Annotated in this window: 84 protein-coding genes and 2 tRNA genes (1 of these 86 running past the window's edge); 48 read left to right on the forward strand and 38 right to left on the reverse strand. The window is 50.1% G+C overall.

Going from position 1 to position 115343, the window contains the following annotated elements; genetic code table 11:
• Nucleotides 1-210: 210 nt before the first annotated feature.
• Together ACN0YH_RS19730 and ACN0YH_RS19735 are read right to left on the reverse strand one after the other, a co-directional pair.
• The gene (locus ACN0YH_RS19730; RefSeq protein WP_417381304.1) at nt 211-1263 is read right to left on the reverse strand and encodes a glycosyltransferase family 4 protein; all 1053 of its coding nucleotides are present in this window, start codon (nt 1261-1263) and stop codon (nt 211-213) included.
• 234 nt (nt 1264-1497) lie between these two features.
• Complete coding sequence (locus tag ACN0YH_RS19735) at nt 1498-3303, reverse strand: redoxin family protein (protein WP_417381305.1); 1806 nt, start codon at nt 3301-3303, stop codon at nt 1498-1500.
• Between the two features lie 213 nt (nt 3304-3516).
• Here ACN0YH_RS19735 and ACN0YH_RS19740 point away from each other — a divergent pair, with 213 nt between their 5' ends.
• Nucleotides 3517-4446, forward strand: a complete 930-nt coding sequence (locus tag ACN0YH_RS19740; RefSeq protein ID WP_417381306.1) for a sugar phosphate isomerase/epimerase family protein — start codon at nt 3517-3519, stop codon at nt 4444-4446.
• A 60-nt stretch (nt 4447-4506) separates the two neighbouring features.
• On the opposite strand, the gene ACN0YH_RS19745 is transcribed toward ACN0YH_RS19740, so the two are convergent.
• From ACN0YH_RS19745 to ACN0YH_RS19755, 3 genes are all read right to left on the reverse strand, one after another.
• Nucleotides 4507-4944, reverse strand: coding sequence for a nuclear transport factor 2 family protein (locus ACN0YH_RS19745; protein WP_417381307.1), 438 nt, complete (start codon nt 4942-4944; stop codon nt 4507-4509).
• A 131-nt stretch (nt 4945-5075) separates the two neighbouring features.
• A complete protein-coding gene (locus tag ACN0YH_RS19750; protein WP_417381308.1) occupies nt 5076-5618 on the reverse strand; it encodes a dihydrofolate reductase family protein in 543 nt (180 codons plus the stop codon).
• Between the two features lie 26 nt (nt 5619-5644).
• The gene (locus ACN0YH_RS19755; RefSeq protein WP_417381309.1) at nt 5645-6634 is read right to left on the reverse strand and encodes a metallophosphoesterase family protein; all 990 of its coding nucleotides are present in this window, start codon (nt 6632-6634) and stop codon (nt 5645-5647) included.
• A gap of 329 nt (nt 6635-6963) precedes the next feature.
• On the opposite strand from ACN0YH_RS19755, the gene ACN0YH_RS19760 reads away from it, so the two are divergent.
• Nucleotides 6964-7170 (forward strand): hypothetical protein, encoded by a 207-nt coding sequence (locus tag ACN0YH_RS19760; RefSeq protein ID WP_417381310.1) that lies wholly within the window; start codon nt 6964-6966, stop codon nt 7168-7170.
• A 1-nt stretch (nt 7171) separates the two neighbouring features.
• Here the strand turns inward: ACN0YH_RS19760 and ACN0YH_RS19765 are convergent, their stop codons facing one another.
• The 3 genes from ACN0YH_RS19765 to ACN0YH_RS19775 all read right to left on the reverse strand — a co-directional run bounded on the left by ACN0YH_RS19765 (nt 7172) and on the right by ACN0YH_RS19775 (nt 10263).
• Entirely contained in the window at nt 7172-8320 is a 1149-nt protein-coding gene (locus tag ACN0YH_RS19765) for a lactonase family protein (RefSeq protein ID WP_417381311.1), read from the reverse strand.
• A gap of 89 nt (nt 8321-8409) precedes the next feature.
• Nucleotides 8410-8739, reverse strand: a complete 330-nt coding sequence (locus tag ACN0YH_RS19770) for a rhodanese-like domain-containing protein (protein ID WP_417381312.1) — start codon at nt 8737-8739, stop codon at nt 8410-8412.
• A gap of 42 nt (nt 8740-8781) precedes the next feature.
• The gene (locus tag ACN0YH_RS19775; protein ID WP_417381313.1) at nt 8782-10263 is read right to left on the reverse strand and encodes a sulfatase; all 1482 of its coding nucleotides are present in this window, start codon (nt 10261-10263) and stop codon (nt 8782-8784) included.
• A 248-nt stretch (nt 10264-10511) separates the two neighbouring features.
• Between ACN0YH_RS19775 and ACN0YH_RS19780 the strand changes: the two genes are divergently transcribed.
• The 3 genes from ACN0YH_RS19780 (at nt 10512) to ACN0YH_RS19790 (ending at nt 14467) form a co-directional block, all read left to right on the forward strand.
• Nucleotides 10512-11831, forward strand: coding sequence for an Nramp family divalent metal transporter (locus tag ACN0YH_RS19780; protein ID WP_417381314.1), 1320 nt, complete (start codon nt 10512-10514; stop codon nt 11829-11831).
• A gap of 7 nt (nt 11832-11838) precedes the next feature.
• Nucleotides 11839-13269 carry a sulfatase-like hydrolase/transferase gene (locus ACN0YH_RS19785; RefSeq protein WP_417381315.1) on the forward strand — a complete coding sequence of 477 codons (1431 nt, stop codon included), beginning with the start codon at nt 11839-11841 and terminating at the stop codon, nt 13267-13269.
• A 718-nt stretch (nt 13270-13987) separates the two neighbouring features.
• Nucleotides 13988-14467 carry a DUF309 domain-containing protein gene (locus tag ACN0YH_RS19790; RefSeq protein ID WP_417381316.1) on the forward strand — a complete coding sequence of 160 codons (480 nt, stop codon included), beginning with the start codon at nt 13988-13990 and terminating at the stop codon, nt 14465-14467.
• 92 nt (nt 14468-14559) lie between these two features.
• Here ACN0YH_RS19790 and ACN0YH_RS19795 read toward each other — a convergent pair whose 3' ends face one another.
• Entirely contained in the window at nt 14560-15822 is a 1263-nt protein-coding gene (locus ACN0YH_RS19795; protein WP_417381317.1) for an alpha/beta hydrolase, read from the reverse strand.
• Between the two features lie 274 nt (nt 15823-16096).
• Here ACN0YH_RS19795 and ACN0YH_RS19800 point away from each other — a divergent pair, with 274 nt between their 5' ends.
• Entirely contained in the window at nt 16097-17515 is a 1419-nt protein-coding gene (locus ACN0YH_RS19800) for a sulfatase-like hydrolase/transferase (protein ID WP_417381318.1), read from the forward strand.
• 456 nt (nt 17516-17971) lie between these two features.
• A complete protein-coding gene (locus tag ACN0YH_RS19805; protein WP_417381319.1) occupies nt 17972-18511 on the forward strand; it encodes a hypothetical protein in 540 nt (179 codons plus the stop codon).
• A 64-nt stretch (nt 18512-18575) separates the two neighbouring features.
• Here ACN0YH_RS19805 and ACN0YH_RS19810 read toward each other — a convergent pair whose 3' ends face one another.
• Nucleotides 18576-19505 carry an HDOD domain-containing protein gene (locus ACN0YH_RS19810; protein ID WP_417381320.1) on the reverse strand — a complete coding sequence of 310 codons (930 nt, stop codon included), beginning with the start codon at nt 19503-19505 and terminating at the stop codon, nt 18576-18578.
• Nucleotides 19506-19888: 383 nt separating this feature from the next.
• On the opposite strand from ACN0YH_RS19810, the gene ACN0YH_RS19815 reads away from it, so the two are divergent.
• Complete coding sequence (locus tag ACN0YH_RS19815) at nt 19889-20947, forward strand: M42 family metallopeptidase (protein WP_417381321.1); 1059 nt, start codon at nt 19889-19891, stop codon at nt 20945-20947.
• 16 nt (nt 20948-20963) lie between these two features.
• Here ACN0YH_RS19815 and hemL read toward each other — a convergent pair whose 3' ends face one another.
• On the reverse strand, nt 20964-22259 hold the full coding sequence (gene hemL / locus ACN0YH_RS19820; protein ID WP_417381322.1) for a glutamate-1-semialdehyde 2,1-aminomutase: 1296 nt from the start codon (nt 22257-22259) through the stop codon (nt 20964-20966).
• A gap of 15 nt (nt 22260-22274) precedes the next feature.
• Nucleotides 22275-23549, reverse strand: coding sequence for a PQQ-binding-like beta-propeller repeat protein (locus tag ACN0YH_RS19825; RefSeq protein ID WP_417381323.1), 1275 nt, complete (start codon nt 23547-23549; stop codon nt 22275-22277).
• A gap of 189 nt (nt 23550-23738) precedes the next feature.
• Between ACN0YH_RS19825 and ACN0YH_RS19830 the strand changes: the two genes are divergently transcribed.
• A complete protein-coding gene (locus ACN0YH_RS19830) occupies nt 23739-25406 on the forward strand; it encodes an ABC1 kinase family protein (RefSeq protein WP_417381324.1) in 1668 nt (555 codons plus the stop codon).
• A 112-nt stretch (nt 25407-25518) separates the two neighbouring features.
• Here the strand turns inward: ACN0YH_RS19830 and ACN0YH_RS19835 are convergent, their stop codons facing one another.
• Nucleotides 25519-26583 (reverse strand): protein arginine kinase, encoded by a 1065-nt coding sequence (locus ACN0YH_RS19835; RefSeq protein ID WP_417381325.1) that lies wholly within the window; start codon nt 26581-26583, stop codon nt 25519-25521.
• 446 nt (nt 26584-27029) lie between these two features.
• Between ACN0YH_RS19835 and trpE the strand changes: the two genes are divergently transcribed.
• The 4 genes from trpE (at nt 27030) to ACN0YH_RS19855 (ending at nt 31618) form a co-directional block, all read left to right on the forward strand.
• The gene (gene trpE, locus ACN0YH_RS19840) at nt 27030-28538 is read left to right on the forward strand and encodes an anthranilate synthase component I (RefSeq protein ID WP_417381326.1); all 1509 of its coding nucleotides are present in this window, start codon (nt 27030-27032) and stop codon (nt 28536-28538) included.
• 132 nt (nt 28539-28670) lie between these two features.
• Nucleotides 28671-30356: an Nramp family divalent metal transporter gene (locus ACN0YH_RS19845; RefSeq protein WP_417381327.1), complete on the forward strand. Its 1686-nt coding sequence runs from the start codon at nt 28671-28673 to the stop codon at nt 30354-30356.
• A gap of 100 nt (nt 30357-30456) precedes the next feature.
• Nucleotides 30457-30804, forward strand: coding sequence for a histidine triad nucleotide-binding protein (locus ACN0YH_RS19850; RefSeq protein ID WP_417381328.1), 348 nt, complete (start codon nt 30457-30459; stop codon nt 30802-30804).
• Nucleotides 30805-30922: 118 nt separating this feature from the next.
• Complete coding sequence (locus ACN0YH_RS19855; protein ID WP_417381329.1) at nt 30923-31618, forward strand: hypothetical protein; 696 nt, start codon at nt 30923-30925, stop codon at nt 31616-31618.
• Between the two features lie 14 nt (nt 31619-31632).
• Here the strand turns inward: ACN0YH_RS19855 and ACN0YH_RS19860 are convergent, their stop codons facing one another.
• Nucleotides 31633-31929 (reverse strand): hypothetical protein, encoded by a 297-nt coding sequence (locus ACN0YH_RS19860; RefSeq protein ID WP_417381330.1) that lies wholly within the window; start codon nt 31927-31929, stop codon nt 31633-31635.
• 407 nt (nt 31930-32336) lie between these two features.
• Nucleotides 32337-35789 (reverse strand): pyruvate carboxylase, encoded by a 3453-nt coding sequence (locus ACN0YH_RS19865; protein WP_417381331.1) that lies wholly within the window; start codon nt 35787-35789, stop codon nt 32337-32339.
• A 355-nt stretch (nt 35790-36144) separates the two neighbouring features.
• On the opposite strand from ACN0YH_RS19865, the gene ACN0YH_RS19870 reads away from it, so the two are divergent.
• Nucleotides 36145-37125 (forward strand): class I SAM-dependent methyltransferase, encoded by a 981-nt coding sequence (locus ACN0YH_RS19870; protein WP_417381332.1) that lies wholly within the window; start codon nt 36145-36147, stop codon nt 37123-37125.
• Between the two features lie 407 nt (nt 37126-37532).
• Here the strand turns inward: ACN0YH_RS19870 and ACN0YH_RS19875 are convergent, their stop codons facing one another.
• Nucleotides 37533-38666, reverse strand: a complete 1134-nt coding sequence (locus ACN0YH_RS19875; RefSeq protein ID WP_417381333.1) for a DUF6263 family protein — start codon at nt 38664-38666, stop codon at nt 37533-37535.
• A gap of 147 nt (nt 38667-38813) precedes the next feature.
• Here ACN0YH_RS19875 and ACN0YH_RS19880 point away from each other — a divergent pair, with 147 nt between their 5' ends.
• The 3 genes from ACN0YH_RS19880 to ACN0YH_RS19890 all read left to right on the forward strand — a co-directional run bounded on the left by ACN0YH_RS19880 (nt 38814) and on the right by ACN0YH_RS19890 (nt 43609).
• Complete coding sequence (locus ACN0YH_RS19880) at nt 38814-40253, forward strand: sulfatase-like hydrolase/transferase (RefSeq protein WP_417381334.1); 1440 nt, start codon at nt 38814-38816, stop codon at nt 40251-40253.
• 264 nt (nt 40254-40517) lie between these two features.
• Nucleotides 40518-42644, forward strand: coding sequence for a hypothetical protein (locus ACN0YH_RS19885; protein ID WP_417381335.1), 2127 nt, complete (start codon nt 40518-40520; stop codon nt 42642-42644).
• Between the two features lie 152 nt (nt 42645-42796).
• A complete protein-coding gene (locus tag ACN0YH_RS19890) occupies nt 42797-43609 on the forward strand; it encodes a DUF817 domain-containing protein (protein WP_417381482.1) in 813 nt (270 codons plus the stop codon).
• A 21-nt stretch (nt 43610-43630) separates the two neighbouring features.
• Here the strand turns inward: ACN0YH_RS19890 and ACN0YH_RS19895 are convergent, their stop codons facing one another.
• The 3 genes from ACN0YH_RS19895 to ACN0YH_RS19905 all read right to left on the reverse strand — a co-directional run bounded on the left by ACN0YH_RS19895 (nt 43631) and on the right by ACN0YH_RS19905 (nt 46379).
• The gene (locus ACN0YH_RS19895; protein ID WP_417381336.1) at nt 43631-44050 is read right to left on the reverse strand and encodes a carboxypeptidase-like regulatory domain-containing protein; all 420 of its coding nucleotides are present in this window, start codon (nt 44048-44050) and stop codon (nt 43631-43633) included.
• Between the two features lie 56 nt (nt 44051-44106).
• A complete protein-coding gene (locus ACN0YH_RS19900; protein WP_417381337.1) occupies nt 44107-45060 on the reverse strand; it encodes a DUF1559 domain-containing protein in 954 nt (317 codons plus the stop codon).
• A gap of 107 nt (nt 45061-45167) precedes the next feature.
• Entirely contained in the window at nt 45168-46379 is a 1212-nt protein-coding gene (locus ACN0YH_RS19905; RefSeq protein WP_417381338.1) for a GntR family transcriptional regulator, read from the reverse strand.
• 561 nt (nt 46380-46940) lie between these two features.
• Between ACN0YH_RS19905 and ACN0YH_RS19910 the strand changes: the two genes are divergently transcribed.
• From ACN0YH_RS19910 to ACN0YH_RS19930, 5 genes are all read left to right on the forward strand, one after another.
• Nucleotides 46941-47393: a glycine cleavage system protein H gene (locus tag ACN0YH_RS19910; RefSeq protein WP_417381339.1), complete on the forward strand. Its 453-nt coding sequence runs from the start codon at nt 46941-46943 to the stop codon at nt 47391-47393.
• 51 nt (nt 47394-47444) lie between these two features.
• Nucleotides 47445-48485, forward strand: a complete 1041-nt coding sequence (locus ACN0YH_RS19915) for an ATP-binding protein (RefSeq protein ID WP_417381340.1) — start codon at nt 47445-47447, stop codon at nt 48483-48485.
• 41 nt (nt 48486-48526) lie between these two features.
• On the forward strand, nt 48527-50383 hold the full coding sequence (locus ACN0YH_RS19920) for a prenyltransferase/squalene oxidase repeat-containing protein (protein ID WP_417381341.1): 1857 nt from the start codon (nt 48527-48529) through the stop codon (nt 50381-50383).
• A 73-nt stretch (nt 50384-50456) separates the two neighbouring features.
• Nucleotides 50457-52292 (forward strand): polyprenyl synthetase family protein, encoded by a 1836-nt coding sequence (locus ACN0YH_RS19925; protein ID WP_417381342.1) that lies wholly within the window; start codon nt 50457-50459, stop codon nt 52290-52292.
• Between the two features lie 198 nt (nt 52293-52490).
• On the forward strand, nt 52491-53081 hold the full coding sequence (locus ACN0YH_RS19930; RefSeq protein WP_417381343.1) for a xanthan lyase: 591 nt from the start codon (nt 52491-52493) through the stop codon (nt 53079-53081).
• Nucleotides 53082-53178: 97 nt separating this feature from the next.
• On the opposite strand, the gene ACN0YH_RS19935 is transcribed toward ACN0YH_RS19930, so the two are convergent.
• The 3 genes from ACN0YH_RS19935 to ACN0YH_RS19945 form a co-directional block, all read right to left on the reverse strand.
• Nucleotides 53179-54705, reverse strand: a complete 1527-nt coding sequence (locus ACN0YH_RS19935; protein WP_417381344.1) for a hypothetical protein — start codon at nt 54703-54705, stop codon at nt 53179-53181.
• A 397-nt stretch (nt 54706-55102) separates the two neighbouring features.
• Entirely contained in the window at nt 55103-56395 is a 1293-nt protein-coding gene (locus ACN0YH_RS19940; RefSeq protein WP_417381345.1) for a Gfo/Idh/MocA family protein, read from the reverse strand.
• Between the two features lie 205 nt (nt 56396-56600).
• Nucleotides 56601-58016 (reverse strand): right-handed parallel beta-helix repeat-containing protein, encoded by a 1416-nt coding sequence (locus ACN0YH_RS19945; protein ID WP_417381346.1) that lies wholly within the window; start codon nt 58014-58016, stop codon nt 56601-56603.
• A 241-nt stretch (nt 58017-58257) separates the two neighbouring features.
• Here ACN0YH_RS19945 and tadA point away from each other — a divergent pair, with 241 nt between their 5' ends.
• The 4 genes from tadA (at nt 58258) to ACN0YH_RS19965 (ending at nt 61183) form a co-directional block, all read left to right on the forward strand.
• A complete protein-coding gene (gene tadA / locus ACN0YH_RS19950) occupies nt 58258-58773 on the forward strand; it encodes a tRNA adenosine(34) deaminase TadA (RefSeq protein WP_417381347.1) in 516 nt (171 codons plus the stop codon).
• Between the two features lie 308 nt (nt 58774-59081).
• Nucleotides 59082-59273 (forward strand): carbon storage regulator, encoded by a 192-nt coding sequence (locus tag ACN0YH_RS19955; RefSeq protein ID WP_417381348.1) that lies wholly within the window; start codon nt 59082-59084, stop codon nt 59271-59273.
• Between the two features lie 239 nt (nt 59274-59512).
• Entirely contained in the window at nt 59513-60265 is a 753-nt protein-coding gene (locus ACN0YH_RS19960; RefSeq protein ID WP_417381349.1) for an isoprenyl transferase, read from the forward strand.
• A 6-nt stretch (nt 60266-60271) separates the two neighbouring features.
• Nucleotides 60272-61183, forward strand: a complete 912-nt coding sequence (locus ACN0YH_RS19965) for a phosphatidate cytidylyltransferase (protein ID WP_417381350.1) — start codon at nt 60272-60274, stop codon at nt 61181-61183.
• Here ACN0YH_RS19965 and ACN0YH_RS19970 read toward each other — a convergent pair.
• Nucleotides 61108-61752 carry a hypothetical protein gene (locus ACN0YH_RS19970; RefSeq protein ID WP_417381351.1) on the reverse strand — a complete coding sequence of 215 codons (645 nt, stop codon included), beginning with the start codon at nt 61750-61752 and terminating at the stop codon, nt 61108-61110. The two genes, ACN0YH_RS19965 and ACN0YH_RS19970, sit on opposite strands and share 76 nt — an antisense overlap.
• Nucleotides 61753-61805: 53 nt before the next feature.
• The gene (gene hisG / locus ACN0YH_RS19975; protein WP_417381352.1) at nt 61806-62684 is read right to left on the reverse strand and encodes an ATP phosphoribosyltransferase; all 879 of its coding nucleotides are present in this window, start codon (nt 62682-62684) and stop codon (nt 61806-61808) included.
• A gap of 459 nt (nt 62685-63143) precedes the next feature.
• Here hisG and cysC point away from each other — a divergent pair, with 459 nt between their 5' ends.
• Nucleotides 63144-63755 (forward strand): adenylyl-sulfate kinase, encoded by a 612-nt coding sequence (cysC, locus tag ACN0YH_RS19980; RefSeq protein WP_417381353.1) that lies wholly within the window; start codon nt 63144-63146, stop codon nt 63753-63755.
• Nucleotides 63756-63944: 189 nt separating this feature from the next.
• On the opposite strand, the gene ACN0YH_RS19985 is transcribed toward cysC, so the two are convergent.
• From ACN0YH_RS19985 to ACN0YH_RS20005, 5 genes are all read right to left on the reverse strand, one after another.
• Complete coding sequence (locus ACN0YH_RS19985) at nt 63945-65480, reverse strand: sulfatase (RefSeq protein ID WP_417381354.1); 1536 nt, start codon at nt 65478-65480, stop codon at nt 63945-63947.
• A gap of 151 nt (nt 65481-65631) precedes the next feature.
• Nucleotides 65632-68286, reverse strand: coding sequence for an arsenate reductase (azurin) large subunit (locus ACN0YH_RS19990; RefSeq protein ID WP_417381355.1), 2655 nt, complete (start codon nt 68284-68286; stop codon nt 65632-65634).
• Between the two features lie 66 nt (nt 68287-68352).
• The gene (locus ACN0YH_RS19995; protein WP_417381356.1) at nt 68353-68910 is read right to left on the reverse strand and encodes an arsenate reductase (azurin) small subunit; all 558 of its coding nucleotides are present in this window, start codon (nt 68908-68910) and stop codon (nt 68353-68355) included.
• A complete protein-coding gene (locus ACN0YH_RS20000; RefSeq protein WP_417381357.1) occupies nt 68894-71533 on the reverse strand; it encodes a cytochrome c peroxidase in 2640 nt (879 codons plus the stop codon). The genes ACN0YH_RS19995 and ACN0YH_RS20000 overlap by 17 nt, the downstream gene beginning before the upstream one ends.
• Before the next feature lie 311 nt (nt 71534-71844).
• Nucleotides 71845-71915, reverse strand: a tRNA-Gln gene (locus ACN0YH_RS20005).
• 235 nt (nt 71916-72150) lie between these two features.
• Here ACN0YH_RS20005 and ACN0YH_RS20010 point away from each other — a divergent pair.
• The 3 genes from ACN0YH_RS20010 to ACN0YH_RS20020 all read left to right on the forward strand — a co-directional run bounded on the left by ACN0YH_RS20010 (nt 72151) and on the right by ACN0YH_RS20020 (nt 79810).
• Complete coding sequence (locus tag ACN0YH_RS20010; RefSeq protein WP_417381358.1) at nt 72151-72939, forward strand: tetratricopeptide repeat protein; 789 nt, start codon at nt 72151-72153, stop codon at nt 72937-72939.
• A gap of 69 nt (nt 72940-73008) precedes the next feature.
• On the forward strand, nt 73009-74391 hold the full coding sequence (locus ACN0YH_RS20015) for a tetratricopeptide repeat protein (protein WP_417381359.1): 1383 nt from the start codon (nt 73009-73011) through the stop codon (nt 74389-74391).
• Nucleotides 74392-74932: 541 nt separating this feature from the next.
• Complete coding sequence (locus ACN0YH_RS20020) at nt 74933-79810, forward strand: right-handed parallel beta-helix repeat-containing protein (protein ID WP_417381360.1); 4878 nt, start codon at nt 74933-74935, stop codon at nt 79808-79810.
• A 105-nt stretch (nt 79811-79915) separates the two neighbouring features.
• Here the strand turns inward: ACN0YH_RS20020 and ACN0YH_RS20025 are convergent, their stop codons facing one another.
• The gene (locus tag ACN0YH_RS20025; protein WP_417381361.1) at nt 79916-81115 is read right to left on the reverse strand and encodes a pyridoxal phosphate-dependent aminotransferase; all 1200 of its coding nucleotides are present in this window, start codon (nt 81113-81115) and stop codon (nt 79916-79918) included.
• A gap of 237 nt (nt 81116-81352) precedes the next feature.
• Nucleotides 81353-82171, reverse strand: a complete 819-nt coding sequence (locus tag ACN0YH_RS20030) for a hypothetical protein (RefSeq protein WP_417381362.1) — start codon at nt 82169-82171, stop codon at nt 81353-81355.
• A 321-nt stretch (nt 82172-82492) separates the two neighbouring features.
• Between ACN0YH_RS20030 and sppA the strand changes: the two genes are divergently transcribed.
• Together sppA and ACN0YH_RS20040 are read left to right on the forward strand one after the other, a co-directional pair.
• A complete protein-coding gene (gene sppA, locus ACN0YH_RS20035) occupies nt 82493-84301 on the forward strand; it encodes a signal peptide peptidase SppA (RefSeq protein WP_417381363.1) in 1809 nt (602 codons plus the stop codon).
• 84 nt (nt 84302-84385) lie between these two features.
• Nucleotides 84386-86716 (forward strand): FG-GAP repeat domain-containing protein, encoded by a 2331-nt coding sequence (locus ACN0YH_RS20040; protein WP_417381364.1) that lies wholly within the window; start codon nt 84386-84388, stop codon nt 86714-86716.
• 11 nt (nt 86717-86727) lie between these two features.
• Here ACN0YH_RS20040 and ACN0YH_RS20045 read toward each other — a convergent pair whose 3' ends face one another.
• Nucleotides 86728-87747: a DUF368 domain-containing protein gene (locus tag ACN0YH_RS20045; RefSeq protein ID WP_417381365.1), complete on the reverse strand. Its 1020-nt coding sequence runs from the start codon at nt 87745-87747 to the stop codon at nt 86728-86730.
• A 173-nt stretch (nt 87748-87920) separates the two neighbouring features.
• Here ACN0YH_RS20045 and ACN0YH_RS20050 point away from each other — a divergent pair, with 173 nt between their 5' ends.
• The 4 genes from ACN0YH_RS20050 (at nt 87921) to ACN0YH_RS20065 (ending at nt 97280) form a co-directional block, all read left to right on the forward strand.
• A complete protein-coding gene (locus ACN0YH_RS20050; RefSeq protein ID WP_417381366.1) occupies nt 87921-88355 on the forward strand; it encodes a hypothetical protein in 435 nt (144 codons plus the stop codon).
• 87 nt (nt 88356-88442) lie between these two features.
• On the forward strand, nt 88443-95402 hold the full coding sequence (gene uvrA / locus ACN0YH_RS20055; protein WP_417381367.1) for an excinuclease ABC subunit UvrA: 6960 nt from the start codon (nt 88443-88445) through the stop codon (nt 95400-95402).
• A 262-nt stretch (nt 95403-95664) separates the two neighbouring features.
• On the forward strand, nt 95665-96579 hold the full coding sequence (ispE, locus tag ACN0YH_RS20060; protein WP_417381368.1) for a 4-(cytidine 5'-diphospho)-2-C-methyl-D-erythritol kinase: 915 nt from the start codon (nt 95665-95667) through the stop codon (nt 96577-96579).
• A gap of 38 nt (nt 96580-96617) precedes the next feature.
• A complete protein-coding gene (locus tag ACN0YH_RS20065; protein ID WP_417381369.1) occupies nt 96618-97280 on the forward strand; it encodes a septation protein SpoVG family protein in 663 nt (220 codons plus the stop codon).
• A gap of 88 nt (nt 97281-97368) precedes the next feature.
• On the opposite strand, the gene ACN0YH_RS20070 is transcribed toward ACN0YH_RS20065, so the two are convergent.
• Nucleotides 97369-97614 (reverse strand): hypothetical protein, encoded by a 246-nt coding sequence (locus ACN0YH_RS20070; RefSeq protein WP_417381370.1) that lies wholly within the window; start codon nt 97612-97614, stop codon nt 97369-97371.
• Nucleotides 97615-98088: 474 nt separating this feature from the next.
• Between ACN0YH_RS20070 and ACN0YH_RS20075 the strand changes: the two genes are divergently transcribed.
• From ACN0YH_RS20075 to ACN0YH_RS20090, 4 genes are all read left to right on the forward strand, one after another.
• The gene (locus ACN0YH_RS20075) at nt 98089-98808 is read left to right on the forward strand and encodes a 3-keto-disaccharide hydrolase (RefSeq protein ID WP_417381371.1); all 720 of its coding nucleotides are present in this window, start codon (nt 98089-98091) and stop codon (nt 98806-98808) included.
• A 91-nt stretch (nt 98809-98899) separates the two neighbouring features.
• Complete coding sequence (locus ACN0YH_RS20080; RefSeq protein WP_417381372.1) at nt 98900-99760, forward strand: ThuA domain-containing protein; 861 nt, start codon at nt 98900-98902, stop codon at nt 99758-99760.
• A 32-nt stretch (nt 99761-99792) separates the two neighbouring features.
• Nucleotides 99793-100476: an SDR family oxidoreductase gene (locus ACN0YH_RS20085; protein WP_417381373.1), complete on the forward strand. Its 684-nt coding sequence runs from the start codon at nt 99793-99795 to the stop codon at nt 100474-100476.
• Nucleotides 100477-100612: 136 nt separating this feature from the next.
• Nucleotides 100613-102055 (forward strand): NADH:flavin oxidoreductase, encoded by a 1443-nt coding sequence (locus tag ACN0YH_RS20090; RefSeq protein ID WP_417381374.1) that lies wholly within the window; start codon nt 100613-100615, stop codon nt 102053-102055.
• On the opposite strand, the gene ACN0YH_RS20095 is transcribed toward ACN0YH_RS20090, so the two are convergent.
• The 4 genes from ACN0YH_RS20095 to ACN0YH_RS20110 form a co-directional block, all read right to left on the reverse strand.
• A complete protein-coding gene (locus ACN0YH_RS20095) occupies nt 102056-102880 on the reverse strand; it encodes a ParA family protein (protein ID WP_417381375.1) in 825 nt (274 codons plus the stop codon).
• Between the two features lie 257 nt (nt 102881-103137).
• The gene (gene metW / locus ACN0YH_RS20100) at nt 103138-103830 is read right to left on the reverse strand and encodes a methionine biosynthesis protein MetW (RefSeq protein ID WP_417381376.1); all 693 of its coding nucleotides are present in this window, start codon (nt 103828-103830) and stop codon (nt 103138-103140) included.
• Between the two features lie 17 nt (nt 103831-103847).
• Nucleotides 103848-105047: a homoserine O-acetyltransferase MetX gene (metX, locus tag ACN0YH_RS20105; protein ID WP_417381377.1), complete on the reverse strand. Its 1200-nt coding sequence runs from the start codon at nt 105045-105047 to the stop codon at nt 103848-103850.
• 303 nt (nt 105048-105350) lie between these two features.
• On the reverse strand, nt 105351-107165 hold the full coding sequence (locus ACN0YH_RS20110; protein ID WP_417381378.1) for a M3 family oligoendopeptidase: 1815 nt from the start codon (nt 107163-107165) through the stop codon (nt 105351-105353).
• 215 nt (nt 107166-107380) lie between these two features.
• Between ACN0YH_RS20110 and ACN0YH_RS20115 the strand changes: the two genes are divergently transcribed.
• Entirely contained in the window at nt 107381-108208 is an 828-nt protein-coding gene (locus ACN0YH_RS20115; RefSeq protein WP_417381379.1) for a dimethylarginine dimethylaminohydrolase family protein, read from the forward strand.
• Here the strand turns inward: ACN0YH_RS20115 and ACN0YH_RS20120 are convergent.
• Complete coding sequence (locus ACN0YH_RS20120) at nt 108170-109378, reverse strand: hypothetical protein (RefSeq protein WP_417381380.1); 1209 nt, start codon at nt 109376-109378, stop codon at nt 108170-108172. The two genes, ACN0YH_RS20115 and ACN0YH_RS20120, sit on opposite strands and share 39 nt — an antisense overlap.
• Nucleotides 109379-110137: 759 nt before the next feature.
• On the opposite strand from ACN0YH_RS20120, the gene ACN0YH_RS20125 reads away from it, so the two are divergent.
• From ACN0YH_RS20125 to ACN0YH_RS20155, 7 genes are all read left to right on the forward strand, one after another.
• On the forward strand, nt 110138-110494 hold the full coding sequence (locus ACN0YH_RS20125) for an STAS domain-containing protein (RefSeq protein ID WP_002647021.1): 357 nt from the start codon (nt 110138-110140) through the stop codon (nt 110492-110494).
• 179 nt (nt 110495-110673) lie between these two features.
• Nucleotides 110674-111132 carry an ATP-binding protein gene (locus ACN0YH_RS20130; protein ID WP_417381381.1) on the forward strand — a complete coding sequence of 153 codons (459 nt, stop codon included), beginning with the start codon at nt 110674-110676 and terminating at the stop codon, nt 111130-111132.
• Between the two features lie 155 nt (nt 111133-111287).
• Nucleotides 111288-111360: transfer RNA gene (locus tag ACN0YH_RS20135), tRNA-Asn, on the forward strand.
• Nucleotides 111361-111743: 383 nt separating this feature from the next.
• Nucleotides 111744-112628: a glucose-1-phosphate thymidylyltransferase RfbA gene (gene rfbA, locus ACN0YH_RS20140; protein WP_417381382.1), complete on the forward strand. Its 885-nt coding sequence runs from the start codon at nt 111744-111746 to the stop codon at nt 112626-112628.
• A 188-nt stretch (nt 112629-112816) separates the two neighbouring features.
• Nucleotides 112817-113644 carry an ABC transporter permease gene (locus ACN0YH_RS20145; RefSeq protein ID WP_417381383.1) on the forward strand — a complete coding sequence of 276 codons (828 nt, stop codon included), beginning with the start codon at nt 112817-112819 and terminating at the stop codon, nt 113642-113644.
• Entirely contained in the window at nt 113634-114998 is a 1365-nt protein-coding gene (locus ACN0YH_RS20150; RefSeq protein WP_417381384.1) for an ABC transporter ATP-binding protein, read from the forward strand. Before ACN0YH_RS20145 ends, ACN0YH_RS20150 begins: the two co-directional genes overlap by 11 nt.
• On the forward strand, nt 114998-115343 hold the beginning of the coding sequence (locus tag ACN0YH_RS20155) for a glycosyltransferase family 2 protein (protein ID WP_417381385.1). The gene runs 2366 nt beyond the window's last position; 346 of the gene's 2712 nt are visible here — the first part of the coding sequence; the start codon lies at nt 114998-115000; the stop codon falls past the right edge of the window. The genes ACN0YH_RS20150 and ACN0YH_RS20155 overlap by 1 nt, the downstream gene beginning before the upstream one ends.

The raw sequence follows: 115343 nt of genomic DNA on the forward strand, positions 1-115343 counted from the left end.
GCCGTAGGGGAACCTGCGGCTGGATCACCTCCTTTCTAAGGATAATTGATGGCTGTTTATCAATAGCAGCCCGATCAACAACCTGTAGGACCAAGCTCTTAAAACTTGACCACCAACCTTTTGCTATACGAAAAGCCTTACTTGAATCTAACGATTTGAGTAAGGCTTTTTTACGTAGTGAGGGAAGTGGTCTGTAAACTGAATCCCATATTATCTTTTTACAGAGTCATCCACGACTTGTTCGAGGTACTGCTTCATAAGCAGGCTGTTTACAGAGACATCAAACTGTTCTTCGACAGTTTTTCTGCCTCGCAGGCCCGCTGATTGTCGCAGTTCGGGTGAGATCAGTAGTTCTCGCAGAGACACATACCACTCTTCCTCCGTGCTGGCGGAGAAACCGTTCTGGCCATGATCGATAATATCAGCATTCACTCCCACTGGAGAAGCAACCGCCGGTATCCCCAGGGCCATGTACTGCAGCAGTTTTAAGCCGCATTTGAATCGGGACCATTCATCGTCTTCCAGAGGCATGATGCCGATATCGAAGGCAGACAGGTCCTCATATTCCGTTTCCGGGCACCAGACCAGATGGCGTACTTCAATTCCTTCCAGCGAAAGCTCCGCAATGGGATCAGGAGTAGCGGAGATGATACAGAGGATGAATTCGTATTGTTCCGCCAGTCGCTGTAGCGCAGGGACGACGCGTTTGATATTCGGGATGTTCGTATCCAGACCAGTCCAGCCAATGACGGGTTTATCTGATGGGGGCTGGCAATAATCTTTAACGGGATACTTACTGGCGATGACAGAGGTTGGCAGGAGCCGAACCTGATCATTATGTTTCCGGGCTTCGTCGAACAGATTCTTGTTCCCGACGATGATCAGATCTACTTTATCAGCGAGCACGCGAAACTTCTCCGGGTTCTTGAGAAAAATCGCATCGTCGATATCCAGCACTGTTTTATTCGCTAACCTCATGAACATGAGTTCCAGGTTAAAGCTCTGATGATCAAAGAGTTCCCGCTCGATGAATACGATATCAAATCGTTTCAGTCGGGCATAAAAATAATGCAGATAGCGGGTGAATCGTTTCAGCAGGTAGCTGAGTCGATAGCCCAGCCAGCGGAGGTGCTCGTATTTTTCCGGGTAACTGGCCAGTACCGTGCATTCGATTCCCGCCTGACGCAGGAAAGGCAGATAATTCAAAACGCGAAACCGGGAGGAAGGGACATTTTTCCCGGAGATCAGAAACAGGACGCGCATGAAGTCTCTCTGCAATCAGGCGAAGTAAAATATGCTCAACAGGCAATCATTTCAATACTGCTGATGATACCCGTTCCGCGCAGAGAATACAGCCGACAAAATGATGTGTGCCCGTGTGTCGCGTTTCTTTATTCGAACGATCCTTAGCAATGATGCACAACCGGGGGTAATGCCTATTTATTATTCTGCTTTCAATGTAGCTGAAAACCAGGGTAACAGGGCAACAGGACAACATTAATGGGTTGCCTGGCCGGTATCGGGGTCGATGGTCAGATTGAGTTGTTCGTCGGCGTAGGTATAGAAGAAGAAGGCGTACATCATTTCGTGATAGGTTTGTGGCCCGTTTCTGACGCTGGCGGTGGGATCCGGATTGAAGGGATTAAAAGCGGAATTATCATAATGCGCAATTGCTTCGATGCGGGTCCCCGCCGGGAAGAAGTGACGCTGATCTTTCCAGAGATATCCGATTTGCCAGTCGAAACTGTAATTGGGGATGACCAGTAGGGATTCATCTTTCCCGTCAGGATAATGTGCCAAAAATGACAGGTCTTTTCCTCGCAGATGCATATGGGCAAACAGGCCAATGCCATGCGCGTCGCGGTCGAGCGTTTTCGAATTACTGACTTCATGATGCGGCGCGCCAGGGGGGATGGTGAATTTTGTATTTCTCATGATGAGGAAGCGATAACGTTTCTGAACTTTGCCTTCCACATATTTAAAGCCTATCGAAATCTTGCAGCGCTCTGGTTTTCCCGTTGATGTGTAATGGATCTGCAACGCCAGGGCACTCCCTTTGGGGATGAGGATTCCCAGTTCTTTGGGAAGGACAGTCGGACCTGACCCCGGGACTTTGCCTGTGATGAAATTGGATTCATCCCATTTTTTTGTCAGGCTGACGGCGGCCATATTGCAGTGATGCAGGACACTGGGATTATCAGGTCGGATCTGGATGGCGGAGATCCAGGTGTCTTCGGGGAAAATAAAAGGCAGCACGGTGTAGCGGTAGGGAATATAGCCATCCGCGGGAAGTGTATGGGTTTCAAGCATGCTGATTTTCAGGTCTGGTTCGCCAATCAGCCATTTCTGTTGATCAGAAGTGGGAAGAGTTACTGGAAGGTCAACTGGTTCTTTACCCGCGGGCATTCTGGCCTGATACCAGTCGGCAATAAGAGTGCGTTCTTTACGGGACATACTGCGGTGATTGGCAAATTCCGCATGTGAGCTGCCACCATACCAGGGAGGCATCCGCTGTTCCTGAACAACCTTGGCTATCATCGCCCCGTTATTTTGGACTTCTTCCAGTGTTGTTAAGGCGAACGGTGCTTCTGTCTGAGGACGATGGCAATCGAGACAATGTTTTTTGATGAGTGGTTGAATGTCTTCGTAGTAAGTGACTGAGTTCACCGCGTGGCTGACCGAGTGTGAAGTAATCGTGCATCCATCCACGTTTGTTTCCGTTGTCTTCAAGGTTTTATTATTCAGGATTGCCTCAATCGCATCCACCAGATTATTCTCTGTTGGCTGGGGAAGCACGCCACCGATCCTGTATTGATCATCGATACGGCCGCGATAGTGGATTTTAAATTCAGAATCCAGGACAGTCACTTCAGGTGTTCGCTCCAGCCCCAGAGCTTTCACAGAGTGGCTGCGGATATCCTGCACATTGGGGAAAGGAATATCGTGGACAATCGCGTATTCAGCTATGTCCCGGATTGAATCAGAGGGACCAGTATGCAATGCAATGAACTGCACGCCCTGTGATCTATATTTCTGTTCCAGTCGCTGCAGTCGGGGGAGATAGCGTTTCACCAGTGGGCAGGTCGTGTTGCAGGCGATCACCACATATGCTTTCTGATTTATGAAATCATGCAGTGATCGGGTCAGATAGCGAATGTCCTTAAACTGAAGTGGCCCGACCTGCGCTCCTACCTGCGGTTTTACAGCCGGTGATTCAGCTGTGAAGGCTTCTCCCCCGTTCCCTGCAATGAAGAAAACGAGCATCAGTAGACTGAGGTGACAGCGCAGGTGTGAAAAAAACATGAGCAGAATCCACTAGTCAAATGGCATCAGGTATGATCGAAGCGTGAGGAACTCTCTAGCTAACATACCCGGCAAATGGAATTTCCGTTTCAGGGAATACGGGAAGTTATGATTTTTCTTGTGATCCACGGTGGAATGCCGCAGAATATTGTCATCTGGTAAGATGGTTTCGTAGTCAGGTACATTGTACTGTTTTGGAACGGGGAAGCGATCATGAAGTTCTCAAGAAGACAGTTTCTGAACGTAAGTAGTGGAGCTGTGGTTGCTTCCTGCCTGGGAAAACAGTCTTCAGCTGTTGCGAAGGATGCGGATCAGCAAGGCCGGAAATCACTGGACGGGCAACTGGGGATTACAACTTCATCGCTGACTTACCAGCTGTCTCCGCGTGCAAAAGATGATCAGATTACCCTGCTGGAACTTCCCCGAATCATGCGAGACGAGCTGGGGATGACGGTGATTGACCTGAATACATCTACGCTGGCAACAACTGATCCGAAATACCTCGATCAGGTCCGCGCAGCCGCCGACAAGGCGGGATGTATCTTAACCAATCTGAAAATGAATCAGCCGAGGTTGGATATGAACAGTCCCGATGCTGCGATTCGTAATAAGGCATTGGATACTTATAAGGCATCGATTGATGTGGCTTCACATCTGGGCTTAAAGTGGGCACGCCCATTGCCACGAGTGCCGAAGCCCGATATGAAAATCCATGTTGCCAGTTATCGCGAGTTGTGCGAATACGGGGCAGAACGCAATGTGCAACTGCTGGTTGAGAATTATGGCTGGATGCAGAGCGATCCGGGTTCGGTTGTGAAGCTGGTGCAAGCGATTGGAGAAAATGTCGCCGCCTGCCCGGATACGGGGAACTGGGACAGCGATGAGATTCGCTACGCCGGGCTGAAGCAGACATTTCCCATTGCGGTGACTTGCGATTTCAAGGCACGAAATCTGGGGCCACGTGGAGAACATCCGCTCTACGACCTCAAACGCTGTTTTGAGATTGGCTGGAACGCCGGGTTTCGAGGTCCGTGGTGCTTCGAACATGCCAACCGGGATCGCAAAGAACTGTTTAAGGAACTATTGTTACTGCGCGATATGCTGCAGGCTTGGATGCAATCAGCAGCGAAGCAGTCCTCCTGATTATACCAGGTGTAATGCGTTCACTGCGAACTTATGAGTTTGACTGTTGATTTCGCACGTTCAGGGCAAAGGAGTTTCCTGGTAGGATGTTTCAATCCATTTCCCTTTTTTCTTGACCCATGATTCCAGAATCTGGACATGTTTTGCCAGCGTTTTCCCTTCAAAGGTGCCCTCAATATTTGCTTCGTATCTAATGAGGGCTGTCCGGGGAGTCGGATGAACAATGATTTTCGGACTCGCTTTGAAGAACGTCAGTTTAAGTTCCGGCAGGGTTTTGAGCTGAGCTTCCTGTGTGAAAAACTGGTATGATGGGGAAATTGAAATGTGCATAGGATCGGTCATGCTGCGGATTGTTTCTTTGTCCCGCTTGGAAAATGCTTCATCGAGGGTCGCGACTGCTTTTAACAGTTCCGCGTCTGCTTCTGATTCTTCTGCATAAACTGTACTGGAGAGGAGGCAGCAATTGAGCAAGGCGAACATGAAATATCGGATCGACATCAGATTTCCTTTCAATGAAACGGGCGAAGTCTTAATTACGACTCTCAACAATATAGCCTCTCCAAGAGAAGCTCGAACAGTCGAGTTGACGGGAATTCATAACATATTAAAGAACGCACCCCCGTCTATTTTCAGGCGATCTGATACCTGCTTTGTACAAATCCGTTGGAAAAGGATTGTGTCTGTAAATGCCGGAGTTTGATATCGGCATCAATTTCTCCGAACAATGGAATCCCCGAGCCAATTAATATCGGAATGCGGGTGATGATCAGTTCTTCAATCAGCCCCGCTTTCAGGAAACTCTGGATTGTGATTCCTCCATCCACATAGACATGTTGAAAACCCTCTTCTGCGAGTTTCTCAATCAGTTCGGCGGGAGTACACGATGACAATTCTACAGTCGCTGATAATTTACTCGGGATGGCAACGGGCTGGCTACTGAGAATAATCATTCGTTTGTTATCGTATGGCCAGTCACCTTCGAAGGAGAGCACCATTTCAAACGTATTGCGTCCCATGATCAGAACATCAATGGAATCCATGAACTCCTGGTAGCCGTAGTCTTCTCCCTCCAGGGTTTCAGCGCTCTCACTTCCGGGCAACCAGTCCAGTGCTCCGTCTTTGCGCGCGATAAAACCATCCAGGCTGGTGGCGATGTAAACAGAGACTTTCATGGTAGATTCCCGGAATGCTAAACGGTTCAGAGGTCTTCATCGGGCTGTAGCGGAGGCTGTTCTTCCGCGACGGAATAATCGCGATCTTCTATGGGGGGATGCCCCAGTGGTCCGAACGTACCAAATTCTTCGCATTGGTCTTCACCGCGAATATATGTGACCTCAATCCCGGAATCACTGACATCACAGCGATGAAAGCCGAAGCTGGTATCTGCTTCAGGCCAGCGTTCACTGAGTTGCCCTGTATTGCCGGCCGCTTGAGTTCGGTAGACTCGAATACCGTCTACGTGTTGTACGGGGCGTCCTGTGTGCACATGACCGCAGAACAGAATTTCAACATTTGCCGCTTTGAGGATTTCCCACAATCGTTGACGATGGGGCGGATCAATGGAAAAGTACCAGTTATCGTATTGATCGCCGTCCGTCAGGTCCCAGGCTGGTTCGTCGGGGTGTTCCATAAATGGCCAGTAATGCATGACGGCGACATGATGCTTGGCAGGAGGAAGTTCAGGCAGACGTTCCAGAAAACGCCAGAAGCGTTGTTCGTGCGGCAGTCCGGTCCCGGCAACGGCTGCGTAGAATCCTGTGAAACGTACATCGCGATGCAGAAACGACCACTGTAGCGGGCCGAAGTAATTGCTGAACAGGTCCAGGCGTTTCGCCGTCATGTTCAAATCGGGATCGTTCCAGCCAAGCCCTTTGGGGTCCCAGCGATGTTTCACTCCGGTCTGCGTGGCATGTTTGTTGCCCACATCCATATTGCCGGGAATCACAAATGTGGGGAAAGGAAGGGTATCCAGATCCTCACGCGCCTGTTGATATTCGAATTCATGGGTATCGCCGTCTCGTGTCAGATCTCCGCCATGTAACAGCAGGTCAGCATCAATGGCAGCCATCTGCTGTTTGATAGCGGTCCAGCGTTTATTGATGGCGGGTCGAAAACGATAAGAACGTGCTGTTCCCATATGGCTGTCATTGACATGCAGAAAGGTCCAGGGAGGAGCTGATCGATTCATGGCTAATCTGTTTCCCTCTTGAGTTCGTCTGAGCCCGGGCGCAAATCGCAGTGGAGAATTATGGTTTATAAAGAACCGAAAAAACTAATTGTTGTTTTATGATATCATCGTATACTCTATCAGACTTTCGTAACAACCAGTGGGGAATATTTTCTGGACGACAGATCGCCCTTTGTTTTTTATTGATCAGGAAACGGCCCCGTTTGAACTTGCACTGACAGGTGAATGAAAACGACAATGAACGCCAGGCATACATCACTGGAAAAAGTGTGATGGAGTGACTTGAACCCTGTCAGTGAAGACCTGATTAATAGAGGATGATAAAGAACATGGTTTGTACACACTTGAAAGAACTATATCAATTTTGTGAACAGAATCAGTTGAAGCTGGGAGGCTCAGACCTGATTCATGTGATCTGTAAACAATGTGACCAGGAGGAAACCTGTCCGTCCACGCTCATGGATGAATACGATTCCAGACACCCTGAAGAGTCTGAACCTGCAAAACCGAACTCGGAGGAAAGTCAGGCAAACTGACTTAACGAATCATAATGCAGGACGGGCTGGGGATTTCTACAGGATCTCCCACGGGAGTGAGTTTCCCTGTTTTGCTGTCGATCTTAAAGACAATGACATTGTTGCCAGGCATATTGGCACAGATCAGAAAATTCCCATCCCCTGTGATCGCCAGATTCTGAGGACCTTTGCCCAGGCTGGGCTTGATTTCAATTAAAGTCAGCTTACCCTTTTTATCAACCTGATAAGCGGCGATGCTGTCGTGGCCGCGATTCGTGCCATAGAGAAATCGCCCATCGGGAGTGAATTTCAGGTCGGCACAATGGCTCGTGCCACTGAAGTCTTTCGGCAGCGTCGAAATGGTCTGTCCTTCAATCAGCATGCCTGACTCGGGATGGTAATCAAATTCGGTGATCGAATTTTTTAGTTCATTGATGACATACATCTGCTTGCCATCAGGATGAAATGTCAGATGACGGGGACCAGCACCGGGAATGGTTCTCACAAAAGATTGAGCGGCTGGAGTCAGCTTCGCTGTCTTGGGATCAAGTTGATAGGCCAGGATTTTATCGAGACCCAGGTCCGCAGCGAACATAAACTTTTCATCAGGGCTGATCACGCTGCAGTGTGCATGTGGCTCTTTCTGACGCTGAGGATTGACGCTGGAACCGGTGTGTTGAATAAATGTTTCGGGTTCGCCGAGAGAACCATCTTCTTTGACGGGGAGTGAGGCGACACTACCAGTGGTGTAATTGGCAACAACGATCACTTTGCCAGATTGGTCAATGTCGAGGTAGCAGGAAGCGGTTCCCAGGGATGACTGGCGATTCAGCAGCTTGAGTTTTCCGGTCCGACCTTCCAGTGCAAAAGCAGAAACGAATTCATTATCTTTGCCACTGAATTTCCCCGGTGCATGGATGGAGTAGAGATATTTGTTATCGGGAGACACGGCCAGGAAAAAAGGATTTTCCACATCTGATGTGCGTTCAAGCAGATGGAGTTCACCAGTTTTCGGGTTCATTTTATAGGCATGAATGGCTCCTTTTTCACCGGGGGCAAAACTGGAGATGAAAACTAGGGGCAGGGGGTCTTCAGCGGCAGACGCGGTCGCATTACTGAAGGCGATACCAGCTACTAAGGGAAACAGATAAAAAATTTGCTCGTAAGACATGCGAAACTCCCAGGCAGGTGGACTGTGGTGGAAAGATCTATGGTATTTCAAAATAGATCAGGCAGGAATATCTATAGGCTGCCTGTGGTTTAATAGCGCTGTTTTGTATTATCAATTTCGCATGACCAGGCATCAATTCCGCCCTGCATGCTTTTGGCATTCGTAAATCCCTGCTGCTGTAGCCAGGTCGCTACCTGCAGACTGCGCATACCGTGATGACAGTAAACAATGATTTCCGTATCCCGTTGGTCGTCCAATTCTGAGACGCGATCCTGGATTTCACTCATCGGCAGTAGACGCGCTTCAGGAATATGGACCAGAGTGTGTTCATCCTGTTCACGGCAGTCAAGCAGCAGGAAGGGGTGACCGGTGTCGAGTTTCTGTTTGACTGTCTGGCAGTCAGTTTCCAGGGAGTGCATCAGTTTCTCAGTTTCGCAGGGGAATTATAATTAGTTTTTGGATTACCTGGTGGAAGTTGTTTTTAGTCTCGGAGGGACTGGATTGTCAACCTTGGCTGCGGGACGCTGGTTGGCTCCTGGTCGATTCGTATCTCCCAGATCGGCACGGGCTTTTTCTGCCAGTGACATCAACTCGTTTACGATTTCAGGATGCTGGTCTGCAACATTATGTGACGAGCTGGCGTCGGTGACCACATTGAACAGCAGCGGTTGAGAGCCTTCCCCTTTTTTAAAGTGTGGATGGCGGCTGAATTCTTTCAGGGGAACGAATAATTTCCAGGGACCTTTGCGCACCGCCTGTAATTGTTCCATGGCATAATAGTAAAAGCCATCATAAGGGGTTTTCGCGTCTGCCTCTCCCAGCATCAGGGGGCGTATATCGTGTCCATCAATAATGCGATCTGTAGGGGCTGTGCCACCAGCGAGCCTGGCGAATGTGGGCAGCAGGTCCATGGTGGTTGCCAGTTCTTCACACACGGTTCCCGGGGGAACTGCTTCAGGCCACCACATGATGGTGGGGACACGGAAGGCCCCTTCTGCGGTTGTATAACCTCGACCATTTAATGGTTTGTTTGTGCCTCGTTCGGTACTGTTCATATCTTTGGCCATGGGAGAACCGTTATCAGAAGTCCAGATGACCAGCGTATTCTGATCGATACCCAGCTCGACGAGCTTGTCGAGAATCTGGCCGGTAGACCAGTCCAATTCTTCGATGCTGTCTCCCCAGGGACCATTTTTACTTTTCCCCCGGAAGGCATCACTGGCGAAGGGTTTTCTGGTACTGCCGGGCATGGCCTGTGGGAAATAGAGGAAGAAAGGTTGATCTTGATTCTTCTCGATGAATTCGACTGCTTTCTCGGTATAGTCTTTGGTCAACAGGTTGCGGTCGACACCTGCTTCAATCACTGTGTCATTCAACATCACGGGCAGGGGAGGCCAGTTTTTACCATCCAGTCGATCGCCGAGCCGTTGACCTACTGCCTGGGTCATATCATCACTGTAAGGAATTCCATAAAAGTAGTCGAAGCCCTGTTTCGTGGGAAGAAAAGGTGGTTGGTCTCCCAGATGCCATTTCCCGATCATGCCGGTTTTATAACCCTGTTTTTTCAATACTTCGGCGATTGTGATTTCTTCCGGGTTTAAACCGTAAGGTGAAATTGGACGCAGTACCTGACCGTCACGCGGGTTCCAGTGCATGCCGACCCGCTGGGAATAACAACCGGTTATGATGGAAGCGCGCGAAGGAGTACAGACACCTGCCGTTACGCAGTAATGAGTAAACTTACGTCCTTCTCTTGCCATCCGGTTGAGACAAGGCGTGCGGTTTACCGTGGAACCAAAGGGTTCGATATCCCCATAGCCAAGGTTATCACAGAAGATGACGATAAAGTTTGGTTTCTTTTGTGGCGGAGCGGCAGACGTGAATCGCAGGGTAAGAGTGGAAAGCAGTCCAGCCAGACAGAGTAATGTTATCAAACGTTTCACTGCAGCGTCCTTATTTAGTCGTTCGTAGCTTGAGAACAGAAACGGGTCATTCAGGGGGTGAGCGCAGGGGAAAAACAAATCGTAGTTCTGTAATTCTTCTATTTATATTAAATGGTACACCGACTGTTTCCAAAATAAAACCGGACAAAGTATGAAATGGATTGTGTAACGCGGCAGGTTTCGCATAATAAATAGTTGATGCATTGCGTCCCGCAGATGAAACTTACACCATGAGGATACCCGGTAACGTGACAGAAGAACAAGCAGTGAGTGTTAAGCCACACTGGTGGCAGCGGATTGGTCCCGGTCTGGTGACCGCTTGTGTTGTGATTGGTCCTGGCAGTATTTTGACCAGTTCTAATCTGGGGGCCAAAGAGGGATACAGCATGATCTGGGTGGTGCTGGTCTCCGTGATCTTCATGCTGGTCTACACCTCTCTGGGGGCCAAATTGGGGACAGTAACGAATGAATCCACGTGCACGCTGCTGGCAAAAATGGTAGGGCGCCCTTTGACCGTGCTGATTGGTTGTGGCGTATTTTTCATTTCAGCCGCTTATCAGTTCGGAAATAATCTGGGAGTGCATTCGGCTCTGGAAAATTATACTGATTTCAAATATGGAATCGTGATCTTCAATGCAATTTCGCTGGCGTTTCTATTCGGATTTAAGAATCTGTATAAACTGGTCGAACGACTGATGTCAGTCTTTGTGGCTGTGATGCTGGCATCGTTTGCCATCAATCTGTTTTTTGCGAAACCGGATCTGGCAGAAATGGCGCAAGGCGTGATTCCCGGATCCGGAAAAGGGGGACTGGAATCAATAAAAGATATTTCCCTGCTGGGACTGATTGGGACCACATTTGTGATTACCGCTGCCTTTTATCAGTCTTACCTGGCGCGATTTAAAGGCTGGAAAATTAAAGACCTCAAGGATGGTCGAATTGATGCCTGTATCAGCGCCACCATCATGGCTTTGATTACGATCATGATCATGTCGACAGCTGCCGCCGTTCTGAGAGGCATGACTCTGTCGAGCGTCGCTGATGTGGGAAATGCGTTGCAGCCCCTGTTTGGAGATAAGGGGCAGATTCTATTCTGCATCGGGCTGTTCTCAGCTGCTTACTCATCCTTTATCGTGAATTCAATGATTGGGGGATTTATCCTTTCAGACAGTCTCGGGTTGGGGGGGACGCCACAAGACAAAGCAACACGCATCTTGACGGCGACTGTATTGCTGACTGGCATGTTTGTCGCGTTATATGTAATTGAATCGGGAACGAAACCGGTTACGGCGATTGTGGCTGCTCAAGCGGTGACCGTCGTCGCTGCTCCCCTGGCAGCGGGCGCCCTGCTGTTATTGACCAGCAGTAAAAAAATCATGGGGGAACATCGTAACGGACCGGTAATGAATTTATTCGCGGGTATTGGATTCGTGCTACTGCTGGGCATGGCCTGGTATATCGCAACACAGAAAGTCATTCCGCAGATCGAAAAAATGCGTTCCGAATCTGCTGCAGTCCAATTGGTTCCCCAACCTGAACTGAATCTGGTGTTCCAGAAACAAAGTTAGAAGTCTTATGAAACGTTTAATCGAAACTGTCTGTATCTGCTTTTGTTTTTTTATCTGTCTGCCCGCACAGGCGGAAGAGAAAAAGGACACGCGTCCCAATATCATTTTTATCCTGCTCGACAACGTCGGCAAGGACTGGTTTCGTTGTTACGGCAGTGAAGAGAATCAGACGCCGAACATCGATCATCTGGCCTACACGGGCCTGCGGTTTCGTAACTGTTATGTGACACCTGTCTGCAGTACGACCCGGCATATGCTGCTCACCGGGCGTTATCCATTTCGTTCTGGATGGCATACGCACCACGATCCGGCGATTTATGGGGGCGGGTATTTCGACTGGAATCGCGAGATCTGTTTTGCCCGAATCCTGAGAGACGCCGGCTATAGTACCTGTATCTCTGGGAAATGGCAGATCAATGATCTATTTGATTCCGCGCAGAAAGATGCGATTCAGGAGCATGGGTTTGAAGAATACTGTCTCTTCCCGGAAGGTAAGAAAGGTCACCCCGCTCATAAGCAGCGTTACTGGGATCCCTATGTAATCCAGAATGGCGAGCGTCTGGAAACGAAAGGAAAGTTTGGCCCCGACATCTTCACTGATTATCTGATAGATTATATGAAGACACATCGGGATAAACCATTCTGCGCTTATTATTCTGCGATTCTGACTCACATTCCGGTCGTGCATACTCCCCATAATATCGGGAAAGGAATAACGCCTCGTGAAAAGTTTGCAGGGATGTTGAACTACTCCGATTTCCTGATCGGCAGACTGGTCAAAGCAATGGACGAACTGGGGATTCGAGATAATACGATTCTGTTCATCGTCCCCGACAATGGTACCGACAATGGAACCGATCAAAATGCTGAGCAGAGTCTGGGAGGCCGTATCAACGGGCGCATTTCCGCAGAGGGAATTTATTCTCTCAAAGAGCAAGGGATCAATATGCCTTTGATTGTCAATTGTCCCAAGCTGGTCGGGTCCGAACGAATCAGTGATGACCTGATCGATGTTGCAGATGTTCTGCCTACGCTGACCGATCTGGCGAACGCCCCGCTTCCCGAGGGAGTGACGATCGACGGGCAATCCTTTGCACCACAGATTCTGAATCAGCCCCGCAAAGAACCGTGGCGCTCGTGGTGCCTGACACAGTACTACAAACAGCGGGTCATCAGGGATCAGCGATTCAAGCTTTATTCGACGGGTGAATTCTTTGATCTATCCGAGGATCCACTCGAGCAACATGACCTGTCCTGCACTGAGCGATTAAAGTCCGAAAACACCAGCCTGAAATCGTATGCTCAGTTGAAGAGTGTTCTCGACTCTCTACCGGAAAATGCGAAACTTCCCTGGGAGTTTCGCAGTATCTCCGCGCGCAGAATCAGAGCCCGGGAGGAACTGATGAAAAAATCAGGGGCAGCAGAAAAAGGACAATAAGCTCAACGGAATTGCCCGGCTGGTTAGGGAGAGCCTCTCTGTGTCATTCTGATATATAACAACTGGACAGGCTTTCGGTTCTGGCGCCCCTGCAATCCAGGTCTGGTTGCAATTCCAGTCTACTATTCCACCTGACCAGAACGAGTTTGTTGTGAAATCCCGGAAATTGCTTCAAATTATAAATTCTGCTCTTTATGTTCGAAAAAGCTTGTATATGATGAGGTAACAAAGCTTGAAAATAAGCTTTTTGAGCTCGATTTTCAGTTTCCTACCCCTTTCGCTCCAGACTGTATTGAGCATGCAGTGATTTGAGCCGATTGCGACCGAGCCCGATTGGAACAGGGGCGGAGCCCAAATTTGAGAGGTTTCAGCGCTATCGTTGCGGAAGCCTATAAATATAAATACGTTAGGTGCCGACTTCATGTCAGCAAAGCCTGCGACACGAATTCTGTCAGTACCCACCATATAAGTTCAATCTAGACTGTGTCCAGTTTTACTGTAGCGTTTCCAGGGCTGTTTGGCCCGAGTATATTAGATTGAGAGACGCTATATTTAAATGTGACGCGATCTAGAATAAATCTGGTCTCAAAATCTGTAGACCTAAGCTAAACTAAAGAGAAATTGGAGATTCTAAAGGATGGTTTATCCTGTTGCTGATGTTGTACGTTTACTACCTTCATCCAGACTGCCTGAGTATACTTTTGTTCCCGGAAAAAGCTTGCCTCACCCTTATCGTGATCCTAAGGGGCACAGTTATGGCAATAAGCCAAAACCACCCAAGGCATTAACCGAAGAGAACTGGGTTGAGCATCGGAATTATCTGAATGCAATCGACTTTTTCAATCTGGGGTTTTATTGGGAAGCCCATGATGAATGGGAACGTCTGCTGCGGGTTTGTGGACCTGATTCCATTCCAGGACGCTTTCTCAAAGGTCTGGTAAAACTTTCTGCAGCGGGTATCAAAGTCCGTGAAGGCAGTATTCATGGAGTGCGTCGACATGCTGCTTCTGCAGGAGAAGTTTTTGCGGATGTCGCAGCTGAGTCCAACGCGGATCACTATTGTGGGCTGGAGCTGACGAAACTGCAGTTTGCCGCTGACAGAGCTGCACAACTGCGTTATCCGGACGACCTGACCATGGGGGAGCCGATTCGCGTCTTTCCATTCCTGCTGGAACCAGAACCATTCCCACTGGGATAATCAGACGCTGTTAAAAAATCAGAAATCATTCTAAGAGCATACCAATGTATGCTCTTTTTTGTTTTCAGATCGGGGTAATCAACGTCAGTGGTTTAACGGAACGTTCCCCGAATCGCACGCCCTAACAGCCTGCGATTACTCTGAAACTTCCAGGCGAGATTTTCCAGAAGTGATCTTAAGTCCCGCTGATTCGCAGGGATTCCCTGAAACACAAGTTTGACATCGGACAGGACGGTATTACTGTCTGCATGATAAGAGTGTCCCAATGCAAACAGGTTCGTATCAATTTCTGAAGCATCGATCACATTGATCTTTTCATATTCCGGGAACACCGTCAGATGGGAACCTCCTTCGCCCAGTCGCTGATGCCAGAACGAATTGACAACGCGCGAGGCTTTTAAAGCCAGATCTTCTGAAGAGGAATAGATTGTGAAGCGCTCTGCAGTCTGAATAATGTGCGGAGCGATTGAATCTTTAAATACCTGGGCATCGATGTCCGGCGCTGTCAGAATCACTTCATTAAATAGTGGCTCTGCTTCCTGGGTGCGAGCCAGTTTCTGTGAAATATTCTTCAGGGCTCTAGATAAGACCCGGTTTCCCATACTATGGGCAATCAGATGAATTTTCCTGGCGCCTGATTCCCGCGCGATGGCTTCAATGAACAGGGTTACATTTTCTTCACACCACTGAGCAGTGCGACCATCTTCTTTGTAGGCCCAGATAGAACCCTTCTCCTGCGAAGGCCAGCTATACATCACCGGAGCCCCTTTGAATTTCAGGTCATAAGCAATCTGAGCGGTCCTGCGCGCTGCATCTTCAAATGAGTTATTGAAGCCATGTACAAAGATAAATGCTTCACCCCCCACACGGAGTTGACCGGTGTCAGTTTCTTTAATTTCAATTGAGTCTTCAATGGTTTGACGCAGGTGTGATAAAAACTCGGATCCGGAGGCCGGCTCTACTGATTTCAACACGACATGCTTATCGGGATTCTCGCGGAATTCCAGTTTCCAGATTTTGGGAGATTCCAGTTTACCGGCTCCATGGTTTTCCGGGATACTGACATCACAGAATCCCAGTGATAAATGGGCGCGGCTGGTTCCAAAAAACTGTTTGGGATAGGTCGAACCGGTCAAATTACGATCAGTGCCATAAAATACTCGAACGGTTTCATGCTTTTGCTTTTTCTCCGTTTTCTCTTCCACATCTGGTTTGGCTGATGCAGGACCTGGCTGTTCTGACATCTGTGGCGATTGCGTTTCTTTGGGGGCCGGGCTGGAATCTTTTGCGCCACTGCAACCGGTCAGTATGCCCCCGACTAATGCCAGGGTGAAAAATAATTGGGCGGAGTTCATCGTGCTTCCTTGCAGTTTGAAACTGTACCTGCTGAATATGAATCAATTTAGATGGGAAAAGTAATCCATCTGGCTGGATGGCTCAAGGTGAAGTTAAGCCCACAGTTGGAGGCGATTTCTGCTTCAGACTACTGTCAGATCGGGAGTTGATGTTAGCTTAAGATCATTATTTGCTATGGGTTATGTAGTTTGATATCCTTGGATACAGAGATTCGCCAGCTCAAATGTTCTAGCAGGCATTGGCAATGTGAACCCGTTTGGACAGGAATTCATCGTGAAAAACGCTCAACGAATGGTATTCAGTTTTGTATTTGTGTTCTTCAGTGTTCAACAGTCATTGCCCGCTGTCGAAACAAAAGCCAAACCAAATTTCATCATCATCTTTGCCGACGATCTGGGGTATGGTGATCTCGAGTGTTATGGACACCCCCAGTTTAAAACCCCGCATATCAACCAGATGGCTGCGGAAGGCGCACGGTTAACTCAGTTCAATGTTCCTGTTCCCTACTGTGCTCCTTCACGTGCCACTCTCTTAACAGGGCGCTATCCCTGGCGACATGGAGTCTGGTATAATCCCGCGCCGGATGGGAAGAAATTTCGCAGTGGAGTGGGGATTGCTGAGAGCGAACTCCTCTTGAGTGAACTGCTCAAGGATAATGGTTACGCCACAATCTGCATCGGCAAGTGGCACCTGGGGCATGATCCAGAATATTATCCTACCAGGCATGGCTTTGATGATTATCTGGGAATTCTCTACTCGAATGACATGCGCCCCGTGAATCTGATGCAGGGAGAAAAACTGCTGGAGTACCCGGTGATTCAGGCGAATCTGACAAAACGTTACACAGAACGGGCAGTCAAATTTATACGTGAGAATCAGGAACGCCCCTTTTTCCTCTACCTGCCGCATGCGATGCCTCATAAACCATTGGCTGCTTCGGAGGCGTTCTACAAAAAAAGTGGAGCCGGTTTATATGGGGATGTGATTGCCGAGTTGGACTGGAGTGTCGGTGAAATCTTTAATACTCTGCGTGAACTGAACCTGGATGAGAGTACGCTGGTCATCTTTGCTTCTGACAATGGTCCCTGGTTTGGAGGCAATACCGCCGGGCTTTCCGGGATGAAGTCGACCAGTTGGGAAGGGGGCCTGCGTGTTCCCATGATTGCCCGCTGGCCAGGGAAAATTCCCCCCCGACAGGTCATTGATACGGTCTGTGGTTCGATTGATGTATTTCCCACGATACTGAAACAGGCGGGAGTTCCAATGCCCCATGATCGTGTCATCGATGGGAAAGACCTGTTTCCTGTATTGGCAGAACAGGCTTCCTCGCCTCATCAGGCTCTCTATTCAATGAAAGGGAATTCGTTGTTTACCGTTCGAAGTGGCCATTGGAAATTACATGTGAAACCATCTCCCCGGCAGGTACTTGGCGGAAAGGGGAAAGGCTGGATCGATCCGCGTGGGCCAGATGGTGTGACCATCATCGCACCTTATGAGCAGGCGATGCCAGATCAGCAACCGGGCTTGTTAACTGGAGTCAAACCCGAGGCGATGATGCTGTTCGATTTACAGCAGGATCCTGCTGAGCAAGTCAATGTCGCCAGCCAGCATCCCGAAATCGTTGCACGACTGATGAAACTGTATAACGAAATGCAGTCTGAAGTTCCGGATTCGATCCGGAATTTTAAATAACGGCTGCAGATTTTATCCTGTAGTCGAACAGGCCTTTACTCTCGGATGTTTCCAGAATCTGTCTCAGGATTTGATGGTGCGCGCGTGATTCGGTCGCGTCGCTTTTCGTTTACAAACGGCATTGTACAGTAACAGATCTTAGGCCTGTCAGGTTTTAGCGCCTCAAACGTCGTGGCTGATAATCAGATCTTGTTGCCAAAATCCAACATTCATGCTTTGCAGTTCGTAGAGAAGGTTAGATATGTCAACAGTGTTGGCAGAAGGGGTGTCTTGATTTGTTTCTATATCCAAACTTTTTGTGATGCCTTTTTACACCCGACGTTGATCGGGTGTAGAAAAAATACAACAGCGCATATGAAGGATATATGAATCTAAAAACTCCCGACATTTCTTAAGTATCAATTATATAGCGATTTACCTGCTTTATGAAACAGAAGTAAACGAATCCGAGCTTTAATGGCCCACGCTTTGCGTCTATTCAATCTTCTTAACAGTTCACTGTTCAGCAGCTTTGATATTCCACAAGAAGAACAAGCAGAAAGTGAGTACAACGGCATGGCATCAAAACGCGACAGAATGAGTGTCTATGAGCGTGAGGGAGTGACCGTACTGGATTTCGGAACAATGGAAATCTGGGACGGGGCCGATCTGGCCCTGCTGCGTGAGACGTTGACACGCCTGGTAGATCAGGAAGCTTGTAAATCGATTGGTGTCGAGTTGTCGTCGGTCAAGTACATCCCCAGTGGATTTTTCGGCATGCTGTATGATCTCTATGAAAAAGGGATCGCAGTGACGCTTTACAGCCCGCAACCGAATGTCGCCAGTATGCTCTGGTTCAAACAGTTCTGTACGCACACCGAAGATGGTCGATATCTTCTGAAAAGCGATACAACCGCTGCTCAACAGAGTCCGACCGAAGAGCAGGTGCGATCAGAAAAGGAAAAGTGGGAAAAAAGCCTGAAACAGTCCAGCGACTATTCAACGACTGTTTCCTGAAGGGGATCTGCTTATTCAGAGCATGCTCCCAGGTATGGAGATGGAGTATCTTAGTCTCGAATCACTAAAGCGACCCATTTTCCAGAAGTACTGCATATTTCTCCAGACGGTTTTTCAGTGAAAGATAATTCGCTGCCGCCGTCGATTCTTCTCTCAGCTCCTGGTCAATCTTCTCGGCCAGTTCAAACAGCTTGAATTCAGGCCATACCTCATTCAACTTCAACAACTGCTGCAATCCTTCCGGGTTTTGTCTGAGTGGATCTGGTATCAGTGAGGCCACCGCGACTGCCGAAGCGGGGGTTTGCCCCAATTCCTCATCGGTCAGCATTTTCAATCCCTCATGATGCAGATAGACGGAGCAGATTAAATCATCAGGAAATGACCAGTCTAACATGACATGCGCAGCCGCTTCACAATGATTCCAGTTAAATTGCTCGTGTTCATATTCACTGAGTAAACAGGGAGAGCTGTCCTGGCTGATTGTAAACTGCAGGTATTGATCAAACTGTTCCCGCGAAAGAATGGGCAAAAGAAAATCCTGAAGCATGGCCGCGGAAAACGCAACATCAGAATCGACTTTCATCAGTAAGGCCGTTTCACGGGCCATCAAAGCCCTTTCGAGATTGGTGCTCCAGAAGTTTGGTAGATTGATCAGTTTCGAGTCGGATGAGGACATCGCATGTTTCAACCCGGTTGTCACCAGAAACAGTTTGGTAGAGCGAATACCCAGGAGCGTAATCGTCTGCTGGATTGAAGAAACTTTCCGTCTCAGTCCTAAGGCGCTGGAGTTAACCATCCGTAACAGCTCACACGAAATTCCGGCATCATTTTCAATGAGCTTACTGAGCTCTTTAGGTGTGCTCTTGGGATCTTCTGCCTTCCGGGAAAATTCCATAACCGCTTTAGGTAGCATCGGGAGTTTAATTTCTGGTGGAAGTGGGCTTTTTTTCCCTTCACCGATCAGCTCTAAACGTAACCTTGTCCAGTCCGTCATTTGTGCCCCAGTCAATTTTTATGAATAACACTACTTCAGTAGTATCTTGTTGTTTGTTGTTCACTTTGTAAGGCGAGTATTCTGCAACGACTGTTGAATGCTTGTCATTCAGCATCGGCAGGTCCGCTCGCATGCTATTGAAAGTCTAGCTTAAAGATTCCCTTAAGTCGGGGACTTTTTCTGTTTTTCTGATGCAGGAAGATGCTACTTATGATGATAAAATTCTCTCGAAAACAGGATGAAATGATACATTGAATTAAAATCATAAGTTACTAGAATACAGATACTTACAATCGAATGTTTTGGGAAGACACGCTTACCCAATCTATCGAAGTGCCAATTCGTATAGAAGTCAAAACCCTCCACCAGTCAGGATCAGAAACATGGATGCATCTTCATTGGATTTCTTAAAAAAACTGCTCCATTCACCCGCCCCTTCTGGGTACGAACGCCCTATTCAGGAAGTCGTCCGTGAATTTGTGGGAGGGTTCGCTGATGAGGTGACCACAGATCTCCACGGTAATGTGATCGCGGCCGTCAATCCTGAGGCGGAGCGGCGCGTGATGTTTGCCGGCCACTGTGATCAGATCGGCCTACTCGTGCAGTACATAGATGATGATGGTTACCTCTGGGCAAATCTGATCGGCGGCTGGGATATTCAGATGCTGCTGGGACAGAATATGCAGGTCCATACGGACTCTGGTCCCATCCATGGCGTGATCGCCCGTAAAGCCATTCACCTGCTGACTCCGGATGAACGCAAAACAGTTCCCGAAATCAAGGATCTCTGGATCGACATCGGGGCGAAAAATGGCGAAGAAGCCCGTAAGATGGTAGCCATTGGTGATCCGGTGACCTTCGAACTGGGCTTTCGACCAATGTTGAATAACCTGGCATCTGCTCCTGGAATGGATAACCGGGTCGGCGTCTGGGTCGTCATGGAAGCCTTACGACAAGTCAGTCAGAAGTCACCTCACGTTGGTGTATTCTCTGTTTCGACTGTCCAGGAAGAAATCGGGTTGCGTGGAGCAAAGACCAGTGCTTATTCCATTCAACCAGAAGTGGGGATTGCCGTCGATGTCACCCATGCGACTGACTGTCCTGCTGTGAGTAAGCAGGAAAATGGTGATATCAAGGTGGGAGGCGGTCCGGTGGTCTGTCGTGGTCCTAACGTAAACCCCGTAGTGTTTTCGTCATTAATTTCTCTGTCCAGTGAACACAAAATCGACTGTCAAATCAATGGGATCTCACGTCCCGCTGGAAATGATGCCAATGCGATGCAGTTAAACCAGGGGGGCATGGCGACCGGAATTGTTGCGATACCAAACCGGTATATGCACAGCCCGGTAGAAGTCGTCTCCCTGGACGATCTGGAACAGGCGGCCCACCTGTTGGCGGAGTTCTGTCTGGCCATCAACGATCAGACAGACTTTACGCCTTAGACATAGATCAGCCGGATCAACCCAGTTCCTGAAAGACTTCTACTGCAGCCTGAATTACATGGTCGATGTCTTCATTAGTCAGCATGACAGATGTAAAGTTGGCTTCAAACTGACTACAGGGTAAATAGACGCCCCGATCCAGCATGCCCTGGAAATAGCGACCAAAGCGGGCAGTATCATTCTTTGCTGAGATCGCATAGCTGGTGACTTTTTCCGGGTTAAAGAACAGAGTAAACATCGAACCGCATTCTGCCAGCGTGTGGGGCAGACCTGCTTTAGCAGCAGCTGCGGATAATCCCTGTGTCAGGCGGCTGGTGATTGATTCCAGCTCTGCATAAGGATTGGATTCTCGCAGACATTCGAGAGTGGCGATACCGGATGCCATTGCAATCGGGTTTCCGGACAGGGTTCCTGCCTGGTACACTTTGCCGACAGGTGAAATCACATCCATGATTTCCGCTTTACCACCATAGGCTCCCACCGGCATACCGCCGCCAATCACTTTTCCCAGCATGCAGATGTCCGGCATGATGTGAAAGCGTTCTTGTGCACCACCCAGGGCAACGCGGAAACCGGTCATGACTTCATCCATGATGAATACCGATTCATGTTGAGTGCAGACTTCCCGTACCGTTTCCAGAAAACCGGGTTCAGGCAGTACCACTCCCATGTTCCCGACAACAGGTTCCAGTATCACCGCAGCAATCTGGTCTCCCATTTGCACAAAGGTTTCTTTTAACTGCTCGATATCATTATATTCCAGAACCAGTGTGTCGGCGGTGCAGCCTTGCGGTACACCCGGGCTGGAAGGTGTTCCCAGAGTCAGGGCGCCACTGCCTGCTTGAACCAGGAGACTGTCAACATGACCATGATAGCAGCCTGCAAACTTGATGATTTTGTCTCGACCCGTGTAACCACGGGCCAGGCGAATTACACTCATTCCGGCTTCTGTACCGGAATTCACCATCCGTACTTTTTCCACACAGGGAACCAGGTCTGCGACGAGTTCTGCCAGTTCTGTTTCTACTAATGTTGGGGCACCAAAGCTGGTTCCCTTCTTGAGTGCTTCCTCAATACGAGGCATCACCCGGGGATGCAGGTGTCCCAGGATATGTGGCCCCCAGGAACCCACCAGATCGATATAGCGGTTACCATCTATATCATACAGATACTGACCCTCTCCCCGATCAATGACAACCGGATGCCCGCCGACCGCTCCAAATGCCCGCGCGGGACTGTTGACGCCTCCCGGGATAACTTTCATGGCGCGGGCAAACTGTTCTTCACTCTTGGAATGCTGACTGACTGACATCTTTATTAGAAATCCTTAGTTTGAGCTGGACTTTTGAGGAGTTACAGGTGACGGGGCTGGTTTGTTGAGTTCCAGGCATTTGAGAGTTTTTGTATCTCTGACGAATAACAGGCCATTAGATAATGCCGGCAACGCACGTGTCGTCGAATTCAATACCTGAGCGCGCCCCAGTTCCTGGTATTCTTCTTTCGAAGCGGTCGCCATTACGAGCGTACCATCTGTTTTCAAAATAAGAAGCTTGCCGTCTACTTCCAGCAGGGTCGCATAACCGAAATTTTCTTTTGACCAGAAAACTTTCTGAGTTTTCGGATCAAAACAGACCAGACGGGCAGGACCAATATCCTGTCGACCATCAATGCCAATGAGAGAACCATCGTATTCAATCGGGGTTGTATACTGGCTGGACATTGGTTTTTCGCTCCGCCAGATTTCGGATACGCTGTTGCCTTCAACGATCCCCCAGAATCCGCCAACTCCATAACTGGCGGTAGCAAAAACATGTCTGCCGACCTGGATTGGATTGGCACCATTCACGGTCGGTCCCCGCTTTCCAAAGGGAAACTGAAACAGGATATCTCCGTGCTGTGGATCTATGCCAACTAGATGCAGTCGTGTAATAAACAATGCATAAAATCGACCATTGAAAAAACCAGAAGTGGGTGAGGAATAACTCGCGTCGTCGGGCATCGTTTGCCACAAGGTCCTGCCTTTGTCCAGTGAAAAAGCGACAATACCCGCATTCTGACGTTTACCACCCACGTTAACCAGTAATTTATCTTCGATAATAATCGGAGTGCTGCCGACTCCGAAATAACCTTCCCCTACCTTAAATTCTTTGTGTGTCTGACGCGACCAGATCTGTGTTCCCGTTTTGATGTCAAGGCATTGCAGATGACCGGCGATCCCAAAAACATAGACACGGTCTTTGTAAATCAGGGGGACCGCGATAGGGCCATCGTTCGGGTTAAAAGTCCCTTTGTAACTGACGGGAGTTTGATGTTTCCAGAGGACTTCACCGGTATCAGCCTGAAGTGCTTCGACAATTTCCTGGTCTTCAATTCGATGAAATAAAATCGCCACATTCCGGGAGACTGCCAGCCCGGAAAAACCGCTTCCTACTGGTCGCTGCCACTTTAATGCTGGACCGCCGGCAGGCCATTCTGAAGCCAGTGATTCATTGGCGGCGGCATGTCCATTTCGATAGGGGCCCATAATTTGAGGCCAGTCACCGCCGTGGCAGGGAACAGTCAGGTAAACGCTGATCAGCAGGCTCAATTGAATGAATCGCATATGTCGGGCTCCGCCTTCCAGATGAAACAGATTATGATTTGATCGAATCCTATTTTAACAGGATCGGGGCTTGGCTGCATAGGAACGTCTGTTATAGTCTGATAAGATAAAAAGTGAAACCGAACTATAGCGACACCGCACTTCCTGATGAGGATTTTCGTGAGATCGTTTGCTTTGCAGGAGAAGACTTTGGACTCAAATCCATTACGGTTAATCAGAAATCTACGTCGCAGCCGCGAAATTGTGACGGTTCTCATGAACTACGGTTTTGATGACCTCGTCGATCAACTGGGGTTAAGGCGTTACCTCCGCTGGGGACGCAGGTTGATGTTCTGGAAGCGTACAGAACCCGAGATCAAACTCACACGCGCCAAACGCATCAGGTTGGCGCTGGAAAGCCTGGGAGTCACATTTATCAAGTTTGGACAGGTTGTCAGTACCCGCCCTGATCTCGTGCCCCGCGATGTCGTTCGCGAACTCTCAAAGCTACAGGAGAGTGTTCCTTCATTTCCCGGTGAAATTGCCATGGCAATTGTGGAACGAGAACTGGAAACACCCATCAGCGAGCTGTTTGCAGAATTCGATCCTCAACCCTTGGCCGCTGGTTCACTGGGGCAGGTCCATCGTGCGCGCCACCTGGATGGAACTCCACTTGTCGTGAAAATCAAACGTCCTGACATTGATCGCGTGATTGAGCAGGATCTCAGTCTGATGTATGAATTGGCGATGCTGATTGAACGCCATTTTCCCGATGCAGAAGTTTTTGATCCCACCGGGCTGGTCAATCAGTTTTCACGGACCATTCACCGCGAATTGCAGTTTTCCCGCGAAGCCCGTTCGACGGATGAATTTTTTCGATTGTTTCAGGATGACGCCACACTGTATGTTCCCAAAATTTATCGGGATCTGACGCAGGGGGATGTGATCACCATGGAGTTCATTGATGGCTATAAAATCGATGATGACAGTGAGCTTAAGAACCTGCCGATCAGTGCCCATGAAGTGGCGGCCAACGGTGCCCGCATTTTTATGAAAATGACTTTTGAATTTGGAATCTTTCATGCGGATCCTCATCCGGGTAACTTTCGTGTGATGCCGGATGGATCACTGTGCCTGCTTGATTATGGGATGATCGGAATCCTGGAAGAAGAGCGCCGTGACATGCTCGTCGATCTCTTTTTAAATGTGGCCAGAAAAGATACTGCCAAACTGGTGGAAGTTGTTTTGAAAATTGGTAAAGCGAAACGCAAAGTGGATCATCAACTGTTGCGGGCCGATCTGCGGGATTTTATCGGGAATTACTATGGCGTCCCGATGGATGAGATCAGCGTCGGTAAAATGTTGACCGATTTTATCAATATTCTGGCGATTCACAGGATCCGTTGTCCCGTTGATATCATGCTTTTGATTCGAGCGTTAATCACTTTGGAAGGGATCGCGTTACGCATCGCCCCGGAATTGAATATCGCGCAGGAAATGGAGCCTTACATCTATCGGCTTTCTTCCGAACGCTATCATCCCAAAGCGATTGCCAGTCGGTTCTGGTCGGAAGCCTGCAGTCTTACAAAAGTCATGCATGAACTGCCCGAGCAGATTGGCCGAACCCTGGGTAAGCTGAGTGATGACGAACTTCAGATCCATCTGGATCATAAAGGCTTCGATCACCTGACTCAGGAAATGGATCGGTCGGGGAACAGGCTGGCAATCGGCATGGTCATGTCTTCTCTGATCCTGGCTTCGGCAATTACCATTTCCCTGGATTCCAATCTGATCTTTATCAGCATACCCATCTTCATGATGTCGAGCCTGCTGGGGATCTGGCTGATCTATGGTGTCTTTCGTAGCGGTCGACTCTAGGCTTTGTCAAGCTTCAAATTGAGCGTCGGTATTATTGTTTACGTGCTCCGTTGTCGCACTCTCGTGATATCTATCAACCCAAAATTTAAAAATGACACTCCACTAGACGAATTCAGTTTGAAGAATTGGCGTCGCTGATGCGCTGTCGCAGGTAGTTGGCCCGGGCGGCATTCCGTTCGCTGGACTCCAGTTCTCCTCCCTGCAGTTTCTGCAGATGCGCGGGTTGAGTGAAAATAAACATTTCATTGACTGCCGAGATTGGCAGTCCTTCAATCAATCCCAGGTTCACACCCATTCGCACGCTGGAGAGCAGATGCATGGTTTCCTCTGAGCTGATAGTCTGCGCGGTGCTTAAAATTCCATAAGCCCGGGAGACCTGGTCATGCAGCCCCTGGCGGTTCTCTTTGATCAGCGAATTTCTGACCCGCCGTTCGTAGGAAATAATATTGGGAACCACTTCCTTGATGCTGTCGATCAACTGGTGCTCTGTCTGTCCCAGTGTCACCTGATTTGAGATCTGGTAGAAATCTCCCATTGCCTGGCTACCCTCTCCGTATAAGCCACGGACGGCCAGATTGATCTTCTGCAGCGCCTGGAATACTTTCTGGATCTCTTTGGTAATCACCAGCGCAGGCAGATGCAGCATCACACTGACCCGAATCCCGGTACCGACGTTGGTCGGGCAGGCGGTCAGATAGCCAAACTCTTCACTAAAGGCATAGGTTACTTCCTGTTCCAGCAGATCATCAATCTGGTTGATCGTATCCCAGCATTCATTCAGGGAAAAACCACTACGCAATACCTGCAGGCGGAGATGGTCTTCCTCATTGACCATGATGCCGATGTTTTCTTCGCTGTCCAGACCAACCCCGCGGGGGCCAGTTCGCTCTGAATGCTCACGGCTGATCAGCTGGCGTTCAACGATAAACTGACGATCCAGATTACCCAGGCTGTTCACATCCAGGTAGGATAATTTTTCTTCCATGGGAAGTGAGGTAATGATCGGACGCATCAGCTGTTCGATCTCTCCCAGTGTCGATTCCGTACAGCGATTGATAAAGGGAAACTGTGCGAGGTTTCGGGCCAGACGAATCCTGCTGGACATCACAATATCGGAGTCCGGGCCGATTCCTCTCAACCATTCACCACTTGTGCGAGTGAACGCGTCCAAATTCACCCTATTCTCCTTTATAGTATTCAAAACAGATCAGATCCATGGAATTGAGATCCGGTCTCTGGCGTTAGTATTACTCACGTGACTTTCATTCCCAAACGGTGTAGACTCGGGGAACAAGTACCATACTCATTCAGTACGCGAAAACAAAGTCTAATCCACGGGGATCTAGTTGAAAGCTCTTTAAGATTCGTGTTGTTCTTACATTTTATGCAATGAGTCTCTTGAATACCATTCCTCTCAAGTAATTCCGAAACTGAAAAAACCGAAACTCACTGTCAGGGCCGCTGTTTTCCAGATCTATCCGTCAGACTTTTTGGGATTTTTTGAGAACTGAAGCCATGGGCCGCTTGTCTCACCGGAAGGAAATGTTCATAAGAGAGTCGACTCTGAGTATTAGAGAAACCGCGATGCTCGTTCATCCACAGACAGTGCAGTTAAGATAGTCCATGAAATACGTTCCCGATTTTGAATCATTTAAATCACTTTCCGGGCAGGCCAACCTGGTTCCCGTCTACCGGCAGTTGACCGGGGATACGCTGACTCCAGTCAGTGCCTATCAGTTACTGGAAAAAGGACCTTATTCGTTTTTGTTTGAAAGTGTGGTCGGGGGCGAACAGATCAGCCGCTACAGTTTTCTGGGGGCGAATCCCTTTTTAACTGTCGACGCGTACGAACAGCGGATGGTGATCCAACAGCAGGAACAGACTGAGGAACGAACTGTCGATGACCCGTTGCAGGAACTGGAGAGGATTCTCGATCAATATCAGGCCGCAGAGCTTCCTGGACTCCCCCGTTTTTGTGGAGGCGCTGTTGGATACGCCGGTTACGATGTCGTCCGCTATTCGGAACATTTGCCGAATGCTCCAGAAAACGACCGTCAACTCCCTGATCTGTCATTTGCGTTATACGATCACATGGTGGTGTTTGATCAGATTAATAAAACGGTACTGGTCGTCGCTCATGCGCATCTAGAGGCCGATCTGGATGAGACAGAACTGAAAGCCGCCTATCAGAGTGCCTGTGATAAAATTGATCAGACTTGCCAGCGGTTTCAGGATGGCGATCCATCTGCCTTAAAGATGGCGGACATCAGGGTTGATACACATTCCGAACCGGATCTGAACTGGACCTCTAATTTCACACAGCAGAAATTCGAAACAGCCGTTGATGCCTGTAAGGAATATATTGTTGCCGGCGATATATTTCAGGTGGTCTTAAGCCAGCGACTCAAGCTGGAAACCACAGCGACACCACTGGATATTTATCGCAGCCTGCGCGTCGTGAATCCCAGTCCTTTCATGTTTCTGTTGAAAACTCCTGAAGTGGATCTGGTGGGGAGTTCTCCTGAAATCATGGTGCGGGTGGAAGATCGAGTCACGACAATTCGTCCGCTTGCGGGGACCCGTAAACGGGGTAAGACCGAAGCTGAAGACAAACGTCTGGCGGAAGAACTGCTTGCCGATCCCAAGGAACGTGCTGAGCATGTCATGTTAATCGATCTGGCACGCAATGATGTGGGCCGTGTCTGCGAATTTGGTTCGGTCGAACTGTCAGATGTGATGGAGGTGGAACGCTACAGCCATGTCATGCATATTACTTCCAATGTGACTGGCACATTAACCGAAGATCGTTCTGCCCTGGATGCACTCCGAGCGGGATTGCCTGCGGGAACCGTTTCCGGTGCCCCCAAAGTCAGGGCGATGGAAATCATAGACGAATTTGAACCACACCGCCGCGGCCCTTATGCAGGAGCCGTCGGCTATCTCGATTTTACCGGGAATATGGATACGTGTATTGCACTTCGTACACTGGTGATGCAGGGGTCTACGGCCTACGTTCAGGCCGGCGCCGGGATCGTTGCCGACAGTGTACCGGAAACAGAATATCATGAGACACTTAACAAGGCAAAGGGGTTGCTCAAAGCAATAGAGGTCGCAGAAAAACAACTCAAGTAATCGGAAATGCATTTCACCAATGAGGTCACGAAATGCAAACTGAGATTGAGTGATCACTGTTAGAATTCTAACGGCTCTGAGTAATGTTTCGACTGTTCCCTTCGTCGAAGACAAAGATGAAACAGGAGTACGATGGAATCTCAACAGAAGAGTAATGCGCTCGATCCTTCCGTTGATTCGACTCTCGAAGAATCAATCAAAGCCCCGACCGATTTCTGGGGGATCGTCAAACGACTGGGTCCTGGACTGATCGTGGCTGGCAGTATTGTCGGTTCCGGTGAACTGATCGCGACCACCAAGACCGGTGCTCAGGCTGGAATCGCGCTGTTGTGGCTGATCATCGTGGGATGCCTGATCAAGGTATTCGTCCAGATCGAACTGGGGCGATTTTCCATCTCACGAGGGGAAACGACTCTGGCTGCATTAAATCATGTACCTGGCCCCCGACTTGGGTTTCTGAGTACCAAAGGACAGAAACCCCCGAACTGGATCCTCTGGTTCTGGCTGGTGATGAGTATTTGTACGATCGGTCAGCTGGGTGGCATTGTGGGTGGTGTTGGACAGGCACTGGCTTTGACACTGCCGATTAAAGGTGATTATCTCCAGGCAATTCAATACCCTTCAGAAAAGGAATTCGTGCATTACCTGGAGCTGGAAGAAGCTTTGAAAGATGAACAAAAAACTCTGGCAGATCTGTCAACTGCCGAACGCGAGCGATATCTGCGCGGTCATGCCAAAATGAAAAAACGCATCGAAGGCCTGCAGGCGGCCGGTCAGGTGATTCTCGAAAAAATTCGCAATAACGATTCTCTGCTGGATAAAGATGGAAAATCAATTCTCGAACCGCAGACCTGGGATGACAAGATCTGGGCCAGTGTGATCGCTATATTTACTTCAATTCTATTATACTACGGTCGCTATAATCTGATTGAGCATTTGTCGACGATCCTGGTGGTCTCGTTTACATTCATTACCATCGGCAATGTGATTTCCCTGCAGACATCCGACATCTGGAGTATCTCGACAGCAGAAATCGTCCGCGGGCTTTCGTTTGGTGTTCCTGAGGCGACCGGCGGAATGAACCCGCTGTTGACGGCTCTGGCGGCGTTCGGGATTATAGGCGTCGGTGCGACAGAGCTGATTGCCTATCCTTACTGGTGTCTGGAGAAAGGCTATGCACGTTTTACTGGGCCTCATTCTAAAGATGAAGCGTGGGCAGAGAGAGCCAGAGGCTGGATGCGGGTGATGAAAATTGACGCCTTTGCTTCAATGTGTATTTATACATTTGCAACGCTTGCCTTTTATCTGATGGGAGTGGCTGTGCTGCACAAGGAAGGCCTGGACCCGGACGGTATGCGGATGGTGAGTACCCTGGCGGAAGCCTATGTACCTGTCTTCGGTACCTTCGCCAAGTGGCTGTTCCTGTCAGGTGCCATTGCTGTCTTGTATTCCACTTTCCTGGTAGCGAACGCCGCGAATGCACGTATCTTCTCGGATGGACTACGATTTTTCGGTATCGTTGATGATAGCAAACCCGCGTCGTTGCAAAACTCGATCAAGATCATGTCACTGATCCTGCCTGTCTTGTGTCTGGCAGTTTTCCTGACAGGGGCAAATCCGGTTCGACTGGTCCTGATCGCGGGAACCATGCAGGCCATCATGTTGCCGATGCTGGGAGTCGCTGCCATTTATCTGCGCTATACGAGAATCGACGCCCGTTTAGCTCCCGGACGATTGTGGGATCTGATGCTGTTTCTTTCCTGCCTGGGGCTGCTGCTGGCAGGTGGGTATGGTGTTTACAAACAGCTGTTTACTTAAGCCTTAGCAATCAATTGAGAAATAATTACAGATTCCATTTTCACTTTTCGGACTGTAATTTTAAAAATAGTGTCGAATGAAATAGGGAGGACGCAGGTAGATGTCTGGTGAGAAAACTATTTTCAAGAAAATCATTGATCGGGAAATCCCGGCAGACATTATCTATGAAGATGAATTATGCCTGGCTTTCAACGATGTGAATCCCCAGGCCCCCGTGCATGTACTGGTTATTCCGAAGCAGGAGATTCCGTCCCTTGCACACTTGAAAGATTCAGATCAGGAACTGGTAGGTCATCTGCTGCTCACTGTCAGGAAACTGGCAAAGACGTTAGGACTGGATTCTGGATATCGTACAATCGTTAATACCGGTAAAGAAGGGGGGCAGACGGTCGACCACCTGCACCTGCATCTGCTGGGAGGGCGTTCGTTGCAATGGCCACCCGGATAAATGTTTCGAAATTTGTCACTGCAGACAAGGGAACGCCGGATTCTGATTGCCAGCGATAGCAGGGATTCGTCATAATAAAAGCATTCACATCTGGTTTAAAGAATAGAGGAATCGAATCGTGTTTAATTTCAGATCTGGCCGGAATGTTCAATTACTGTTACTGGTAAGTACTCTGGGAGTACTGCTGATTTCAGAACCCGTTAAGGCACAGAGTTCAAAAAAAACGAACGTCAAGTCGCTCAATGTCCAGGCTGACAAACTCCGTGATTCCTTCATCAGGCAGTCAGCAGAAATTGCCCGGAAGTATTCTGAAGCAGGGGATTATGAAAAATCCCGCGAGATGCTGCTATCGATTCAGAGTCTGCAAAAAGATGTTCCCGGCGTAAAGGCGATGATCACTCAGCTCAACGAAAAACTGATGAGTTCCAACTCTTCTGATTTCGATGTTGATGCCGCACGCAACTGGAGCGTACCAGCGGGTCTGGTGGCTAAGGGGAAAATGGTTCGTATTCAGGCGACCGGGACATACGATTTCATCGCCGATATCAAAACCAGCGTGGAAGGCTTACCACATACGACTGCCATGAAAGAACTGGCTGATGGAATTCCCACAGGTGCACTGATGGGAATGGTGATCTCTCAGGAAAAAGGAAAACCTAAGATGGGGAAGCCGTTTCTGATTGGTGACAAAACAGAGTATACCCCGAAAGATGATGGCGTACTGATGATTGGCCTGAATCTCCCCGCCGGGCATAAATCAACGGGCAAGTTGAAAGTCCGTATCAGCGGGTATATTAAACGCGGCTCAAATTGATTCACGATTGAGAATCAATCTTCCTGATCCTTCTTATTGCGCGCATTCATTTCTGCGCGAATTTCACGCCGCAGAAGTTCGGTCATCTGACTGCGTTCCTGTAACAGTGGCGCTGTCTGGGCAATCACACTCCGCATATCGTTAATAATACCACTCTCCAGCTCTTCAGTGGTAATTCCGTCACAGGCATTCACACAGGCTACCACGCGACGGACTAACTCCTGATTCTCGGGGGTGTCTTCACCTAGAAGCTCTCCCTCACTGGAAATCACAAAATGAGGTGGTTGAATGGATTGACGCGCTCCAGTCATTCGCCGAGTACTCCAAATTCTTCAAAGAACCGTAGCAAACTGCTTCTGTTCTTTTGTTCCGATTGAGAAGTTTGTGGACCAGACCTGAATAAGGCTGGTAAAGATTACCTGTTAACTAATCTATCGGCGTAGATTTATGCCCGCATTGAATTTCTCTAGCCTGTAGAAGCAAAATGAATCCTGTTTTTGCTGATGCAAATACGATCAAGATTATGCTGGCAGGACTAGGTAATATGGGATGGTTTATGTTCGGCTGAAACCAATACAAGTTTGTTGAATTCGCTCCGAATATTGCAGTTTTTCACTACACATACATGAGGTATTTACCTGTAGTAAAATTATGCGCATTGATTATTTATGGGGGAAATTCCCCAGTCTTCAGACACTTGTCGATGTATGGACAGAGGCTACTCAAGCACGATCAGCAGGTCACCCGATTCCACTTGAGTGCCCGCGTCTGTGACCACTTCTTTGACCACGCCGTCCTGCTCTGAAATGACACTCGTTTGCATCTTCATCGCTTCCAGCACCAGCAATTGATCACCGGCTTTGACCTTGGTTCCAACTTTAACTGCCAGCGAAACAATCACACCCGGCATGACAGCACCAATCTGCTTGGGATCACCCGAATCCGCGCGACGACGTGAATCCCCTTGCGGCTTCAACGATTTATCTACAATCACCACTTCACGTGGCTGACCATTCAGTTCGAAGAACACAGTACGACAACCATCGGTTTGTGGCTTACCTACCGCCAGAAACTTAATGATCAGCGTCTTACCCGGTGCAATCTCGACCGAAATTTCTTCTTCCGGTTCCATGCCGTTGAAGAACGCATACGTGGGGAGACCACTCGTATCGTAATACGCTTTTTGATGCGTAGTAAAATCTTCGTAGACTTTCGGATACAGCAGGTAAGTGACCACTTCCTGATCGGTGGGCGTGCGATTGATCATTTTCTGAACCGTTTTCGCAGCATCTTCGAAGTCGGCCGGTGGAAGAATACTTCCTGGTCGTTCGGTAAGTGGTTTTTCTCCCCGCAGAATCTTTTTCTGAATATCTTCAGGGAATCCACCGGGAGTCTGTCCCATTCGGCCGCTGATCAGATCCAGTACTGATTCCGGAAATGCCAGATCGCGATCGCCTTTCACAACGTCATCACAACTCAGATCATTGGCAACCAGGAACAACGCCATATCACCGACGGCTTTCGAAGTCGGCGTGACTTTCACAATATCACCCAGCAGTTGATTCACTTCCGCATACACATGACAGACTTCAGACCAGCGATCTCCCAGCCCCAGCGACTGCGCCTGCTGTAGCAGGTTTGTATATTGACCACCGGGCATTTGATGCTCATACAGATTCGCACCTGCGGGAAGCACGGGGCTTTCAAAAGCAGTGTAGAAATTACGAACCGCACGCCAGTATTCGGAAATCTCATCCAGGTGTTCGACTTCCACTGTCGGCTGATGTTCTGTAAATCGCTGTGCTTCCACAACTGTTGTCAGGTTCGGTTGTGAAGTTCCACCCGACATCGAAGGCACCGCACCGTCGGCAATGTCCAGCCCGGCTTCGGCAGCCTTCAGAATCGAAGCCGCCTGTCCGCCGCTTGTATCATGCGTGTGGAAGTGAATCGGAATACCGATTTCCTGCTTCAGTGTTTTCACCAGCAACTCGGCTGCATACGGCTTACATAGCCCCGCCATATCTTTAATGGCAAGAATATGCGCGCCCATGTTCTCCAGCTCTTTTGCCATATTGACGTAATATTTCAGATCGTATTTCGACTTCGAAGCATCGAGAATATCGCCCGTATAGCAGATACTGGCTTCGCAGATCGCACCACTTTTCTGAACCTCTTCCATCGCCACTTTCATGTTCGGTACCCAGTTGAGGGCATCGAACACGCGGAACACATCTATGCCTGCATCGGCGGCTTCTTTTACGAAGGCTCGCACCACGTTATCCGGGTAGTTCGTATAACCAACCGCACTCGAAGCCCGTATCAGCATCTGGAACAGAATGTTCGGCACGCGGGTGCGCATCTCAGCCAGTCGCTGCCAGGGAGATTCTTTCAGGAATCGCATCGATGTATCAAACGTCGCTCCGCCCCACATTTCCAGTGAGAACAACTGCGGGCAGTTATGTGCGTAGACTTCCGCGATCTGCAGCATGTCATGTGTTCGGAACCGCGTGGCATATAAAGACTGATGCGCGTCCCGGAATGAAGTATCCGTCAGTAGCAGTTCTTTCTGATCCAGAATCCACTTACCGAATTTTTCTGCACCCAGTTCCAGCAGTTTCTGTCGCATCCCATCGGGGGGAGAAAGCAGTTTTTTGTTATATTCGGGAATCGGAGCAGGCATCCGTCGAACCGCTTTCGGACGGTCCTTCACCATCGCATTGCCGTTAACGACGGTCTCTGCCAGATAAGTCAACAGCTTTGTCGCCCGGTCATGCCGCTTCGGAAACTTGAACAATTCAGGCGTATCATCAATGAACCGGGTATAACATTCGCCGTTCAGGAAAGTCGGGTGTGTGATCAGTTTCAGCACAAATGGAATGTTCGTCTTCACGCCACGAATTCGAAACTCCTGCAGACAACGCTCCGTGCGGGCGGCTGCATCTTTAAAAGTCCGTGCCCACGTGGTGACTTTCACCAGCAATGAATCGTAATACGGGAAGACCATCGCCCCCGAGAACGCCGTCCCCGCATCCAGACGCACGCCCATCCCGCTGGCAGACCGGTAATGTGCCACGCGTCCATAGTCGGGCATAAAGTTATTTGTCGGATCTTCAGTTGTCACGCGGCACTGCAGTGCAAACCCGTGTGTTTGCAGTTCTTCCTGGGAATTGATGCGGATTCCCGGGTCATTCAACTGGGCCCCTTGAGCCAGCAGAATCTGTGATTTCACGATATCCACGCCGGTGACTTCTTCTGTCACGGTATGCTCGACCTGAATTCGTGGATTGACTTCGATGAAGTAAAACTGATTCGTATCAGCGTCCAGCAGAAACTCTACTGTTCCTGCCAGTTCGTAATTTACACTCCGCCCGATTTTCAAAGCTGCTTCGCACAGCGCGTCTCTGACTACCGGGTCAAGATTTGGAGCCGGTGCAATTTCCACTACCTTCTGGTGACGTCGTTGAACAGAACAGTCGCGTTCGTAGAGATGCACCAGGCCGCCATGCTTGTCGCCTAGTAACTGCACTTCAATGTGACGGGCACGTGAGATAAATTTCTCAACGAATACATCCGGGCTCCCAAACGCCGACAGAGATTCACTTCGTGCCAACTCGTAAGACGAATCAAAGTCTGCTTCTTTCTGAACCACCCGCATCCCGCGACCGCCGCCGCCGTGCGCTGCTTTCAGAATAATCGGGAAACCAATGTCGACCGCCGTCTTCCGACCTGAAGCCGCATCCACGATCGCTTCGCCACTTCCCCCTAAAACAGGGACGCCCACCTTCTCCGCAATTTTACGAGCTGAAATTTTATCTCCGAGGGCTCTCAAGGTCTCCACACGAGGGCCGATAAAGATGATTCCGGCGTCTTCACAGGCTTGAGCGAAATCAGCATTCTCTGAAAGAAACCCGTAACCTGGATGGATCGCGTCAATCTTCTTCTGCTTGGCCAGAGCGATAATCGCTTCGATATCCAGGTAGGATTTAACCGGGTGCCCCGGTTTTCCAATCTGATATGCTTCGTCTGCTTTGGTGCGGTGCAGGGCATAACGGTCTTCGTGGGTATAAATACCGACAGTACGAATTCCCAATTCGTGTGTACTTCGAAAAATTCGAATGGCAATTTCACTACGGTTGGCGACGAGCAGCTTCTTGATTTTACCGTCAGACATGAATTATCCTAACTCTTTTTATAATTACGGCTTGGGTGCTAAAATGCCGGGCCTTTATTCCTGATATTTCTACTGTCCAATGGTCATTAGGGTACATGCTCGAGTCCAGAAAAACAATGCAGCACACCCCTTTGCGAGAATTCTCAACCCAACACAATATCCGGGTGGTCCTGAGGCCGGAGGTTTTTGCTAAATCACCCATGGAAACAGGTTTGGAATGATTCATCTTGACCTGTTTTCCTGCTCCGATTAGTGTTCACGCCAATCTGATCCGTTCTATCGCCTCCGGTCCGAGTTTCAAGGTTCTGACGTGATAGAAATCGTTGAATTCTGGCGAATAAATGTGGTGAACCCAATGGAACAAAAACAGTGTGATCTGTGTGCAGGAACCGAGTTTGAACAAATTGGCGATCGGGATCGGCACGGGAATTCGTTGGAGTCTGTTATCTGTAAAGCCTGTGGTCTGGTCGCGCATGGCAAAATACCGACAGATGAGGAACTCGCCCATTATTATGCCACAGAATATCGACAGAGCTATCATGGCGAATTGACTCCCTCGGATCGCCGCGTGATGCGTGCCTGGAAAAATGGTGAACGAATTTTCCGTCAGCTGCAACCACATATCGAACCCGATGCGGGTGTTTTCGAAGTCGGAGCCGGGATTGGCTGTACTGTGAAAGTCTTCGAACTCAACGGTCATCAGTCGACAGGCATCGAGCCAGGCGAAGGCTTTCAGGATTACTCCCAGCAGCGCCTGCTGACAAACGTGGTGCGTGGGGACCTGTTTGAACAACCCCGCGATCACAGTCGCGAACTGCTGCTGCTGGTCCATGTCATCGAGCATTTCAATTCGCCGCGTCGCGCCCTGGAATACATTCGAGGCATGATGGCGGAAAACGGACTGTTCTATGTCGAGTGCCCGAACATCGCGGCTCCCTTTGCCCGTCGCAGTAAAATGTTCCATTACGCTCACATTCATAATTTCACTCCGTCCAGTCTGAAGATGCTTGCGGAAAGCTGCGGATTCAAACTGGAGGTGCAGTTCGGCTCAAAAGAAAATCCCAATCTGCAAATGCTCTTTTCCTGCAGTGACAGCACTGATCTCAATATTGATCTCGATAACTATCAGCAGACCATGCAGGTCATCGAACAGGCGACCCCCGTTCGCTATCATCTGCGTCCCTGGTATGTCTCAACACGCTTCTCTAAAGTCGCCAGCTACCTGCGTGAGCATCTGACGGCGAAACAGTTTGTTGCCGACGTCGTTAAGGAATGCCAGCAGTTCGCCTCTGATCAGGAAGACGAACAACCCGCTGAATTGCGTGCCGCTGCCTGAGTCAATTCTCTAAATTGACTGTTTTCTCCCGTTGGTATTTCGTCTTTGTAAAAATGTTACTTCTACTGTCTGAATGTGTCCCGGTCAAGAAATAGGCACTACGCGAAATAGACTGTTTTTCAGGGGCCAAACTGCCGTCAATGACTGACTGGTTCTGATTTGAGCACTCAGTTTCGCTTGCGCAAAACTGCGTTTCGGCGCACATTCGCGCCACTTTCCGCACACCCTCACGCCAGTGCCTCGCCCCAGCTCACGCCTTTTTGACCAGTTTTCGGCGTAATATGTTCAGTCATTCTCGATCATCCGGCTCGATCATCCGGATCCGAAAGCCACAGACGGGCACATTATACCGGGGATTCTCTCAGCGCTGAGAGATGAAAATCGGACATCAGTAGAAACGACCCCGTTCAGTTCGCAGCCGGTTTCGGATTTCCGGGTCGGTTCAGTTTCGCAGCCGGTCCCAGCGTGCGTTCTTCCTGGTGGGGAAAGGCTCGAATTGTGGTCACGATCTGTTTCTGCTGTTCGAATTCTATACCACTGGCCAGTTTCACTGTGGTTTCGAGGAAGCGATCGATTTTCGATTCCAGGGGCAACCCCGTTTTACGATCGATCAGGCAGGAACCGAATGATTTTCCGCCTCGAATGTAAAGTTGTACCGATTTCCCATGCTGGTTGATCGGACTGCTGATTTTGGATGCGGCGATGTCACCGGCGATATTGATGCGGGCGATATTGTCGTTCAGTTCACGCAGCGTATACTCGGTTTTGAGAACCATCGGAATCGGTTGTGTCAGGCGGCGGGTTTTGATCCAGGTCTCTCCCACGCGGATCGCACCTCCTTTGTGATTCTCGTCAATGTTGTATGGCAGCAGACCAATACTGTCGTCAATGAAATTAGCAACCCCATCATCGCCCGAGGATTCCGAAATCTTGGCCAGTACCGTTTCCCGTTGGCTGGCACTGGTATTCTGCAGACAGCGTTTGAGAAACTCATCAAAGCCCACCAGTTCTACGATTTTGTTATCTGGTCCAATCCAGAACGAAAACCCGTTATTCACCAGATGCTGATAGGCCTGGACCTGTGGTGGCACCGGTCCTGAAGAGCGATGGGAGTCGTAATGCACCTGTTCGCCGGCAATATCATGCGAGTATTTAACTCCCGTGTAGCTCACTTTGAGTCGCTTACGACCGTCGTCACGCAGTTCTTCCACCGTCAACGCCAGGATCAGCTCCAGTTTTGAAGTACTGTGGATAACGCCAGCAGCAGAAGCCTGGGACAGTTTCTGTTCTACAGTTTTGATCATCGGAAATCGCTGGTTGACCTCCAGGTTCAATTCCAGCACTTCCACTTTTTCGTCTTGCAACGAGGCATTCTGTGCCTGTATCAGGTGGTCCATCGGTTTCGCAGCGGCAGCAGGTTTAGGTGGTTCCTTGTCCTCAACGACTTCTACTGCTTCCTGCCGTTTGACCCAGAATGACCATCCGGTCCACGCCAGTATCATAATTCCCAGCATCCAGCTGATATAACGCTTGCCCTGCATGGCGACATTGTCCAGAATAGATAAAGAAAGCTAACGAATGAAGAATTTCCAGTGATTTTGAGATGTAAAACTTATCAGTAATACGGATTTAGTGAAAGACGAATTCGGCCCCTCAAACGCCGAATCCTCTTGAGATGGGAGATGTCGATGTCGACTGTAATTCGCACGTTTTGGGCAGTTTTATGCCTCAGTATCTGTGGTTTCAGCACCGCTGCAGACAAGAACGCTGACAACAGAACCACTCGTCCGAATATCGTCTTCCTGCTCAGCGACGATCAGCGGCCCGATACCATCGCTGCCCTGGGGAATCCGATCATTAAAACTCCGCACCTCGATCAGTTGGTCAAAGCGGGGACCAGTTTCACCCGTGCCGTCTGTGCCAACCCGATCTGTACTCCCAGTCGGGCTGAGATTCTTTCTGGTGTCAGTGGTTTTCATAATGGCTCCATGGATTTCGGAAAGCCGATTAAGAAGGAGCTTCCCACCTGGTCCCAGACCCTGTCGAAAGCCGGATACAATACCTGGTATGTTGGCAAATGGCACAATGATGGCAAGCCGGTCCTGCGTGGATACAATGAAACTCTGGGGCTGTTTACCGGAGGGGGCGGACGTTGGGCAGTCCCTTCTTTTGATGGTAACGGTGTCCTGGTGACCGGCTATCGTGGCTGGATCTTTCAGGATGACGAACGCCATTTCTTTCCCGAAAAAGGGGTCGGGCTCACTTCGAATATCAGCGAACACTTCGCCGACGCTGCCATAGAATTCGTCGAGAGAAAGCACGAAAAACCGTTTTTTCTGCACGTCTGTTTCACGGCGCCCCATGATCCTCTGTTGATGCCCATCGGTTATGAACAGTACTACGATCCGGACAAAATGCCTGTACCCGAGAACTTTCTACCACAACATCCTTTTGATCATGGCAATTTTGATGGCCGCGACGAGGCACTCCTTCCCTGGCCGCGCACAAAACAGATTGTACAGAACGATCTCTCCCTCTATTACTCTGTTATTTCCCACCTGGATGCGCAGGTGGGAAGAATTGTAGATGCGTTGAAAAAGTCGGGCGAATGGGAGAATACCATTCTGATTTATTCCAGCGATCATGGTCTGGCGATGGGCAGTCATGGCTTGCGGGGAAAACAGAATATGTATGAGCACACGGTCAACGTTCCCATGATTTTGGTCGGGCCTGGTATTCCTGCTGACACAATCTCCGCAGCGCAATGCTATCTCCGCGATTTATATCCTACCAGTTGTGACCTGGCAGGAGTTCCTGTTCCCAAGACGGTCGAAGGCAAGAGCCTCAAACCGGTACTCACAGGAGAGGATGATGCCATCTATGATGAGGTCTACTGCTACTTCCGTAACTTTCAGCGAATGATCCGCACGGATCGTTGGAAGCTCATCTATTATCCCCACCTGGACCGGATCCAGCTGTTTGATCTCAAAAATGATCCGCTGGAACAACATGACCTGTCGGACGAAGCCGCCCATCAACAGGTGTCTGACAAACTCTTGGACCAATTGAATGCCTGGCGTAAACAGCAGGACGATCCCTCTCTCAAGCAAGCGGCCGAAAATTCCTGAAACTCGGTGCACACTGCCGCGAAAATGAGTTCTGCGTGGAATCAATATGATGGCGCGATGCTGCCTCATGTGGATTTTACAATCTTATCTGCTGGACAGTCTGTCTGGATTGAAATTTCGTAACCCTTTATTTTAATACATTTTAAGGAGTTGTGTTTTTGGTCGCTGATATCAAATCGATATAATTGGCATATTTTACGCTCTTCTCTCAAACCGTTCACATCACAACGCGGGCAGCAACGGTTTAACCAAAGGGGAAGAGTCATGATGATCCAGAATAAAGTTCAATACTTCAAACGGCCGTTTCGTATGTTACTCTCATTGGCACTTGTGGGGGGGATTTGTAGTGCCCCCTTGTTGGCGGCTGACAAGTCGTCAGATCGCAAAAGTCGCAGTTCCAGTCGCAGCAGTCAGAAAAGCCAAAGCAGTTCCAAAAGTTCGTCAAAATCCTCTCGGCCACAACGTGCTTCCAGTCGGCCACAAAGTTTTACACGCCCCAAAACCACTCGGCCCCAGTCCACTCGGCCCCAGTCCACTCGGCCACAGTCCACTCGGCCACAGTCCTCTTCTGCATCAAAGAGTCTGTCGCGTCCCTCCGGTAAAAGTATCAAAAACTTCTCCGGCAATGTCAGTCCCAAGGTAAATAAGAAGGGGGCCAGCCGTCCTTCGAAGTCGTTCAAAGTGACTCCTCAGACAAAACGATCTGACTTCAAAATGCCGCAGTTCGGAAAACAGAACGGCATTAAGCTGGACACAAAACATCTGAATCCACGGAAACCTGATCGCAAAGTACCAGGCCGCAAAGTACCAAACCTGAAAATCCCCGAGTATAAAAAACCAGGCAGAAAAATACCGGATCGCAAGATTCCAGACCGGAAAGTACCCGATCGTAAAATTCCGAACCTGAAGATTCCCGATCGTAAAGTGGCTCCTGGTAAATTTGTACCAAAACCTGGAAAGGTGACCAGACCCTCAAAGCCTGGTTTTGGAAATAACGTCTTTAAACCAGGAAAAGGAAAATTCGATACGAAGCCTGGTAAAGGTAACAACGTATTCAAACCAGGAAATAATATTCAGAAACCCGGGAAAAAACCAAACCAGATCGGTAAGCTCCCTAAAGGCATCGATCTGCATAAAGATTTTTCCAAAGGCAAAAAGTTTGGTCCTTCCAAGAAATGGCTCGGTAAAAATGGCGTGCCTTTGAACAAAGACCTCTTCAAAAACCATAGCATCAAACCACTCAAGCTGAATCTGGATAAGCAACTGCAGGCCGGAAAATTTAATGCCCTGATTAACAGTAAGAACAACAAACAGTGGAAACTGAAAAAGCAGTTCGAACTGCATAAAAAAGGTGATGTCGCCCGTCAGTTACATCTGAATCAAAACCTGCTCAAGCATGGTGGCTGGAGAAATCGAACTTTGTTCGGCAATATGGCGAATTCCTTCACTCAGACTCACTTTGGCTGCTGGTACGCCGGTCCTGGCATGTACCCCAACTACTGCTGGAGCCCGCACTGGTCTGCCTGGGTTGACTGGTGCTGGTGGGACTGGTGTCACCCCATCTGTGATCCTCGTCCACTGATCTGTCGTCCAATCATCTGTGATCCTTGTGTCCCCTGGGTCTGGTATGACTGTCCTGTCTGGCAGCCACTCCCCATCGTGACCTGTGGTACCTGGGTGGATATTGAACCAATCGTCATCGACAGTGGACTTGACCTGCAGATGCTGGCAGTACGTTTTGTTGACTCAGGTCATCCTGAAGAAGAACTGGGACCTCGTTTCCGCGTCTGGTTCCGCAATAACAGTGTGGTCGATATCAACCAGCCCTTCAATGTCATGCTGCTTGCTTCCAACACACGAGACGCAGTTGCTGGAGTACCTGAAGCAGGAACACGCGTTGATAATATCGCGGCAGGGCAGATTCAGTCTGTCGATATTCGTCTGCCATTCGCTGCCAGTACTCTCTCTTTAGATGAAGAAGGAAATCAGGTGCCCTTCGAACAGTTGCATGTACTGATCGATTCACACCGGGAAATTCCAGAAGCATTCGAAGAAAACAATGGTGCGGTCGTGGCACGAGTCGATGTACTGCCCGTCGATCCAGCTCTGTTCTCTGCTGATACCGATGTCGTCTTCAGTGGTGGGATGGTCAATCTGGCTGGCGAAGGCCTGGGACCGGAACCCGGCAAAGTTCTGATGTCCCTGAATGGCATGAATTTCGAAGCAGAAATCTATGGCTGGTACGATCTGGGGGTTCGCGTCCAACTGCCCGAACTGCCTCTGCTGGACGCAGCGGATGCTACCTTCGTGATTGTGCGTGGCGATGGTGCCGCATCGAATCCGCTGGATATGCAACTGGCACCGCAGGTCGCTGCTGTCAGTGCTGAGTAACGGAAGTGTGCGTGGGATGGCTTGGAGCCATCCCAGGTTCCGAACAGGGAGCAGGCAAATTGTCTGCTCCCTTTTTTTATAGAGACTTTACCGCTGGTGCAGTACAATCGAATTTCAAAAATCGAATTCCCGATTCCCCACCTCAGAACGGATTGAATCTCCTGAAAACCTTTCTCCATGAATTCTGGCTGTTCGGTATTAAACAGGCGTCCGCCTGTATCTTCGGTGGCTTTCTGCTGGCGTTGATGATCATCACTCGCTTCTGGTATCCGATCGATTTTCTCTATCGTTATGACTTTCTGTTTCTGGCTGCAGTCGCCTTTCAGATCTTCCTGCTCTGTTTTCGACTGGAATCCCCGCGTGAGGCTGTCGTGATTCTGGTTTTTCATATCGTCGCAACCGTGATGGAGCTGTTTAAAACTTCAGATGGCATTCGTTCCTGGCAATATCCGGAACCGTTTGAGATTGGAATTGGCAATGTGCCTCTGTTTGCCGGATTCATGTACAGCGCCGTGGGCAGTTATATCGCCCGGGTCTGGCGGATCTTTGATTTTCGCTATTCCAGTTATCCGCCCTACTGGAGCACGGTCGTGCTCGTAACACTGATTTATGCCAACTTTTTTACACATCATTATGTGGTGGATATTCGCTGGGCGCTCATCGCCGCCAGCCTGTTGATGTTTGGCAGAGTGATGATTTATTTCAAAATGAACCGTCTCCATCGACGTATGCCTCTGGTGCTGGGCTGGCTGCTCGTCGCGTTGTTTATCTGGTTCGCGGAAAATCTGGCGACGTATGCCAATGTCTGGATCTACCCCATGCAGAAGCACCACTGGCAGCTGGTTTCGCTTTCGAAGCTGGTTGCCTGGTATCTGCTGATGATGCTCAGCTTTGTGCTGGTCTCACTGGTGAACCGACCGTTGCAGATCGGCGATCCCACCAGACAGGCTGACAACAGCAATTAAGTAAACATCGTCGTGCTGATTTCAGTCAATCAATTCCAGTTTGATCTCCGGGTTTGTATCCGTCACTGTGATCTTGAGTGGCGAAGTGGTCGGGCTGCTGTACTTGATCGGAATCGCACTTTTCATCGAGACCCCTTCCGGCGTTGACTGATAGGCATTCACAGTCACCTGATGCTCGCCGGGGAGGGCGCCGTCATCTTTTTCAAACGTACGTAAGGTGAATTTGCCAGTAGTATCCGATCTACCCGTAGCCGGTTTACGTCCCTGCAGGGGATAGAACATGATGGACGCATCAGTGACCGGTTTGCCCTGATATGTCACGACTCCACTCACGGCGACCGTTTCCGGCAGATCTTCACCACCACCACCGCCGCAACCGCTACACCAGAGGGCCAGGGAAAAGAGCATTCCTGCCCGCGCAAGAACTTTCATGATCAGCATAGGTATCTCCTGCTCAGAATTTCTGATCAAATTGAGGTATAATATGACATCGTCATTCAGTAGCTGAAACCACCGACTGGCAGGCCATCTTGTGGATGTCCCAACTGTTGATAGGTGAGAAAGTCCATGTTTTCACTAAAGAAGTGCACGCTGCCATCCACCATCAGAAAATGCGCTCCCCCTTCGTGATAGCTGGAAGAGGCGAAGCCATCAATCCAGCCATGGGCGCCGGAGCTGATGCGGGTCTGCGCACTTCCCCAGACCGCAAACGGGTGATTGATGGGGTAGGCGGTGGTCATCGGAGAATGCCAGGCAGCCCAGGAAGACCAGGCATGGAATCCGGGTGAGTTCTCTCCCACAAACAGTACATTCGAGGTACCATCCAGCACATCGCGCATCTTCATGGTCCGGTTCGGAGTGACAATACTCCCCCCGCCTCCACTGGCCTGCAGTCCCATCCGACGGTCAAACATGCCGTGTGGCATGGGGGAGGCAGTCAGTGACTGATCAAATGCGCGACCGTCCACGCCTTTGTAGGTGGTTACGGCAATATTATTTCGTGAGGCGGTCGGGCAGGAGGCCGGAAAACACCAGTTCGACCAGACCTGATTGCTGCCACTCACATTGCTCGCCGTGGGATCACTGGGGCAGTGATACAGGCCCAGCGGAGTCTGGGCGATTTCCAGGTTACCGGCATCAACAATGTTCCCACTGAAGTTGATTTTATTATACATGGGGGCTTGATCCACGTAAGGTAAGATCAATGCCCGCCAGCCGAACGAGTTTCCGGTATCGCCGTGGCTGATGGGAAAGACATTGTGGCTGTCATGGTAGTTGTGTGTTGCCAGTCCCAGCTGTTTCAGATTGTTTTTACACTGGCTCCGGCGAGCGGCTTCCCGGGCCTGTTGAACAGCAGGCAACAGCAGGGCGATCAGGATCGCAATAATGGCAATCACAACCAGAAGTTCGATGAGCGTGAATCCGCGATTCTTAAAGATGGGGTGTTTCATCTTTGGTCCCTCTCAAACAGTTTAAAATGACTGCACAGGCCCGCCCGGAGAGTGGCGCGAAAGCAGACGTACCAAAGCCTGGCAGCGATAGATAAAGATATATGGTATTACGAGTTGATAGACGATTCTTTCTGTATTGATCGCATTGGTGGTTTTACGGTTTCCGGTGCTGGTCCCAGTGTCATTCCTGTATATACTTCTGCCGGCATGATACTGGTCTCGGATGTTTCAATCGGGAGTTCGCCGCTGCGCATCTGGTTTAACAGTTCTACCGCGCGATGTCCCAGCTGAGTTTCGTTGACGGTGACCGAGGCAATTTGCTGCTGCAGTACGCTGTGTCGAATCTGGTCTCCCACGCCAATCAGGGAAATGTCGTTCGGCATCCGCAGCCCCATTCTTGTCAGATGCAGGTAAATGCGTTCCGCCATGGAGTCAAAGCTCGTGAAGATTGCCGTGGGGCGATCAGGCTGATTCAAAATGCGTTTCAGGGCCGCCTCGATTTCGCTGTCCAGCTCCTGCATGTCAATGGTCCCGTCGGTACCGAAATAGCAGTGGTCGGCTGCCAGTTCACAATTGACGTTGGCCAGTGCTTTACGAAAACCTTCCAGGTAGAGATCGGTTGTTTGTGTACAATGTGGCGCGAAAAATGAAACACGACGATGTCCCTGCCTGACTAAGGCGTCACCCGCCAGTCCGCCAATTTGTTGAAACGGGAGTCCCAGCAGTGGTGCAGTGATTCCTTCAACAGGGCGGTGGCAGAGGACCACGGGTATTCCCGCTTTCTGTAACTGGCGAATCTGATAAGCGGGAGTGGGGGGCGTACTGGCCGGTACGATCGCAACGCCTCCTACCTGGTTGTCGATCAGTTGCAGGATCGCATTGCCTTGTTTGTCGATATTGTTTCTTGTGCAGCAGACCAGCATCTGGTTCTGTGACTGACTGGATGATTCTTCAAAACTGTGTTGCAGAGACGGGTAATACCCCGATAGCACTTCCGGTATCACCAGCGCCAGGATATCCAGGCCGCAGGCCAGCCGTTGTCGTGCATTCTCGTTTATGAATGTTCCTTTGCCCTGGACGCGGCTCACCAGACCTTCCCGTTCGAGCATGCCCATTGCCTGGCGAATCGTGCTACGGGCACTCTCAAACAGAATTGCCAGCTGCTGCTCAGAGGGAAGTGCTGTTCCGGGGGGAAGGCTTCCGTCAAGGATTTGCTTTTTGAGATGATCCTGAATACGTTCGTATTTCGCGCGGGAAGGATTTGATTCGTGATCATCCGATCGAGTGGTCGTCTCTAAAAATTCACTGGCTGATAACAAGTGGAATGCTTCCCAGGATAGAGGCTGTTGTTTAAGATAGGTACGTACAACATGGTACAACTGAATAATCGTCTGTCAAACAAAATTTAGTATGAAATAGTCCCTTAATAATAAGACTATTAGAAACTGAAGGTCATTGAAATCGCACCGGATAACCAGAATAGTGCCTGGCATTAGCTAAATAAGTAGGTACCATAACCATACAAAAATGTCTGGTTTATGGCTCATATCAGCCAGGATTAATAGAAAACCGTTATTTCTGCAGGGAAGATTCACTGCTCAGCCTATGATAAACAGAGAACCTCTGGTCATAGACCAACAAAAATTGGATCCGTGAAATAAGGCTGTCGTCTGTTGTTCAGTGCAGAGTCTGCGGTGTGGGCAGCAGAAAATTAATCGTTCCCGGTATTCGTGGCGGAATCCTGCTTGCATCCCGGGAATAAACTGTTTCTACTATTTAAGTAGTGTATATTGCGAAAATTCCTGCCTTATCTGAATCTTGGTACAAACTCTCGTTTCACCTTGGGTTTAGAGCAAAACTGACCCCCAGCAAATTGAATCATGCCTGACGATCTTGTCTTTATGATGGGGAATTTCGAAGCCCGAATTCCTCAGGACCGTGTTTATAGTAAGTCACACCTGTGGTTTCAGCAGACTGCTGACCACTGGCGCGTGGGGTTTACTGCCTACTCGGTTCGGTTACTGCAGGACGTCTATTTTCTGGACTGGTTTATCGATCCGTTTACGAATGTGCAGGAAAAACAGAAGATTGGAGAGATCGAAAGCTCGAAAGCGCTGTCCGATCTCTATGTTCCCGCCAGTGGCCGGATTCTGGAATTTAATCAGGAATTATTAAACGATCCTTCTGCCATCAATCAGGCGGATAATTATGATAAAGGCTGGCTGTTTGAAATGGAGTCTGATGCGCAATGGTTGACGCCAGCAGAATATCTGCAAGTATTAGATGACGGGTGGGAACAGACCCAGCGAATTATTAAGGGACAACTCAACTAAAACGGTTCAGCACACAAATGCTGGCGTTGCATGTTGAAAAAGGTTTACGGAATGGCTGATAAAAAATTGACAGTGGTGATCTCGCAGGCGCAGGGAAAAAATCCCGCCAAACGTGAGCTGGAAGAATCACTGGCAGCGGCGCTCCTGATGGAACCTGATGTCGAAGTTTCACTGGTTCCCCATCTGTACGACCTTTCTGCCGATCATACCGGAACCCTGTTTCTACAGGCGCTGCGCGGCGATCTGGTGATCCTCTCCTGGCTTTATCCCCGTGCCAACCACTGGATTCTTGATCGCCAGGGGGTCCGCGGCACGGAAGGTCTTGTCCTGCTCAAAGAAGAAGTGGATGAAGACGAAGAGGAAGCACAGAAGGAAAAGGCGCCCCCCTTCGAAAACCCTGAGCGGCTGAAAAGCATTCCCGATCGAAAGATTTACTCTATCGATTTAAAAGTCAGTTCCAATCCGGAAGATTATCTGACAGAAATCAGACGCATTGCCAGTGATGCACAGGTTCAGACGTTTCAACTGATGGACATGGTCCAGCAGAGCCCGCGTCCTGCCCAGATTGAGAAATATCTCAAGCCACTGGATATCCTCCAGGGACAGAAAAACAATACTGCAGTTAAAGAAGAAGCACCACAGCTGGAACCCACCAAACGCCGCTGGTACCCGGTCATTGATTATGGTCTGTGTACCAACTGCATGGAGTGTATCGACTTCTGCCTGTTTGGCGTGTATGGCGTGGATCAGGGGGGACAGATTCTGGTTGAAGAACAGGACAGCTGCAAGAAAGGCTGCCCGGCCTGCAGTCGTGTCTGTCCCGAGAACGCCATTATCTTCCCCGGGCATAAAACCCCTGGTATCGCTGGTGCAGATGGTGAAGTCGCCGGCCTCAAAATTGATCTTTCCAAACTGTTTGGTGCCCCCGACGCGCTCGAGATGGCGGCCAGGGAAAGAGATGTTGAACTCGTTGCCGACGGTCGCAATGCCGTCGGGATGTCAGTCGGCATTCCCCAACGTACAAAGATATCACAAGAGACCAGCGATGAGCTGGACGATCTGATTGATAGTCTTGATGCCCTCGATTTATAAACGCCCGATGAGAAGCCTGACCCCGTACCAGAGAGACCTGTATGACTGAGACCATCTCCTGCCAGCGACTTCAGGCAGCGTACCAGCGGTCACGTGCGGAATTATTGTCTTTCCGTAACAACGCCGGGCACTGGACGGGAGAACTTTCTACGTCAGCACTTTCCACAGCAACGGCCATCATGGCTCTCGAGATGATCCGTCGAAAAAGACCTGCCGACGACACGTCTCTTGACTGCTATATTCAAAATGGGATCCGCTGGCTGGCTGAGCATCAGAATACCGATGGCGGCTGGGGAGATACCGTCAAAAGCTTCAGCAATATCTCGACAACCATGCTCTGCCATGCGGCTTTTCACGCGACAAAAAGTACTGAAAAGTATGTTGCGCATGTCGTCAATGCCCGGCAGTACATTGATCGGATCGGTGGTGTTGAGGCGGTTGTGGCTCGCTACGGAAAAGACAAAACCTTCTCGGTTCCCATCCTGACACATTGCGCACTCGCGGGGCTCGTTAAATGGGAGACCATTCCTGCGCTGCCGTTTGAGCTCGCCTGTCTACCTGCACGATTCTATAAAACAGTGCGTCTTCCAGTCGTCAGCTATGCATTACCTGCGCTGATCGCCATTGGACAGGTCAGGCACCACTTCCGCAAACCACGCAATCCAATCACGAGACTCATCCGAAATCTGGCAGTCAAACGCAGCCTGAAAAAACTGATTTCGATCCAGCCCACAAACGGCGGATTTCTCGAAGCAGCACCACTGACCAGCTTTGTCACCATGAGTCTTGCAGGCATGGGGTTGACCGATCACCCCGTCGTTCAGAAAGGGCTGCAGTTTCTGCTCGACTCGGTAAGGCCCGACGGCAGTTGGCCTATAGATACCAATCTTGCTACCTGGACCACCACGTTGTCTGTGAATGCGCTGGAGGGAACACTTCCGGAGTTTGAGAAAACACCGATTCGCCAGTGGCTACTGCAACAGCAATACAAAGAACTGCATCCTTACACCTCTGCAGAACCGGGAGGCTGGGCGTGGACCGATTTGCCCGGCGGCGTTCCTGATGGTGACGATACCCCCGGTGCGATCCTGGCATTATTGAATCTTCAACCGGAAGAACCCGATGCGCAGCAGGCTGACGATTTACAGTCGGCACTTCGAAATGGTGTCAACTGGCTGCTCGACCTGCAGAACAGAAATGGGGGCTGGCCGACATTCTGTCGAGGTTGGGGCGCACTTCCCTTTGATCAGAGTGCCGCCGATATCTCGGCCCATGTCATTCGGGCCTTGCAAGCCTGGTTAAAAACAGAATCCCAGTCTGAAGAGACCGATTTACGCCTTCGAGCGGAACGCGCAGTCAGACGCGGTTTTCAGTATCTGGCGACGGTCCAGCGCGCTGACGGTTCCTGGCTGCCACTTTGGTTTGGGAATCAGCATATCGACAATGATGAAAATCCGGTTTACGGAACTGCGCGGGTCCTCGCCGCTTATGCCAGAGGGGCAGAACGCGATTCTAATCAGGCAGAGCAGGGGATCCTGTTTCTGAAGTCGGTCCAGAATCTTGATGGAGGCTGGGGCGGCGCAAGCGGTGCTCCCTCCAGCGTGGAGGAGACGGCACTTGCCGTTGATACGTTGTTGATGCTGGATATTGAGGCCCCTGCGGTCACTGAAGGGCTCAACTGGTTGCTGAAGCGGGTGGAAGCAGGGACCTATACAGAAACAACGCCCATTGGCTTTTACTTTGCCAAACTCTGGTATTTCGAACAACTTTATCCAATTGTCTTTACTGTTTCAGCCCTGCATCGAGCGGAAACCGTTTTGAAAAAATCTGCGGATGACAATTTAAGATTGTCGCTTGAGGAGGAGGATTACCGTATAATGAGCGTTAAGGAAAAATAGATCCCTCCCGTTTCCAAACCAATTTGAATTCAACGATCGCTCGATTGAGTTACTAACCATAGAGGAGTGTTCCGTGTCCATTGCACCTTTAGACCAGGAAAGTTCTGAAGATAAAATTGTACCCGGCTCAAGCAAAGCTGAAGTACACTCTTCCGATGACAAAAAACCGGTCAAAAGAAAACGCCAGAGTACCAGCCATCTGAAAGCGGTACCGGAAACCTCTGCGCTGCGCGAAGAAATGAAAGCCGAAGCGGAGATGTTCGTCGAGACGCTCGACTGTTCGAATCCCTTCAACAAAACCACACTGGAGGCCTGGTCTCGCGAATTGCTGGAACAGCTGAATCAGCCCGAAAAGTTTCTGGGCTTCATGATGGTTCTGATCGGCAACTTTTTCTGGAAACGACAGTTCCTGGCAATTCCTTTCGAACGCCGGCTCCTGTTATTGCCGCACTGCCTGAAGCACGCTGAAGGCTGTCCCGCGGAATACGATGAGTTTGGTCTCGACTGTGAAAAATGCGGCGCCTGTTCGATTGCCGACTACAAAGTCAGAGCTGAAAAACTGGGTTACAAAGTACTCGTTGCCGAAGGCTCGCCGGTCGTCCTGAAAATTATCGTCGGAGGTTACGTGGACGGCATCCTGGGAGTGGCCTGTCTGAACGTCCTGGAAAAATCAATCGATAAAGTATTGATTGCCGGCGTACCTTCCTACGCGGTTCCCCTGCATTCAGGTGACTGTAAAAACACGAAAATGGATGAACCCTGGATCTGGGAGGTTCTGGAAGAATACCGTCCGCTGGAACAGCCGCTGACACGCAGCTATCTGCCCACGATGCGGGCTGCGAATTCACTCTTCGAAGATAACTTCGATCAGATTCTGCCGCCACTGCGTACCAAAACAGAAGCCGCCGCCCGGACACCACTGGGTAAGACCGAAGCCATTTCTTACGATTGGCTCAAACATGGCGGAAAACGGTTCCGTCCCTTTATCACACTGGCCGCTTACGATGCGCTCATCAAGGCACAGCAGTCAGATGAAGCTGCAGAAACTGTCTATCCGCTGGGCGTGCAGAAAGCCGCCATGGCCATTGAAGTCTTCCATAAGGCTTCGCTGATTCACGATGACATCGAAGACGATGACCAGTATCGTTACGGTCGCGAAACCCTGCATCGTCAGCATGGCACGGGCATGGCTATCAACATCGGCGACTACCTGATCGGCATTGGTTATCGCCTGCTGAATGAAGCCCGGGCTGATATCGGAGCCGAGGCAGCCTCCGACCTGATCGAGAAAATGTCTGCCGCTCATATCAAACTCTGCGAAGGGCAGGGGGCCGAGATGTCTTGGCAGGAGAGCGAAACCTTCGAACTGGCTCCACTCGACGCGTTGCAGATCTATGCTCTCAAAACTTCCCCGGCTTTCGAAGCCGCCCTCTACGCCGGCATTCGCATGACCGGTTCAGTCGGCCAGTATGAAGCCTTGATTTCCTCCTTTTCCCGGCACATCGGCGTCGGTTTCCAGATTCTGAATGACCTGAAAGACTGGCAGGGAGATGACAATAATAAGCTGATCTCCGGACAGGATGCTTTGGCGATGCGTCCGACACTACTGTTGGCGCTGGCACTTCAGACCGCCGATGATCAGCAGAAGGCCGACCTCAAAGACATTCTGCAGGGACATCCCAGCGATGGGGCCCGCATCGGCCGCCTGCGACAGATCTATCAGGATTGCGACGTCTTCACCAAAGCCGAAGCCCTGGTCGATAAATCGCGGGCTCGTGCTGAGGAACTGGCAGAAAGCGTCGAGAACGAAGACTTCAAACAACTGTTGATGTTCTTCTGCGACACTGTCCTGGCCGAAGAAACCCCCGAAGCCAAGCCGGAACCCCAGGTCCTGATGCCGACTGCCTGATATGAGCAGTGGTAAATAACCTCAAAACAGGATAGCCCCGAATGCAATTCGGGGTTGTCGCAGACAACAGGAAACTGACGGAGAGAAACTGCGACCCAAGTCTGATGAGCTTGAGCTCAGACATTCAGGAGCGTTGTACAGGTGAAATATCACAGTGAGATCGTTGACGTTTGGTTTAAGCTCACGAGTAGAAAGTTCATGAGACCCACGCTCATTTTTACCATCATGCTGATATTCGTCTCACACATTGAGGCGAGCGAACCCGCCGTCAGACTCAAACCCCACCCCGACGCGGTCGCCAACACCCATGCACCCGGCGAAGTCGATAAACCCGAACTGGTCCCCTTCATCGTGCCCGATCCCATGAAGTTGAACGGCATCGTCGTCGATGAAACTCAGGCCCAGCTGATCGGCGTCTGGCAGTATTCCACGCACACGCCCCCTTATGTCGGGCTAGGCTATCTGCACGATCAGAAAAAGGGGAAGGGGGAGAAAGCCGTTATCTTTACACCCGATTTGCCAAAGACCGGCCGCTACGAAGTCCGGCTCTCACACTGTTACAATATCCGTAGATCCACCAACACCCCGGTGACGATTCACCACGCCGACGGCGAAAAAACAATCCGCATCAACCAGCAGCAGATCCCCAAACACAACAAACTGTTCCGCAGTCTGGGCACCTTCCGCTTCGACAAAGGCAAATCGGGCTGGGTCAAAATCTCTAACGACGGTACCGACGGGAAATACGTGATTGCCGACGCCGTCCAGTTTATCGATGTCGGCGAATAAAATCAGCTCAACCATCTACGTCAGTTGCACGCGATCAATTCAAAAATTTCGTGCTTTTCGTGGTAATCAAAAAACACAGTATCGACAATTTCGCAGTCTAATCCACCTGCGGCGGCAGGTTCCCATACTGCCAGGGATTGTTATTAAACGCAGGAGCTGCGGGACGCTGACGTAATTTATCCGGAGTCAACTGTTTGGAGAGTTCGACTGCTGCGTCTACCATCTGCGGGCCGGCAGTAATTTCCAGATTACTGTAGCTGGAGAGCCGGGTTTCGTAACCGCCTCCGTTTTTATCGAATGCTTCTTTGGTAGGCACATAGCCCACACAACCATTGGCCAGAGAGACCGGGAACGTAATCGGGAACGGGCTGCCTTCCTTAATATCCAACCCGAGCTGGCAGAAGAATTCAGCGGGATCGGTTAATAAAATGACTGGTCCCAGTTGGACGGCTTGCACTTCGACGTCGGCCACGGGCTCTTTTTCCAGTCGGGCTTCCAGCAGCAGCGTCTCTTTTGCGAAAATCCAGTTGGTGGCTCCCGCTTTGCCCGGTCCTGCTTTCACCTGTTCCAGCGCTTCTTCCAGATGTTCCTTGCTGGGCTTACGACGGGGGATTTTCAGCATTTTCGTTTTACTGGCGATGGTCTCAAAGTTACCGCGCGGCATCGAGAGCAGCACTTTAACCGCTTCCGCTCCTACGCGACCGCCTACAAATCGGGATGATTCTTCGCTGGGACGTCGCTGAAATTTTGAAAGGTTGTCGACCTGCGTCACATCACCCGATGCACCCGCCAGAAAAACCACAACGGTATCTTTTCCAAAGACGCCGCGAATCACCTGTTCGACATAATAAATGTAATTCGCTGAGATACCGCCTGGGTTGGTCGTCGCGTGACAGACGAAATTCACCAGACACCCTTTGAGCTGGCCCTGTTCATCCCAGACACCGATCACGCCGACTTCCGGATCGACGGGACCTGCGGGTTTGACAATATCCGGATTCCCGGGCCGCGGATGTGTAAAGGTCAAACCGTTTCGCATCAGGAACCGGCGGTTAAAGGCGACCTGTTCTTCAATTCCCACACCCGCTCCACATTCGGAAGCATTTCGTTTCTGGTAGGCTTCACAAATCGCTTCGACGGTCTGGTCAACAACTGTTTCCAGATATGCTTTGTCCGCAGTCGAAGATTTTTTGTAGGCCAGTTCCTGCACAAAATCAGAAGCATGATCATATTCACCGGGCAGAATCATTCCCATGGGACCTGATGAATGGGAATGTGTGGCGTGCAGTAAAATCGAGTTGGCAGGAATCTTGCATTTTGCCTCCACCCGTTTGCGAATTTCATCGACGGTCACACGCCGGATAAACAAAGCATCCAGACTGACCACCGCGACGACATTCGTGCCATTGTCAAAAACAGCCGCTCGCGTTTTACAGGGATCATGGAACGTTCGGTGAAACGATTTGCCATAGCCGCCCGGTTGTTCCATACCAATCTCGGGAGTGATATCGCGTTCAGCGAAGCCGACTTTGACTTGCGGAGCCTCAGCTGCATGGATGTAAGTTGCTGTCAGAATCAGAGCACAGAGTGCAGCAGCTTTTAAAAACAGGAGACGCATCTTCATGATAAAAACTCGATCTTGCTCAGGTGGGAAAACGGGAGGAACCTTTCCTGCATTGTAAGCAGAATCAAAATCGAGTTGCTACTGAAGAAAGTTAAGAAATTCAGGCTGGGGTAAAATTTCTCTATCAGTTGCCAGGTAATGACTCTGAATTCGAATTCGTCTTGGCAAAAGAAATATTAAAATGTGCAGACAAAAAACTGACTGGGTAGCACCCCTTTCGCTGACAGGGAACGCCGACAGTCAATTTCTCACAAACCAGATCAGCCGCACTGCGTTATCCGCGGTCTATGCAACGCTCCGTAATGGTTGCGTACTGAAAACGCGATTCATTCTTTCGCAGGAAGCAGAGAAATCTTCAAGATTCAATGTGGGATCGAATGTTACCGCATGAGCAGCCTTATGCCAGTTCGTACGGTTTACGGTATTCTTTCGAGAGCCATTTGGAGGCGTCAGCATCACCCACAATCGTTTCCTGTTTTGGATCCCATTGAATTTTCTTGCCTGTCCGCACGGCAATATTACCGAGGTGACACACGGTTGCGGAACGATGTCCGATGCTGATGTCGGCGGCTGGTTTTTTCCGGGTCTTGATGCAGTCCAGGAAGTTGTCGACGTGCGCGATGTTCGCATCCCGGTTCACAATCTTTGGTACGTCAATCGATTTCAACAGCTCAGGTGGATTGGCGATAATACCACCGCGATAGACGAACAGGCTGCCTTTCTCTCCGACGAATTCGGTTCCCTGTTTTTTACTCGGTGTGCCGGGAACCTGTAGACAATTGAGAACGACGCCGTTGTCATAAGTGTATTTAATATTGGTTGAGTCGGGTGTTTCGTACCAGCCATCGGGATTAAAGACGGCTGAGCCTTCCGCACTCACAGGGCCACTTTCGTCCATTCCGAGTCCCCATTGCGCGATGTCGAGATGGTGGGCACCAAAGTTGGTCTGCTGGCCTCCACTGTAATCCCAGAAGAAGCGGAACAGGTAATGTACTTGATTTTTGTTGTAAGGTCGCTCTGGTGCCGGTCCCAGCCAGCGATCAAAGTCAAAGCCCTGAGGAGGCGCACTGTTGGGGACCGGTTTGCCAGCTCGTGCGATCCAGTTGGGGCCGGGCAGTGTCACGTTCACGGTGTGGATCTTACCCAGTAAACCTGACTGCACCAGTTGCGTTGCCAGGATAAATTCCTTGCCACTACGTTGCATCGTCCCTGTCTGGACCACCCGCTTGTGTTTCCGTGCCGCGTCAATCATCACGGGGCCTTCGTCCACAACGAGCGTCAGCGGTTTTTCGCAATAGACGTCCTTCCCGGCGCGACACGCTTCGACGGTCATCTTGGCGTGCCACTGATCGGGGACTGTCACAACGACGGCATCAAGGTCTTTGGAATCGAGCAGTCTACGATAATCATCTGTCATCATTGCCGATTTATTGGCATTTTTCTTGAGATAGGAATCTGCTTCCGACAGGTAATTCTGATCCAGGTCACAGAGTGCTTCAATATTATTGAGGAAGTACTTCATGTTGTTCCGCGGGCCACCCTGGTTGCCGACCCCGATCATGCCAATCCGCACGCGCTCGCTGGGCGGGACCGCAGCAAAGGTGGAGCGATAGCTTTTGGCACTCAGCCCCATAAAGAGCCCGCCAAAGACAGATTTTTTCAGGAAGCGACGACGTGACAACTGAGACATGAAATAACTCCTCAAGCGACGAAATAAATAATATGGATGACCGGCGAATTTCCAGCAGAAATCTCACCAGATAGTGCTTTCGCGGGACCGCTTATCATAGCAGCGCCCGGACCTGAGTCAAACAGATTCAGATCGGACAGAACAACTGATTTTGATGCGACGAGGGGGGGGCGCGGCTAGTGAACTCGGGACTCTATTTTAGGGATTATTTTTTATAAAGGTTGTTCATGATTTGATTATCCTTACCGCCGATGATATGGATGGCTTGTGCATCTTCACTGCCCGGCAAATCGGTACGGATCAGACAATCGGAAACGCGGCTGTCGGTCACATCCTTCAACAAGAGTCCCGTAGTGGAATAATCGAGAATAGTACAAGCGGTAATATTCATCCGCCGGGAGTCACGAATTTCCAGCGCTGGGGTTTCCTCGCCTGTGCCATTAATCAGGTTACCGTTTAAAGAGATGCCATCGCAGTCCGTTAACAGCATCCCCACCTGGGCTGTTGCGCCGTCGGCGTAATGATAGCGGGGACTGCGATCAAGTACATTATTCGAGATCAGAATATTGTGGCAGTCGTGTATCCGGATGTTATGCGTGTAACCTTTCCACATGGTATTTCCCGTGACGGTGACCCCGCGCGCACTGGTGATTTCAATATTAGTCTGCACATCGGACAGCACGTTATCTGCAATTGTAATGTTTCCGTCACGGTGTTCGCGGGAATGGGGGCGGATGCGTGCATTTTCATTGATACGAATATTGGCCGAGCCCGGGGCGAAATGATCGTGTTGAATCGTGCAGCCGACAATAGCAATCTCACCCACCATAGCTCCCTCAGAGTCGATCAGTACATTCGCCGTCGGTTCCGAGTCTTTATCTCCCATGTTGCCTTCAATGTCGCAGGTGCCGATCTGAATGTTGCGAATGTCCCCTTTGCGGACAACCACTCCTCCACCCGCGTTATACGAGATATGACATCCTACAATATTCGACTGATGAATATTGACATGGTCGTAAAACACGCCGACACCCCGGTTCTCATAAATATGACAGTTGGAAACAATTACGTTTCGGTTGCGCTTGACTAAATGAATTGCATGCAAAGTGCGGCGGATGGTGAGTCGTGTGAGTGTGATCTGCATTGTGCCGGTCGCTTCAACTCCACAGGCTTCCGGGTGATCGCCGACAATCTCCAGACCATCGACCAGGGGCGAACGCTGATTCAGCCAGACGTTTTCTTTGACTGTGTGAGGACTGGCAGTTCCTTCATGTGTGCCAATGAAACGAAATGCAGGGCCTGCACCTGCCATAATGATCGTGGCCGTGCCATCCGAACTGAGAGAAGTCGGTCCTAACTGGTCTAGATCGATATTAATCGTTTTCGTGATCCGGTAGACCCCTTTGGGAAATGTGATTTGACCGATTTGGGAATCGACGGCGCGTTGCAGTGCGGCAGAGTCATCCGTTTTACCATCTCCGGTTGCACCAAAAGATTTCACCGTTGTTACCATCGATGGTTCAACAGGCACAGGACTCGTTTGTGATTTACTGTTCTCAGCAGAGTAAATCAGATAACCGAGAACCAGCAGTGTTGAAATACAGATCAGAGTTCCACGCATGTGTCATTACCTTGTTGTCGAGCAGGGGAGGGAATTAAATAGGGAAAGTTCTCAGCTGTATTCTAAGCCAGTGAACCGGTGAATCACAAACGGATCACCATGAATCGTGGAAAGAATTCAGCAGAGAAAGTGCGGCTTTACAGGTTTCAGATGGGAACCTGGCAGCAGCGCCTTTCTTTCCAGTCGGTTCTGGATTATGTTGTGCAGGAGAGCCTTCCTTTTCTGTCAGAGATAAATTGTGATGATTGATCGACCCGATGATTCCGAAATCTCGCCCGGCGACCGGGACCTGTTGCAGTTGCATACGCGCTGGATGCGGTTTGCCTATGATGAAGCCCGCGCCGCATTTGAAGAAGATGAAGTACCCGTCGGTGCCGTGATTGTTTACCAGGATCGAATCATCGCTGCTGCGCACAATCAACGCGAAATGCTGAGCGATCCCACGGCACATGCAGAAATGATTGCCATCACGCAGGCTGCAGAATCATTGGGGAGCTGGCGTCTCTCTGACTGCATTTTATACGTCACTCTGGAGCCCTGTCCCATGTGCGCGGGGGCCATTATCCAGTCACGGATTCCACTTGTGATTTATGGAACCCGCGATGAAAAAGCAGGCGCCTGTCACTCCCTGTTTCAGATCACCAGCGATGCCCGGTTGAATCATCAGAGCACGGTCATCAGTGGTGTTATGCAGGAAGAGTGCCGCGCCATCCTGCAGGAATTTTTTCGTCGCAAACGTGCAGAAGGTAAAAAATAAGCATTCTGGTTGTGAGGTTTCCATGAAGTTTTTTACAAAATATTTATGATAGAATGACATTCAGAAAATGGAATGAGCACAAGTCTTACTTCAGCATGCGAATAGAAAAATAAAGCGTAACTCTTTTGTCAGATACGACGAAATGAAATTTGTCAAGTGAGATTCGTAGAAAAGAAACCTCCTTAAAAATCGTTTCATTTTTTGATTACTTTCAGCTTGTCCTTCTGATTCGAGTTCGTCAGAATGGCCTACACAATAACTTTTCACAATTCACAGATTCAATTCTGAAATATCTTTGAGGCGAGCGAATGCATATTATCTCTCGTGGTACGAATGAGAGTATCCTCATTGGGGAACATACCGTTGTTAAAGTACTTGAAGTATGTGAGGATCGCGTCAAACTGTCCATTGAGACACCGGGAGCGGAACCTGCCTATTGGGAGGAAACGGTGTACCTGGACCACTCTGAAGAATTAGAGTCCGTCGAAATCAGTGGCTGAGCTACTCATTCAGCTGACTTTCTGATTAGTACTTTCTCTGGAGCGTGTATCCTGAATGTCAGGTACGCTTGCTTTCTCTTAAGAAGCTGTGCTTTCCAACCGCGCAGCCTTGGCGTTTAAACTGAAATTTCTCACAATAGGTATGGACAGATTCTGGTTCTGTTCACGCTGGTTGTGAAGTCAGCTGCCAGCAGACGGAAACGTCGATTCCTTTATTTTAATTCACTGTGAGGCTGATTGTGCCCGCCATATCGAAACAAGATGGGGAGTCGCTGGGGCTGGAGTCACAGCAACTGCCACGTCACATCGCGATTATCATGGATGGGAATGGCCGCTGGGCTTCTCGACGTGGATTTCCACGCATTGAGGGACATCGCCAGGGCGTCAACAGTGTGCGCACCGTTGTAGAAGAGTCCACACGGCTGGGAATTGAACAACTTACGCTATATTGTCTCAGTAGCGAGAACTGGAAGCGACCGGCGCTGGAACTCAATCTGCTGATGCAGTTGTTGAAAAAATTCGTCATCGGTGAACGCGAAGAAATCATGCGACAGAATATCCGCTTCACCACCATCGGTCGTCGCAGCGATCTGCCCCGGGATGTACTGGTTGAGGTTGATAAAACGATTCACGAGAGCCAGGAGAATACCGGAATGCAGCTCTGCCTGGCATTGAACTATGGCAGCCGTTCGGAAATTGTGGACGCTGTCAAATCAATCGTGGCCGATGTCGAACAGGGAAACCTGAAACAGGAAGACATCAACGAAGAAGTGATCTCCGCGCATCTTTACACCTCTGGCATGCCTGACCCTGATCTGGTGATACGCACTGCGGGAGAAATGCGAGTCAGCAATTTTCTGCTCTGGCAGATCAGTTATGCCGAGTTATGGGTGACCGAAACTTACTGGCCTGACTTCAAAGTCGCCGATTACTGGCAGGCACTGCGTGACTTTGCCGCCCGTGACCGCCGTTTCGGTGGTTTGAAAGGATAACACAGCATGCTGGGTTGGCGGTTACTCGTTTCCGTGATCCTGATTCCACTCCTGTTCGGGCTGTTTTATCTGGATCAGCGCGCGGGAACTTCTGCTCCCTATCTGTATGGTTTGTGTTGCCTGATTATCTTTCGTGGCTGCTGGGAATTAACTCAACTCTTAACCGTACGCAAGCTGAATCCCGGATACGCGATTACCAGTCTGCTTTCATTGTTGATCTGCACATTGGCCTGGCTCCCTTATTTCAGCAATACTGATGCGGGCAGCCCACAAGAGAGCTCGCTGGCGCTGATGTCAGTCGGCTTTTCGATTTCCATTCTGTTGATCTTTCTGAAAGGCGCAATCCGCTTTCAGGAGCCGGGACAGAGTATGGAAAACATCGGTGCAGAGATTCTCTCTGTATCCTACCTGGGATTTCTACTGGCAATGCTGGCCGAACTACGGTGGGTGGCGGGACCCGAGACCGGTTACCTGGCTTTGGGGTCACTCATTATCAGCGCTAAGATGGGAGATATTGGCGGTTACACTTTTGGCCGCTTATGGGGGAAGAAAAAACTGGTGCCGCGACTCAGTCCAGGAAAAACATGGGTGGGTGGTTTCGGTGCCATTTTCGGAGCCGCGCTTGGATCTCTGCTCTGGTTTCAGTTCACGCCTGCTTTATTTAATCCACTCTGGACTGGCAGCAGCTGGTTCTGGGCGATCCTGTTTGGTGCCATCATCGGCCTGGTCGGACTCGTGGGTGACCTGTGTGAATCGCTCATCAAGCGGGATGTCGGGAAAAAGGACTCCGCAGAACTCCTGCCTGGATTTGGTGGCCTGCTCGATCTCCTGGACAGTCCGCTTTATGCCGGTCCCGTGGCGTTTGTACTCTGGAAATTACTGCCACTGGTGACTGTGGTTACTGAAGCCGGCAGTTGATCGGTTCGCAGGTTGCACCAGCGTAAAGCAGGTAGATGAGCTGCGATTACAGGCAGATAGGGATCGATGGATCCTACAACTGCCAATGATGCGACTGTAGACTCGGCGGGTAAATCAAGCGACTTCAGCAGGATCAGCTCATCCGCCGGCCAGGTCAATGTCACCCAGGCCGCGATGGAATCGCTGGTTACATCCCAGGAAGCAGGTAAGGGAGCGAAGTCCACCGAGGTCGTTGTTTGCAGGTAATGTTCCGCGCAGAGTATCGGAATCTGCTGTTGCTCCCACGCTTGTTCGGCGTCTTTCTGACTGGAGACCAAACAGGTCTCGTCAAGTAGCTGGCACAGTAGCCTTTCATTCAATTTCATCGCTGCAATGGCCAGCCAGTGTGACTCGGTGGCATCCAGTTGGTGAACGGCATGCCAGTGACGTACCAGATCGGCAGCGCTGCCTCCTCCGCAAATCAACAGGGGGCTGCGATCTTGCCAATGTCTTAGAAACTCAGAGATCCTGTCTTTCAGATCGGGGAGATCGAACAGGCTGCCTCCGAGTTTTAAGACACTGATCTTCATCCATTTCAACCCAGCGTAAAAAGCTGACTGCTTACTGTCTCTGCGCTCAAACTTCAGTCGATGATTTTGGAAATCTGATATTCCACGATGCCACACGCGCCCGCTGCTTTCAGTCTGGGGACGATCGTACGGACGACTGATTCTTCCATGATCGTACTGATAGCGACCCAGTCCGGGTCAGAGAGTGAAGAAACAGTCGGCTTCTGTAATGCGGGGAGCAGATTAAGCACTTTCTCCAGATCGGTGCGGACCACATTCATCATCACGCAGACTTTACCTTCTGCAGCCAGGCATGATTCGAGCATCATCGCGATGTTCTCCAGCTTCTCGCGCTTCCAGGGATCTTCAAACGCCTGTTTGTTGGCGATGAATCGGGTCGTGCTCTGCATCAGCTCTTCTACAATCCGCAGGTTATTGGCCCGCAGTGAAGAACCGGTTTCGGTGACTTCCACAATCGCGTCGGCCAGCTTGGGAGGTTTGACTTCGGTCGCGCCCCAGGAAAATTCAACAGTCGCTTTCACGCCATGCTTTTCCAGGTAACGTTCTGTCATGCCGACCACTTCAGTGGCAATGCGTTTACCTTCGAGGTCTTTGACTGACTGGATGGGTGAATCTTCCGGCACACAGAGGACCCAGCGGACTGGTCGGCGGCTGACTTTAGAGAACTGCAGTTCGCAGATTTCCTGTACGTCGGCGTTGGTTTCCAGAATCCAGTCATAACCGGTAATCCCAGCATCGAGGATTCCCTGATCGACATAGCGGGCCATTTCCTGCGCCCGGATCAGCAGGCACTCGATTTCGTCATCATCAATCGTCGGGTAGTAGGAACGGGATGAAAATTTGATGACATAGCCGGCTCGTTTGAAGAGTTCAGCCGTCGATTCCTGTAAACTTCCCGCGGGGATACCGAGTTTTAAGACCTTGTCGGACATGATTCCTGTTTTTCTGAATTCGATGGTTTGATGCGTAATGTGTATGGTATTAACAGTTTAAGTATATGATCCATCACCAGCCGGGGATCAAGTTGCAAGTGGAACCTCACCAGTCGGCGAGTGATTTATGCCTGCAAAATATCCCTTGCGCGTACTCTAACAGCTAAAAAACCGCAGTTCCAGTAGCCCGGAACGAGAATGTTCATAGAAAATCCCAATCAGTGGGCTTCCATCAAGAGTGCAGTTTCTCTAGGATCGTGCAGATACGCATTCAGGATACCCGATTCCAGCCCGATTATCACTGCTGGAACCCGTGTGCATTCCGTGGAATGTCTCGGTAGTCCCACGAGGATTTGAATCCGAATAGCCACAGAGGCACACGAGTCAGCCTCTGTTCCGGCTTTAAAGATAGATTTCGTTTCCAAAATATTTTATTAATGAGTAAGGAGAAATTCCTCGATGGCCGAGCAAAAAGCCACTAACGTGACCTGGCATGATCACCGTGTAACTAAAGAAGAACGCTGCAAACAGAATGGACACAAGGGCGCTGTTCTGTGGTTTACCGGTCTCAGTGGATCCGGCAAAAGTACGATCGCCAACACCGTTGATCACAAACTGTTTGAAATGGGCAAGCACACGTTTGTTCTGGATGGCGATAACATCCGTATGGGTTTGAACAAGAATCTTGGATTCTCTCCCGAAGACCGTACCGAGAACATCCGTCGCATTGGAGAAGTTTCCAAACTGTATACCGATGCCGGCATTCTGGTCATGACCGCTTTCATTTCCCCTTATCTCGAAGACCGTGATCAGGTTCGGGAAATCATGGGTGAAGGCGAATTCATCGAAGTCCTGGTACAGGCTTCTCTGGAAACCTGCGAAGAACGCGATCCTAAAGGGCTCTACAAAAAAGCCCGCGCTGGCGAAATCAAAGGTTTCACCGGAATCGATGCTCCCTATGAAGCACCAGAAAAACCAGAACTGGTTCTGGATTCCGACGCGAAAGGCATCGATGAACTAGCTGACGAAGTCGTCGCTTACCTCGAAGCAAACGGCTATCTCTCCGTATAAGTCGACCGCGACAGCAGAAATGCTGTTGCAATGAAAAATTAAAAACCTCAGTCAGTATGTTACGCTGGCTGAGGTTTTTTCATATCCATCTATGATCTTTTTTTACTACCACGAAAAAACACGAATGCGATTAGAAATCTAGGCACAAGCAGGGAGCGAGAGCAATTTTCTTCCCTCCCCGAATTCCGGTTAATCCTCTGTTTTCTGTTCAATCTTATAAGGCCCCAGAGCCGCGTCTCGCAGGAACCAGTCTTGCGGACGGTTCTTGAGCTGATCCGAATAAACTCGGATCGAACGTTCGTCCCAGAACTCGGGAATGGATGGGTCTTCCGGGATGCGTCCTTTGTCTTCGATTTCCTCCATCCAGGTATTCAGGGCTGAGGCCAGTCGCTGCTTGACATTCTGGTAGTCAGGGGAATCTGCCAGGTTATTCGTTTCCCAGGGATCCTTTTCTAAATCATACAGCTCTTCTGCAGGTCGAGTCTCCGCCATCAGCTTGAGAGGTGGTCCTGACAGTTCCCCCCTGCGATGCAGATCTCTTAACAGACCGATGATCGGGTAGGACTTTTCCTTATAGCGGTTGATTTGCAGGAAGGGACGTTCAGGGTACTTGTTTCGCAGGTAACGATATTGCTTATCGCGCACCGTACGGATATGCAATACGGTTTCATCGCCTCGATCGCGTCCGCCAAACAGATACTCACGCGGAGGCTCTGCCTGTTGGCCCAGAAAGACTTGTCCCTGCATTTGTTCAGGCTTGGTAATGTCGGCGACCGCCAGTGATGTGGCACTCAGATCGATGGAAGAAATCAGCTGCTCACTTTTTTGACCCCGCTGATAGTGTGCAGGTGCAGGCAGGTCCGCGTTGCCTTCGGGCCAGTAAATGATGAGGGGAATATGCAGGCCGCTGTCATAAGGCCATTGTTTACCGCGTGGCATTGCCCGGCCATGATCGCCCAGGAAAACAACTATCGTGTTTTTCTCTAGCTTGTCCCGCTTCAGTAAATCCAGGATGAATGCGACCTTCTTATCAACAGCCATCACCGCGTTCAGATACTGAGCCCAGACTCCACGCGTGACGGCGTGATCGGGGTAGTAAGGCGGAATTTCAACTTTGGCAGGGTCCGCCTGGTAACCGATGTGTTCGTGAGACGTATTCCAGGCACCGCCTCGATGAGTCTCTGAAAAGTTGATCTGGGCATAGAACGGCTGATGCTGTTTTAATTCGTTCCAGTCCTTGAGGTCAAAGGGTTGTTTGCCTTTGGGGTATGTGAAATTCCAGTCTGTCTTGCCGGTCCCTTTGTAGAACTTTGCCAGTTTGCGATCGTTGGTAAGGTTCTTGATATTCGCCGTCGTATAGCCGGCGGGACGGAACCAGTCAGTAATGACCCGCACGCCTTCAGGCAGAGGGTTTGTGCCCTCACGGTGCGAACGATGGTTTTGCGCATCGATGGCCATCGCATACATGCCTGTCATGAATGAAGAACGACTGGTAGAGCAGACGGGAGTCACCGTGAATGCGTTCTGGAACAGCATTCCGTTTTTTGCCAATTGATCCAGGGTCGGCGTTTTAACTTCGGGAGTGCCATAACAGCCGAGTTCGGGACCCATGTCTTCGGCGATGATCCACAGAATATTAGGCCGCTGGTCGGCTGCCTGTACTGCTTCGGCTGGAGGGAAGGAAATGAATAAAAGAATTGCGAACGCGAAAAGAAATCGATGCATGAAAGTGACTCTTCACCAAAAGAGAAAATAATAGAGAGATCGGAACCGGACTTTCCAACCTCTTATCATCGGCGATGCAACGAGCATTGTCAATCAATGTCAGGTTGCTGTGGTCGTATTCCGGCTTGCGTTCATTCGTTCCGATTTTGATTCAGGCGCCGCTATAATCGCGCTGTTTAAAACTCATTTTCTGGAAGTCATCTTTAAATGGAGAAGCTCCCTGTTTTTCAATGTTGGCTTTCCCCAGTTTATAGCGATAACTGTGTGTGATGGGGTCGGGCACGCGATGCACCAGGCTGTTACCCATTCGTTTTCCATACAGAAACATGCCAAATAACAGGCCCGGTTTGACAGCCGTTGTCAGGATGGCGACGGCTTTCATTTCTCCGCTGCCAACGCGAATGTGACCCTCTTTCATTAATTGCGTGAAGGAAAAACTCTTGGGTTCAATATGCTGGAAGCCACTCTGCTGAACCAGAATGTCATCGCTCCACAATCGTAGATAATCACCGCTCTCAATTCCGAGCGGGCCTGCATCGTCCGGATGAATCTCTACAAACGCATCAGGCCAGCGATCCGTGAGATATTTTTCCCGTAACGTATCGAAGCCTGACTGCCAGGTTTCGTTAATTCGACCTACGGTAAACCAGAATTCACCCTGATCACGCTGGGGCGAAATACGTTCGTAATAGTCTACGAATAACTCCCACGGACTTTGAATCAAAAGTGCTTTGCCCGAGTGCGTATTGAAATGCGTCAACCATTTAGGATGGGAAGTTGGTCCTTGTGGCGTTCCCAGGTTGAGTTCTGGATCATGCAGGCGTCTTGTGCCAACCAATTCGTTTTCTTCGAGTCGGATCGGCGTCTGAATGCCGGTCGTTCCCAGTTCGCGCAGTGCTTCATGACCTTTGACTCCCTCCTGTTTGGCTTTCCAGACGAGCGGATAATAGTCGAGAATGTTCCCACGGCTGAAGCGGGCTGCTTCTTCAAATACGGTATTCGCGTCCTTCCAGTCAAAGCCTTTGAATCCCATTTTTTGTGCGAACTGGCTGATGGCCCACCAGTCCGGTTTGGCTTCTCCGGGCGCATCACAGAATTGGGAATACAGACGCAAACGCCGTTCGCCGTTACAGCGGGCGCCGTCATGTTCTCCCCACTGGGCGGCTGGCAGGACGATGTCTGACAATTCGGTATTGAGTGGTTCGACCGGATAAATATCGGAATCCACCAGTACCATCCCGCCACTGTCTACGCGATCGATGAGCGTCTGGATGATTTCTTCACGATTGCGACTCGAAACTTGATGCGGGTTCTCCGTCGTTTGTTGACGAAACCTCTTCAGTAGTTCCTGACTGGCGGTCATTGCGCCCAGCCATGTGGTGCCAATCACCCAGGCAAAGCGGACTTGCCCCGCGGTGACCCAGCGGTCCAGGTCGAGTTCGAGTCTACGGCGGCCGGGAAGTTTCTCTGGCGATTTGGTGCGCGGATAAGAAGCCGCTCCAATCCAGCCACGTTGGTGTCCTCCCAGACGACTGACGACGCGGCCCGGTCGATTGCCGGCACCACATAATAATGCCAGTGCAGCGAAGCTGGTTGTGTTGGTGTAATTGTTACTCCAGTAATTCCCTTTTTCGAAACCGAAGCTGGTACGCGGCCGTTTGCCGCCGCCACCGGAAATCATTTGAGCCGCTTGTTGAATTTTCTCTGGCGGGATGCCGGTGATTTTGGCTGCCGATTCCAGTTCCGCGGGGGCGTAGTTCAGTAACCAGTCCTTATATTTTTCAAAGGACAAGGCACCGATGCTGCCCCAGGTGGTTCTCCACTGCCAAGGCGTATTGCGGGTTCCCCGTCCAAAACCGCTGTCGATCTCCCATTCGTCGGCGATCCATTTCGAGATGAACTCTTTGTCTTCCCAATTGTTTTCCAGAATGATCCGATTCATTGCCAGATGTAGTAGTGTATCGGTGCCGGGATTGATTTGCAGAAACAGGCCGCCGTTTTTTTCCGCATACGCGACTCCCGCCGTCCGTCGCGGCAGGACCATGATGATTTTGTTGTCCTGGTTCATCATCCATTCGGTAAACAGAACCGTTTTTGATTCGTAAGGATCGGTTCCTGAAATGAACAATACTTCCGCTTCGGACCAGTCCTGATAACTGGCGCTGAACGTTTTAATGCCGGCGTCATCAAGGCCCGCCGTATCGTTGCCCATACTTGGTTTGTCATGCACAGCATAAGCGGGGGTTTGAATGGCTTCGAATGCGAGTTTGGTGATGGCGTACGTGTTTTCGAAAAACTCGTACGAATACGTTTTCATCGCCCACGCCGATTCCCCATACTTCTTCAGCACATGCTGACTGATGGCGGCCATCACATCGAGTGCCAGATCCCAGCTAACGCGTTGCAGCTTGCCGTTAATTCTGATTTGAGGATACAGCAGCCGATCTTTGGTGGGGGCTGAGGGGTGATAACATTTCTTGGCCAGAACACCGCCTCGAATCGAGTGGTTTCCATTGGGATTCACGACGGTCGCGTCGAAGTCGGGCAGCACGGCGACGTGCTGATCTTGACCGTCGAGTTGCACTATCGCATGCTGATTCGGACTGATCCAGGGCCCAAACTGCTCACCCGGAAAATCGACTCCCAGCGCATTCTCCTTTGCTTGAGGCTTGCCTTCCTTGCCGAGCGGCCAAGTGTAGACTTTGTATCCACAGCCGACAATGCAGTATGCACAGACGGTCGTGCTGACTTTGGCATCAACCGGGGGCAGGGGGATGGCGTCATTCGTTTGCTGGTAATCTGTCATGAGATTTCCGATGAGTGAATGTTGTCGATGGTGCTGTTCATGTGAAGCAGCGGCTGTGTGAATCTTCTAGGCAGGCGCCTGATGGTTATTTGCATAGCCGAATATTAATCCTTGAATACCGACGGCGTAGATCTCATCGCCTTCGGTTTCGAGCAGGATTTGAGGCAAGCCGGCTGTAGCATGTCCTGAAATGACCATGCCGTGTCGTGTTAGATCAAAGGTCGTCCAGTGCAGATAACAGGGGCCTGCGATACATGCTTTGCCGTCAAAGTTTTCATCGAGCCTTGCGCCCTGATGCGTACACAGACTGTTAAACGCGACGACGTTGCTCTCGGGCCCGACCCCTCCGCCGGCGGGTTCACTCAGACGAATCAGAAAATTCTCTGCATTCACATGATCCCAGGGGTAGCGAAACTTCTGAGGCTGGTTTGATTTGAGTTGGCTCAAGTTTCCGATTTTTTTCCGGGGATACTCGCTGCGCAGGACTTGTGATTCTCCTAAAGTGGGGAGTGTCAACGTCAGCAGGGCGGCGCCTGAGCCAAACAGGAAGTGACGACGACTTAATTGGCCGAGCTCACCCGAGCAGCCTGCGGAGGGTGTCTCACATTCAGTCTGTTTTTTCACGAGAATGATTTCCTTCCGATTTAGGATCGGCACTTTGGTATTCAGGCAGTGAGGGACGTTTCATCGGAATCGGTTTGCCCGATAAGGACTTGAGGAACGCCAATAAGTCGCTTCGTTCTAACTCATCCAGACCCAGTGGGCGAATCAAACTACTTTGATTCGCAGTTGAGCCGCCGCCCGTATTATAAAAATCGATGACTTCTTCCAGCGTCCCGAACAAGCCGTTGTGCATATAGGGAGCAGTATGCGTGAGACCGCGAAGCGAAGGCGTGCGAAATTTGCCACGATCTGCTTCGCGTTTGGTGACGTAATATAAGCCGTCATCAGTGAAAGCGCTGCGATAGATATTTTGGGGCACACCTTTCGCAGCGAGTTCATAGCGGAACGTAATCTGCTTGATCGGGCTGGTCAGAAAGCCTGGATTCTGCGGAACCCCGATCGCGTAATAATTGTCATCGCTGGCCAGGGGGCCGTTGTGACAGGAAATACAGCCTGCTTTACCCTGAAACAGATGATAACCCCGCTTGGCGGCCGGTGAGAGCGCGCTGGGGTCGCCTTTCAGAAAACGGTCAAAGGGAGTGTTATTGCTGACGATGGTTCTCTGAAATGAAGCGACGGATCGTAAAGCGTCATCCCAGCGAGGCAGGTCCGTTCCATAAATGGATTGAAACTGTTTGACATAGTCTGGTATCTGGGCAAGCCGTTCTTCACCCAGAGTCGGGTCAAGATTACTGGCGACCGCGCCCGTCCAGGCACCGTTGTTTTGACTCTCGATACTGGTTTTGGCACCATCCCAGTTCAGCTTTCCATAGTATCCCACGTTGAGAATGGTTTGCGAGTTCCTCCAGTGACTGGTTCCCGGTCCGCCCATGGAAATCGGCGTTTGGATCGTCCAGCCAGTATTGACCGGGTGACAACTGTTGCAGCTCATCGAACTGTCAGCCGACATTCGATGGTCAAAATAGAGCTGTCGGCCCAGTTCAATCTTTTCAGGAGTCAACGGGTTATCGGCGGGAGTGGGCACTGCAGGCAGTAAAGCTAGCGGAGGGAACGTTCGTGAGTTGTCAGCTTGTGCTGGCGTTGGTTTATTGGTTTGCTCCTGTGCCGCTGTTTCTCTACGCGGCAATAACTGATACGCGGGCAACTCGGGCCGTTCAACTTCGACGGATTTACTGCTCAAACTTTTCAGGAAGGCGACCAGGGCTTGCTGTTCCGGTCCTGTGAGATTCAATGGTTTCAGATCGGCTGTCTGCTGCGGACCGCCGCCTGCGTTATAAAAGGAGATGACCTCTTCCAGTGTTTTCAAGCTGCCGTTATGCATATAAGGAGCAGTTTTGGCGACTTCATACAGAGAGGGGGTACGAAACTTACCACGATCTTGTGTGTGGAAGGTCATTGATTCCCGACCGGGGTCCTGTTTCCGATTGCGGTAGTTGGGAGTTCCCAGGATGCGGAAGAAGCGGCGAAACGTGACCGCGCGTTCCGGGTCAGCCAGCAGATCGACTTTTTTAGGGACATCGAGGGCATGAAATCTCTGATCGGTGAGCGTCGGCTCTTGATGACAGTTCACACAACCTGCTTTGCCGCGAAACAGTACCAGCCCCCATTGTGCTTGATTCGAAAGGGCAGCGGTTTGTCCTGCCTGAAACGCGTCGTAAGGTGTCTGTCGGGAATTGAGTGTCCTGACATAAGCGGTTAACGCATTGAGGATGCGACCAAACCGTGGTGCGCCACCATAGGCTTTTTCAAACAGTTCGCGATACGCGGGGACTTGTACCATGCGTTCGACCAGCAGCCTGCCATCACTGGCCATGAAATGGGCTTCAGTGAGATGGTCGCGGACCACGCTGGGTAAGTCGCCGATGCGTCCATCCAGAAAATATTCCTTCTGATAGCGGAGGTTTGAGAGTGAAGGCGTATTGCGAAACAGTTTCGTGGAAGGAAAACCTTTACTGAGCGGGCTGCCGTCAGTCCAGCTTATATCGGGTTGATGGCAGTTGGCGCAACTGAGCGAATTATTGGCTGAGAGGCGTTTATCGAAAAAAAGATAACGTCCAAGTGTGATCTCGGCTGCAGAAGGTACACTGAGACCGCCTGCTTTCAATGGAGCAGTATTGGATTCAACTGGCAAAGCGACTTCAATTGATTTTTGTTGTGTGGAGGAGTGATTGAAGGGAGACGCTGTCGCCGGTTTTCCCAGTGAGTCGAGGTAATTCACAATCAGATCCAGATCGTCGGCACTCAGCGAGTCTGCGAATGACTGCAACATGACACCCGCGGGATACTCATTTTCGGTTCCCTCAGGGGCGATGAACGCATCAGGATTTTGAATCGACTCGCGAATATATTGTTTCGCGGTCTGATTTTTTCTGCGAGTTGCTGCTGTGATTCCCAGGCGAGATAGATCAGGGCCGACTTCACCATCGGCACCGGGCACACCGGGAATGATGTGGCAGCCGGCACAGCCTCCCAGATTGAAAGCATTAATGACGGCAAAAAGATTTTGTTTCGCTTTTGAATCCGACTTTTTTGAGTTTGATTGTGCGAAACCAGTTTCGAATCCCGAGAGGCAAAAAAATAAACACCAGATCATAACGGGTAGAATCGTTCTTTGAGGAATCATCAATACCCTGTTTCATTCGCGAGTTGTGCTGGTTTCGATTTTCAGAAAAACTTCAGTTTGAGTATAGGCCATGCGAATGGGAAATGTAATACAGGGTAGAAGACTCTCTTCAGTAACCGGCAGCATGAGCCCCACTGAGGACAGATGACCAGTTATGGTTATAAGAAACGACGTGGGAAAAACAGGATATCGAGCATTCAATTCTGGCGAGATTTGCAAACAGACTACATTGACTCCCGGTTCAGTTTATCACCGGAGCGTGTACCAAAGAAAAACGTCCTGAACCAGGATTGGTCCAGGACGTTTTAAAATTGCCCGACTAGGATTCGAACCTAGACTAAGTGAGTCAGAGTCACTCGTGCTACCGTTACACTATCAGGCAATAGATGGTGCATGATATTACGTTGATAAGCTTAGTGGATAGCATCACTTGCAGCTTTCTCAGGCCATTATAGGGAATTTTTCTTCTACGCCAAGTCGATCAGGGAGAGAATTTTCTATTCTTTTTGGTCTGTTTCACACTTTTAAGCTGTTTGCGAGTATGACAGTATATAAACAGGGTCGGTTCATACGAAAGGGCCTGTCATCGATTACTTTTCCCGGGAATGGGGGCTTTAATGCGTTATTGGATTTTGCGAGCGGGGCTCTGTTTTTTCGTCTGCCTGGTCTCTTCTCGAGGGATCATTCAGGCTGACGAACCGAAAGCGGATCAGACAACTGCCCGTTTACAGGCCAAATTGAAAGAGACGATCCAGCAACTGTCCGAGCAAATTACACAGACTCCAGGAGTGTCGTCCCTCTATTCCCGACGCGGCGATGCTCATTTCTTTAAGGGAGATTTCAAAGCAGCAGTCGCCGATTACAACAAAATGATCGAACTGAACCCCTCAATCTCAGCCTCTCACTGGAGACGGGGGATCGCCTGTTACTATGCGAAGCAGTATACAGAAGCAGCGAAGCAATTCGAAATCTATCATTCGTTCGATAACGTCGATCGCGAGAACGGCATCTGGCGGTTCTTTTCCCAGTACAAGGCTAAAGGTGCCGCTGCAGCGCAACAGGGGTTGCTCAAATATGAAAAGGATGATCGGGAACCCTTTCCCGATCTGTATCGGATGTTTCAGGGCAAGACGACTCCGGAAACCGTAGTAAAAAATATTGAGACTGCCGAGATTGATGCGCAGGAACGCAGTAAACGCTATTTTTATGCGTACCTTTATATCGGCTTAAACGAATCGTTGCATGGTCGTCAGGAGCAGGCACGAAGTTTTCTCACTAAGTCTGTTGAGAATGACTGGGGGCCGGCTGCCGGTTTTGGCCCTAATTATATGTGGCATACCGGACGACTCGAGTTACAATTGCTTTCGGCACCAAACGAAAAACCGGAAGCAAAGCCAGAAAAATAAGCTCTGACTGTTCTTCAACCAGAAAAACTCAACGTCAGTACTGCGAAGTACTTGAAGGGATCTGCGAAGATGAAATGGAACCTGTCTGCCTGCTGCCTGAATTATTTACTGGCGCTATTAGTAGTCCCGTTTCTGTCCGTTGAAGTCTGTCTGGCTCAAGACGCTCTGCCCGGGGTCAAGTCGGAGGCATCGTCCGCCGAGCTGCAGGAAAAACAAAAAGAAGCGCTGGCCCACGCACAACAGGGGCAGGCCTTGCTTAACCAGAAAGACTGGAAAGGTGCGATTGCAGAATTCGAACAATCAGTTGAATTACAGCCGGAAAACAGCATGTTGCATTATCTGCTGGGCATTGCATATCTGGAGAATTCCCAAGCCAGTAAAAGTTGGGTTGAGATCCGCAAAGCGGTCCTGCTGGATACGGGAAATAAACGGGCAGTTCAGGATTACCTCAAATTCTGGAGCTTTTTCGATCGCAAGGGGATCCTCAATGTCGGGACACCGGAGGTCGAAGTGCTCAAACTACTGGGGAAACCAGACAGTCAACGGGAGAATAAAGGTGAAACCCGCTTGATTTATGGATTCATGTGGCTCAATTTCCGTAATGCCAGCCTGTATGCCGTGATTGATACGCGGGGATTGTCGGCGAAATATATGGCTGCAGTTAAGTCGATGAAATTTCATTTGGGGGATCCCTGGCGAGAGGGTTATCGCATGATGAATTCCACGAACGCACTCACCGAATATATCATTCCCCCTGAAACCGTTCAGGATTATCAACAGCTGTTTTCCACGCAACGATTATTTAAACTCGGCGAGCAGACATCTGCCAGGGAAATGATGAATCGCATGAAGAGCCTGGTTGAAAAGTCATATCAACTGGAAGAGTGGAATGTGATTGAGGATGGCGAGGATGATATCCTGTATGAATGGCGGGTTGCAAAAAGTGACAATACACCTGCACAACATGAAATCAACAGAATGGTGCGCGGCGGGCGTGATATGCATCGCCTGGGATATGTCTCTCGGAAACTGCCTCTCAAAGCAGCAGATCGTGAGGAATGGATTAAAAGGCTGAAATCGGCGGACCTGATTGTCGCTCATCCCGAAACGGCGAACCTGACGGCCGCTCAGAAGCAGGAGCTGGCAGACCAGCTGAAATCGAAATCGAGAGAGATTATCAAGAAGCAATTGCAGTACATCCGTAAGGGAGATGTGGCCTCCATGCAACCTTATTTTACGGAACGGGTCAGAAAGTTCATCACAAAAGAATCGCTCAATCAGGCAAAAGCACAGGCCGAATCTGCCAACCCGGAGGAGCTCGTCCATGATATCGAAATACAGGAAGTTGATGGCACTCTTCAGGCAAAAATCAAGATGAAAAATGGCCGAACCCTGACAACACTCGTCCCCGTTAACGGGAAATGGGAAGCTGACACAATCTGGTTTGAGTAAGCCTTAAATTCAATCGTAAGTTTCCCATACCTCCTGTTTTATGCTGTCCAGAGAATCGCTACTAACGTTGATGGACAATGTTTCATGCATTGATCGTTGGTGACCCTGATTTTCGCCCCAAAAATATTGATTAATTTTTTAATCAGATTGCCCCGCGTCCCGCCTCTCAGTTGATCGGACAAGATCAGTATAAGGGTATGAAATGTAAGTACTTGCGCTTTGTTAAGTATGACCTGATTTCACTTCTTCACTTCTGCGTTTTCCAAGCACCCCTACGATTAGCATATTTCGTCTCAACTTCACAATGCGATTATTCCGAAAGATCAGAATAACCGCTTGTACCCGGATAATCGGTAGAGTTTTACATCCGACCGGGGATGAGCGAAAGAATAGAACAGGTTTCGCCTGCCTATTCGCTTCGAACGGTCTTGCACACAAAGGATCAGACATCCTGATTGTGAAAGACCGGGAGATGATGAGGAACGAAGTTGATCGTCTGGAATCGTAAGAGACGAGTTATACATCGACGTTGGAGCATTCGATGAAGAAATTAAGTGTCAGCCTGGCCTGCTTCTTTTTAGCCTCTCAGTACGTACTGGTGTCTGCCTTTGCAGATCCAGCGTCCCCTGAAGGTAATCAATCAGAGGGACAAGCGACGATTGGTGAGCCAGCAGGTTCTGCTATCGTAGGAAACGTTTCTTCGGGTGTGTTCAGGCATGATTTTATTCCTGCGAACACAGTCCAGAGAAATAATGTTCCTGGTTATACAACCATGAAGGAAGTGGGTTACCAGGATAACTTACAGGGATATGCTCCCTACAGATATCCTGATCCTCGCACCATGGAAGTCAACGAATTTGTCGATAACGGAGCCGGTTATCAGCCCATGGATGTGGATGCGTTCCATCCCCTCTTCCGCCTGGATAAAGGCATTGGTGGTGGTATTGGTTACGACGATGGTTATTCCAACTTGGGTGTCTTACTCCCGTTCACGATCAACCCTGAGCAAAGCATGCTCTTCCTTGATCTGCGGGCTATGGTCACCGACCAGGGAGCCGGCGGTGTTAACCTCGGGGCTGGCTGGCGGGCTTACAGCGACAATCTTGATAAGATTTTCACGGTAGCAGGCTGGTACGATTACGATGACGGACACTTCCAGGATTACCACCAGATCGGTTTGAGTGGTGAAGTCATTGGCCAGTATCTGACAACGCGCGTTAACGGTTATTTTCCCATCAATAATAATGAGATCATTGTCTCTAACAACCTGTCAGGAAGTGCCTACTTCCAGTCAAATCGAATTTATCTGAACCGCACGCGACGGTCTGAATCTTCTTATGGTGGTGTCGACGCAGAAGTCGGTGGTCCGCTGCCTGTACTCGGAAAATTTGGTATCGACGCCTTTGTCGGCGGATACTATTACAATTCTGATCACGACAAGAGTGCCGCAGGTGCCAAGTTCCGTGCGGAAGCCAATATCAATGACTGGTGGCAGATGAGTGTCAGCTATGCCAAGGACTCCGTCTTCGGTTCCAACGCATGGATGAATGTGACGCTCTCGATTCCTGAAGGCCGATCTGACAAGTGGATGCGGCCCAAAACATTGCAACAGCGCATGTATCAGCCTATGAATCGTAACTACCGCGTTGTTGCCAACGTGAAAGAAACGACAACAAATGAACTCGCTATCAATCCTGATGATGGCCTGCCTTATACCGTTGCACACATTGATCCGGATTACGGTGCTGTCGGCGATGGTACTTATGAAACACCATTCGGTTCAGTCGCCTCCTACAACGCTTCACCACCAACTACCATGACAGATATCATCTTCGTACAGGACGGTAACGAGCTGAACCTGGATGGCCAGATCACTCTGCTGGATAACGGTGGTGGAATCGGTGGAGTTACCGGTCAGCGTCTGTTGAGTGAAGCGGTAGAGCATAGCTTCAATACACTCGATACCAATGGAAATGTCGTCAGTCTTACTCTGCCTGGATACAACTCGTCAGCCAGCCGTCCTACACTCACTAACTTAAATGGTGCGGGTGGATTTGCCGGTGCGGTTGTCGTCGGTGAAGGTGGCGCCTGGGAGGTCTCAGGTTTCAATATCAGTGGGGTTCGGACAGCAGGTCTGGCACATAATGATGGTATCTACTCAGCGGGAACTCGCGGTTTCGATATCAACCGGAACACTTTTGTGCTGTTCAACAGTGGTGTTAATGTCACCAACAATGCCAGTGAAACGGGAATTGTTTCCAGTAACACCTTTTCTGGCGATGGTGTGAATTCTTTTTACGGTGCCCAGATCACACAAACTTCAGGCACAATGGAACTGTCGTTTAAGGATAACGCCGCGACGAATGTGCTTGGTGTTACTCCACCAGGTTCAGGAATCGGCTTTGAAATTAATGCGAATGCGGGAAGTACCATTGATGGTGTCGGAACCGCCACTGATGGGGTGACAGCACTCGGTATTACCGGGAATACGGCCAACAGCAACGGGACCGGTATGATTATTACTGCCGATGGCGCTTCCACGATCGATACTGATTTTTCCAACAACACCTTCAGTAATAATACAAATGCCACCACAAGTGGTCTGGTTGTCAATTCCGATGATAGTACAGTCATCTTTCGCAGCTTCGATACGATCACAGCCAGCAACAATGCCGGAAATGGTATAGCCTTTAATACCACTAGAACAGGTGTCGGCGGAACAATATCTGCCCTCTCAGAAGACCTGAACCAGAACAATATTCTCGATCCGGGTGAAGATCTGAACGGGGATGGCGAACTCAATCTGGGTATGACCAGCATCAATGCCAGCAATAACGGTGTTGATGGTTTTGTAGCGACTTCCGATGGAGCCGGTTCAACCATCAATTTGAATCTTGGAAATGCCAATGCTACCACAAACATTTTTAGCAGCAACGGCCAGAACGGTATCAGCCTGAATACGTCAACCAATGGTGCGATTGGCGGCAGTATCGTCAATAACACTGCTTCTGCGAATGGTCAGGATGGTTTAGCCTTTACACTCACCACCGGTACGATTGATCTGACTGGCTTTGGTTCACCTTCCATCGGCAGTAACAGCCTCACAGGCAACACCCGCCACGGGATGAGCATTGTGAACAACACAGGCGGTGCCTTCACTACCTCGCTGATTTCTTCTAACGACTTCAGTAATAACACCGAAGCCGGGATGTTTATCGGGGGAGCTGCCCTGGGCGGAACCAACACTGCCGTCAACACGCTGGGCAGTATCGATTCCAATAATTTCGATCGGACGACGCTCGGCACATATGGTATCCAGTTTGATTCCAGCGATGTCCGAACGACAGCCACGATCACCAGCAACTCATTCATCGGACGTGCTCCCAACGCACCTGATGCTGGAGCCGGTCCTGGCGTCGGCGGTACGGTTACCGGTACGACCACCGTTGGTGGAAACGGTGGTGTGACCCTGACCTTTGGTAATCTGGCCTCCATTGATAACTCAGAGGTCAATATCTTCCAGAACAACGGCGATGCTCATATCGGTATCGTGATGGAAGGCAATACGACCAATACTGTGAATGTTGACCAGCACGACTTTAACACCGCCGTAGATACCACTGTGAACACTGACTTCGACGGACAGGGCGTAGGGTTTATCCTGCGGGATACAGCAACTATGACAGGAATATTCCAGCGTAACACCTTCCAGAACAACGAGGCATCCGGCCTGTTCTTTAGTGTAACCGGTAATAATGGTGCCGACTTCGCTCAACTCAACAATATCTCTGTCGGTACTGGTACCGAACCATTCGGAAATACATTCACCGGTAACGGCGGCAGTGGTCTGGAAGTTATTCGTACTGCCAACGGTGTCGTGAATAATTTCTCGGTCCTGTATAACACCTTTACTGCCAACACTCTGGACGGGATCAGCCTGACCGCTGCGAATGCAGATCAGGTTGATACCTATACCGTCAACGATAACACCATTACAGGAAACCTTCAGAATGGTATTGATATCAGAGTGCAGGCCGATGCAGAGCTGAATGCGAATATGACACGCAATACGATTACCGGAAACCAGGCGAATGGTATCCGCACTACGGAACAGGCCAACGATCCTTCAGATAATCGTACTGTCTCAGGGAACTGGACTGCAAATACGATCACGGGCAATACTTTGAGTGGTATCAACCTCGATGCTCACTCAGATGGTCTGGTGATCGGGGATACGGCCAATTCTGCCCTGGGCAACGAAATTTCGAATAACGGTGATGATGGTCTGTCGCTCACAGGGCCTGCTACAGGAGCGGGGCTGACCATTGGATATAACATGATTTCTGAAAACACAGTCCATGGTATTGATATGGATGTGCGTGCCTCAAATATCACCAATATTGTGAATAACGATATTACTCTGAACGGTGGTGATGGTATTGAATTTACTAATGCCACGTCAGGGGGCTTTGCTCTGGTGGTCACGGGTAACACAATCGACTTCAACAATGGTCGTGGTTTCGACGTTCTGACTCGTCCAGGTTCACTGGGGGCAGCAAGCTACGATATTACCTTTAATAATAACATCGTGAATGCGAACCTTGAGGAAGGGGTGTATGTCGTCTACACCGCTTCAAATACGCAGACACAGGATGTTGCTTCCACGGTGGCATTGAACAGTGATGGTAACCTGACACACGTAGTCTTCCTGGATATGGATATGGATAATAACCAGATTCTGGCAAACGGATTTAACAGTGGGTTCTCTGCGACTGGCCTGGTGGTTCGTGTTGGTACAACCGATGGAGAGAATGGATCTCTGAATAATTACGATGACGGTGGCTTTGCCAGCAATGGAGCGGGAGTCGCAAGCCGTTCCGGTGTTATCATGTCGGTAACGAATTCAACGCTGACAGGCAACTATGGTTCTGACGCGTTCTTCGAATCCTTCGTCTCCACAGTTGATCCCGTGGCGACAGCCGGAACTTGGGGGGCCACAAACGACCCAACCGCCATCACAGCATTTCAATCAGACGCTCTCGCCCGTTTAGACCTGTTGTGGGATAATAACACCACAATCTCGGCTGATGTGAATAACATCGGTGCCGCTTACAATAATTCCGATACCTTTAAGTCGCGTTTGAATACTGTAGCTACTACGCCGGGGCCATTTACTTCAAATACACGACGTCGTAATGCTCAACGTCAGGCTGCCCGTATTCCGAACCTGATTGCTCCAGGGGCAGGTACCTTCCTCTACTCAGGTATCGGAGCCAGTACCTTCCGTGTTGACAGCTCAGGTGATACCGGACTCTTCTTTCTGGACGGAAATCCCTATACCACAACCGGAGATGCAAACGGTATCAACTATGGTGGTGCGATTACCGGCGAACTGCCATTCGGCTGGGGACAGTACTAAGATCACGACTCTGGTCTGACCTGAGTATCAGTGAAAACAAAAAACACCATCCTGAGAAATCGGGATGGTGTTTTTTTTATGGTGTCAGATCAACTCAGACCAATATTAAGCTGGTGACAGAAACTGTTCGATACGATCCAGGCCGGCTTCCAGTGTTTTCAAATCTGTGGCAAATGACAGACGGACATAACCGGGTGCCCCAAAGGCATCGCCGGTCACCAAAGCCACATGTGCTTCTTCCAGTAATGCGGTACAGAACTCGCTGGAGTCGGTGACCACTTTGCCGCCTCCCAGTGGTTTGTTGAAGTGGGCACTCACATTGAAGAAGGCGTAAAACGCACCACCTGGTTCGGCGAAGCTGATCTCCGGAAACTTTCGCAGACGTTCGAGGACATAGGCGCGACGTTCTTTGAATGCAGTCAGCATGTCCGCCACGCTTTCCTGGGGACCGCTTAAAGCGGCAATCGTCGCGGCCTGACTGATACTGCAGGGATTGGAGGTTTCCTGGCTCTGCAGTTTGGTCATGGCGGCGGTTAACTCAGGGCTGGCCAGTGTCCAGCCAATCCGCCAGCCGGTCATCGCATAAGCTTTACTGACACCACTGACAATAATCGTTCGCTCAGCCACTTCCGGGCCGAAGGAAGCGAAGCTGCGAAATTCAGAACCTTCATAAATCAGTTTTTCATAGATCTCGTCCGAGAGCACCGCGACATCTTTTTCCACGGCGACTTTCGCCAGCGCTTCGAGTGCTTCGACCGGGTAGGCGGCACCCGTCGGGTTACAGGGGTTATTGAGCATCATCAGTTTGGTTTTCGGGGTGATGGCCGCAGCGAACTGTTCCGCGTTCATGCAGAAGCCGCTCTCTTCCGAAGTTTCCACCATTACGGGAGTCGCGCCGGTCAGTTCGACCAGGGCACTGTAGCTGACCCAATAGGGAGTCGGGATGATGACTTCATCACCGGGACCACATAAAGCGGTCAGCACATTATGAATTGAATGTTTGGCACCATTCGAAACGACCACCTGGTTCGGCTGATAACTCAATCCATAATCACGCTGGTAAGCATCGCAGATCGCCTGTTTGACTTCGAGGGTACCCGCTGCCGGGGTGTAATGGGTCTGGCCGGCATCCATGGCGTCTTTAGCCGCCTGGCAGATATGAGCGGGGGTGGTGAAGTCTGGCTCTCCCAGGGTGAACTCGTAGACTTTGACGCCGGTACTTTTTAATTCCTTGGCTTTTGCTGCAGCGGCAATGGTCGCGGAGGGTTTGAGTTTCTGAACAGTAGCTGAGAGCTGCATCGACATAATGGTGATCTTTGTTCTCTGAATGAATAAAAGTTGGTGGATCTGAAAACCGGGATCAGATCTCGGGAGTTCCCCACGCAGACACAGGGGAAGCAAAGATGTTCGTAAACACCTGATTCTTTTCACCTGTGAGGACAGCGTCAAGTCTCGGGTGGTATTGTTTGCAAATCGAACAGGAATCCCACCTGAAATCGGATCAGGCAGGATAGAGGCAGTGCACAGCGGATTCGTCGGTGTTCAGCGTGATGCCGGCAGTTCGCTCTCTGCATTTTTCCCCACTTCGTGGGCCGACATGTTCACCTGAATCAGTGATGTCTGTTTGAAGTCAGTACGGGGCAGAGTTCCTCCCTTGGTTTCGCGTGTGATGACCACAGACCATTTGGCCACACCGAACGGGATTTCTGAGGTCCGCCAGATTTTGCCCTCATTTTTTGAGCGGGTCGTGGTGCTTTCACTGAGGAAGCTCCCCTGGTATTCCCGCGCTGAGACGGTGGCAGCCGGTGTTTCCACACTGGCAGGCTCTCCTACGGAATCCCATTCAGTATAGTGTCCCAGCATGGTGATCATGGGGTAGAATCGCAGAACGCTTGTTTTCAGTGGCTCAACAGGCCGATCACCTGTTTTTCGATAGCCGCGAACGATAGGTAGAAACGTGATGGGCAGTTCATTTTTACCAATCAGCGCTTTAATTTGACCGTTGATTGCTTTTTCAGGAACCAGAACCTTGTAAATGCGAGGGCCTGAAACCCCAGGGGCCACCCCTGATTCCGTTGGTTTACCCGTGATGCATTTGAACTCCAGCCAACGACAGGCGGTCTGTGTGCCTTCAAACTCGGCCATTTCAGAGCCCACAGAACTGATGACCAGATGCCGCGTCCATTGCAGTTTGATGTTCAAATCGTTGGATTCCGGTCCCGGCATCTCTTTTTCATAAGTTCCTTCAAAACGAACCCAGGAACCATCGGCGGGCAGTTCCCAGATCAGCCCCTGGGCAGACAGGGAACCCGAGAAGGAAACAACGCAGATCAGTGACAGAATAAAAGTGCGTACAGACATGTTTGATAAACCACAGTGAGTACAGGGAACGAAGCAGTGACCAGAGATCACGCGAGAAACCAGCCGTTCCAGTGTGACAAATGAAGCATCCTCTGACAACACTTTTTGGTTTTTCCCTCAGGAATTTTCTGAAGCAAACGCATTTCAGTGCGTATAACGGGAGCATCAGTCAACTCTTTCTTGACCGTAGCCCGTCGTACCACTTAGACTGCTTATAGCAGTTAATACGAATTTAACGTTTTCCAGAGTGATCTCTTCTGCTGCATTACAACGGTTCTGGCTCTGCAAACACTACAAACGTCCCTGTTCTGGAGATTTCTGATGTCAATGACTGTTCATAAAAATCGGTGGTTCCTCGTTGCGCTGCTTCTGGGGTGTACGCTGATCCTGATGCCAAATCCTGTTTCTGCTGCAGAAGAGGAAGCCAAGCCGACCCGTGAAAACTGGGCACACATGGTGATTAAGGGGTCCTATCCCGAAGGTCCCCAGATGCCCGGCCTGTTTGGCGATGTCACCGAGTCACTCTCCAGGGTGGTTTCGCGGCTGGAGAAGGCGGCTGAAGACAAATCACTGACCGGCGTCGTACTGCATTTCAAAGGCACCGAACTCGGCTGGGCCAAGTTGAATGAACTGAGACAGGCGATTCAGAAAGTCCGCCAGAGCGACAAGAAGGTCTTTGCCTGGATTGAATCGGGGATGACCAAAGATTATCTGATTGCTTCTGCCTGTGACCAGATCGTGATGCCCGAGTCGGCTTCACTGATTCTGCTGGGTCTGCGTGCAGAGGTTAGTTTTTATAAGAATCTGTTCGATATACTGGATATCAAGCCTGATATCCTGCGTGTTGGAAAATATAAGTCGGCTGCAGAACCTTATACGCGTACGGAGATGAGCGAGGCATTTCGTGAAGAAATGGAAGCACTGCTCGATAATTATTTTGGACAGATTACCAATATGATTTCCCAATCCCGGGGAATGTCAGCCGAGAAAGTGGAAGCGGCCATCAACGGTGGTCCGTATATGGCAGCGGAAGCAAAGAAACTGGGATTGATCGACCATATTGCCTATGAAGATCAACTCCCCAAACTGCTCACAGGGGAGAAGAGTAAAAACGAAGTCAAGCTGATCAAAAAATATGCGAAAAAACGGGCCGACACCGATTTCTCCGGAATCGCCGGGTTGATCAAACTGATGGACCTGCTGGCAGGCATTGATTCCTCACAACGGATCGGTTCCGGTCCGCGGATTGCCGTCATTTATGCTACGGGGGCGATCATGTCCGGTTCTTCTGCCCAGGGAAGTCTGCTGGGTGGCAACGTCCTGGGCTCAGACACCTTTATCAAGGCAGTTAAAAAAGCAGCCGATGATGATCAGGTCAAAGCGATCGTGGTACGTGTCAACAGCCCGGGAGGCAGCGCCCTCGCCAGTGATCTGATGTGGCGTGCACTCGAAGAAGCCGGGAAGCCGGTTGTCGTCAGCATGGGCGATGTTGCCGCCAGTGGTGGTTACTACATTTCCATGGGCGCAGAACGCATTTTTGCTGAGCCGGGCACTCTGACCGGTTCGATTGGTGTCGTGGGCGGCAAGCTGGCGATTGAAGGTCTCTACAAGAAAATCGGGATTACCACCAGTGTGATTTCGCGAGGCAGCAACAGTGGAACCTTCAGCCCGCTGAATGGTTTTACGGAATCGGAACGCGTCGCCGTCACAGGCATGCTGAACGCTATTTACAAACAGTTTACCGAAAAAGCTGCCGCCGGACGCAAAATGGAGTACGACAAACTGGAAGCACTGGCCCGTGGTCGGGTCTATACCGGGGAGATGGCGTTAAAACTCGGGTTAGTGGACCAGTTGGGAACACTGGACCAAGCCATCGATCATGCCCGCAAACTGGGGAAAATCAAAGAGGGCGAAAAGTTTGAAAAACTGATTCTCCCTCGACCGACCAGCCCGTTCGAACAGTTGTTTGGCCCCGTCGATGGCGATACTCAACAGCATCAACAGATCTCGCGAATGCTGGATTCCATTGCCCCGGGGCTGGCCGAACAGGTGAAAAAAATGGACCTGATCAATTTACTGGCACGGGAAAAGTCACTCACAATTATGCCATTTGAGATTCGCGTCCAGTAATGATTCTGGTTATGCTGATCGAAAAAAACAGGCATACATTGAACATCAATACGACGCAGTTTTGAAATACAGCAAGGAGACAGGATGTTAAACGGCTCAAGGAAATCAATCAGAATTCTCTGTCTGGCATTACTGGCCATCTACTGCGTCGCAGGCGATGGGCTGCGGGTTTACTCAGACGAAAAAGTGAAGCTGGGAGATTCTTACGGCTTTAAACCACTGGAACTTTTCAAGCTCTCCGACCGGTCATCCAATATGCTGGCCCACGATCTGAATGGGGATGGGCTGAATGATCTGATTCTGATTGATAACAGCAACAGCCGCATTGATGTGCTGCAGCAACGCGCGCCTGGAGAAGAAGTCGCCGCGGATGAAATCTCAGACGAGGTGAATGGGATTCCCAATGATGCACGTTTAAAACACATCAAAATCCCCGTGGATGTCTCAATCTCTGCCCTGACAGTAGGAGATTTTAATGGTGACGGACTCAATGATCTGGCTTACCTGGCACTGCCGGACCGGCTGATTATTCGTTATCAGACGAAAGCCGGAGAATGGTCTGATCGCAAACGGATCCGACTGGCCGATCTGCAGGCGACCCAATGGACGATTGCCGCCGGTGATCTCAATTTCGATCAGAAAACCGATTTGATCGTGCTGGGGACGAATCATACCTATGTCATCCTGCAGGATGACAAAGGGAATTTGAAAACGCCACGCCCGATCCTGAATACCTCACCCAAACTCGGCCTTGCTGCCATCGCTGATCTGAATGGGGATGGGCGAAATGATTTTACCTATGCCACTCGCGATGGCAAAGATCAGATGCTTTGTGCACGGCTGCAGAAACCGGACGGAAATCTCGGCCCGGAAATCCGATTTGAACTTTCTAATCCCCGTTCCATCACCCTGGCTGATATCGATGGTCAGGCAGGTTCGGAAATACTCACCATCGATTCCCAGACCGGGAGAATGAGAATTCAACAGCTCGAAAATTCGTCGACTCAGAATGGGGATCTTTCGAAACGACTCACCATGTATGGTTTCGGCGAAGAAGGGTCCGGACGAAATCGTGGTTTTGATCTGGGAGATATTAACGGCGATGGAATCACCGACGTTGTTGTTTCCGATCCGGAAACCGCACAGATGCTGGTCTATCTGCAGGCGAAAGACAGGGGCCTGGATCTGGGGCAGACCTATCCCGGTCTGCAGGGGGTAGAACAGTTACGTATTGAAGATATCAACGGCGATGGACGAGCAGAAGTGTTTGTTCTCAGCGAACGGGAAAAGATTATCGGCGTCAGTTCATTTGAAAATCAGCGTCTCTCCTTCCCCAAAATTCTGCCGGTGAAGGGGGAGCCTGTTGCCTTTGAAATGGCGGACCTGGATGGCAATCGATCACCCGAATTGATCTATGTCTCCAAGGTTAATTCCAATCAATATAAACTACAGGCATTAAAACTAAATCCGGATGGTTCCTGGGCCGAGTATCATTTCCCCAGTAATCCACCTAACCTGGAAGCCCCTAAGTCATTAGTCAAACTCGATGCCAATGGCGATGGGATTTTTGAACTGATGGCGTTTTACGGGCTCTCCCGTTCTCCCAAAATGATCACCCTGACTCCGAAGCAGTCTCCTCAACTGATTACGCCTTCCGGGGGAATCAACCTGGATGAGATTAAACCGGAATCCATTTTTATCGGCGGCCCGAAACGGGATTGGATACTAACGGCCCAGAACAATTTTGCCCGCAGGCTGGTTTTGAATTCCGATAATCAGTGGCAGGTGCTCGATCAGTTCAATGCGCCTGAAAGTAAGGCCCGCGTAGTGGGGGCCGTGAATATTAACCTGGATGGTGAACCAGGGGATGAAATCGTGTTGATTGATCTGGGCGTGCAGAAACTGCGAATCCTGCGAAAAGAAGCCAACGTGTATCGCCCCTGGAAGGAAGTGGAGATCGGCGAATTTCCTTTCCTGTCCGCACATGTCGCTGACCTGAATGGGGATCAATTGTCTGATCTGGTTTTATTTGGTCGCGGTCAGTTCGGGATCCTTTACTCAGGCCAGACGCCTCCTACTTTGAAAGACGTGGCCTCCTACGAATCCAAAATTCCGCAAGCTTATTTTACCGACTCCGTCGCCGGCGATCTGAACGGCGATGGTCAGTCGGATGTTGTCATCCTGGACTTGCGCACGCATCATGTGGAAATCCTGAATTTCCAGCAAGAGGAAGGCTTAAAGCATGCATTGAACTTTAAAGTGTTCGAAGAGAAAACTTTTTCACGTTCGAACCGGGCAGGCGTCGATCCACGGGAAGCCGTCATTGCCGACCTGACAGGTGACAAACGGAAAGATCTGATTCTGTTATGTCATGATCGCGTGCTGCTCTACCCTCAGGATGATGGTGAGAAGTAATCGCACATTGATCAGAGTTCGGATGTCCCATGCATGGCATATTTGCGAGAGAGAGTATCCAGCCCCCAGATTAAAATGATGGCGACAATCATCAATCCGATCGAAGTCCAGAACGTGCCGTCAAATGCTGTGGGCCAGACATTTTCATAGATCCGATGTTTGAATGGTACCATTTCGGGAGTCTGATCGGCGGTGTAGGGGGTGATATCTACTTTGAACGGCCAGATGCGTCTGAGCGATCCCACCATCAGGCCACACAAGACTGCCATCGTCAGAGTATGATAATTGTGTAGCAGCCAGCGTAATACTTTGCTGAACAGAATCAGGCCAATCAGGCAGCCCATGACAAACACGAACACGGTCACGAGGCCACTCCAGTCAATGTTTCCCTTGAGCAGTTCTTTCGGGATCGTTTTGAGCAGTCCCGTCACATCGTGATATTTTCCCAACAGGATCAGAATCAGGGCACCGCTGATGCCAGGCAGGATCATCGCACAGATGGCAATCATCCCACAGAAAAAGACGTACAGGTTCCCCTCGGGAGGCTGAATTGAATGTTCGCCGACCAGAATATAGACGCCAGCCAGTGAAACCAGAAATGCCAGCACATTTAAGACGGTCCAGCGGTTGACCATCTGCGCGACCAGGTAACTCGAAGCCAGAATTAAGCCGAAGAAAACAGAGAGTGTCAGCTGCAGGTGGTAATCGAGCAGATAATGCATCAGACTGGCCAGGCTCACTACACCCGTCAATATTCCGACACCCAGAGGGAGAATAAACCGCAGATCCAGATGCGCTGTGACTTCAGACCATTGTCGCTTTGCCAGTAACTGAAACAGCCGGGTGTCACAGTGGCTGATGGCGGTGACCAGACGCTGATAGATCCCCAGAATCAGAGCAACGGTGCCTCCTGAGACTCCGGGGATAATGTCGGCCCCCCCCATTAATAACCCGCGGCCGACCTGGATCAGATCGGCTTTAGCGGGAAATCCGGGGGCAGTATTTGCTACAGGCTGTTCGGAATCTGACATCAATAGACCTTGATATAATGAACAAAAGAGCTGTCGCAGCAATTATTTCTACGCCAGCAATTGAACAGGGCATACGGGATCAGGTATCTTTCATTGAGACGAGAGTGTAGTGTAGTCAGACAATTGTGAAAAGTGTTGATTTCTGGAACTCCAGCAGCAAAGTGAAGTGAACTATGAAAGGCCCCGGTTTAAAGCTGGATCTTGATGTCAGACGGCACTGGAAATGCCCCCAGACCGGGCAGACGATCCGCTTAAGCGGAGACGTCACTGCGAAATCGGTGGAAGTGGGTGGGAAAACCGTCTTTATGCAACTGGTGGAAGAGAAACGCAGCCAGTATCGAGACCCGTTTCATTTCGAATACTATCAACCGCCGGCACAAGATCAGTCTTCTTCCGAACGCGCCGCTGCTGCTGCCCGTTCCCTGGATGAACCGGAGACTGCCCCCGTTGATACACCGGTTGACAATGTTTCCGATCACTCTATAAATGAAGTGACCTCAACTACTCCCGCTGAGGCGCCACAAGCTGCTCCCCCGCCTCCCTCGGAATCAGAGCCCCCGAAGCCGTCCGAAGAAGAGGAAGACACATTCGGTGGCGGGTTACTGTAAACCTGTTTTGAATGCTCTGCGTTCGATTTGATCTATTTCCACCAGCGATTTTCAGCGCGGCGTCAGCCGTTTGGTATACCGCGGCCCATGTCACAAAAAGATATCATTATTACCGGTGCTCGAGAGCACAATCTGCAGAACGTCAGTGTTCGACTTCCCCGAAATCAGCTGATCGTCATGACCGGCGTGAGTGGCTCCGGAAAAAGTTCACTCGCCTTCGATACCCTGTATGCAGAAGGTCAGCGTCGCTACGTCGAATCACTGTCCAGTTACGCACGCCAGTTTCTCGGGCAGATGCCGAAACCCGAAGTCGATGCGATTTCCGGCCTCGCACCTTCGATTTCCATTCAGCAGAAAATGAGTGGCCGCAACCCCCGCAGTACCGTGGGGACGATCACAGAAATTTACGATTACCTCCGCGTCCTGTTTGCCCGGGTAGGACAGGGTTTCTGCGAAAATTGTGGAAAACCGATCAGCTCGCAAAGCAGCGAACGTATTATCGATTCGATCACGCTGCTCCCGGAAAAGACCCGATATTCCATTCTCGCGCCGTTGATTCAGCAGCAGAAGGGAGAGTACAAAGACCTGTTTGAAGATCTGCTCAAACAGGGCTTTCTCCGGGCTCGCGTGGATGGTCGCATTATTCAACTGTCCGATCAACTGCAGCTCGACCGCCAGATGCGTCACACCATCGAAGTCGTGATTGACCGTCTCGTCGCCGGCAAAGTCAGTCGGGCCCGCCTGGCAGAGTCCGTGGAACTCGCCTTGAAACTGGCGAACGGCACACTGATTATCGCCACAGAAGTCTCAAAGAAAACAGAGAGCAGCGACAGCGAAGAAAGCCTGCAGGACAAACTCTATAGTTCCCGCTATGCCTGTACTGATTGCGGCATCAGTTACGAACCACCCACGCCGCAGTTGTTCAGCTTTAACAGTCCCCTGGGGATGTGCGGTGAATGTAACGGGCTGGGAATGCGGTACGATTTTCCACTCGATGCATTGATTTCCAAAGAGACCGTGTCGATTCAAAAAGGGGCCTTTGAACTGCTGGGGCCGCTCAGCAAAGTCGGTAAGTGGCGACGTCACATTTATAATGGCGTCGCACGTTCGATTGAAAACGATCTGAATCTTGACGAAGACAGCTTCCTGAAAACTCCCTGGAATGAATTGCCTGCCGCCGCACAACAACAGTTTCTGTACGGGACCGGCGATCGCAATATCACCTTCAGCTGGCGGCATTCGGGGGGCATCTGGAAACATGGGGGCACCTGGGATGGCTATGTCGAAGAACTGCTGGAAAGTTACCGCAAAACCAGTAATCCCATGCGGCGGAAACAGCTCGAAAAATACATGGACTTTGTTGAATGCTCGAGCTGTCACGGCACGCGTCTGAATTCGCAGGCCCGGCATGTGCGCATTACCTCTCTCAGTGAGTCGCACACCAGCAAACAGTCACACACTTCAAAAACTCTACCCGAGGTCTGTGCCTTCAGTATCGAAGAAGCCGCCGGTTTCTTTGAAACTTTGGATCTGGATGAAACCGGTTTACTGATCGCCGACGAAGTCCTCAAAGAGATTCGCGGCCGACTCGGATTTCTACTGCGTTGCGGCTTGAATTATCTGACGCTGGATCGCACCGCGCCTACACTTTCCGGCGGTGAAAGTCAGCGAATTCGCCTCGCCGGGCAGATTGGCTGTGGCCTGGTGGGGGTCGTCTATATTCTGGATGAACCTTCGATTGGCCTGCATCCCCGCGACAATACGATGCTGCTGGAAAGTCTCTGCGACTTGCGCGATCAGGGCAATACGGTCATCGTCGTCGAACACGATGAAGAAACCATGCGCGCCGCCGATCACATTGTAGACTTCGGACCCGGCCCAGGTGTGCGTGGCGGTTACATCGTTGCAGAAGGCTCGTATCAGAAAGTTCTTAAGGCGAAGGAGAGCGTCACCGGGCAGTTCCTTTCCGGTAAAGAGAAAATCGAGATCCCCGAGCAGCGCCGGACACTCGTCAAAAAAGATTCGATTGTCATCAAAGGGGCGAAGCATCATAACCTGAAAGACATCACCGCCCGCATTCCCACCAAAGGGCTGATCTGTGTGACCGGCGTGAGCGGGTCGGGAAAAAGTTCTCTCATCAACGATATTCTCTGGCCGGTCCTGAATAAAAACGTGAATCGCGGCAAAGGGAATCCCGGTGCGCATCGGAGTGTGACCGGCCTGGATCTGATCGACAAAGCCATCGACATCGATCAGTCCCCCATCGGCCGCACGCCCCGTTCCAATCCGGCGACTTACGTGAAGGTATTCGATCTGATTCGGGACCTGTATGCCAAACTCCCCGATTCCCGCATGCGAGGCTATAAAGCGGGACGTTTCAGCTTCAATGTGCCCGGCGGTCGCTGTGAAGCCTGCGAAGGGCACGGCGCCAATAAACTGGAAATGGATTTTCTCGCGGATGTCTGGGTTCCCTGTCCGGTGTGCGAAGGCCGCCGCTTTCATCATGAGACACTCGAGATTCGCTATAAAGACGCGAACATCGCTGAAGTACTCGAGATGGATATTCAGCAGGCGATTGAACATTTTCAGAATGTACCCAAAATCTTAAAGCTGCTCGAATCCCTGCATGACGTGGGCCTGGACTATCTGAAACTCGGGCAACCCTCGCCGACCCTCTCCGGCGGGGAAGCACAGCGAGTCAAACTCGCCCGTGAACTCGGGAAACGTTCCACAGGCAGTACCTTTTATCTGCTGGATGAACCAACGACCGGATTGCATTTTGCCGATGTGAAACTGCTGCTCAAAGTGCTGCATCATCTGGCGGATGCCGGCAATACGGTGCTCGTGGTCGAACATCACCTGGATGTCATTAAAACCGCCGACTGGGTGATCGACCTCGGTCCCGAAGGAGGCGAAGGGGGAGGCACGATTCTGGTAGAAGGCACGCCGGAAGAAGTCGCCGCCTGTCCCTGGTCGTACACGGGGCTGGCACTCAAAGAACAGACTGATCTGGTTCCCGCGAAAACCGTCAAAGGGAAAAAGAAACAGGCACTGATCCTGAATAATCCGCATCTGCGCTGGCAGTCTGCCAATACGAAACGGAGCGGGAAATCCAACGGCGACAGTACACAGATCACGATCCGCGGCGCAGGCCAGCATAATCTGCAGAACCTGGACCTGCAGATTACCCGGGATCAGATGAATGTCTTCTGTGGCCCGAGTGGCAGTGGTAAATCGTCTTTGGCCATGGATACACTCTACGCGGAAGGTCAGCGTCGCTATGTGGAATCATTGTCCGCGTATGCCCGGCAATTCCTGGGACAGATGCCTAAACCGAAATTCGAGCACATTCACGGCCTCTCGCCGGCGATTGCCATCGAACAGAAAACAACCGGGCATTCCCCCCGTTCCACTGTGGGGACTGTTACGGAAATCTATGACTACCTGCGCGTGCTCTATGCCCGCCTGGGAAAAATGTATTGCCCCGACTGTGACGTTCCTGTCGAAACGCAGACCACCGACGAAGTGATTGAACGCATTCTCGCGATGGAAGCAGGCACCAAACTGCTGATTCTGGCGCCCGTGGATATCAACGTGGGACAGGCTTACGATACGCTCTGGGAAAAATTACGTACACAAGGCTTCCTCCGCGTCCGTATTGATGGCGTGACATATCGCCTGGAAGACGTACCCGATATCGATCGTCGTCGTCGTCATGAAGTGGAAGTGGTAATCGACCGTATCACCGTCGCTGCTAAAAATCGTTCGCGCATTGCCGATTCGGTTGAATCCGCTTTAGCGCTCGGCGAAGGTCTGATGTATGCCTGCTACTGCGACGACGAAGTTCCCGAACAGGAATGGGATTTCGAAACCTTCAGCCTGTTCTACTTCTGTGATCAGTGTGGCCAGAGCTTTGAAGAGCTGACGCCTCACAATTATTCCTTTAACAGTCCCCTGGGCTGGTGTGAATTTTGTGAAGGGTTGGGAACCGAACTGGGCACGAACCTCTCAGAACTGATTCCTGACCCCAACCGCAGTCTGCAGGACGCCGCCATCGCCGCCTGGCCTGATCCGCGGAGCAATCCCGAATTCAAGAAAACGTTAGCCGCGATAGCGAAGCAATTCCGGATTCCACTGGATGTCCCCTTCAATCAACTCAGTGTGAAGCAGCAGCGGTTTATCTTGTATGGCGATGAAGATCGTTGGATTCCACTCGATGAAGCGGGCACGATCCAGTTTCAATACAAAGGTCTCTATCCGGCCATTGAAGAGGCCTCGCGACTGTCGTTTGGGTTTCGCAGTCGTCTGCAGGAAATGACGGGGGAAGTCCCCTGTTCGGTCTGTAACGGGAGTCGCCTGCGAACGGATGCCGCCGCGGTCCGTTTTCAGGGGAAGACCGTTGGTCAGTTCTGTGATCTCCCATTAAAAGCTGCGCTGGCGTTCATCAAGACCGCAAAACTCGACAAGCGGGAAAAACAGATCGCGGGAGATTTGATCAAAGAAGCCACCAGCCGCCTGCAGTTTCTCGTTGATGTTGGTCTGGAATACCTGACGTTGAGCCGTCCTCTGCCCACACTGTCGGGGGGGGAAAGCCAGCGAATTCGACTGGCGGGACAGGTAGGTCGCTCGCTGACAGGCGTGTTGTATGTTTTGGATGAACCAACGATTGGCCTGCATCCCCGCGACAATACACGGTTGATTAATACTCTGAAAAAACTCCGTGATATCGGCAATACAATCGTGATGGTCGAACATGACCGGGAAGTTCTGGAAGCTTCGGATTGCCTGTATGATTTTGGGCCGGGTGCGGGTCGCTTTGGTGGCACGATTGTGGGTAAAGGTTCGCCGAAACAATTGAAACGCAAAAAGAAATTTCTGACCGGCCAGTATCTCTCGGATCAACTGACGATCCCGCTGCCTCAGGAACGCCGCGTCGTTTATAAAAAACAGGGCAAGGCGGAAACTCCCGTTTCTCCCACCGGTCACTGGCTCGAATTGAAAGGCGCCCGGCAGCACAATCTGAAGTCTGTGGATCTGAAAATCCCCCTGGGGTCCTTTACCTGTATCACCGGCGTTTCGGGATCCGGTAAGAGTTCCCTGGTGGAAGAAACACTAGCCCGGGCAGTGACGAAAAAACTGCATCGATCCAAAGAGGCACCCGGACCGCATGATGCCCTGCTGGGCCTTGACCAGATTAATAAGGCGATTATCGTCGATCAGAAACCGTTGGGAAATACGCCCGCTTCCAACCCGGCGACTTATACAGGCGTTTTCGATCAGATACGCGAACTGTTCTCGCGGCTTCCGGATGCCAAAGTGCGTGGCTATCAGCCGGGACGCTTCAGCTTCAATCGTTCAGGCGGTCGTTGTGAAGACTGTGATGGGAATGGTCAGCGCTGTATCGAAATGCACTTCCTGCCTGATGTCTGGGTAACCTGCGAGACCTGTAATGGCAAGCGTTATAACCAGGAGACACTCTCGGTCAAGTACAAAGGAAAGTCCATCGCGGATGTGTTGGAGATGTCCATCGGAGATGTCGCCGAGTTATTCAATAATATCCCGGCGATCCGACGTACGATGGAAACGCTGTGTGCGATTGGCCTGGATTACCTGACATTGGGACAATCCGCGCCGACACTCTCCGGCGGGGAGTCGCAGCGGGTGAAGCTGGCAGCCGAACTGGCGCGACCCAGTACGGGGAAGACGCTTTACCTGCTCGACGAACCGACAACGGGCCTGCATTTCGACGATATTGCCAAACTGTTGAAAGTATTGAACAGTTTGGTCGAACTCGGAAATACGGTCATTGTCATCGAACATAATCTGGATGTGATTAAAACAGCAGACTGGCTGGTCGACGTCGGGCCGGAAGCGGGCAGTGCTGGCGGGCAGATCATTGCCTCGGGGACGCCTGAGAAACTGGTCGCGCATGCAGAGTGTTACCAGAAACAGGGCAAGACCACCAAAGCACGAAAAACCAGTCAGGAACCGTTGCTCAGATCTTATACCGGTGAGATTCTTCAGCCGATCATCTCGACGGGGAAACGTGTCGAACGAGAAATCTTTGACGCGCAGAGCCTGGGGGAAAAGCAGGAGGGGGATCTCGATCTCAAACAGATCGGTCGCGATGCCCAGATGCCGTGGCAGAAAGAGGGACGCCGCTGGCATACCCAGGACCATGTTTCCCTGTCAGGAGCTGCCTGTCAGTGGGAAGGAGCCGCCCTGGAAAGCGTGATTGACTTCATCGAAAACAAAGAGGGCTTCGGCGAAATCAACTGGAATCATCGCAGCATCGTCGAAGTCAATGGCCCGGTGAAAAAGCAGGGCTGGTTCCTGCATGCCAATACCGGCGATGAATGGCTACTGCGACTCAGCTTCCGCGTGAAACGGAATACGTTCAAACAGGATGAACTCCGCGACCAGTTGTCTTTAAAATCCCTTGACGATCTGGATGAGCTGCCGATCTACGGTCGTTCCAATCGGGTGCGCGTCAAAAACCTGAAAGGTCCCTGGCAGGAAGTCAGTTTGACGATTCACTGGCAGGAAGAAATTGAGACGCCCGGCTTCCAGGAGTTTCTGGAAACCGCCTGTGAATCGTACCTCGGTTTAATTCACCGTGATGAAATTAAGCCCGAGGAGATCATGCCCTGGAAAGTTTTAAAGAAAAAATGGCATCTCTCCCGGAAGGGGTTCCCGAACAATAAGCGGGTCCGCTGGGATGTGGATCTATTAGAATCATTATTTGACCTGCTGGAGCAGACCTATCCTGCTGCATCGTTCCAATGGGACAGTAAGTCACTGGTCAATCTGTCGCACCCCGGGAAAAAGAAAGCATTCATTACCGTTCACACCAAAAGACGGGAAGGGGTAGACCTGACGTTGCAGGGGACGGGGGGGGAAATTGCTCTGGGTAAAATTGCTGACTTGGGGAACGAGCGGGAGATGAAAACGGATGCACGTGGGAAAGAACAGGCCCGCATCCGTTTCACGCAGAAAAAACAGGTGGAGTCAAAATCGTTCAAAGCACTGCTGAAATCAATTACTTAAGTGTCGATTGCACAGCATTCTGAATGCGGAATATCCCTGATTGATGGCGGTAAATGACATCACGGGGGAAAAGATGTTGACGTTTTTTCAACGAACAGATAGGATACTCCCTGTGGTAATAGTCTTGGTATTACCACGTCGTATACAAGTCGAATCTTAATCAGGTCAAGCTGCTCTACTCTCTCACAACTCAAAAGGTGGGGACCTGTTCAATAAACGATGAAAGACTCGTTTTTAAGTAGGAAATTTGGAATTGTGACGGATGCTATTCGCTTACTCCAATCCTGGCGCCCTGACAGTTCATGCTCCTGCTAAGTTAAATTTATTCTTAAGCATCGATGATAAACGAACCGATGGCTTTCACGAAATTACTTCGTTGATGCTTTCGGTAGGAATATACGACACTTTAGTTTTCACGGAGGAGCCTTCAACCGAAGTTGAATTGCGTGTTGCCGAAGCCAATTCACTACTAACCCCTCGCAATAAACGGCAGCGTATCCCCGGCGGCGAAGAGAATCTGGTTGTCAGAGCAATCCGGTTAATTCAAGAACAGACGGGGCATCGTCAGGGAATTCGAATTGAGTTAATCAAACGAATTCCAGCAGAAGCCGGCCTGGGAGGGGGATCGAGTGATGCAGCTGCAGCCTTATTTGCTGCCAATAAACTTTGGCGTTTGGGATTGTCGATTTCAGAACTATGTGAAATCGCGGCGAAACTGGGCAGTGATATCCCTTTCTTTCTGACAGCCAGCCATAGTGCCATCTGTCGTGGGAGAGGCGAAATCATTGAACCTGTTTCCGTTCCCCAATGTCTGCATTTTGTGGTTGTGCGACCTCAATCGGGGTTATCAACGGCAGAAGTTTATCGGCACTGTCGAGTGGGAAGCCACTCTAAAAATCAGGCGGAGCAACTTGTCAGCAAACTGGCTTCTGGTCAATTTCATGCATTATCCAGCCTGATGCTGAATGATCTGCAGGCACCCGCCGAAAAACTGAATTCCGATATATTAATATTAAAAGATTACTTCTCAAAACAGTCCGTTTTGGGGCATATGATGAGTGGAAGTGGGACTGCCTACTTTGGAGTCTGCCAAAACAGAGCACAGGCATCTCAAATTGCTGCGCGATTACGATCCACAGTGAAAGGGCATGTATTTGTCGTCCAGAACCGCCTATAGATGAGCAATTTTAAATTTGGCACAAATGGAGTGAGGCCATGGAGATCAGTGAAGTACGCATCAAGTTGATGAATGATCCACACGAAAGATTACTGGCGTTTTGCTCAATTACTTTCGATGTTTCGTTTGTCATCAGAGATCTGAAAATCATCCAGGGAGCAAAAGGTGCCTTTGTGGCAATGCCCAGCCGCAAACTGATGGATCGGTGTCCCAAATGTCACACCAAAAACCATCTGCGGGCTTCCTTCTGTAATCAGTGTGGCGTCAGACTTGATGAAAATCGAGCCGACAAAGATGACGCCGGTCGCGCCAGGCTTTATGCGGATATCGCGCATCCGATCAATTCCGAGTGCCGTGAACTGATTCAGGAAGAAGTGTTAAAGTCTTACCACGAAGAAAAAATCTCCGCGCAACAGGCTGGTTACATCTGTCGTTATGACGATTTCGGAGAAGAAGACTTTGCCCGCCTCGGGCCATACGAAGAAGATTACGAGGAGGCACCTGTCGAACAGGCTTCCGTTTCGGAGTCGACTCAAATTCGTAAGAATAATCAGGTTTTCCGTATCGATTCTGGCGAGTCAGGTACAGACCGTAGCCGACCTCACCACACGGCAGCAGATCAACCCACGTCCAATAAAGTTACCTCAAATGAGAATGAGGCGGGGGGTAAGGGGGATACCTTCGGATCAGGTATCGTCTGAATTTCGATTCTGCTATGCGGCAGACTGCTGCAGTCATAGCAGAATCACTGACAGTTCACGTCCTCAGGTTGCCACTCTGGTATTACTGTTACATCATGAATAAGCCGACCACCATGATGGTAATGCCGGTCGCTTTGGATGTCAGCATGTTCTGCAGACGATCTAAAACATTCTCGCTGGGATGGAAAGCGACAATTTCTTTCTTTTCGACCTCTTTTCGCAGTTCCGCATTCAGCCATTCCAGTACTGAAATACTCAGGATTTGTCGCTGATCTGCTGCTGCCTCCTCAATTTGCTGAGAGCGAGTTGCAGACTCTGGTTGGATTGTCTTCATTTCTTCTCCAGGCGGAGAAGTCACTAATTGTTGCATGATAGCCCATTTCTATCCCGGTAAGTTACCGAAATCGTGCTTGGAAGACACCGGTCGCCGGGGTCAGTTTGTTTGATTCTGGTGTGAAACAGTTTTCCTGTCAGGCGAGTCAGTCAAAGGAGAGTTAGTATTATCTATCGGTAATTTCTGCGGTTTCTCCCGCATCTCTTCGTTATTTTCTTAAGTAAAACTGCTGTGTTGAAGGAAGCTGTATCGATTATAGCTGTCTTGAGAGGCAGGTGGCGTGACTGGCATTCGCCTGTTTACAGATTGGAAATCGCATCTCCAGAATCAGATGTCAAAAGTGTTGAAATCGTCGTCATGATTTCGTACGTCTTCACTTATGTGTTGCCGGTATTGTACGTTAGAATGTGAATACAAGATGAAGTTATGCTTCAGATCAGAATTATCTTTTGACTTTTCGGAAAGAGACGTTTTATGAAATCCCTGAATCGACTTTTGCCTCTGCTTTCACTGGTCTGTCTGCTGGCGGGCTGTTCCGATTCCGGCCCGACGGAAGCACAAAAACAGGAAGCCGCCGATGAAGTATCTGCCATCGATCTTCCTGAAAAAACGTTAGAATCGTTATTTGATGTGGAAGATGGTTTCACGCTGCTCAACCTGAAAGATTTTGAAATCTTCAACGGCAAAACCAAAGAGCCCGTCGAGGGCAAAAACTGGAGCGAAGTAGACGGCGTGATTTCCTGCCAGGGTACACCGCGCGGCTATCTGTATTCCAATGAGTCGTTTGGTAATTGCACGATCCGCCTGGAATACCGTTTCCCGGTAGCCGCTGAGAAAAATGAAAATCCGAATACCGGGTTCCTGTTTTTCATCACGGGTGAAAACCGGGTCTGGCCGAAATGCCTGGAAGTTCAAGGCAAATTCGCAGAGATGGCTCACATCAAGTCAAACAGCAAAGAGATCCTGCTTGAAGTCACAGACAATGAAGCAGCCCGGGAAAAAGCCCGTCGTCCGATTGGTGAATGGAATACCATTGAAGTCGTCTGCAAAGACGGGGCCTTAACTTCTGTCCTGAATGGTACTCAGATCGCAACCTCGAAGCCCAGCGAACTGAAGTCCGGCTTTTTCGGTATTCAGTCCGAAGGCGACGCCGTCGAGTTTCGTAACATCCGCGTGCAGAAACTGACCGATTAAGTCTTTTGCTTTGCAATCATTCAGATGTTCTCCTTAAAATGAATGTATGAATTCACACAACATACACATACTCAACTGTGGAGCGATCACCATGAGTTTCCGATTTTTGACAGCCTGCTGTCTGCTGGTTAGTTCCGTTCTGGCTTTTTCCTCTTACTCGTACGCCGCCGAGGGGAAGACCAGGGTGCTGATGCTCACACAGAGCAAAGGTTACACACACGGTTCCGTCAAACGACAGAAAGAAGAACTGGCTCCTGCTGAAATCGCCATGATTCAATTAGGCAAACAGTCCGGCCTGTTCACCGTGGATTGTACCCAGGACGCCGCCGCAGATTTCACGAAAGAGAATTTGCAGGACTACGACCTCGTCATGTTCTACACCACGGGCATGCTGCCCATCAAAGATGAAGATATGCAGTATTTTCTGAACGACTGGCTCAAGCAGAAAGGGCATGGCTTTATCGGCTTTCACTCGGCCACCGATACCTATAAATCTTATGAACCTTACTGGGACATGGTGGGCGGTTCGTTTAACGGGCATCCCTGGACCGCCGGCAATACAGTGACGATTACCGTACATAATCCTGATTTTCCCGCGATGAAACCGTTCGGCAAAGAGTTTCAGTTTAAAGATGAAATCTACCAGTACAAAAACTGGCAGCCGGAAAAAGTACATGTACTGATGAGTCTGAACATGGCAAAGTGTAATCCCAGCAAGCCCTATCAGGTGCCAGTTGCCTGGGCCAAAGAATGGGGGCAGGGGAAAGTCTTCGTCAACAACCTGGGACACAATCCTGAAACATGGGCCAATCCCATGTTTCAGGATTCAGTGATCGGAGCCATCAAATGGATACGTGGCGACGCACCGGCCGCAGTACCACCCAATCCAGAGCTTTCCAAAAAAGAAGACGAAAAAGCAGCAGCAGCTGCTGCCAAAACAGAATCGAAATGAGCTGACGAACAGCGGAAACAGGGATAGCCAGTATGTCGAAAGTGATTGTCATCACCGGTGTGACCCAGGGACTGGGCCGCGCCATGACGCAGGCGTTTATTGCAGCAGGGCACACCGTTGCTGGCTGTGGCCGCTCTGCCTTTAAAATCGCCGAGCTCGCGGAGCAGTTCGGTGCGCCCCATCAGTTTTCGACAGTCGATATATCCGATGACCGTGCGGTCGCGAACTGGGCGACGACGATCATTGATCAACTGGGCCCGCCTGATTTGCTATTAAACAATGCGGCAGTGATCAATGAGAACGCCCCGCTCTGGGAAATCCCTGCAGACGAGATTGATACGATTATTGACGTTAATATCAAAGGTACCATCAATACGATTCGTCACTTTGTCCCCGCGATGGTCGAGCGTCAGTCTGGTGTGATCGTCAATTTCAGTTCCGGCTGGGGGCGTTCGGCTTCTGCGGAAGTCGCCTCCTATTGTGCGACCAAGTGGGCCATCGAAGGCCTCACTCAGTCTCTGGCACAGGAATTACCGCAGGGCATGGCGGCAATTCCCCTGAACCCGGGAGTCATCAATACCGCTTTGCTGCAAAGTTGTTTCGGTGAGCATGCAGAACATTATGCGACAGCTGAGGAATGGGGCGAGTCGGCAGTTCCTTTTCTACTGAAGCTCTCCGCCCGGGATAACGGGAAACCATTGACGGCTCCTGCTTGAGATTTTCAATCTCTCGCTCATTGCAGGATATCGAATCCTGATGGTGAATGGCATTTCACGAATGGTTTGAGTAAACTCGTTGCAGTAAAAATACGAACTTCCGTGATCTTCAACTGCATAAAAAAAGTCTTTCCTCATGGCCAAATACTTCAAGTATAAATCTCCTGCCGACGTTGTAGCTGACTCTGAACGTCTGGGCTGTCCGATTCAGGTTTCCGACAATTTCGATGTCCTGTATCAGCCCATTCAGATCGGTCATTTGCAGGCCAAAAGTCGACTCGGAATTCAGCCGATGGAAGGCTGTGACGGAACCACCGATGGCTTCCCTGACGAATTGACCTATCGGCGTTATCAGCGATTCGGAGCCGGGGGCGCTTCACTCATCTGGGGGGAAGCGACTGCGATCGGCCCGGAAGCACGGATGAATCCCCGCCAATTGATGATCAATGAAAAAACGGCATCCTCACTGGAAAAGATGCTGGCCGGCTGCCGCGATGCACATGCGGAAGTCTTCGGTTCAGCCGATGGCCTGGTGATTGGACTGCAGTTGACGCATTCCGGGCGGTTCAGTTTTGAAAAACCTCTGCTGGCCACTCATGACCCGGTGCTTGACCCCCGTACTGTAGAGAAATCAACCGGGCGCATCGTCGATGACAGTTATCCGTTGCTCTCAGACGACGATCTGAAACATATCGAAGATCAGTATGTCACTGCTGCAAAACTGGCGGAATCCATTGGGGTCGGCTTTGTCGATATCAAGCAGTGTCACCGCTACCTGCTCTCCGAATTGTTGGCTGCAAAAAATCGTCCCGGGGAATATGGTGGTTCTCTGGAGAACCGCACGCGTCTGGTGCGCAACGTCGTGAAGCGGATTCGCGAAGAGTGCCCGACCCTGGTGATCGGCACCCGCATGAATGGTTACGACGGGATTCCCTACCAGGGAGCAGGCGATGACTTTATCGGCGAACCCTGCCCGCATGAGTTGCCGCTGCAAACCGCGTTCGGCACCAATCCCGACGATCATCTGCAGGAAGATCTGACGGAACCAGTCCAGGTGGCTAAGCTCCTGAAAGAGTGGGGCGTCGGTATGATCAATATCTCCAACGGAAATCCTTATGCGAATCCGCATATCGTGAGACCTGCCGAATTTCCGCCCACCGATGGCTACCATGCGCCCGAACATCCGCTGATCGGAGTGGCCCGTCATTTCCGGATTGCCGGTCAGATCCAGGCAGCAGTTCCGGATATTCCCGTGGTCGGCAGTGGCTATAGTTGGCTGCAGGACTTCGCCATGCATGCGGCCGCTGCGAATGTGGAATCAGGAAGTATTTCCATCGTCGGCATGGGACGCGCGACACTCTCACAGCCTGAGTTTGCCAAGCAACTGCAGGAAGAAGGTAAACTCAACCGCAAAACTGTCTGCCGGACATTTTCGTATTGCACCAACCTCATGCGCACGAAGGATCATCCCCTGGGACAGTATCCCACCGGATGTCCTCCGTTCGACAAAGAGGTTTATGATCCACTCTGGAAAGAAGCCAAAGCCAAACTGGAAGAGAAACAGAAGGCAGCCGAGTGATCAGGCTGCCTGTTGAATCGGTGCTTCTTCCACTTGCTCGTCAGCAATAATTTCTTCGACCAGTCCACCATAATCTTTGGCGCCGGGACAGGAACTGGAATAATCGAAGACAGATTGCCCATAGCTGGGCGCTTCGGCCAGTTTGATATTCCGTCGAATCCGACTCTGGAATACTTTTGCTGATGCCCAGGGGGCTTCCGGATCGCTATTGGTCAGAAAGGCAGATAAGTCGTCGGTCACGTCAGCCGCCAGGCGGGTTCCCGTTTCATACAGACAGAGCACGACGCCGGAGACTCGCAGATCGCGGTTCAAACGTCGACGGACCAGCGCCGTAGTTTCGAACAACTTGGAGAGCCCCTGTAAAGCGAAGAAGTGTGGCTGCAGAGGAATGATCACTTCGCTGGCAGCAGTCAATGCATTGATGGTCAGCACACCCAGGGAAGGGGGGCAGTCCATAATGATGTAGTCGAACGGTTCGGTCTCTGCCATTTTGCGGATCGCCTGACGCAGAACAATTTCGCGGTTGTCGGCGTCGACCAGTTCCAGCTCTGTGGCTGCCAGATCCAGTGTCGCAGGCACGACCCATAAATTTTTGGCAACCAGTTGCCGTGTTTCGGCCAGTGTTTTAAAACCGGAAAAGACATCGTAGGCGGTCGGGACATTTCCGAACGGTTCGATGCCCAGATGTAAAGAGGCATGTCCCTGTGGGTCGAGGTCGATCAGGCAGACTTTCTTGCCCTGCATCGCCAGGCCGGCAGCCATGTTCACGCTCGACGTCGTTTTGCCGACGCCCCCTTTTTGATTCATGATTGCTATGATACGCATCGGGAGTCCTTTCCCTCTTTCTCTTTGATAAAATCGGGTCGCTTGCTTGTTTCAAACTCTTGTGTATTCAAGTCTTAGGTCGCGATCGTCTTGTCGCAAACCCAGATGACTGTCCAGCATTTCCATACTGAAGGTGGGGCAGTATATCGGGATATTCGAATTTTGGAAACAGGAATTGGGCAGCGGAAAAGCGAATTATTTCGATGGAGTTTTATCCTGGACCAGGAAATGATGTACGTCACACTGGGGACCGGCGTTTACCTGGGGATCGGCGCTGAGTGTCCGGTCGAGGTCTGTTCGGAGACTCGAGTTTCTCCGGGTGCAGCCTGCCGCTGCAGGACATAGAGTACATGCTGTGCCCGCAGGTTGGCCAGCCAGGCTTTTTCGATGGCCCGGTGATTGATAATCGGAATTTCCTGCAGGATTTCGATGCCCAGCAGCCGCATCAGATCCTGAAAATCATGCATGGACATCAGATGCAGGTTGGGGGTGTTATACCATTCGTAAGGCAGAACTTCGGTGACCGGGGCGCGCCCCTGTTTGAGTACCTGCAGGCGGATTCGCCAGTTCCCAAAATTAGGGACGACGACCAGTGCTTTTTTGGCGACACGCACCATCTCTTCCAGCAACTGCTTGGGATGCAGAACCTGTTGCAGCGTCTGGCTCAGAACCACATAGTCAAAGGCACCATCGGGAATATCCAGCAGCCCTTCGTCCAGGTCGGCCTGAATCACGGGGACCCCGCGTGCAATCGCGGCATGATGTTGTGTGATATCGATCTCGATCCCCAGGACCGAAGCTCCCCGTTCTTCACGCAGCCGCGCCAGCAGGCGGCCATCACCACAACCCAGGTCAAGCACGCGGCTGCCTGGTTGGATCTGTTCCAGCAGCAACCGGTCGGTCATCTCCAGGGAAGGGTCCTGCATACAATATCGATGTTGAGCACGCATGGTTGAGATCCGCTTGACTAAGTCCTGTTACTTTCGGCGAGGCGCGAGGAGTATGCCTGTTCCAGAAAAGGGGTAATCATGTTATTCAGCTGTTCAATTTCGATCAGAAAGGAATCATGACCGAACGGGCTTTTGAGCTCAATAAAAGAGACATGTTTTCCGCACTCGATCAAAGCCCTGACGATCTCCTTGCTCTGAGTGGTGGTAAACAGCCAGTCAGAATCATATGAGGCAATCAGGAAGCGGGCATCTGTTTTTCCCAACGCATTGACCAGTGATCCATGCTGGGAAAGCAGATCGAAGTAATCCATCGCGCGGGTCAGGTAGAGATAACTGTTCGCATCAAAGCGTTCGACGAACCGCTTGCCCTGGTAATGCAGGTAACTCTCGACCTGAAACTCTACTTCCGGGAGCATTTCGTAAGTAAAGGTATCATGATCCTGCAGACGTCGCCCGAATTTCATTTCGATCGACTGATCCGAGAGGTACGTGATGTGGGCGATCATGCGGGCCAGGGCCAGGCCGTAGCGAGGACCGGCGCCCACTTCATATTCCCCATCCTTGAATTCCGGATCGGTTTTGATGGCACGTCTTCCCACCGCGTTGAAGGCAATTCCCTGAGCCGAAAGTTGAGCGGCGGAAGCCAGGCAGATGGCACCACGTAACTGATCGGGAAAACGGGTGGCCCATTCCAGAACCTGCATGCCTCCCAGGCTGCCTCCGATGACAGCAAGTAACTGATCGATGCCCAGATGTTTGGTGAGGGCAGAATGTACTTCGACAATATCGCCGACGGTGATGAAAGGAAATCCCAGTCGATACGCCTGGTTGGTGTCTGGGTTGATGCTGCCTGGTCCGGTCGTTCCCTGACAGCCTCCCAGGACATTCGCACAGATTACATAGTATTTATCTGTGTCGAGTGTGCGCCCCGGACCAATCAGGTCGTCCCACCAGCCCGGCTTGGCTTTCTCGTCATCATCTTCATAATAACCGGCAGCGTGGGCGTCTCCTGTGAGTGCGTGACAGATAAAGATCGCGTTATCTTTTGCAGGGGTCAACTCGCCATAGGTTTCATAGGCAACCTGAATGGGGCCCAGTTCACCGCCGCCTGCCAGCTTGAGCCAGTTCGGAGGCGCAAACAGGGTTGCCAGCCTGGTTTGGACAATCCCAACCCCTGAATCCTGCCGGATTTCTGATAGTTCCTGTTGTGTTGCCATAGAATAAATGCTTTTCAGTATTCCAGCAAAATCATCAGCTGTCTGTCGTTTCGTTCGTTCTCAAGGAATCTTCCACACCTGATCCGAAGTAGATTGATACCCGGTCTTGCGGGAGTGGTTTTCCGTCGTTCAGACAGTATACCCAAGCTTGTTAAGAATTTCGACACGCTACGGAACGAAAGACCTCAGATCCTGAAGCATTTCAAAGGATCCGCGGATCAGTCAGGGGGGAAAACAGGCTGACTCTCTTTATGAGCGTTTTACCAGCGAATACCAGGCTTAAGCTCAATGATTGCAGAGGGATCAGTCTGCCAGTTCCAGGAAGCGATCCACGCGACGGTCGATAATATCAATACTTTTGTTCCAGAAATCCGCTTCACCCAGATGGTAGCCGAATGTATTGAACACGGCGTCTTCAGTTACCTGACAGCCGGTGGCAATCAGAAGTTCACGGTATTTGTCCGCAAACTCTGACTGATCGGTAAATGTATCCGCCAGTGCATAAACTCCCAGAGAGAGTAAATATCCGAATGTATAAGGGAAATTATAGAAGGGTAATTCACTGATATAGAAATGGAGTTTGGAAATCCAGAAAGAAGGGTTCCAACCGGAATCATCAAGGGCACCCGCGTAGGCTTCTTTTTGCGCTGCCAGCATGAGTTCTGAAAAACGCTCGGGGGTTAACTCACCGCTCGCCCGTTCCTGATGCAGGCGATCTTCAAACAGGAAGCGGGTGTGTATATTCATCATGAATGCCACGGAATCTCCCAGCATGCCATCCAGAATCTGTAATTCTTCATCGCGGGACTGGGCGGCTTTCAGACGTTGTTCCCCAAGAACTGCTTCTGCAAATGTGGAGGCCGTTTCTGCCAGGTTCATCGGATAATCGCTTAGTACAAAGGGAGCATCTTTCAGCACGTGCGAATGATAGGCATGACCCAGTTCATGGGCGAGGGTCGACATACTGTCGGCCGAGTCAGTATAGGTCATGAAAATCCGTGACTGCTTCTGCATTGGGAATGTGGTGCAGAAGCCCCCTTGACGCTTGCCCGGTCGATTTTCCGCTTCGATCCACTGTTCACGAAGTGCCGTCTCTGCAAACTGGCTCAGGTCGGGACTGAATTTTTCAAACGAATTCACGACCAGTTCACAGGCACGGTTGTAGCTGAGTTCAGGAGATTCCCCCCCTGAAAGCGGCAGTGGTGCATTCAGGTCGTACCAGCAGAGTTTTTCGAGACCCAGCAGTTCCGCTTTCTTCTCAAGAAACTGGACCAGCTTCTGTTTTCGTCGGGAGATGACCGACCACATCGTATCCAGGGTGGCCCGCTGCATGCGGTTGTAAACTAACGGGGCGTCCAGGTGGTCTGTGACGGGCAGATGACTATAGAGCGTAAGCCTGGTTCCTGACAGATGATTCAAGGCGTCGGCGCACGAATCGGCAATCGTATCCCAGGCTTTGTTGGCTGCATAGAAATTATTCTGGCGCACAAAACGCTGTGGTGAATCGAACTGGACCTGTCCCGGAGAACGTTCCACGAGTTCTCCTTTTTCCATCAGCTGGATTTTCAGGTCACCTGAGAGCCGATCATAAAGTCGTCCCCAGGCATGTAGTCCATCCACGGCCAGTTGCGATGCCAGGATTTCCTGTTCCTTAGGGAGTCTTAATGTCGCGTTTCGTTTCGAGTCTTCCAGGAAAAACTGAATCTGCTTCAGGCGGGAGTCCTGTTCTGTGAATTGCTGAAGTTTTTCATCGGGGATTTCCCGGATCGTCAACTGCAGTTGGGTTTCGATATTCTCTTTCAGCGGTCTGATACTGGCTAGCCGTGCCATCAGGATTTGAAAGCGTTTGTTATGTGCGTCTTCCGCGCAATAACATTCCAGAAATGCAAATAATCCAGCCAGCTCGGCAACAGCAGTCTGGTAGTCGGTCAAAAAATCCCCCCAGAGGGAAGCATGCTGTTGGGGATCTGTCGCCTGCGATAATTCCGCAACACGTAAGACCAAGTCTTCCAGCGACACTTTTATCTGCCGGAGACAGTTCTCAAACTCGGGTTGTTCAGGATGAGGGTACAGCGAGGCCAGTTCCCAGGTCAGCGGATAAGCGGTCGACTCAGTCATAGCGGTAAATCCATTTCAGAAAAAGAGAGATGATCAATCTATAGTGACTGTATTGGATCAATGGCCATCCCGTCAATTATAGACGGATAGAATCAAAACCTCTCTGCCGAAGCAAGAATTCCAGGCATGATCTGAGATTGCATGTGGTATAATACTAAAAAAGGAATTTCAGGAGGTGCGTATTACTTCCTGCAGAAACGGAGAAAGGCAGTTCATTGATTTATGAGACCCCGACGATCCTGATGTGTCCCCCTGAATATTATGGGATTGAGTATGAAATCAATCCCTGGATGAGCCGCAGTCAGCAGAGCGATCTGCCGCTGGCTCGACAGCAGTGGGAGTCACTCTATCAACTGCTGCAGAGTCAGAATGCCAGCATCGAACTCATGACGCCGGTCAAAGGACTTCCCGATCTGGTCTTCACTGCCAATGCGGGTTTGATCTGGAAGGATCGTGTGTTTCTTTCGCTGTTTCGCCACGCAGCGCGTCAGGGAGAAACGCCCCTGGATCGCGACTGGTTTCAAAAAGCCGGATTTGAAACCATTGATATGCCCGAAGGTTTTTATTTTGAAGGTGCCGGCGATGCGTTATTCTGTGGCGATACCCTCTTTGCCGGCTATCTGATTCGCAGTGATGTCAGGGCGCTGCAGTGGGTTGCTGGAAAAATGAACTGTCGGGTGATACCTCTGCAACTGGTTGACGAATTTTATTATCACCTTGACACCTGCTTTTGTCCTCTGAGTGAAACAGAAGCCATCTACTATCCGCCCGCTTTCGACGAGTATGCACAACAGGCTTTAAAGGAGTATATCCCGCATCTGATCCCGGTAGTGAAAGCAGAAGCACAGCGGTTTGCCTGTAATGCAGTCGTGATTGGAGAAACCGTCGTCATGAATACCGGCTGTCCCCAGTTGGAAGCAGATTTACAGCAGCGGGGTTATCAGACCCTGAGCACACCGCTGGATGAATTCATCAAAGCGGGGGGCTCTGCCAAGTGCCTGACCTTAAGGCTGGATGGTGAGCGGGCGGCTGTTTGGCCTTGAAGGACCGTTATAGTTAAGCCGACTTGTTCGCGAAATGCCCGTCGATGTCGTTTCTCCCGGAAAGAAGCGGGTTCCGGTCGTCGCCAAAGTAGAATCTCGATTGAGGGAGATGTGTTTTAAGGGGACAGCGGGAGTGGACGCTTCAAAGGTTCCCTTGCCGGGAGAACGCAGGTTGACCTGAACTTCTCCCAACACATAAACATTCTGGTTATGTTCCGGGATTTGCGGAAAGAGCTTGATGATCCAGGTTTGATCCGATGCCTGACCGGTACCGAACTGATTTCCTGCACGGGGCGCTTGAACCAGAGGCGTCGTGGCACAATTGCGGGTCCACTGTCCCAGGGAAATCGTTTCCTGGGGGATTGCGGCAAAGTGTTGATCCCAAACTGGCAGCAGCATTTGTCGCTGACCGAATAACTGGATTTTCACATTTCCAGTTAATGCAGCAGGATTCCCCAGTTGGTCAAATCCCTGCAGTCGAACTGTCAGAGCGTTCCAGTCCGCTTTTCCCTGTGTATTCATGGGGGTTGCCTGAACGCTGATTTGAGTTAATTTCCCCAGCAGTGGTTCGTCGGCAGGTGCGGGAAGGAAATTTCCGGGAACAGGAACAGGTTCATAACCCAGCGCCTGTTGCGCTACAGTCGCACGCATCAGTCCCAGAGCATATCCGCGTTCCAGTGTTGGTACTCCATTCGGATAATACTGTTTCAAAAGAGGTTGGTAGGCACTCAGGGGGTCTTCGTGGACTCCGATGATGATTCCTCGACTACAGTCGGTATTGCAGGGGGCGATGAAAGTCTCTATTGGCTGTATGGGAACATGCAAAGGACTCTGATATACGGGAGCAGGCAGTTGGGAATATCGTTTGTGCTTATGGGAAGCGAACAGGACTGCCTGGTTCTGCTGGTATTGGGCCGCTGCCAGTTGAATCGTTTCCCGGTCATACTCGGAATGCTCGATCTTCAAGCGTTTGATGCTTTGGAGATAAATTGATCTGGGTTGTTGTCCTGCTTCTTCGAGAATCAGCGTTGAGTCGAGTCCCCACTGGATGTGGTCCACATGGATCGTGTTACCGGAGTTTAAGGTGATTTCGACATCAGCTCGGGTACTTAACGCTGAAAATAGAAAGAAAGCCCAAAAGAAGGCTAAGAAAGTAAGGTGACGTTGCATGACAATCCCCGCTTGAACAGACAGTCTCCGTCACTGTTTAATGACGAGATGAAGTGGGCCATAGGGAATGGAAAGGCAAACAACGCGCCCGAAGGGGGACGTGTCTCAGTCACAAAGGCCGGAAGCAGGGTTTTACCAGGCAGGAAGCGTGTTAGCAGAATAATGACAGTTGCAGGTGTTGTGGCTGATTCGATCCTGCGGATTCGAATGAGGTCCAGGCATAAAAGATTTTTTATTTAGTGGAGACATCCCACAGAAGTCAGCTTCTTGTTTCAATTTATGAACATCATTTCCAGGTCGATGTCTTAATGTCTTAACAAAATTCAATTTAAGATGTGAAGGTTAAGGAATACAACGTTACGCACGGAGAGTCAGATTTCCCTTCAGAATGGGGGGTTTTGACATTCTGAGCCTGCGAGATTACACAAAGTCTGCTGAATATGGCACTTAGACCCCTGGAATCCCGCAAACAATCTTGCGAATATGCTTGACAGCAAGGAAAGAAAGCGTGATGATCATGCAATACCGGGGACTTGTGGTCCTCATTCAAATTGATGTTAGTCTATCGGGAATATCTGTTTAGATAATTTCTTTTTCAGGCTCAACGCGTATAATTTGATACTTGATTCAATTCGTTTTATGATCGATTCCGATCGGGCCAGGCAGTCGTCGATACTCTAAATCTTCGATAATGGATTCACAGGGAATTCATGTGCCTACGTCGGATTTTATCTTTTTAGAAGAGGGTGGGCTGGAATTATGGCAGCTGGTCACCGTCGTGTTGACATCGAGGAAGTTTCAGATGTCACCATTGCAAAATTTATTGACAAGAAAATTCTTGATGAAGGAAATATCCAGATCATCGGGACCCAGTTATTTGGACTTGTTGATGAAGATGGACGCAAGAAGATCATTCTTGACTTTTCCAACGTCGAATATCTTTCCAGTGCTGCACTGGGTAAGCTGATTACGCTGGATAAAAAGGTCAAAAAGGCAAAAGGTAAATTGAAGCTGTGTTCAATTCGTCCTGATATTTATGAGGTTTTTGCCATTACGAGACTGAATCAACTGTTTGACATCGCCGAAACACAGGAGGCGGCTCTTGAAGGTTTTTAACTTTGGTTCGGTAATTGCAGTTTCATGTGCTGTCTGCAACGACCATTCCTCAGTGAAGATTCTTAGAGAACAATGATTGTGAGGGGTTCAGATAGGGAAGTAAGTTGTGAAAAACAACCTTCTCATTGTAAGTCTGGATGCTCTTTAAATTTAGTTACTGGATAAACACCAGAAATCGTGTGTTGGCCAAATTCATGTCATCGGACGAACACTTTGAAGTAACGATTCCCAGTGATACCTCGGAAGGTCAGGCTGTACAGGCCCGAATCGTCGAGGCTCTGGAGGTACGTGAATACCCGGAGAAAGATGTCTTCTCGGTGCGTCTTGCGCTGGAAGAGGCTTTAGTTAATGCGATTAAACATGGTAATCGCATGTCTCCAGATAAAAGTGTCGAGATCAACTGCTGGATCAGCGATGAGCGGGTTCGCGTTGAAATCCAGGACGAAGGAGAAGGGTTCGACCGCAGTCATGTCCCTGATCCAACACTGCTGGAGAACCTGGAACGTCCCTGTGGCAGAGGGATTATGCTCATGGGAGCCTTCATGAATCTCATTGAATATAATGAACAGGGAAACAAAGTCATCCTCGAAAAGATTAAAGGAGTTTCCCCCAAGCCACCAGACACCGAAGCTGAGTAAGTCAAAACAGTTACTATTCTTACAAGCCGGCAAAATTCTCAAATATTTTGCCAGAACCCCAGCGGTTCCTGTTTAACATCGGTTGACTTCATACATTTCTCACAATATGTTATACGCACAATGAGGTTGGGATCTGCTCCTAATCACAGAACTAATCCTCGATAGCTCAATCGGTAGAGCGAGCGGCTGTTAACCGCTAGGTTGTAGGTTCGAGTCCTACTCGAGGAGCTTGTTTTCTCAGGAAGCTCAATTCAATCAGGCCCGATATCGCATTATCGATATCGGGCCTGATTTGTTTCATCTCAGCAAAACTCACTAAAAACGGAGCGTACCATCCCCTTCCGTGCGTGAATTGCAAGCCCCCTCCCCAAAAACGAGAAAGACCAGGATTTCCCAAATTTTCTGTTTTGAATCACAGAAATCAGGTTGCTTTATTTTGGGATTTTCAATACCAAACGCTAGCTTTGATAACTGTTTGTATGTCTGGAAGCTTCATATTGAAGACCGAATGCAAAAGTAGTCCAGAGAATAGGTGTTTTCATTTCAATTGCAAGAACGCCCTCTTGTCTTGGATTTTTACATTATTGTCTACAGAAGTATGGGGATGAAGTATGTCGAGAAAAGGTATTGTTTTAGCAGGAGGTACAGGAACACGGCTCCATCCTGTGACAAAAGTAATTTCGAAACAACTTCTCCCGATCTACGATAAACCGATGATTTATTATCCGCTGTCATCGTTGATGCTGGCGGGGATCAAAGAGATTCTGATCATTTCCACTCCGCATGATCTTCCAATGTTTCAGGATTTGCTGGGTAGTGGCGAACAGTGGGGAGTCCGGTTTGAATATGCAGAGCAACCTTCGCCCGATGGACTTGCTCAGGCTTTCCTGATTGGTGAAGACTTTATCGGCACCGATGATGCCTGCCTGATTTTAGGTGACAATATCTTTTACGGGCATGGGTTTACTGAAAGTCTGAAATCAGCAGCCGGGCGAGAATCCGGTGCCACAGTTTTTGGTTACCAGGTGCACGATCCGGAACGCTTTGGTGTAGTGGAATTTGACAGTGAACAACGTGCGATTTCCATCGAAGAAAAGCCTGCCAAACCCAGGTCCAATTTTGCCGTCACCGGGCTGTATTTTTACGACAATGAAGTGATCGAAATCGCTAAGAATGTGAAGCCTTCTGCGCGAGGCGAGTTGGAGATTACATCTGTCAACAACGCCTATCTGGAACGGGGCGGCTTGAACGTCGAGTTGCTCGGTCGCGGTCATGCCTGGTTCGATACGGGGACTCACGAAAGTCTGCAGGAAGCCAGTCATTTCTTTCAGACCATCGAAAAAAGGCAGGGGTTGAAAATCGCCTGTCTGGAAGAAATTGCGTACCAGAAAGGCTGGATTACGAAAGATCAATTAAAGAGCCAGGCAGATCAGCTTGGGAAGACCAACTATGGTCAATATCTCATGCGAATTGTAGATGATCTTTCACACAAATAGTAATTCTTATATAAATCACTGCTCTAAGTGATTCACTGGAGCTTGAAGGGGAATCCCCTCAAGGTTGGGGGAGAGCATGAAGCCACTCCTCCCGGTTCTGATTATTCATGATCCTTACTGAATGAAGTATGCTGACAGGATGTTAAAAACGAATTTACTGCAAGAGCCAAAGTCTGAGAGGCACTGAAATGAATCCTTACAATTCAGTGTCAATTGCACCTCGGCAATTGTTAAAAAGTCTGGTGATCAACCGTCGATTGATTTACCAGATGTCGAAACGAGAGGTGATAGGCAGGTACCGTGGATCGGTACTGGGGCTGGCGTGGTCGTTTTTTAACCCTCTGATCATGCTGGTTGTTTATACCTTTGTTTTCAGCATCGTCTTCAAAGCGCGCTGGCAAACCGGTTCTGACAGCAAAACGGAATTTGCGCTGGCACTGTTTATTGGCATGATTGTGCATGGTTTACTTGCAGAATGCGTCAATAGAGCACCCAGCCTGATTGTGGGAAATGTAAATTATGTCAAGAAAGTCATTTTCCCACTGGAGGTACTGCCCTGGATTGCGATGGGAGCCACGCTCTTTCACACACTGATTAGTCTGGTGGTCTGGGGGCTGTTTTTTGTTCTCGTGAATCAGACATTTTACTGGACCGCGTTGTTTCTGCCGCTGCTGTTCTTACCGCTGATCCTGTTTACGATGGGGATGACCTGGTTTCTTGCCTCATTCGGCGTCTATTTGCGGGATGTGGGGCAGATCACGGGCGTGTTTACCATGGTCCTGCTCTTTATGTCACCTGTTTTTTATCCGATCTCAAACCTGCCCGAACGCATTCAACCTTTGATGTATGCCAATCCGCTGACATTTATTATCGAACAATCGCGTGCTGTTTTAATGTGGGGACAGTTCCCAAACTGGGGAGGAGTTTGTATTTCATTCGTCATCAGTGCAGTTGTGGCCTGGTTAGGTTTCGCCTGGTTCCAGAAAACACGTAGAGGTTTTGCTGATGTACTCTGACGCTGGCGCAAAGCAAGCCGTGGCAATCAGTCTGGAATCGGTCAGTAAATCGTTCCAGATCTATGAAAAACCCCATCACCGGTTAATGCAGGGATTGTTCAGAGGGAAAAAACAGTTTTACCGGGAATTCAAAGCGGTTAGTAATATCTCGTTTGAAATTCCTCAAGGCGAGACTGTCGGAATCATTGGTCGTAACGGAGCAGGGAAGTCTACATTGCTGCAGATGATTTGTGGCACCATGACTCCCACAAGTGGAACGGTACAAATAAATGGCCGGGTTGCAGCATTGCTGGAACTGGGATCCGGTTTCAATCCAGAATTTACCGGCCGGGAAAACGTGTACATGAATGGAGCGATTCTGGGTTTGACTCGTGATGAAGTCGAGAATCGCTTTGATGATATCATCGCCTTTGCTGAGATTGGTGATTTTATAGATCAACCGGTCAAAACTTATTCCAGTGGTATGTATGTAAGACTGGCCTTTGCAGTGATTGCCCATGTAGACGCCGATATTCTGATCATCGATGAAGCGTTATCAGTAGGAGATGCGCTCTTTACACAAAAATGTATGAGGTTTATTCGCTCGTTTAAGGAACAGGGGACTTTATTGTTTGTCAGCCACGACATGGGGTCAGTCTTGTCCTTATGCGAAAAAGCGGTATGGCTTGAAAAAGGAATTGTAAAAAGCAGCGGCGAAGCTAAACAGGTTTCCGAAGAGTATCTGCAGTATACCCTGCAGGAAACTTATCACGATGAGGCTTCGCTTGTTTCTACAAAACCTGAACGACAACAGAAGCAGGAAAGTCCGCAGGCTCAGAACTCGGTCTCAACTAAGAAGAAAATATCGTCAGTAGCTGCCTATGAAAGTGAATGCAAAGTCACCAGCAATATCTCAAATTCATCCGGGTGGAAAACCGGTGAGGCAGAGATCGTCGCTGTGACATTAGAGGATTTAAATTCCGATTCGGAAGGCGCCCTGTTTAAAGGGGGAGAGCAGGTAAAACTGTCCATTTATGCAAAAACATATAAGGATCTTGAGAATCCCATTTTAGGTTTTGTCGTCAAAGACCGTTTAGGGCAGGACCTGTTCGGGGAGAATACACTTCCTGAAACAAATCAGAATCCGATTTCCTTTCGGGCAGGTGAAACACTTTTGGGGGAATTTACATTTATGTTGCCAATGCTCCCCAATGGAGAATATGCCGTTATGGCATCAATTGCAGACGGTAATCTTTATGAAAATATCCAACACCATTACCTGCACGATGCACTCTTGATCAATGTCTCGTCAAGCACAATTCGGTGGGGGCTTGTCGGTATTGCGTTTGAAAATATATCTTTAAGGAAAGATTAATGACAAAAAAATCACTTCAGGATATCTATAAGAACCATGAAGGCAAAGTGTCAGATAAATGGACCCTCTATATTTCAGAGTATGAGCGGTTATTTGCTGAATATCGAACGGTTCCTGTTCGATTGCTAGAAATTGGAATTCAAAATGGTGGCTCATTAGATATCTGGTCAAAATATTTTGATACGCTGAAAAAAGCGGTTGGCTGTGAAATCAATCCAGATAGCGGCAAGTTGAGATATGAGAATCCCAATGTGATGGTCGTGATTGGCGATGCAAATGAAGATCCGACAGAACAGGAAATATTAGAGCAGTGCCAGTCGTTTGAAATCATTATTGATGATGGCT

The sequence above is a fragment of the Gimesia sp. genome (assembly GCF_048262075.1).
In the GTDB taxonomy this organism is placed as follows: Bacteria; Planctomycetota; Planctomycetia; order Planctomycetales; family Planctomycetaceae; genus Gimesia.

Coding starts and splice junctions, on each gene's coding strand:
- ACN0YH_RS19730 (WP_417381304.1), bottom strand. CDS start 1,263: ATGCGCGTCCTGTTTCTGATCTCCGGGAAAAATGTCCCTTCCTCCCGG.
- ACN0YH_RS19735 (WP_417381305.1), bottom strand. CDS start 3,303: ATGTTTTTTTCACACCTGCGCTGTCACCTCAGTCTACTGATGCTCGTT.
- ACN0YH_RS19740 (WP_417381306.1), top strand. CDS start 3,517: ATGAAGTTCTCAAGAAGACAGTTTCTGAACGTAAGTAGTGGAGCTGTG.
- ACN0YH_RS19745 (WP_417381307.1), bottom strand. CDS start 4,944: ATGTCGATCCGATATTTCATGTTCGCCTTGCTCAATTGCTGCCTCCTC.
- ACN0YH_RS19750 (WP_417381308.1), bottom strand. CDS start 5,618: ATGAAAGTCTCTGTTTACATCGCCACCAGCCTGGATGGTTTTATCGCG.
- ACN0YH_RS19755 (WP_417381309.1), bottom strand. CDS start 6,634: ATGAATCGATCAGCTCCTCCCTGGACCTTTCTGCATGTCAATGACAGC.
- ACN0YH_RS19760 (WP_417381310.1), top strand. CDS start 6,964: ATGGTTTGTACACACTTGAAAGAACTATATCAATTTTGTGAACAGAAT.
- ACN0YH_RS19765 (WP_417381311.1), bottom strand. CDS start 8,320: ATGTCTTACGAGCAAATTTTTTATCTGTTTCCCTTAGTAGCTGGTATC.
- ACN0YH_RS19770 (WP_417381312.1), bottom strand. CDS start 8,739: ATGCACTCCCTGGAAACTGACTGCCAGACAGTCAAACAGAAACTCGAC.
- ACN0YH_RS19785 (WP_417381315.1), top strand. CDS start 11,839: ATGAAACGTTTAATCGAAACTGTCTGTATCTGCTTTTGTTTTTTTATC.
- ACN0YH_RS19795 (WP_417381317.1), bottom strand. CDS start 15,822: ATGAACTCCGCCCAATTATTTTTCACCCTGGCATTAGTCGGGGGCATA.
- ACN0YH_RS19805 (WP_417381319.1), top strand. CDS start 17,972: ATGGCCCACGCTTTGCGTCTATTCAATCTTCTTAACAGTTCACTGTTC.
- ACN0YH_RS19810 (WP_417381320.1), bottom strand. CDS start 19,505: ATGACGGACTGGACAAGGTTACGTTTAGAGCTGATCGGTGAAGGGAAA.
- ACN0YH_RS19815 (WP_417381321.1), top strand. CDS start 19,889: ATGGATGCATCTTCATTGGATTTCTTAAAAAAACTGCTCCATTCACCC.
- hemL (WP_417381322.1), bottom strand. CDS start 22,259: ATGTCAGTCAGTCAGCATTCCAAGAGTGAAGAACAGTTTGCCCGCGCC.
- ACN0YH_RS19825 (WP_417381323.1), bottom strand. CDS start 23,549: ATGCGATTCATTCAATTGAGCCTGCTGATCAGCGTTTACCTGACTGTT.
- trpE (WP_417381326.1), top strand. CDS start 27,030: ATGAAATACGTTCCCGATTTTGAATCATTTAAATCACTTTCCGGGCAG.
- ACN0YH_RS19845 (WP_417381327.1), top strand. CDS start 28,671: ATGGAATCTCAACAGAAGAGTAATGCGCTCGATCCTTCCGTTGATTCG.
- ACN0YH_RS19850 (WP_417381328.1), top strand. CDS start 30,457: ATGTCTGGTGAGAAAACTATTTTCAAGAAAATCATTGATCGGGAAATC.
- ACN0YH_RS19860 (WP_417381330.1), bottom strand. CDS start 31,929: ATGACTGGAGCGCGTCAATCCATTCAACCACCTCATTTTGTGATTTCC.
- ACN0YH_RS19865 (WP_417381331.1), bottom strand. CDS start 35,789: ATGTCTGACGGTAAAATCAAGAAGCTGCTCGTCGCCAACCGTAGTGAA.
- ACN0YH_RS19870 (WP_417381332.1), top strand. CDS start 36,145: ATGGAACAAAAACAGTGTGATCTGTGTGCAGGAACCGAGTTTGAACAA.
- ACN0YH_RS19875 (WP_417381333.1), bottom strand. CDS start 38,666: ATGCAGGGCAAGCGTTATATCAGCTGGATGCTGGGAATTATGATACTG.
- ACN0YH_RS19880 (WP_417381334.1), top strand. CDS start 38,814: ATGTCGACTGTAATTCGCACGTTTTGGGCAGTTTTATGCCTCAGTATC.
- ACN0YH_RS19885 (WP_417381335.1), top strand. CDS start 40,518: ATGATGATCCAGAATAAAGTTCAATACTTCAAACGGCCGTTTCGTATG.
- ACN0YH_RS19895 (WP_417381336.1), bottom strand. CDS start 44,050: ATGCTGATCATGAAAGTTCTTGCGCGGGCAGGAATGCTCTTTTCCCTG.
- ACN0YH_RS19900 (WP_417381337.1), bottom strand. CDS start 45,060: ATGAAACACCCCATCTTTAAGAATCGCGGATTCACGCTCATCGAACTT.
- ACN0YH_RS19910 (WP_417381339.1), top strand. CDS start 46,941: ATGCCTGACGATCTTGTCTTTATGATGGGGAATTTCGAAGCCCGAATT.
- ACN0YH_RS19915 (WP_417381340.1), top strand. CDS start 47,445: ATGGCTGATAAAAAATTGACAGTGGTGATCTCGCAGGCGCAGGGAAAA.
- ACN0YH_RS19920 (WP_417381341.1), top strand. CDS start 48,527: ATGACTGAGACCATCTCCTGCCAGCGACTTCAGGCAGCGTACCAGCGG.
- ACN0YH_RS19930 (WP_417381343.1), top strand. CDS start 52,491: ATGAGACCCACGCTCATTTTTACCATCATGCTGATATTCGTCTCACAC.
- ACN0YH_RS19935 (WP_417381344.1), bottom strand. CDS start 54,705: ATGAAGATGCGTCTCCTGTTTTTAAAAGCTGCTGCACTCTGTGCTCTG.
- ACN0YH_RS19940 (WP_417381345.1), bottom strand. CDS start 56,395: ATGTCTCAGTTGTCACGTCGTCGCTTCCTGAAAAAATCTGTCTTTGGC.
- ACN0YH_RS19945 (WP_417381346.1), bottom strand. CDS start 58,016: ATGCGTGGAACTCTGATCTGTATTTCAACACTGCTGGTTCTCGGTTAT.
- tadA (WP_417381347.1), top strand. CDS start 58,258: ATGATTGATCGACCCGATGATTCCGAAATCTCGCCCGGCGACCGGGAC.
- ACN0YH_RS19955 (WP_417381348.1), top strand. CDS start 59,082: ATGCATATTATCTCTCGTGGTACGAATGAGAGTATCCTCATTGGGGAA.
- ACN0YH_RS19965 (WP_417381350.1), top strand. CDS start 60,272: ATGCTGGGTTGGCGGTTACTCGTTTCCGTGATCCTGATTCCACTCCTG.
- ACN0YH_RS19970 (WP_417381351.1), bottom strand. CDS start 61,752: ATGAAGATCAGTGTCTTAAAACTCGGAGGCAGCCTGTTCGATCTCCCC.
- hisG (WP_417381352.1), bottom strand. CDS start 62,684: ATGTCCGACAAGGTCTTAAAACTCGGTATCCCCGCGGGAAGTTTACAG.
- cysC (WP_417381353.1), top strand. CDS start 63,144: ATGGCCGAGCAAAAAGCCACTAACGTGACCTGGCATGATCACCGTGTA.
- ACN0YH_RS19985 (WP_417381354.1), bottom strand. CDS start 65,480: ATGCATCGATTTCTTTTCGCGTTCGCAATTCTTTTATTCATTTCCTTC.
- ACN0YH_RS19990 (WP_417381355.1), bottom strand. CDS start 68,286: ATGACAGATTACCAGCAAACGAATGACGCCATCCCCCTGCCCCCGGTT.
- ACN0YH_RS20000 (WP_417381357.1), bottom strand. CDS start 71,533: ATGATTCCTCAAAGAACGATTCTACCCGTTATGATCTGGTGTTTATTT.
- ACN0YH_RS20010 (WP_417381358.1), top strand. CDS start 72,151: ATGCGTTATTGGATTTTGCGAGCGGGGCTCTGTTTTTTCGTCTGCCTG.
- ACN0YH_RS20015 (WP_417381359.1), top strand. CDS start 73,009: ATGAAATGGAACCTGTCTGCCTGCTGCCTGAATTATTTACTGGCGCTA.
- ACN0YH_RS20020 (WP_417381360.1), top strand. CDS start 74,933: ATGAAGAAATTAAGTGTCAGCCTGGCCTGCTTCTTTTTAGCCTCTCAG.
- ACN0YH_RS20025 (WP_417381361.1), bottom strand. CDS start 81,115: ATGTCGATGCAGCTCTCAGCTACTGTTCAGAAACTCAAACCCTCCGCG.
- ACN0YH_RS20030 (WP_417381362.1), bottom strand. CDS start 82,171: ATGTCTGTACGCACTTTTATTCTGTCACTGATCTGCGTTGTTTCCTTC.
- sppA (WP_417381363.1), top strand. CDS start 82,493: ATGTCAATGACTGTTCATAAAAATCGGTGGTTCCTCGTTGCGCTGCTT.
- ACN0YH_RS20040 (WP_417381364.1), top strand. CDS start 84,386: ATGTTAAACGGCTCAAGGAAATCAATCAGAATTCTCTGTCTGGCATTA.
- ACN0YH_RS20045 (WP_417381365.1), bottom strand. CDS start 87,747: ATGTCAGATTCCGAACAGCCTGTAGCAAATACTGCCCCCGGATTTCCC.
- ACN0YH_RS20050 (WP_417381366.1), top strand. CDS start 87,921: ATGAAAGGCCCCGGTTTAAAGCTGGATCTTGATGTCAGACGGCACTGG.
- uvrA (WP_417381367.1), top strand. CDS start 88,443: ATGTCACAAAAAGATATCATTATTACCGGTGCTCGAGAGCACAATCTG.
- ispE (WP_417381368.1), top strand. CDS start 95,665: ATGCTATTCGCTTACTCCAATCCTGGCGCCCTGACAGTTCATGCTCCT.
- ACN0YH_RS20065 (WP_417381369.1), top strand. CDS start 96,618: ATGGAGATCAGTGAAGTACGCATCAAGTTGATGAATGATCCACACGAA.
- ACN0YH_RS20070 (WP_417381370.1), bottom strand. CDS start 97,614: ATGAAGACAATCCAACCAGAGTCTGCAACTCGCTCTCAGCAAATTGAG.
- ACN0YH_RS20075 (WP_417381371.1), top strand. CDS start 98,089: ATGAAATCCCTGAATCGACTTTTGCCTCTGCTTTCACTGGTCTGTCTG.
- ACN0YH_RS20080 (WP_417381372.1), top strand. CDS start 98,900: ATGAGTTTCCGATTTTTGACAGCCTGCTGTCTGCTGGTTAGTTCCGTT.
- ACN0YH_RS20085 (WP_417381373.1), top strand. CDS start 99,793: ATGTCGAAAGTGATTGTCATCACCGGTGTGACCCAGGGACTGGGCCGC.
- ACN0YH_RS20090 (WP_417381374.1), top strand. CDS start 100,613: ATGGCCAAATACTTCAAGTATAAATCTCCTGCCGACGTTGTAGCTGAC.
- ACN0YH_RS20095 (WP_417381375.1), bottom strand. CDS start 102,880: ATGCGTATCATAGCAATCATGAATCAAAAAGGGGGCGTCGGCAAAACG.
- metW (WP_417381376.1), bottom strand. CDS start 103,830: ATGCGTGCTCAACATCGATATTGTATGCAGGACCCTTCCCTGGAGATG.
- metX (WP_417381377.1), bottom strand. CDS start 105,047: ATGGCAACACAACAGGAACTATCAGAAATCCGGCAGGATTCAGGGGTT.
- ACN0YH_RS20110 (WP_417381378.1), bottom strand. CDS start 107,165: ATGACTGAGTCGACCGCTTATCCGCTGACCTGGGAACTGGCCTCGCTG.
- ACN0YH_RS20120 (WP_417381380.1), bottom strand. CDS start 109,378: ATGCAACGTCACCTTACTTTCTTAGCCTTCTTTTGGGCTTTCTTTCTA.
- ACN0YH_RS20125 (WP_002647021.1), top strand. CDS start 110,138: ATGGCAGCTGGTCACCGTCGTGTTGACATCGAGGAAGTTTCAGATGTC.
- rfbA (WP_417381382.1), top strand. CDS start 111,744: ATGTCGAGAAAAGGTATTGTTTTAGCAGGAGGTACAGGAACACGGCTC.
- ACN0YH_RS20145 (WP_417381383.1), top strand. CDS start 112,817: ATGAATCCTTACAATTCAGTGTCAATTGCACCTCGGCAATTGTTAAAA.
- ACN0YH_RS20150 (WP_417381384.1), top strand. CDS start 113,634: ATGTACTCTGACGCTGGCGCAAAGCAAGCCGTGGCAATCAGTCTGGAA.